The following is a 115,343-nucleotide window of genomic DNA, read 5'->3' as shown; positions in this document are numbered from 1 at the left end:
CGGCCCTAAAAATTTAAAGCCTTGCTTTTTCAACTCACGACTAATCTTTTTGGATAGTTCACTGAATCCCTGCATATCTTCTTGTGTTTGATAATCCATAACTAGTGGCTTGTCATCCACAAATGACCATAAATAAGTATTCAAGCTAAACTCACTAGTTGCATTCTTCTGAGCTAATAACTGGGCATTTGACACAATAGCCTCAACCTTACGCTTGTTCCGAACAATAGCTGGATTTTTTAACAATTTTTCCATATCGTAGTCATTGTATTGAGCAATTTTTTGAATTCGATAATTTGAAAACGCTTTTTGAAAACCTAATCTTTTATTTAAAATCGTTTGCCAAGAAAGACCCGCCCGCATAATTTCTAAAATCATTAGTTCAAATGTTTTCTCCTCATCAAAAACTGCAAAACCCCATTCATTTTGATGATAATCTGCCATATTTTGATGACCATTTTGTGACCACTCACATTGTTTAATTCTCATTTGTTTTCTCCTATCTACTTTCTTTTAGCTTAATCATAGTCGAAATAATGACAATAAAAAAGAAGTTAGCCATTAGCTAACTTCATAATAAGATTTTGAAAGGCTATATTTAAAATATCGATAACCATATCGTGTTAAAAATTTGGTTAAATAAACCGCCCCGATTAAAATCAGAATTCCAAAAATAGGAAGTAGTAAAATTAACCACGGATAATTCATTGCCATATCAACCGTTTGAAAAGTTGATGGAAATATCATCTGATAAATACCAATTACTGTTGAAACTAAACTCATGGTTCCTAAGAAATACATTGTAAACAAAACAAATGCAAGTAAAAATCCGACTGTACCTAAGAAAGCAAGATTAAATACCACCAATCCTAAAATTGCAAACCCATTTAATTTTTTCTTCTTCACAATTAATTCCCCTCCTAATAATTCGTTGATACTTATTTGATAAATTTTGGCAATATCTGTCAAGGCACTCAAACTCGGTTCTCTAGTTCCTGTTTCCCATCTTGAAATTGTCTGTCTTGTAACATACAATCTCTTAGCTAATTCTTCTTGAGAAAGTTGTGCTTGTTGTCTGATTTGCTTCAATCTGTCAGCTACACTCATTTCATCAACCTCCTTTACAACTTTCACTCTACTGCATTCTTAAGTTAAAACCTAGCACCAAGTTGGTTACATGATGACTAACAAAAAAGCTTTCGACTTTAAATCGAAAGCTTTTACTTTTTTAAAATTAAGTATTAACCAATTTTCCTTGATCAATCATTTCTTTAACTTCTGGTTGAACACGGCGATATTTTTCTTTTGTGCCTTCAAAATCAATGAAGTAAGCGCGGTACCAAACAAGAAAACTATAAATTGTCCAAATTTGACGTTGCAAATCAGCTTCACCAGTATAGTGCTGTTCCAATAAATTCAATAATTTATCTTGTTCAAACACATCTTTAACGAACTCTTCAGAGAATAAGTTTTTAACTTGTTGATAAAATGATTGCGTTCTCAACCATTTTTTAATTGGCACAGGAAAACCTAGTTTTGGTCGTTGTGACCATTCTTTTGGCACAACTGCTTCACTAGCTTTTCTCAACGCATACTTCGTATCTTTATTGTTAATTAGATATTCAGTCTTAATGCTATTAGCAAAATCCGCAACCTTACGGTCTAAGTAGGGAACGCGAACTTCTAATGAATGCGCCATTGAAATTTTATCTGCTTTTTGCAAAATATCATTTACTAAGAAGTGATGTAAATCAATATATTGCATTTGACGCACGTAATCTAACGACTTCACTTTTTCAAAATCAGGTTTGTAAATACTTTTAACTGTTATTTTATTACGATATACCGGTTGTAATACTTGGTTAGCATCTTGTGCAGAAAAGATTGACGGATAATCTGCGTCATAGATTTTAGCTTGTCCAACGTAATATTCACTCGGTTCTGTAATACTTGTGTATAAGTGCAGTTTACCTTTGAAATTACGAGATTTTGATAATCGACGACTCAATTTTGCCTTAACATTTTTAGGTAGGCGTTTTAACCCATTAGCAAAAACCTTAACGATTGTGTTGTGCGAGTGCATCCCGTAATTCACATATCCTCCAAATAACTCATCAGCACCTTCACCTGATAAAGCTACTGTGACATGTTTACGCGCTAATTTGGCCAGATACCAAAGCGGTACAACACTTGGATTACCATCTGGTTCGTCCATATGATATTGCATTTCTTCAAAATCACGCAAGACATCATCACGTTTAACACGTGATTCGTAAAAATCGAAACCTTTCATATTAGCTAGATCACGAGCGTTTTTAACTTCATCATACGTTTTATCGTCAAAGCCCACACTAAATACCTTTTCAGGTTTTAAAATGCTGGTGATATAACTTGAATCAATTCCTTCTGAAAGAAAACTACCAACTGGTACATCTGACACATTATGTAAATTGACAGATTCTGAAATTACTTCATGAATTTTTTCAACAGTATCTTCAAAACTTAACTCATTTGGGGTGTAATCTGCATCCCAATATTGATGCATATTCAATTCACCATCTTTGTAAGTAAACCAATGACCTGCTGGAAAACGATAAACACCCTTAAAGAAAGTTTCTTCTAAGTCATTATATTGATTCATTAAATATGGTTTAACCGCTTCAATATTTAATTCTTTTACAAAGTCAGGATGTTCTAAGAAGGATTTAATCTCAGAACCCACGATAAATTGACCATCACGATTGTAATAGTAAAGGGGTTTGATTCCAAAAAAGTCACGTGCACCCACTAATTGGTTTTCTTCACTGTCCCAAATTAAAAACGCAAACATACCACGCACTTTATCTAATAATTTAGCCATCCCATATTCTTCATAACCATGAAGCAAGACTTCTGTATCAGACTGTGTTTTAAATTCGTGACCGGCTTCAATTAAATCACTACGAATTTCTTTATAATTGTAAATTTCACCATTAAATGTGATGACTTTAGTGTCATCTTCGTTATAAATTGGCTGAGTTCCCCCCGCCAAATCAATAATTGATAATCTTCTAAATCCAAGAGCAGCCGTTTCATTAATGAAACTTCCGCCACTATTTGGACCACGGTGTTGAATCATATCCATCATTGACGTAATTGATCCTTCTTTGTTTGTTCCCTTTGGATCAACAAAAGCAATGATTCCACACATACTTATCTCTCCTCTGCACTGTCTTTCGATATCAGTTATCACAATTAACTATAGTAACCCTTTTTAGTTAATTTGTGGACTATATTTTAAAAATTTTACGAAAAGTTGCCGCACCATAACCAAACAACTGTAACTCATCGGCACTTGGATTAATGTTTAAAATATATCCTGCAACTTCATTAGGGGTATCAAGATCTCTTTTTTCTCTTCTATTAAAGTTGGTTTCTGATTTCAAATGTGAACTGGTATTTAAAGTCACATAATCAATTCCATTTAGTTTGTAGTTGGACTCAACCTGGTGATGGCCGCCAATATAAGCCACAATCTGACTATCCACAATGGCTGAAAAATCAAACTGATTGTTAAGTTTAAATTCAACTGGGACACCATGATTGCTTAAATGACCTGTGGCTTTTTGATTAAAAGCCGCAAATAACTCGTGCAATGTTCGCCCGTTGTATTTCAAAGCATTGTCACCACGACGATTAACAGGAACACTGTGCCCCATAAAAATAAGACGTTTATGATGGCTAATGGACAAAATTTCAATAATTTCTTCGACTTGATCTTCTCTTACAGCTAAAGTTTTCTTAGTATTAAACCGCTTCTTACCTTGATCATCGATTTCATAAGGTAAATCACTCGTGTTAATAAAAATTAGTCTAAAGTTTTGATAATCATAGTAGCTAACACCATTACTTGAATAAATCGCATTTAACTCTTCTTGTTGATACATCTGGTGCCACATGATATCTTCAAATTCTCGTTCACCAAAACTAGGCCATTTTGATTCTTTTGCATCATAGCTATCATTATCATCTGAATTCCCTTTTAAGTTAACAAAAGGTACGAGGCCATCTTGGAATGCATCTCGCATTTCACGCAAGCGTTTTTGTGAAGTATACCCCTCGTCACATCCTGAAATCCAGTCACCTAAATGCACCTTCAAGTCCAACAATCCCATATCACTTAATGTGTTGAATTCTTGAATCTGTTGTAGACCATCACTTTTTAAGTGTCTAGCAAGCACATGTTGTTTATCATAAGTATCTGTAATTAATCCCACATTTAAAGTATCAGGTGAAATAAATTTTTGAACTCTTTCTGAAAACTTCTCGATATTTTCTTGCATCGTATAACGTCGTTTTGAATCGACTTCTTCAAATGCTTCAAATCGCTTTAATTTTTTGGACCATGAACGTTGATAGGTTTTAAGTCCTTGATGATCATCTTCAGGTATTAAATATTGTTTCAAAATATTTTGATTATTATATTTCACAACTAAATAATAGTTTTGACGATGAGGTGTCGCTTCAACGGCTCCTACGTGATATTGACCAACTTTTGTAAAGCGTTGCATATTGTCAAAAGGATCAACTTTTCTTTTTAGTTTTTTCAAGCTAGATTGAATCTTTTCAAACATCGATTTCCCTCTTTTGTAATTCAGATTAAAAGACTTTGATAACTTTCTCTTATTTTACCATAGCACACGTATTCTTTAGAGTCCTTTAGATAATCAATTCCAAATAAAAAAGCCACTTCAAAAGAAGTGACTTTTTAGCGGTTTTGTAAATTATGTGCTGCCAAAATAATTGAGACAACAGCATCTTTTGATAATGAAGCTGATAAGTTGTCAACTCCAACAACTGTTGCAGCTGCACTAATTACTTTAAGGCTGTAAGATAACACATGAAAATCCATTTCACGATTATACTGACCATCTTCTAAAACAGTCTCATGATTATAATCAAAGTTTAACGCTTCTTTTTCAGGTAGTCCATCAACGTGATTAGTTAAGACACGGTCTGATAAAGTTGATAATGGTTGGTCCATTTTTTCTAATGTTAAACGATGATCTGATTCAGACTGATAGTAATCATCTTGACTCATTTCAATGTAATTTTCTGCTTTTTGATTTAAGACTTTCAAATCGTCAAGTGCTGAAAATAACTGGGCTAAATCAATCGCCTTGTTTTGACTAACAATCTCTTTTTCTAACTCTGTTATTTCATCTGATAATTGCAAAATTGCTAATTTACTCATAATATCCTCCTAGGGCACTTATAACTACAGATTATAGCAAATTTTTTATTTTTTTGCAGTTAAATTAAAGAGCGGTCAACCCCTAAATTCGTGTGATCAAAGTTAATTTGAACGGTGACATCGCCTAAACGTTTACGAAGTGCATGATTAATTTCAACTAACCATTCGTCATCTGTTAAAGGACTATCTGTTGGCACAACAATATCAAACTGAATCAAATGATCATTATTTTTGAGGGTTTCGACATGAAAATCATGAATCTTTAAGTCTGTTTCATACGAATCGATAACTTCACGAATAGTTTGCATAATGTGCGTTGCTTTGCGACTCCGAATATCAATTGGATCCATGTGCGCAACTAAGTTAATATTGAACTTTTTACCAAAATCTCGTTCAATTCGATCAACTACCTCATGTGCTTTATCTAAGCTTAAGGTGCTATCTAACTCAATATCAATTACGGCATAAATTCGATTAGGGCCGTATTCATGTACCATTAAGTCATGATACCCTAAAATATTTTTATAAGACATTAATTGTTGATCAACTTTTTTAAGTAGGTCGTCTTCTGGGCGAGAACCCATCAGTAAGTTAATTGATTCAGCAATTAATTTAAAACTTGAATAAACAATAAACACAGCAACAATTAATGCTAAGTAACTATCAATATTAATATTTAAAAAGTAGAATAAGGCTGAACTGAAGATGATTGAACCAGTTGTAATTAAATCGTTTCTTGAATCAACACCGGTTGCAATTAATGTTTTCGATTTTAATTTATTACCTAATCTATAGTAAAACACAGCTTGCCATAGCTTAATCACAAATGAAACAACTAAAAATATCAATGAAATTAAGCTAAGATCTATCTCAGTTGGCGAAATAATTTTACCAACTGACTCATAGACAAATTGCACACCGACAATTAGCATGACCACTGCAATAATTAAGCCTGAAATATCTTCAAATCGTTGATGGCCGTAAGGATGACCAGAATCTGGTCTTTTACCTGAAACATGGAACCCGACTAACGTCAAAATTGAAGACCCTGCATCTGATAACGAATTAATTGCATCCGCCATAATCGCTACGGATCCTGATATTAACCCAACTGTTAATTTAATAGCGACTAAAATTATATTTAAAATTAATCCTACAATACCAGCATATGTTCCGGTTTTTGACCTTTTATCAATTGTTGATAAACGCACCGTTTTTTTATCAATCATGTTTAAAACAGATTTCATTATCATGATTATCCACCCTGATTTCTTAAATTTCTTATCATTTATTATATCACCTAAACCTATAAACAAAAAAAGACATCCCTATAAAAAGGGAGTCTTCGTTTATTTTTTGGATGATAGTCTAAACGATAATGCCAATCCTACCAATGACAGAACCAATGAAACAGTAAATGCTGCTTGATAAGCTGATACAAAGTTTGAGCTTCCAGCATTAGATGTTGCGTTAGTAACAAGGGCAATAACCATTGTTAGAATTCCTGTCCCTAATGAACCTGCTACTTGTCTAAGAGTTGAGGCCGCCGCATTTCCATGAACCGATAAGTTTTCGGGTAATGAATTAATCGCGGCAGTGAAAGTGGTCATCATCCCAAATGAAATTCCAAACATTCGCATCGCATAAGAAACAACAATTACTATAAGTGACGTGTTTTCATTAAAAAACAGCATTGGTATATTACCAATAGATAATAATAAGAAGCTAATAATTGTCACAATTTTAATCCCATATTTATCAAAAATCCTTCCAGTTATGGGATTCATAATCCCCATAACGATGGAACCAGGTAATAAAACCAGTCCAGTTAATAGTGCTGTTTCATGGCGAATATCTTGTAAATAAAGCGGTAGTACCAATTCAACTGCTAACAAACTAATTGTAATGAGCGAAGTCAATAGCGTTGTCAATGAAAATTGCTTGTTATTAAAAACATCGATATTAACCAAAGGATTTTTAATTTTTTTCTGTCTTATTGCAAAAATCGCGACAACGACTAATCCTAAACTAATATAAATTAACGCAGAACCAATCGTTGTAGGTGTACCCAAAGATGATAATCCATAAAGTAATAATCCAAACCCGATTGTTGAATAAACAACTGATTGAAAATCGATTTTTTCAGCTTCGTTTTTGGTAATATTTTTAATAGTAAATAATGATGTAATAAAAATAATTGCTGTTAAAACGGTCATGACTAAAAATAACATTCTCCAAGAGTAATGAGCTAAAATTAACCCTGATAGTGTTGGTCCAATCGCAGGTGCAACCGCAACGACTAATCCAGTCGTTCCAAGTGCTGCACCACGTTTTTCGGGTGGATATAAAACTAGTACAATATTTTGTACAAATGGCATTAATCCCCCAGTTCCAATAGCTTGGATAAATCTCCCAATTAGTAATGTTTCAAAATTTGGCGCGATATATCCTAAAAATGAACCAAACAAAAAGATCGCAATCATACTCACATAAATCGTCTTTGACTTGAATCTCTTAAAAACCCATGCTGAGATAGGAACCATTAGTCCTACAATTAGTAGATAGCCTGTACTCAACCATTGTGCCTCACTTTGGGCAATATCAAATGATTCCATAATAGTTAATAACGCGTTATTTAAAAATGTTTCAGTTAGCAAAGTGATAAATGATCCCAAAAGCAAAATGAACATCATCAATGTTTTATTATAACTTTTACCATTGATATCAATTGCTCTTTCATTAAACATTTTTTATTCCTCCTTACTTTTTATGAAGTTCTCAATTAAATTATCCATTTGGTTCATTAACTCTTCTTTTTGACTTGACGTCATATTTTTATCTAATACGAACTCTGTATATTTTAAGGCTCTAGTTAAATCTTCATTATTATTTTTTATCAGGCTTTTACCTTTTGAAGTCAACTCTAAAACCGTTTGTCTTTTATCTGATGATATTTTTTTACATTCAATATAGCTTAACTTATTGAGTCGTTTAACAATCCCTCTAATGGTTGGATGGCTTAAGTACATTACTTCTTCTAATTCTCTTTGTAAAATATTTTGGTTATCCGCGTAGTAAATATGCATTAATACACTTAATTGCGTATGAGTTAAATCCGGAACAACTGCTGAAACTTTATGATTTAAATACTTTTCAAATAAGGTATTCAAGATTTTAATTTTAAATCCCAACGTTTGGGTGAATTCAGATTTCATTTCTTTTTCCATACAAAACCTCTTTCCAAAAATATGTAGCAAGCTACTTAATTATGTGTACTATGCTACACTTTATATATAAAATGTCAATAGTTTTTAGATAACGTCACATTTGTACTATTTTGTAAAATAAAAAAAATCCTCTAAGTCTCAACTTAAAGGATTTTTCAATACTTAACTAGTCATTAATTAATTTTTCATACTTACGAATAAGGTCAAATTTTGAGTCATCTGCTTTTTCATAACCTTGGTGGCTATAAATTGAAGCAACGATTTCGTGCCCTTTTTCTGTTTTAGCAATATCGATAAATGCATCTGATAATTTTTGACGGAAACTATCTGACATATCTGAACGAACACTCACGGTGTCGTTTGGAATCATTTCAGTGAAGTAAATTGGTGTGATTTCAGACATGATATTTGGATTATCTTTTTTCAAAATGTTTCTAGCATCTTCAAACACAAATGCTGCATCGGTATCTCCATTTTGAACGGAAATAATTCCTTGGTCGTGTCCTTTAACAGTCACTAATTGGGCATCTTTCTCAACGTCTAATCCTTTTTCTTTAAGATCAGCAACAGGCATCATATAACCTGATGTTGAAGTCACATTTTGTACCGCAATTTTTTTGCCTTTTAAATCTTCCCAAGTTTTAATACCACTATCTGCTTTAGTTACAACCATTGAACGGTAACCATCCACAAGCTCTGTTGTATCTTCGCCATTAGGTTGTTTAACGCCAAAACGTAAAGCTTGTAGTAAAACATCTGCTGCACCACGGTCATGCGCTTTTACATAACCATCAGGTGGTAAGAACCCAACATCAATTTTTTTAGAAGCCATTGCCTCAACCATTGATGTGTAGTCTGTTGAAACACTTACCTTAACAGGAATCCCCAATTTCTCTGATAATAAATCAGCCAAAGGTTTTGCACGTGCTTCCATTGTGTCAGCTTGTCGACTTGGGACAAACTGAACAGTTAAACTTTTTGGATCTTCAGTTTGTTTTTCAGTTGTTTTTGAACCTGAAGAACAAGCTGTTAACCCTAAGGTTACTAATAACGCACCAACAAGTGCTGTTAACTTAATAATCTTTTTCATAAAATCCTCCGATAAATAATTTTAAACTAAGCGTTTTCTGATGCTACCTGAAACAAAATCGACAAGTGTCACCATCACAATAATTCCAAGCAAGATAATTCCCACACGAGACCAAGCACGCGTTGACAACGCAAACACAAGTGGTGTTCCAATTCCCCCAGCACCTACTAACCCCAAAGTCGTCGCTGCACGAATTGATAACTCAAAACGATACAAGGTGTTTGAAATAAATTCTGGTAACACTTGTGGAAATGTGGAGAACATCATCACATTTAGTTTTGAGCCTCCAGATGCAATAACCGCTTCATCTGTTCCCCCATCTAGGTTTTCAATTGCTTCACTAAATAATTTAGCTAGCATCCCGATAGAGTGAACTCCCATCGCCATCACCCCAGCGAAAGCACCAGGACCAACAGCTTTGATGAACATTAAGGCTAGAACAATTTCTGGAAAAGTCCTTATAAATGTTAACACAATTTTACCTGTAGCGGAGGTAAATTTATGTTTATATTTGCTGCGAGCTGCCCAAAATGCAAATGGCACACTGATAATAGCAGAGATTGATGTCCCTAAAAACGCCATAGCAATTGTTGCAACTAAGTTACTGATTAAATCTTCGCCATCACCACGCCAAACATAGTCAAGGTCTGGATGAATTAAGCCATCAAAAATAGAAGCTGTGATTTTCCCTGCTTGATCTTTAATCCCCGTAAAAGGAATACCTGTGAAAGACCAAATGATAATGGCAATAACTAATACAGTAATCATAATGTTGCAGACTGTTTTGATTGTCGACTTTTCTTGCTTTGGTAAACGTTTAACTGATTGCATTATTTTGTCAAAGCCTCCCTTGAACGGTTACTAATTTCATCAATGACTAAAATTACAATAAAGGTGACCAGTACAATTAACCCCACACGGTCGTAACGGTACATACTTAAGGCACGTTCTAGGAATAATCCAATTCCTCCGGCACCGATATAACCTAAAATAGTTGAAGAACGGACATTGATTTCAAAAGCATAAAGCACGTAACTGATATAGTAACTCATAACTTGAGGCAAAACACCATAACGGATAATTTGCATTTTTGTTGCACCAACTGCTGTTAAAGCTTCAATTGGACCTTCATCAATGGTTTCAATTGCTTCATAGAACAATTTGCTGACCATCCCAAAAGTAAAAACTGCTAAAGCAAACACCCCAGTTACGGCACCAATCCCAATAATGGCAACGAAGATTGCACCCAGTAATAGGTTAGGAATTGTTCGAATAATGTTTAAAATGAATCGAAAAATACCGGTTACAATTTTATTTTTAACAATATTTTGTGAAACAAGTAAGGCATAAGGAAAAGCAATAATTGATCCAATTAAAGTTCCTAGGATAGCCATTTTAATGGTTTCAAGTAAAGGATTAGTAATTTTATCTAAGTATCCCCAATCTGGTGAACACATTTTGACTAAGATTTCGGTAAAGTCGCCAAAGTTAGCAAATAATTGCGTGAAGTCTAGTTGAGTGACCATAACAGAATAGACAAATCCCAAAATCATAACCACTGTCACAATCCATTTGTTTAAATTAAGCGGTTTTTTTGGTAACTGTTCCATTATTTAGCCTCCTGTGATTTTGAAGCCGTATAAACTGATTTGATTTTATCATCAGTAATTTGATCAGCTGGACAATCTAATACGATTTCACCATTACGAATACCGATGAAACGAGTCGCATATTTCTTGGCTAATTCAACAGAGTGTAAGTTAACCATCACGGTCATTTTCAAGTCTTGATTGATTTTTCTTAAATCATCCATTACTTGTGTGGTCGTTTTAGGATCAAGTGAGGCAACAGGCTCATCTGCCAAAATAATTTTAGGCGATTGCGTTAATACACGAGCAATTGACACACGTTGTTGTTGTCCACCACTTAACTCATCAGCACGGTTATATAATTTTGATTCTAGTCCTACACGTTCAAGTGCTTCATATGCACGTAACTTGTCCTCATTTGAGAACAGCCCTAAGCTTGATTTTAAGAAGTTATAGTAAGCAACACGTCCTGTTAAAACATTCTTTAACACGGACATTCTCTTAACTAAGTTAAAACTTTGAAAAATCATTCCCACATCTCGACGGATATGACGTAGGGATTTACCTTTAGCAGTTGTGATTGATTGGCCATCGATTTTGATATCACCTTCTGTAATATCGTGTAAACGGTTAATTGAACGTAGTAGCGTACTTTTACCCGCACCTGATAGACCTACAATAACAACAAATTCCCCTTTTTCAACGGACAAATTCAAATTATTTAGTCCTTTGACACCATTTGGATAAACTTTTGTTACATTAGTCAATTCAATAATTGGCTGCATATTTGAACCTTTCGACATATAAAAACTCCTCAAATTCATTTGATAAATGGGAATACCCAACAATATACCTATTATACATGGTTAATGTTCGTTTTTCTATCATTATTATAATTTGAAAGATTATAATCATTCAGATAATAAACAAAAAATTAACATTAACCCTAGCGCTAAAATTTCATAAAAATCAATAAAAGACTTTTATTTTTCAAAAAAATGTATTACAATAGTTTTTTCAATAAGACACCTTAACTCCTTATTGAAAAAGAAGATTCCAAATCATTCTTTAATTATTTCATATAACAAAACCTTTCATTATTTTGAATCAAAACACAATCTTTAATATCTTACCTTGAATTAATTCAAATGTACAGATGTTAACGTGGGAAACACTCAAAATAATATAATTAAAATAGTAAAAATCAAAAACCAAAACCAAAAAAGAATTATTTGAAATCTTTTAAAGTATAAACAAAAACACGCTAAGCTTTAAGCTTGGCGTGTTTTTTTGTTTAAATTATTTATTTTGTAAAGCTTCTTCAATTTTGTACATACTTGCAAATTTTGAATCGTCAGATTTAACATAACCTTCGTGACTTGCAATTGATTTCACAACTTTATGTCCTTCTGGTGTTTTAGCGATTTCAATCATTGCATCCGCTAATTTAGTTCTAAAAGCTTCATCCATATCTGAACGAACACTAATAGTATCATTTGGAATACGTTGTTCAGTGAAGTAAACCGCTTTCACATCATTCATAATATTTGGATCATCTTTTTGAACATTTAATCTTGCATCTTCAAAAGTAAAGGCAGCATCAACATCACCATTTAGCACTGAGATAATTCCTTGATCATGTCCTTTAACGGTTACAAGTTGTGCATCAGTTTCAACATCTAGTCCTTTATCTTTTAATTCTAGAACTGGCAACATGTATCCAGCTGCTGAAGTTACAGCCTGCACCGCAATCTTTTTACCTTTTAGGTCTTCCCAACTCTTAATGCTACTACCGTTTTTAACGGTAATCATTGAGCGATAACTATCCACTAACTGATCGGTTACCTTACCATCATTTTGACCATAACGTTGTGCTTGTAAGATAACGTCTGCTGCCCCTCTTTGATGAGCTTTAACATAGTTACCTGGTGAAAGGTAAGCTACATCAACTTTTTTGGATGACATTGCTTCAACCATAGAATTTGAATCAGTTGCAACTGTAACATTAACTGGGATACCCAACTTATCAGATAACAATTTACCTAATGGTTTAGCTAAGTTTTCCATTTCACCAGCCTGAACACTAGGCGTTACTTGTAAGTTAAGTGACTCTGGCACGTAGCTTTTAGCAGTTGTACTTGATTCAGATGATGAGTTTGAACCACTTTTTGAACAAGCTGTTAATGCGATAGCTAATACAGCTACGGCAACCACAGCGACAAGATTTTTGATTTTTTTCATGAACGATTCCTCCGAATTAGACGTTATGGTTATATAATATACGAACATTAACAGATAATCAACAAAAATTATACGTTAAACAAAAAAGAAATCGTACGTTTAGTCTCATTATGCTATTCTGAGGTCGACAACTTATTGATGATTATTTAAGTGAAATGAGGCTGTATCATGACAAATCAACGACTTCCTATCCAACAAGGTTTAAACTTCCGCCAATTGACGGGATATGTTAATCGCGAACATTTAACGATTAAACCTCACAAATTAATTCGTTCTGGTCATCTCGGCCAGTTGACTGCCAATGATGTTCAATTTTTAGAAAGTTATGGTGTCGCCTACGTTATGGACTTTCGTACAGACCATGAAATCGAAGCTATGCCTGATTGTACAATACAAAGGGCTGAATATATTAAAAATCCTGTTTTTTCAGAAGCAGTTGCCAAACATGCCATTCGTACCGTTGATATTGCTAAAAATAAAATCGACGATCCTCAATTTGGTTATCAACATCTCATTAATTGTTATCATGACATTATTTTAAGTGAGCACTCAAGAAACGCTTACCGCACCTTCTTTGACTATCTACTCAAAAATAACCAAGATGACCGAGCTCTGTTATATCACTGCTCTGAAGGTAAAGACCGTACGGGTATGGCCACTATTTTTTTATTATCTGCACTTGATTTTGATATTGAAACTATCAAAAAAGATTATCTTTTAACGAACTCAGCGACTACAGCTTATTTAGAGAGTTGCTTGCATATTGCTTATGAGAATCATGCAGACGAAACCACGATTAAAGCGATTACAGACCTGGCAACTGTTCGCAGCGACTATGTTGATTATGCCTTTAACTTAATTAACGAAAGATATGGCAATATGGCAACTTTTCTTGAACAAGTTTTAAATCTAACGCCTGAAAAAATCAAAAAGTTAAAAGCAATTTATCTGCATTAATTAGCGTTAAGGCTTTGAGGTCTAGGTGATTTTAGCTTAAAATAGAAGTAGAAACATTATTAAAAATAAAGCGAGGTAAAATCCAATGGCATATAATATGATTGGTGTAAAAAACGGTTCTAATTTCCGTGAACTTACCGGCTACAAAAATAAAGATGGTTTAACCATTAAACCCAACAAACTTTTACGTAGTGGCCATTTAGGTGATTTAAGTGATGCAGACATGAAAGTCCTAAAAGACCACGGACTAACTTATGATATGGACTTTAGATCACAAGAAGAAATTACAGCTGTTCCTGACCGTGTTCCAGAAGGTGTTGAGTACGTTTGGAATCCTGTTTTTTCACAAGATTTAACCGACAACTCAAAAAGTGCAACTGAATTAGCTGATGAAACTACAGATGATCCAAAATTCGGTTTCAACCGTATGATTTATGCTTACCACGATATTGTTTTAGGTGAAAAAGCACAAAAAGCTTATCGCAAGTTCTTTGACTACTTACTCAAAAACGACCAAGATAACGAAGCCCTTCTTTTCCACTGTACAGCAGGTAAAGATCGTACAGGTATGGCAGGTGTCTTCTTGATGCACGCACTTGGGATGGATTATGAAACAATCAAAGAAGATTATTTATTAACCAACCAAGCTTCAAAACCTTATATCGACAACCGCTTAGGTCTTGTGGAAGAAAAAGGTGGCGACCCTGTGACATATCAAGCTGTTAAAGATTTGGTTTCTGTTCAAGAAGGTTACATTAACTATGCACTTGAATTAATGGACAAAGATTTCGGTGGTATCGACAACTACCTGAAAGATATTCTTGGCGTAACAGACGACAAAATCAAAAAGTTACGTGAAATCTATTTACATTAATAACACAAACTAAAAAGCATTGAGTTTTTACTCAATGCTTTTTTATTAAACTTCTTTTCTGCGGTAGAATAATAACCCGATAATTAAGAAAATAACTGTGTAAATTAATGCACCACTAATTAGACTTACTGCATCTAAATGAGCAAAATCTAGTAATTTATCATGAGGTACTCCAATATTATTTACTAGTAACATATTAAATGGTGAATATTTTAACCAATCTAGTTTAAAGACTACCATCAGTGACATTAAAATACCTGAAATCATAGAAGATGCAAAGTAAACCACAATACCTAAAGTAACTGCTAATGAAGATTTTTTAATCACACTAGCTAATAAGAAAACTACAGAAAGTAATAGCCAAGTTTGTAAAAAGATTCCTGCACATGATTTTACTAAGTTTTCAATAACCGTAATATCTCCCATATTAGGCATTTTATCTGACCAATTAAAGACAAACTTTGAAGTTGTTGCACGACCGATAAAATAGATAATAAAAGTTGACGCTATCATCAAAACATTCAATAAGACTGAATAGATAAAAATAGCCAACCACTTACTCATCAAGATTTTTGATCGAGAAAATTTTGATGAGAACAATTCTTTAATTGTGCCATATTCATATTCCATAGATAGAATACTCCCTGCTGCAGAGATTAAGGTAATTACTAACCAAGCTGATCCTGCTGACATGATATCTTTATAATCTGTAATGTCTCCTGATAATGACATCAAAACCGTTACTAGAATCATCAATCCAATCATAATCAGTGGCATTACTTTAGTGGTACTTTTTTTACGTAATTTAAATAATTCGTTTTTAACTAATGTCCCCATTTTACGCTTCTCCTCCTTGAGTTGATTCATTTGGATAAAGTAGCTTCATTAAGGATGACTCTAAGTCAGAAGCTTGTTTATCCACATCCAAGATATCAAACCCTTGTTCAACTAAGAACTTAATCACAACAGCTAAAGTTGTATCGTCTTTTAGTAAAAAGCTAACTTTCGTTTTTGGCATTTTGAATCCTGCATTATTTAAGGTTTCACAAGCAGCACGGTCATCATTTGTTTTAATAACCACACGAATCTTGTAGGAACCATTTAGTTCTTGAGGTGTTGTATCACGAACAACTTTACCTTCGTTAAAAATAATTAAGTGATCAATTACCTTTTCCAGCTCACTTAGAATGTGGCTTGAAATCAAGAATGTGACACCTTGTTTAGCTAATTTTTGAATCAATTGACGAACCTCAATAACAGCATGAGGATCTAGTCCATTCATAGGCTCATCCAAAATTACTAAACTAGGATTGTTAATCAAAGCCATCGCAATTCCTAGCTTTTGTTTCATCCCTAATGAGTAACTTTTGGCACGATTTTTGATGTAGTCCTGCATCCCCAAATCCTGCACTAAGTCATCAATACGTGCTTTATTTTCCTTACCATCAGCAAACATCTTTAAATGGTCATACCCAGTTAAAAATGGGTAGATGGCTGGATATTCAATTAACTGTCCAACCTTTTCAAGCTGTTTGTGTTTTGAGAAAGTGACTGGTTCACCTTGAATTTCAACTTCTCCATCTACTTTAATCAATCCAAGAGCTGCTTTCATCAAAGTCGTTTTACCTGAACCATTAGGTCCTACCAGGCCAACAATTTGACCAGATTTAACTTCAAAAGAAACATCGTCCAAAGCTTTTTTGGTACGGTATTTCTTATTTAAATGACTAACTTTCAATTCTGTTGTCATAATTTTCCTCCTTGTAGTAAACACTTCATTTCCTAGCGTACCATATTAGATTAAATTTACGTTAATCTTGTATCTAATTTAATTAATTATTATCAATTTAGTTATAAAATAGCTATACAAGACAAATTTTAGGAGGTTTATGATGATTGTCACAACAACAAATCAAATTGAAGGTAAACAGATAACAGAATATTGCGATATTGTTTTCGGTGAAGCGGTTGCCGGTGTAAATATGTTTCGCGATATTGGGGCAAGTTTTCGTAACGTTTTTGGCGGTCGTTCAAGAGGCTATGAAAATGAAATGATGCAAGCTCGTACGGAAGTAATTGAAGAAATGAAGCACCGTGCAGCTGCAGTTGGTGCTACAGACATTGTTGGCGTTAAGTTTGATTATGATTTAGCCAATGAGATGTTAATGGTGATGTGTTCAGGAACTGCGGTTGTTACTGAGGATATTAACTAATTCAAATAAAAAACCTAGAAACCACATCGTAGTTTCTAGGTTTTTTTATAGACAATTACACTAAATCTGTCTATTAATGGACACAGTCCCTAATTTTGCATCTATTTATTCAACATTAGTTCAATTATAGTTAACCTTGAAAGGAAGTTATCATTATGATTATTAACTATATTGACAATAAACAATTCAATTTTCAAATCAATAGATTCATGGAAAGCCATCAAAAAAATCAATTAGTTCAAGAAGAACTATTTTCAGCCTGTCAGGATATAGCCAATACCGAAGATTGGTACAAACAATGGTTTATGTTAGGACAAAAGCATGTAAGACAACAGCATTATGCTATTGCAGCATCTTTCTTCCAAATGGCAGACTTTTTTCTGCGAGAAAATGATTACCGCAAAAACGAAACTTATACACTATTTATCCAAAATTATTACAAAGGAATTGATACGAGTAACATGACTTTTAGTCACATCTCTTATGAAAATAGATCTCTTACATCTGTGTTAATTAAAAATTCAAATGCTACCAAAACATTATTATTCCATGGTGGATTTGATTCCTATTTAGAAGAATTAATTCAATTTATCGAAAATCAAAAACTATTGGAAAATTTACCAACTTACAATTTTATTTTATTTGAAGGACCTGGACAAGGAAAAGCCTTAAAAGATGGGCTACCTATGATTTATAACTGGGAAAAACCAGTTAAAGTTGTCTTAGATTATTATAAATTAGCAAAAGTTGACTTATTAGGAATGTCGTTAGGAGGCTATTTGTCACTTAGAGCAGCAGCATATGAACCCCGAATCAAAAAAGTGATTGCCTATGATGTTATGTATGATATGTTTTCTGCTTTATTTATTACACTTCCTGAATTAACTCGCTACTTTGACCCCTATGATAAAGAAGTGTCTTATAGTAATATGGCCACCATAAATACCTTGATCAAAAAATCTATGCGTGAAAACAATCATATCGCTTTTTTAATTAACAAGTGTATGGATATTACGTTGACTTCCAGTCCCGCTGAATGTCTCATAACTTGTTCCGATTTTACACTAAAAAACGTTTTAAAAGAGGTCAAACAAGAGGTACTATTACTTGCTGGCACACAAGATATTTATGTACCTGTTGAAACCATAGGTCAAGAACAACGTGAGTTAATAAATGCTAAATCTATAGTAACTAAATTATTCACTGAAAAAAGTGGCGGATCGGGTCATTGTCAAATTGGCTATAAATATATGGCTGCACAGATTATCGCTGAGTTTTTGAATAATAAGCTATAATATCAATCATCAGAATTAAAATTTAAGTCTCTTTGAATCTGATTTAAACTCTCAATCACATCTTCATTAATCTCATCTGTATTAAGAGCATGATTAATAAACACCATTGAAATCGAAATATACAACTCCTTTACATAGTCAATAGGTAATTTATTGAGATTATTTGGAATAGACTTCTTAAATTCAGATTCCAAAATGACATTAAATTCATGAATAATATTGGGGGCATCTATTGTTTTTAACAAATTTATTTCTTTTTTATTAGCTATTAAAAAATCAGCAACTTGATAGAGTGTTTTATCTATATCTTTTTCTTTGAATCTTTGACTAATAAGCGTCCTAAAAATATCTCCATAGTCTTTGATAATATTGTTTAATAAATCATATTTATCTATGTAATGATTATAAAAAGTAGGACGACCTACCTCAGCTAATCTCACAATATTGATAACAGATATATTGTTAAATGATTCTTTACGCAAAAGATTAAAAAATGACGATTTAATTGCCTTTTCAGTTTTATAAGAACGTAAATCTTGTTTCATGAATAAAAACCTCCATCTTGTTAGTTACATAAAAGAAAGCAGAGATAATATGAAAACACTTTTGAAATTAGAAATGCTTAGTCTATTAGTCGTCAGTTTATTTACCTACTTTTCCGTTTTTCACTTTAATTTGTGGCTATTTTTATTATTGATATTAACACCTGATTTATCAATGATTGGCTATCTTATCAACAGTAAAATTGGTGCTTACAGCTATAATAGTGTTCATAATTTAATTCTACCATCAATTTTAGTTGTTATTGGATTAATGGCAAGCAATGATTTATTTATAATGTTTGCTATTATCCTTTACTCACACATCTTTGCTGATAGAAGCTTAGGATATGGTTTGAAATATACGACTAGTTTTAAATCTACTCATCTCAATTAAAAAAAGAGAACGCTTTAAGCGTTCTCTTTTTTTATTAATTTAATGGTTTCCATTCCCATTCTTGTACTTCAGGAAGATCATCACCAATATCACGAATGTAATCGTGGTGTTTTTGTAAAATGCTATCCATCTTACTTGAAAATCCTGCTGCTTTTGTACCATATACTTGGTTAGCCACATCTTGTGCTAAGTGGAAACGGTCTAATTCATTTACAACTCTCATATCAAATGGGGTTGTAATATCACCATTTTCACGGTAACCGTGAGGGAAAACATTATGGTTTGTGCGGTCAAAGAAGTAATCACGAATTAAGGTTTCGTAACCATGGAAAGCAAAGATAACAGGTTTATCTTTAGTAAAAATACGGTCAAATTCATCATCACTTAACCCGCGAGGGTCAAATTTTTGTGAACGAAGTTTCATAATATCCACAACGTTTACAAAACGAATTTTTAGGTCTGGATATTGTTCATGCAAGATTGAAATTGCAGCTAGTGATTCAACGTTTGGTTCCATACCACTTGCAGCAATCACAACATCAGGTTCTTCACCATTATCAGTTGAAGCCCAGTCAATCACTTTAAGACCTTTATCTACCAATTCAGCTGCTTCTTCAATACTGTAGAATTGTGGACGAGGTTGTTTTGAAGCAACAATCAAGTTCACTTTTTCTTCTGAACGAAGTGTCTTGTCCATCACAGCTAATAAACTGTTAGCGTCAGCTGGTAAGTATTGACGAATGTATTCAGGTTTTTTCTCAGCCAAGTGCGTAATAATACCTGGATCTTGGTGAGTATAACCATTGTGGTCTTGTTGAAATGAAGTTGATGTTGCTAGTACGTTCAATGATGGATATTTTTTACGCCAAGGCATTTCATTAGCTTTACGTAACCATTTGAAGTGTTGTGTAATCATTGAATCAACGACACGCAAGAACGCTTCATATGATGAGAAGAATCCATGACGACCAGTTAGCACATACCCTTCTAGTAGTCCTTCTGCTTGATGTTCTGATAATTGAGAATCAATAATACGACCTTCAGGGCTAATGTATTGATCAACACCTGGTTCAGTTGCTTCTAGCCATTGACGAGGTGAAGCTTCAAACGCATCGTATAAACGGTTTGACATTGTTTCATCAGGACCAAATAAACGGAAGTTATCTGGATTTTGACGAATAATATCACCAATAAAGTCACTCATAACCAACATATCTTGAGCCACAACTTGTCCACGTTTTGAGTTGTCTAAGGCGTATTTACGGTAATCTGGCATTTTAAGTGGTTTAGGATTAATTCCACCATTTGTAATTGGGTTCATTGCCATACGGCGATTACCTTTTGGTGTAAGGTCTTCTAATTCTTGAATTAAGCGACCGTTTTCATCAAATAATTCTTCTGGGCCATATGAGTTTAACCAGTCAGTTAAAGCACCCACATGTTCCATATGATGTTGGTCAACAGGAATTGGAATTTGGTGAGCTCTAAATGAGCCTTCAATCACATTGTTATCCCATGTTTTTGGTCCTGTCCAACCTTTTGGTGTACGTACAATTAGCACTGGCCAGTTAGGACGAGTGACATTTTCGGCACCTTCACGACGTGCATTTTCTTGAATAGCTTTGATTTCTTCAATCGCTTGATCCATCACTTTAGCCATTTCAGGGTTTAATTTGTCAGCGTCGTCACCTTCAACAAAGTAAGGTTTCCAGCCCATACCTTCAAAGTATTGTGTGAGTTCTGCATCTGTTTTACGTGCTAGAATAGTTGGGTTTGAAATTTTGTAACCATTCATGTGTACAATTGGTAAAACGGCACCATCTTTAGCAGGGTTGATGAATACATTTGAGAACCATGAAGCAGCCAATGGGCCAGTTTCAGTTTCACCATCACCAATTACAACTGCTGAAATAGTATCTTTATTATCTAAAATTGCACCAACACCATGTGAAAGTGCATAACCTAGTTCTCCACCTTCGTGGATTGAACCTGGTGTTTCTGGAGCAGCATGAGAAGCCACTCCACCTGGGAATGAAAATTGTTTGAATAATTTAGTCATTCCGGCTTCATCGCGAGAAACTTCAGGATAGATTTCTGAATAAGAACCATCTAGGTAAGCATTTGAAACCATTACTTGTCCACCATGACCAGGTCCTTCGATGTAGAACATGTCTAAGTCATACTTGTTAATCACACGGTTTAAATGTGTATAAATGAAGTTTTGACCAGAAATTGTTCCCCAGTGACCGATTGGGTGGATTTTTAAATCTTCAGCTTCAAGTGGTCTTTTTAGCAATGGATTGTCTTTCAAGTACAGTTGACCGACTGAAACGTAGTTCACTGCACGCCAGTATTTTGTCATTAAATCAAAATATTGTTTTGAATTGTAATCTACCATGTAATTCTTCCTCCGAAATAATTTCGCTTTGATTTGGTAACCTTAGTATAAAGTTTGATGACGTTATTAGTCAACCATTTACAAAAAAGGTGCGTACCAATTTAAAAAATCTTAATCTTCTAACGAAACGAAGGTGTGATAATTCATATAATCATAACGCAACCGCATTTGTGAATACTCAAATGGTGTTCCATCATCCAAGAAGAAAATACCTGAAAGCGTCCCAACTGGTTCTGTTGATAACAAATTCAACTCTGTTCGATCTTCCTCATTTGAAGGGCTAACACCAATTGTAAGATAAGACTTGGTAACCCCTTGCTTTTTAACTTGTTCGACATACTTAAATAGCGATTCAGTTAGCGTTTTTTCTTCTAATTGTGGCAAAATTTTAATTGGAATATAACCTGTTTCAATCATAAACGACTGCTCGTCAAATGACCGTAATCGTTTGAAAGCATAGACAAAATCCGTATCTTTAATGAATAAATCTTTGGCTAATTCTTTAGGACAACGTTCAACATTAAACGACAACAACTTGATTTTAGGCGATTGTCCATTCATTTGAAAACTGTCACTAATTCCTAAGTTAGAACCGTTTTTATAATGAAAAACGGAATCATTTTTAACAAATAAGGGATTAATAAACGTTCCGGATCCTCGTTTTTGAAAAACAGCACCCTTGTCAGCCAATAACTTTAAAGCCCGTTTAATTGAACTACGGCTAACGTCAAAAGTTTGACTCAAAGTTCGTTCATCCGGTAGTTTCATCGTTTCTTGATAATCCCCATTTAAAATCTGTTCTTGTAATTCATGCATGATTTTTTTATAAATTAAGCTTTTTTCCACAAAAGTTCCCTCCAAAAAAAACGTAATCAAAGTTCAAGATTTGATTACGTTTTTTTGTAAAATTTAATTATCCGTTACTTCGTCATCTGCTGTTTGTTTGAAAGTGACAAATTTGTTAAAGGTATATTGTGCGACTGTCACAACTCCTAACGCAAACAGTTTGATTATAAAGACATTGTAACCTAACTTCGTCGTAAAAATAAACAAAATCAAGTTACTAAATAAAATTCCAACCAGTCCAACAACATAATAATTCAGATAACGTTTCAACAAGTTATCTTTTACTTTGAAATTAAAGTGTGCATTTAAAAAGAAGTTCGAGGTCAATCCAAGTGTTGAACTAATAAAGTTGGCTACTTGGGTTGACTCAATTATAGTATGTAAGATGTAAAAGCTTCCAAAATCAACGACCAAGCCACTGACACCAATTAAACAATAAATAATAAAATCTCGATTAATTTTTGTACGTTGAGTTACAGGCGACATGAATTTTCTTCCTATTCCGATTATGTAATTTATGCGTTTTGCATACTTTCATATTCTAACGCTTTCCGACTATTTTTCCAAAGATTATTCGTTTAAGCTTTAAGAAAACTTACGCTTTAAAAAATCGCTGCTTAATTAAGCAGCGATTTCTTTAGCGAGTATGATGTAATTCTTTCTTATGTGCAAAACGAGCTTGTGCATAAGTGATTAGGTGATCAATTAAATCAGGGTAACTAATACCTTCAAGTTCAAACAATTTTGGATACATACTAATATTAGTAAATCCTGGTAACGCATTTAACTCATTAAAAATAATTTTTGAATCTGATTTTTGTAACATAAAGTCAACACGAGCAAGTCCTGAACATTCTAAAATATCATAAACCTTCAAAGCTTCCGCTTTAACTTCTTGAGTCAGTTCATCTGAAATAGGTGCAGGAATAGTTAAAGTTGCACCTGATTCATCAATGTATTTATTTTCATAGCTATAAAACTCGCCTTCAGGTGTTGTGATTTGACCAACACCACTAGCTTTAGGATTTTCATTTCCTAAAACAGCAACTTCGATTTCAACGCCATTAATCGCTTCTTCAACAAGTACCTTGTCGTCATATTCAAAAGCCTCTGCAAGGCCTTTATTGAAGCTTTCTTCATCAGTCGCTTTGCTAATTCCAACAGAAGATCCTTGGTTTGATGGTTTAATGAAAACCGTTGACCCTAGTTTTTGTGATACTTTGTCATAAGTCCAATCATCTTTGGTATGACGTTTTACAATTACCCAATCGGCAACTTGAATCCCTGCACGTTGTGCGATAATTTTAGTGAAGTCTTTATCCATTGTCACTGCTGTACTTAAGACGTCTGATCCAACAAATGGTTTATCTAAAATTCTAAATAATCCTTGTAAAGCCCCATCTTCTCCGATGTTACCGTGAACAATTGGAAAGAAAACATCAACGTCTTGGTAATCGCCTAGTTGTGTGATATTTGCAATATTTGCAACAGCAGCTTTGTTTTCCACTTCAAGACGCGGATTATCAAATAGTTGTTTTGATGTTTCTAAATCCACCATAAATCCTGCTTGTGTCAATGCCATTGGGTAAACTTCGTATTTGGTTTTATCGATTGCTTCATAAATATTTTTAGCTGATTGTACGGATACTTCGTATTCAGAAGAGTTTCCACCGAAAATCAAGCCAACCTTAGTTTTTTTCATTATCTAAAATTTCCTCTCAGTTCATTCCTGTAGTATGGTTGTATTATACTACGAGTTAATTTAATTCAAAAATATTTTTTAAATTATAAACTTTAAAGTTAACTTTTCTGACAATTTTTGCTTATAATGTCAGTAATAGGAGGAGTGTTTTTATGATTCACGTTAAAAAGAAAAAGAGCTTACTGCTTTTTGGTGCGTTATTTTCAGTAACTTTACTCATCAGTACTCAAAATAATCAGCCAGAAGCGGCAACATTTACAAAAGCTGAAAAACAACAAGTTGAAAACATTCAATCACGCTATAATAGCTTAGATAAAACATCGATTAACTCACAGACACTTTATCAAGATGTCCCAAGCTTAGTCGAACCGTTTAAAGCCGGAAAATTACCGGATAGTTATATTTCTAATACTATTGCTTATATCAACTATTACCGCGATTTATTTGGATTGCCTGCTATCACTTCTTTACCCGAAGAAAATAATGATGCCCAATTAACGGCTTCAATTATGGCAGCAGCACAAGCAACCCCTTTCAAAAATCAACATGGCTTACCTAATGCTAACAAGCCAGATTTTATTTCTGATGAAGATTGGCGAATTGCTCAGCAAGTTTCCAACTCATCTAACCTGAACTTTAACATTTATGATCAAAGTGCCGGAGATGTTATTACCGACTTAGTTCGCGATAACTATAATTTATCTGGAAATGATACGGGTCATCGAGCTTGGTTACTGTCAACACGTATTAGCAAAACTGGAATTGGTGCAGCTTATGGTAATAATGGTTTTCGTTATTTTGTACAACCTGTGATGTATGGTGATGATATTTTTAAACAACCTTCAAAAAGTACGGTGACTTACCCAGCAAGTACACTATTTCCAATTGAAATGGTAAACAGTCGCAACACACCTTGGTCAATTTATTTATCTGATAAAGCGATTTTCACAACGCCAAAAATCACAATCAAAGATGTTGATACTGGTCAAATTGTAGAAGCTCAAAATGTTTCAAACTATAGCCAAGATCAATTTGGTAACTTCCACACTATTTTGACTTTTTCACCAGGTGATTTACCCCTAGTTTCAACACATGAATACTACGTAGATGTCGAAGGTGTCTACAGTTATAACTTTAAGTTATTTAACCAAGTTGCTGCTAATCAACCTGAAATTAAATTAACTGATGATGAGGCAGTTAAAAACCAAACGCCAACCCCAAAACCAACGCCTCAAACAAAGCCAACGACACAAACACCAAAAATTGAAATTTCACCGAATAAATCTCGCGAAGCTTTAATGAAAAAAGCAGAATCGATTCGTGATTCTTTAGCCCCTCGCAATAATTTTCAATATTTAGTTTTTGGCCGTTCTTATCAAGATGGCGATACTGTTTATAATTTAGGTTATGATCAATGGTTCAAAGATTTCTTTGAATTTTCAAATCCAGATATCAAAGCTGGATTAATTGACATTTCTTCTAGAATGCTTGATCGTCAAGTCTATACAAGTCCTTATCCTAGCCAACGTGAATCTACTTATCACTTTTTAAATGTTGGCGAAACGCTCCCGTATGGTCAAACAATTACAGTGGGTCAAGAAATTTGGTACTACTTAGGACCAAAACAATGGGTTAAGCAAATTAGTCAGTAAATCAATAGGAGGTTATATTTATGTATCAAGATTTAAATCAAAAAGTTGCCGTTGTCACCGGTGGTTCAAAAGGAATTGGCACAGCTATCAGTCGTCGATTTGGTGAAGAAGGCATGAAAGTTGTTATTAATTACAATTCTGATGAAAAAGGAGCTCAAAAAGTTGTTGATTTAATCAAAAAACATGGTGGCGATGCTATTGCAATCCATGCTGATATTTCAACAGAAGAAGGCGTTTCACACTTACTTGAAACCGCCGTATCAGAATTTGGCAGACTTGATGTTTGGGTAAATAATGCTGGTATGGAAAACAAACATGAAACCAAAAAACTAACACTCAAAGATTGGCAACGAGTTATCGATGTTAACCTAACTGGAACTTTCTTAGGTAGTCAAAAAGCTCTTAACCACTTCTTAGATGAAGATAAACCGGGTAGCATTATTAACATTTCTAGTGTACATGAACAAATTCCATGGCCTACTTTTGCTCATTATTCTGCAAGTAAAGGTGGCGTTAAGTTGCTTACACAAACCATGGCATCTGAATACGCTCGTCATCATATTCGAGTTAATAATATTGGACCTGGGGCAATTAAAACGCCAATCAACGCCGAAAAATTTGATGATCCAAAACAACTTGAAGAAACAACTAACATGATTCCAATGAAAGAAATTGGTGAACCAAAAGATGTTGCCGCAGCGGCTGCATGGTTGGCTTCAAATGAATCGAAATACGTAACGGGTATCACTTTATTCGTTGATGGTGGTATGACCCTTTATCCTGCTTTTATGGACGGTAAAGGATAAAAAAATAATCGCATATTTATATGCGATTATTTTTTTTACCAAATTTTCCACCAAGGTTTTGATTTCTTTTGTGATGAAGTTGCTTCTTTAACTTCTGAAACTTTATCTTTAAGTGAATCAATTTTATCATCTTTTTGAGTTAATTCTGATTCTTTTTCTTCTAAAGCTTCTTTTGTTTTTTCAAGCTCTGCTTTAGCTTGTTCAAGTTCTGCCTCAAGCTCTGTAACTTTTGCTGAGTCTTCAGCTGGTGCTACTTCTGCTTTATCGTCTTGAGCTACTTCTTCAACAACTGGTGCTTCTTTTTTAGCAGTTGTTTTAGCCTTTGATTTAGGCTTAGCTTTTGATGAATCAGACTTTTCAAAATGTGCTGTAATTGAAGCAACACCTTCATCTGAAATCACAAATTTGTTACCTACTTTTTCAACATATTGTTGTCTACTTTCATCTTTAAGTAGTTTGTTGATTGTCGTTTTTGAAACGCCAAGTTCTTCTGAAAGTTCGCGAACTGTCTTTGACATGGAAACCCCTCCGTCGTGTATTTATCAATTATTATCGTACCATTTATATTGTCATTTGTGTAATAAAATTTTGCGAAAAATCGTTTTTATAGCGACTTAAAATAATTGCATTCATTTTTTATGGAGTTAATTTGCAAAAAATAATTTCAATAATGCTAAAATAAAATTAATGACTATTATGGAGGTATTTTTATGATAATTGTTTGGTTCAAAAACGATTTAAGACTCAACGACAATACTGCATTGATTGAGGCAATGAAAACAAATCAACCTTTAATGTGTGTGTTTCAAATTAATCACCCACAGTTACTTGAAGATAGTAAAAGCCAAGATTACTTCTTCCAATCAGTTCAATCATTCAATAACAATTTAACTCAAATTAATCAACCTTTGCACTTTATTGCAGGTGATACTGAAGAAAGTTTTGATCAATTACTGGCAGAATTTCCTGATGCAACTGCAATTTATACTAATATTTCTGAACGTGGTTACGGGCTAAAACGCGATCATCTTATTCAAAAAGTAGCACAAAATCATCAGATTGCTTTTCATGGATTTATGGATCATCATTTAATTGGTGCTCACGAATTACTAAAAAAAGATGAAACACCGTTTAAAGTCTTTACACCTTACTATAATCAATGGAAAAAACTAACCAAACCACCTTTTCAAAAAACGGATTTAGCTAAGTTTCAAGAATTGGCTATTCAAAAGCAAGAATCTGAACTCTTCAAACAAGGTAAGCAAAAGTTTCAACAGCTAATTGAACAAGCTCATCAATTCGATAATATTGATTTAAAAAAAGTCCGCCAATCTTACGATGACTTCATTGATAATCGTTTAGATGATTATCCAAAGGACCGTGATTTTCCTGCTTTAAATGGTACAAGTGATTTATCAAAAGATTTAACAACAGGCTTGATTTCTATTCGTGAAGTGTATTGGCGATTAGTCCAACATGCCCCAGAAAGCGATGCTAAACAAGCTTTCATTCGCCAACTTTGCTGGCGAGATTTTTATAATATGGTTTATGCTTTCAACCCAGAAGCTAATGATCTTGAAATCAAATCAGAATATCGCAATATTAAATGGCGCTACAGTGAAGAAGACTTTAACAAATGGAAAAATGGCGAAACTGGTTATCCACTTGTGGATGCTGCAATGAGACATTTCAAAGCAACTGGTGAATTGCATAATCGCTTAAGAATGGTTGTCGCTTCCTTTTTAACAAAAGACTTATTAATTGATTGGCGTTGGGGTGAGAAATATTTCAGTGAACAATTGATTGATTATGATTCTGCATCAAATATTGGGGGCTGGCAATGGGCATCCTCAACGGGAACTGATGCTGCACCTTACTTTAGAATTTTTAATCCAACAACTCAAAGTGAACGATTTGACCCTCAAGGAAAGTTCATTCGTCAATACTTACCCGAACTAGGGAGTTTATCAAATAAAGATATCCACAAACCAACAGAAAACCAACGCAAAGATTTGAATTATCCACAAGAAATTGTCGACCATAAGTTTGCACGTCAGCGTGCACTAGATGCTTTTAAGGGATAATTTTTTAACCGCTCATATTTGAGCGGTTTTTTTATTGACATTAGTTTTATAAATCGTTAAACTACTGATTTGTTAGTCAACTAGCGAAAATCTAGGAGGTATTTATGAAGAAAAATATGAGTCGTCTACTCAAAATTGCATCAAATAACTTGACTAGAAGTTTTAATACTTTTGCTGCTCAATACGATTTAACGAGTACTCAAATGTCAATTTTGGATTTTATTAGTCTGGCAAAAGGACCAACACTACAAAAAGAAATTGAACATGAATTTGTCGTTAAACGCTCAACGGCAACTAACTTACTAAAATTGATGGAAAAAAAAGACCTGATATATCGTTTAGAAAATCCCGATGATAGTCGTCAAAAGTTTATTTATTTAACAGAGAAATCAAAATCACTATTAGATTCTATTAAAGTTTATATGAAGCAAGAACAAGTCGAATTATATGATAATTTTTCGATTGAAGAGCTGAAAACATTTGAAAAAATATTGAATTATTACATTAATAAGTAAACTTAACTAAAAAAAGAAGAAGCCTCTTTAGGCCTCTTCTTTTTTTAAATAGCGATATTCTTTAAATGACAACACAACACCTACGATACGAATCACCCATCCGATAAAAGCTACGATGAAACCAGGTAACATCGCCATTATATATTGCGATAATTTTTGCTCATCGATAGCTTGTGAATTTTGTTGTAATTGTTTAAGTAATTCTGAATCGATGTGAACAGCTTGAAATAATACAAAAGCTAAAATTGTAAATATTGCCCCAACCAATAATACAATTGCGCCTCGTTTTTTAACCGCGTCTTTAGGTGATTTAGCGATAATATAAACTGTTCCTAAAATTAAAATTGCAGTTGTAATAAAAAAGATATTTGCAGCTGGTATGATTAATGAGACAATCCCCACAATAAACAGCCATAAATAGATTGATTTAAACTTTGACAAACTTTCCATAATAATTCCTCCATTAATATAAGTCCTTTCAACTGTAACATGTTAGAAAAAAAGAGTACCCAATTATGGGTACTCTTTAAATTATCTTAAGCTTTTTTACGTGATTTTTGAGTGATGAAGTACATAATTGCTGAAAAGACAATTGCTGCACCCGCACTCATCAACTGAACTGCTGATGTTTGAGTTAACAAAATAACGATTAAAATTGTCGCAAACCCAGCAATGTATAGGCTTCCTTTAATGTTAACTGGACGTTCAACATCTTTTTTAGTGAAGTGAAAGACCATTACAGAAAGTGTCGTTGGTAAGAAAATCACTAAGGAAATCACTGATGTTAATTGTGATAAAATTTCGAATCCACCAGACAATGACAATAACATTGATAATGCGTATGTCACAATGATAGCTACTGCGGGAACGTTTTTAGAATTTTTCTTAGCTAACACTTTAGGTAGCATATCATTTTGGGCCATAGCTCCAACTGGTCTTGGTGCCCAAAAAGCAACAGCCATAGCAGCACCTGCCATCGAAACAACACTACCTACAGCAACAATTCCTGATCCAATAGGTCCTAAAATACGACCGAATGCGGCTTGAACAGGTACTGTATTTTGAGCTAACTCGGTTCCTAAGATTCCGATTGAAACCGCTTGTAGCAAGATGTAAAACGCTGAAACTAGTGCAATAATTGTTACTAATGCACGTGGTAGATTACGTTTTGGATTTTTCATGTCAGCGGCAATTAGTGGTAATGATTCAAATCCACCAAATGCGAAGTAAATCAATAAGATAGCTTGTGAAAAACTATCAAAGCTAATGCCCTGTGTTGGTACGATTGGGGTGTAGTTTCCTTGATTAATGAAAAAGACACCGATAACGATAAATAAAACTAATGGTAACAGTTTTGCGATTGTCATGATGTTATTAATGTACTTCGCTAATGTTACACCTGATAAATTAATAATTGCTAATACAGCAAAAATGGCAATTGTTAGTATCTTTTGGGTGAGTTCTCCACTTAAAAACGATAATGAACCTCCCAAAATTTTAACTAATCCGCTAATGATAGTTGCTAAGATAGTAATCTGCAACATACAATTCAATAATCCAACAATGTATCCGACAAAATCACCAAAAGCTTCTTTAGCGTATAAGTATGGTCCACCATCTTCTTTAAATAAAGATGCGTTTTGAGCAATAGATAAAGCTACGGTTAAAACAAGTATCGCAGCTAATAAGAAAGTAAGTAGACTTAACGTCCCAACTTTTCCGTAGGCAGAATTTGGAATCAAGTAAATTCCTGATCCTATAATTCCGTTAATACCAATTAATACAATACTCCAAAAACCTAACTTATTCTTTTCTTTTTGTTCACTTTTTCCCATTTTAAAGCACTCCTATCAAAAATTATTTAATTTGTTTTCTTAGTTGTTTTGATAGTAACGCCAATAATAATGAGTAAGTGCCATTTCTAATTTATTTTGTATACTGTTTTGCAATTGAGTTTTCATAACTACTGGCTCCTTTAAATTTATTTTTTACTTGATTCACGGCTTAGGAGCGCCAATACATCAAGCAAAAAGAACCGACATCAGGTGTCCTGTTTCCATGTTTTTTTATCCTTTCTCTGTATTATTTTTTCTAGCATAAATAAAGTAAAATGGAATTGCTAAGATTAACACAATCAATACCGCTAAAAATTGATCAAGTGAAGCTTGTGTTAATAATCCAATACTGATAACTGCTGCTAGTACAGCTACTGTTTTTCCAGCTTTAACTTTAAATGTACGTTCTTCTTTTTTCGTATATCTAAATACAACAAGTGCCAACGTTGTTGGAATAAATAACAAGAATGTAATTACTGAACTGACTTGTGAGAGGTAAACAAAACTACCACTAATTGAAATTAGCATCGAAATAATTAAAGTGATGATAATTCCAATGTAAGGCATACCCTTTTTGTTTTCTTTAGACAAGAAACTTGGTAGCATTTTGTTTTTTGACAATGCAATTCCTGGACGTGGTGTCCAAAATGCAGTTGCCACACTAGCACCAGCACTCGCAATAATTGTTCCAGCAGCAACTAAAATACCGCCAACTGGACCTAGAATTCTTTGAAAGGCATCTTGTACAGGTACCACACTCGTTGCTAAATCTGGTCCTAAAATACCAATTGAAACCACTTGTAATGCAATATAGATAGCTGAAATTAATGAAATTGTCACAATTAAAGCACGTGGGAGATTTTTTCTTGGGTTTTCCATTTCACCCGCTACTAGTGGTAGCGCTTCAAAGCCACCAAAAGCATAAAAAATTAAAAAGACTGTTTGAGCAAAGTTTGCAGGCTCAAATGATTGAGATAAGGCAAAAGGTTGAAAATTTTGACCTTTAATGAAGAAAATACCGATACATAAAAATAAAAATAACGGAATTAATTTTGAAAAAGTCATTAAATTATTAACATATTTAGTTAACTTTAAGCCTCTTACATTTAATACGATTAAAATTATGAACGTTATCATAATTGCAACCGTCTTAACCCAACCACCAGCAAAAACTGGTGAAACACCTGCAAGTGTTGTAATAAATCCGTTAACCACTGTGGCTAACACAAAAATTTGTGCTAACCAATTTAAGATTCCAACTTCATAACTAACAAAATTACCAAAAGCTTCTTTAGTATAAAGGTAAGGTCCCCCATCTTCTTTGAAAAGTGACGCGTTCTCACCGATTACCAAAGCGATTAATAAAACTAATACTGCAGCAAAGACAAAAGCTAATAAGCTAGCTGTCCCCATTGATTTGTAAGCATTATTGGGTAACAAGAAAATTCCTGAACCCATAACACCATTGATTCCGAGTAATACAATACTCCAAAAGCCAAGTTTACTTTGATTTTGATTCTGATTTGATTTCTTCATAATTTCATTCTCCTATTAATTATTGATAACTAAACGGTTAATTGTCAATTTTAATAAGATGTCGGTGATCATAAAGAAATTCCTGTACTTGGTGATAAGTCATACATCTGCTCCTAATATTTAAAATATGCGTTTTAAATATTAGAATGATGTACTAAACAAAATGGAATTGTCATTAATAATTTTAAGTTGGTCTCTTTAATTAACAATCTCAACGTCCTTTCTAAATGATAACTATATAAAAGTTAGTTTCTTCTATAATATACGAAATAAAACGGAATTGCGACCATAAATGTTAAAATAAGTGAAATCCATTGTACAAAAGTGGTCTGTGTCAGTAAAATAACGCTAAAAATAATAACCAAAATAGGAATTGTTAATCCACCTTTAACCGTAAAAGCGCCTTTTCTTTCTTTATGTTTAAATCTAAAAACAATTAACGCTAAAGTGGTTGGAATGAAAATAACAAAGGTAATTACTGAACTAATTTGTGATAAGAACACAAAACTGCCACTTAATGAAACTAGAAACGCAATCACCATAGACACTATAATTCCGTAGTGTGGCATATCAAATTTATTTTTTTGTGATAAGAACTGCGGTAGCATTTTATTTTCTGACATCGCAACTCCTGGACGAGACATCCAAAATGCGCCTGCAACACAAGCACCTGCACTAGCTACAATCGTTCCAGCAGCCACAATTGCACCACCAAATGGTCCTGCAATTTTAGTAAAGGCATCTTGTACTGGCACTACGCTATTGGCAAGGTCACTTCCTAAAATTCCAATCGAAACGATTTGTAATAAAACGTAAATTAATGAAACCATTAAAATGGTTGCTACAATCGCACGTGGTAAATTCTTACGTGGGTTTTTCATTTCACCAGCTACAAGTGGTAAAGACTCAAATCCACCGAAGGCATAAAAAATCAAAAAGATTGTTTGCGAAAAGTTATTTGGTTCTAATACACCTTCAGCCACTATTGGTTGATAGTGCGCCCCATTTAAAAAGAAAATACCAATTGCTAAAAAAAGAACTAGTGGCACTAGTTTTGAAATTGTCAAAATGTTATTCACATTTCGATTCAATTTAAGGCCTCTAATATTCAAAATTGCTAACAGTAAAAAGACGATTGCAATCGTAATATTTTTGACTATCGAATCATTAAAAATTGACGAAACACCTGACAAAGTCGTTACAAATCCATTCACAACAGTTGCAAATGCGACAATCTGTGCAATCCAATTAACAATTCCAATTTCATAACCAACAAAATCTCCAAAAGCTTCTTTAGTATAGAGATAGGGTCCGCCATCATCATTAAATAATGAGGCGTTTTCAGCAATAACTAAGGCAATAAATAAAGCTAAAATCATTGCACATAAAAAGGCAAGAATACTTGCTGTTCCCATGGATTTATAGGCATTATTAGGCAGCAAAAATATTCCTGATCCAATAATACCGTTAATTCCAAGTAGGACGATACTCCAAAATCCTAATTTATTTGAATCTTTATCCAAAATGAATCGCTCCTATTTTTTTACTGCTATTTTAAAATAGAAAATTTTTTAAAATAGCGTTATGATAAGTATGTTAGTGATTAAAATATGATTTTAATTACCCACAACCAATTAGTGTAATTTAAATTTAGCTACAGGTAAAGGAGTATTGAACAGAATGTTTTACTTTTTAACAGATTTTTGGTCATATAGCTTTTTTGAGGGGAATCAAAGCGATTTAAGCTTAATCATTCGTTTCGCCCTAATTATTATTGTCCTTGGCTTTTTAGCGTGGACAGCCTTTGATTACTTTAGGAATAAAGATTCTATGCGTAATCGTGATATTTTAGTGGTACTAGTTATCTTTTCTGCTCTATTGGTACTTAATCAATATTCAAGTTTTCAACAAGCACACAATTCATTTAATAATTCAACGCAAGTTAAAACTTTTCTTGATGCTGTTAAGGTCAACCAAAACACCGAAACTGATCAAATATTCGTTAATCAAACCTCACTTTCTAGCGGTATGATTTTGAATATTGGTGGCAGCAAGGGACGGTTTTATAAAGTGCAGTTTAATAATGATAACGCCGTTAGTTCCTACGATTTAACCGAAACCAACTTAATTAACACAAAAGATATTACTTTTAATAAATAACTAGGGGGAAAAACAATGGTAAACTATGTTGATATTGGGCTTAAATTAACGTTAGCCTTTGCAACTGTAATTCTTCAAATTAACGTCTTTGGTAAAGGAAACTTAGCACCTAGTAATGCTGTTGACCAACTTCAAAACTATGTTCTAGGGGGGGTTATCGGGGGAATGCTCTACAGTAAAGATGTGACGTTACTTCAATTCTTTATTGTCTTATTAGTTTGGTCATTTATTGTTTCATTCGTTAAGTTACTAACTAATCATAGTCGCTTCTTCAAACGTGCTATCGATGGTTCACCCGTAACCGTGATTAAAAATGGAAAAATCAATGTCGAAGTTTTAAATAGTATTGGTCTATCAGCTCACGACTTATCCTTCAAACTACGTTCCACAGGTGCTTTTGATATCCGCAAAGTTAAACGTGGTGTAGTCGAACAAAATGGTCAATTGACAGTTACTCAAGTTGGCGATGAAACCATTAAATATCCTATTATTATGGATGGTCAAATTGATGAAGATGCTTTAGATGTTATCAATCGTGATGAAGATTGGTTAATGAGACAACTTAAACTAAGAGGTTATGAACTTAACCAAATTTATATGGCTAATTATTTATCACACAAAATCGTTATCTTCCCTTACTCAGGTATTGGTGATGAAGATGATGAAAAGAATGAACATGATGAAAAAAAAGCAGATGAAGAAAGTTAATTTAATTAATAAAAAAAGCTTTTCGATAGATTATCGAAAAGCTTTTTTAGTCGATTAAGGGCTTAGTTAATAGAGATAAAAAACTAGCAGAAATAAACATAACAACCCCAGCTAAAACGACATTGAATGACAAGTAAGAGGTATATTGAATAATTGCAGCGGCAAATTCACCTATTACACCTGAAAAGTCAAATAGTGAAGTTATAACAGCTAAAATCATAAATAATATCGTTAAAACTAATCCTAGTCGAGAAACTACTGATAGAAGCTCTTTGATTGCTAATTTCAAAGTCATTTTTGACTTTCTCATTCTATTTAAGATAACAATTAATAGAATCAAAGCAATCAATAAAACACCAATTGCAATCATCCAAAATAGAGTCACTGCATTAGATAAGGTTGTTAAGCCATCTAAATCAAATGTTCCTAAAACCGCATATTGAGAAGTTTGTTCATTTTCTTGCAGTGCTGTTTTGACGCGTTTTGCTTTTGTGGCACTACTATCATCAATCACATTAATCAATGTTGTTTTGATTTCGGATGCAATTTGTAAACTATTATTTCTAAAGTTGTGAATACCAGCAGTGTAATCAATCATATTATTCATCACGTCGTTTGATTGCTCTTCATTTAAGAGTTTTGCTGATAGTTGATTTTGATCTGTCGTAACAGAGTTAGATAGTTTAACAAATTGACGGTTGATATAGTTAGTCATATGTGTTGAATTATTCAGATTAGACTTTACAAAATTGGGATTTAAGTAAGTAGCCATTAATAAAACGGACAGTATAATCACTAAAATGTCACTCACTAAAAAACCGGTTAATCGCTTCGGCTTTGTTTTTGTAACTTTTTTAGCTGTTGATGTTGTCCGCTTAGACCTTTTCAATTCTTTTGTAGCCATTGATATGCACCTCAGCCCTTTTATTTAAATACTATTCCTAAATTATAACATATTCTATAAAATCTCATTAAAATTCCATCACAACACTTTACAATACACAAAATATTGATTAACCTCTTAGCTAATCATTTTAACAAGAGGTGTTTTTTATGTCAGAACCAAGTCATCATTTTCTAAATTTAATTAACAAACGAACTAGTATTCGCAAGTTTCAAGATAAACCCCTTTCAAAAACTCATAAAGAGCAAATTACAACTGCCAGTTTTAACGCACCAACAACTCAGTTTAGACAAGCTGGTTCGATTATCGAAATTTCAGACCCTGTAATCAAAGAACAACTAGCTGAGATTTCTGGACAATCATATGTCGCTAATAATGGTTTACTGCTTGTTTTCATAGCCGATGAATATCGTAATACTGCTATTGCACAAACTAACAATCAAGACCACTTTATGTATCAAAAACCCATTTCGCTTATTAATGCGATTGTTGATACTTCTTTAATGGCTCAAAACGCTAACTTAGCTGCTGAGAGTTTAGAAATTGGTTCCGTTTATCTCGGTAGCATCTTGAATGATGCACAAAAGGTTATTGAGTTATTAAAACTACCCAAATACACCTTCCCTCTCTTTGCGATGGCATTCGGGTATCCTGATGATAATCCTGACGTTAAACCTAAACTAAATCATCACCATCGACTATTTCAAAATAGTTATGACCTAAACCATATCAACTCAACATCCTTTAATGAGTATGACACCGACATCAAAAATTACTACACTAGTCGTGATTCACACAATAGAACTGACTCGTTTATTTCTCAAATTGCTCAAGGTGGTCACTTAATTCAAGGTAAAAGACTTGATATCGCTAAAATACTTAAAGACCAAGGATTTGACTGGCAATAAAAAAAGACGACAAAACTGTCGTCTTTTTTTATTGCTTAAAAGTTTGTACACGAGATGCGTGATTTGATAACCACCATTTTGCAACTTCTTGTGGATTTTCACCGTTTCTAATTCTTAACATCACTTCACTAATATCTTGCTCATCCCATTTAAAGTTTTTAAGCAAGTTATAAGCTTCTGGATAATCGTCTTTTAATCCTTGTCGCGCAATCGTATTGATTTTTTCAGACTCACCCATAACTTTTTTAGGATCTTGTAAAATTTTTAAGTGATATTTAGCAAACATCCAATGAGGTGACCAACCTGTCACAACGACATCTTGATGGTTTTTAATTGCTTGTCCTAAGACAACAGCCATGGCACCAGATGAAGATGTGCTGACTTGCCAACCTTTTAAGTTCGCGTATTCTTTTGTTGCATTTTGTGCATAATCCACAATCGACTCAGAAGGTTCGATTCCGGTAATTGTTTTGTTGGCCTCGTCTTTTAAATCTTCAATGGAATTAGCAGACATATAATCAGGCACAACTAAACCGACTTGCGCTTTATCATAGTTTGCTCCGAGCAAATCGAGCTTATCTTTGTATTCAGCATATTCATGTTTATGAGTTGTGGGTAACCAGCCACAAAGCATTGCATCAGCTTGTTTCGTAGCAACAGACTTCCACATAATCGCATCATCTAGTGGCATAATATCAACATCATAACCAGCTTGACGTAACAGTTCACCTGCCACATTAGTTGTCGCCACCGCATCGTCCCATTCAACATAAACCAATTTAATATGACCTTTTGAATGCGCACCTGAGGTAGTTGCAGCTTGTACAACACCTCCAGTTACTGTTAATAACATCAGCGCCACTGCTGCAATAATATGTACTTTATGTTGGTGGTTTCGTGTTTTAGTATCAGCTAGTTTTCGATGAGCAATATGGCGATTGATGTTATGTGCAAATCGGTCAATAATAATCGCCATAATCACCAATGCTAACCCGTTAACAAATCCGTGTCCCACTTGAGCACGTTGAACTGCAGATAATACACCACGCCCAAGTCCTGGAGCTCCAATCATTGACGCAATCACAACCATTGATAAAGACATCATAATTGTTTGATTAGCTCCTTCTAAGATTGTGTTGCGTGCATATGGTAAATCCAGTTTGAATAATCTTTGTGTGTCTGTTGAACCAAATGAAGCAGATGTCTCAACTAAAGACTTAGGAACTTGATGAATCCCCAAGTTGGTCATTCTGACAACAGGTGGCAAAGCAAAAATCACTGATGAAACAACACCAGGCATAACGCCAATTCCAAAAAAAGCAACTGCAGGAATCAAATAAACAAATCCTGGCATCGTTTGCATAAAGTCAAGAAACGGCGTAATAATTTTTGATGCGGTTTGACTTTTGGCATCTAATATTCCCAAAGGAACCCCAATAATTAGTGCAATTAAACTTGAAACCATCACTAAAGTTAATGTACTCATTAAATCATTCCACAAGTGTTGGTTGTAGATAAATAACAAGCCGAGAAAGCTAAAAATTGTCAGTCCGAGCTTCTTACCTGAAATGTAATAAGCCGTCACAACAATAAGTAACATTAACACAAATGGATTAATCCAAATTAAAAAGTCGCTAATCCAGTCGATACCCCCTTGTCCAATTGTTTGAATAACATTAAACAGTTGTGCAAACGTTTGTGTAAACCATTGCACAAATACGTCAATCCATTCAGCTATCGGCAGCCGGGGGACGTCTATGTTAGCAGTCATTTTTTATTTTTCCTCCTAGTAATTTTGAAACATAATCAATTTATGCCTTCATTGTAACAATAATTTTAAAAATATCACGTATTAATTTAAATTAATCCAAAATAAAAACACTCAGGAATTTTCCTGAGTGTTTTTATTAGTTAATTAAGCATTTTTCCATGAGTTAACTTTATCTTGATTGTTAGCAATCCAATTTTTAGCTGCTTGTTCTGGTTTTTCACCATTACTAATTGCAAGCATTACACTGTTAATGTCTTCGTTACTCCATTTGAAGTTCTTAAGAACATTGTAAACCTCTGGTTTGTCGTCTTTTAGACCTTGACGAGCAACTGAGTTAATTGTTTCTGATGCACCCATTGTTCCTTTTGGATCTTCTAGGAATTTAAGGTCGTATTTAGCAAACATCCAGTGTGGAGCCCAACCTGTTACAACAATTTCTTCTTTGTTCTTGTATGCTTTATCTAAGGCTGTTGCCATAGCACCTGAAGAAGAAGGAAGAACTTGCCATGATTTCAAGTTATCATATGCTTTAACTGTTTTTTCAGCAGCACTTACAACACCAGCACCGGCATCGATACCTGTAATTGTTTTCTTAGCTTGATCTGAAAGGTCTGAAATTGAGTTAACATTTTCCATGTATTTAGGAACTACTAACCCAAGTTTAGCACCTTGTAGGTTTTCACCTAGTAATTCAACTTTATCTTTATATTTACTGTATTGTTCTGCGTGTGTACTTGGTAACCATGCAGATACCATACCATCAATTTGCTTATCAGCAACCGATTTCCACATAATTGAATTTTCAAGTGGTGTAATATCAACATTGTAACCCATGTCTTTTAGTACTTGACCAACAACGTTCGTTGAAGCTACTTCACTATCCCATTGAACATAACCAAGTTTAACTGATTTAGATGAGTTTGAGTTGTTATTGCTTGAGCTACTACTGTTGTTTGATGAACAAGCAGTAACAGCTACAGCAGCAATCGCAACAAAAGCTGTTAATAAAATCTTTTTCATTAGTTTCATTAAAATTTCCTCCTTGATATTTTTCGAAAATCAACACTTCTATTTTAGCAAGTTTTGAAGTTTTTTCAAAGAATTTTTGAAGTTTTTAAGAATCATTTCATCTTAAACTAAGATGCTTTCCAACTTGCAACTTTTTCAGGATTCTTTTCAATCCATTCATGCGCAGCTTGTTTAGGATCGACATTATCACTTAATTTAACCATGATTTCGTTAATATCAGCTAAGTCCCATTTGAAATTTTTAAGGACATTAAAGGCTTCTGGCTTATCGTCTTTCAAACCTTTACGTGCAATAGTTGAAATAGTTTCAGGTGCACTGATTGTTCCTTGTGGATCATCCAAAATTTTGATGTCATATTTATTAAATGACCAATGAGGCATCCATCCTGTAATGATGATTTCTTCTTTATTTTTAATCGCTTTATCTAGTGCTGAAAACATTGCACCTGAAGATGAAGGCATTAACTTAAATCCTTTTAGGTTACTGTAACGTTTCAACGTTTTTTCGGCGTTAGCTGTGATTCCTGCACCTGGTTCCATCCCTGTTATTGTCTTATTAGCTTCATCTTTCAAATCAGCTATTGAGTTTACAGACATATAAGATGGCACGATGTATCCTGCTTTTGCGCCTCCGGGTAAACTTTCACCAATAAGATCAACTTGATTTTTGTAACGTTTGTATTCTGGACCATTGGTTGTCGGTAACCACGCTGTAACCATGGCGTCAGCACTACCATCTGCAACAGATTTCCACATGAAAGTGTTATCTAACGGTACCATTTCAACTTGGTAACCCATATTCTGTAACACTTCACCAACAACGAAGGTTGAGGCAATGGCATCATCCCATTCTTTATAGGCCAAAGTTATCTTATTCGATGCTTTGGCAGCCTGTGGCTCTTTTTTGGAACACGCCGTAAGACTCAATCCAACAAATAGTAGTGACAACATGATGCTAATTTTCCTAGCAAATTTCATTTAAATATTTTTCCTCCAACTTATCTCGGCAATAAAAAATGCGCTATCCGGTTGATAGCGCACGTTTATTATTATACTACAATTATGAATTTTTCCAACTATTAACTTTATCTTGGTTTTGTGAAATCCATTCTTTAGCAGCTTGATCAGCTTTTTTACCGTTACTCATTTGAAGCATAACTTCACCAATATCTTTCATGTCCCATTTGAAGTTTTGAAGAACTTTGTAAACTTCTGGTTTGTCTTCTTTTAGGCCTTGGCGAGCAACAGTATTAATGGTTTCTGGTGAGCTGATTAATTTTTCTGGGTCTTCTAAGAATTTAAGGTCATACTTAGTAAACATCCAATGAGGTTCCCAACCTGTAATCACAATTTGATCTTTATTTTTGTAAGCTTTATCTAACGTTGCAGTCATTGCTCCCGTTGAAGAAGGCATTAACTTCCAATCTTTTAGATTTGAATATTGTTTTAAAGCATTTTCAGCACTAGTCATAATTCCTGCACCTGGTTCAATCCCAGTAATAGTCTTGTTAGCTTGGTTCACTAAATCTGTTACTGAGTTAACATCTGTCATATAAGATGGCACAACTAATCCTGATTGTGCACCTGATAAACTAGGGCCAATTAAATCAATTTTGTTTTTATAAGTGTCATACTGTGGACCATGTGTTAACGGTAACCAAGCTGAAACCATCGCGTCTGCTTGTCTATCAGCAACAGATTTCCAAACAATCGCGTTATCTAATGGTGTCATTTCAACTGTATAACCCATTTCTCTAAGAACTTCAGCAACAACATTAGTAGATGAAACCGAATCGTCCCACTCCATATAAGCTAACTTAACAGTTTTAGCTGAATCTGCTGATTTGTCACTAGATGAACACGCTGATAATGGTAAAACAATTGCTACCATCAAAAGACCAACAATAATCTTTTTTAACTTACTCATAAACAACTTAATCCTCCATATTTAAATACCTATGTATCTAAAAAAATACGCTCTCTAAAAAAGCCAGAGAGCGTATTTTTATTTATTATCAAAATGTCAAAATGCTGATTCAAAGAGTTGATAAGAAGAATTGATTCATGCTCTCAAATAAAGTAATAAATTAATTCTTTTTTCTCTTCTCAATAAATTAACATATCTCGTGTAACTAAATGATTATCCCATCACTGCTTGAACAATTGCACTAACTACGATTACTACGATTGATCCAATTAAAACACCGCGACGTACTTTCATTTGTTTTACTTTTGCATCTTTGTCAATTGCTTTTGATTCAGCTGACATTAGACGGTTAATGTTTTGTGTATAACGGTCAATGATAATTGCTAGAATAACTAGTGAAATACCATTAACGAAACCTGTACCAACTTGTGCTCTTTGTACAGCTGATAAAACACCACGTCCAAGACCAGGAGCACCGATCATTGATGACATAACAACCATTGATAGTGACAACATGATTGTTTGGTTGATACCAGCCATAATTGTGTTTTTAGCAAGTGGTAAATCTAGTTTGAATAAACGTTGGCTTCCTGTTGAACCAAATGATTCAGCAGCTTCAACAAGTTCTTCAGGAACTTGGCGAATACCTAAGTTTGTCATTCTAACTGTTGGTGGTAACGCGAAGATAACTGATGAGAATACACCAGGAACAACACCGATACCGAAGAAAGCAACAGCAGGAATCAAGTAAACGAAACCTGGCATTGTCTGCATGAAGTCAAGAATTGGTGTGATAACAGCTTGTGCACGATCACTTTTTGATGACCAAATACCAAGAGGTACACCAATAATAACAGAAACCAAACTTGAGATAAGTACCAATGTAAATGTACTCATTAAGTCTGACCATAAATCTTGATTTAGTACAAATAGTAGTCCAATTAAACTAAAAGCTGCTAAACCAAACTTACGTCCTGAAATAAAGAACGCACCGATTACAACGATTGCAATCATAACAAATGGGTTAATCCATGTTAGGTAACCCGTCATCCAATCCATCAATCCTTGACCAATTGTTTGAATGAAGTTAAATAGTGGAGCTAGTGTATTGGTTAACCAATCTGTTATTGTTTCAACCCAGTCTGCAACTGGTAATTGTGAAATTAACATGTTAGGTAACATTATTTATCCCCCTTTTCAGGTTGAACATCTACAATATCATTAGTGTCGATACTTTCAGCATCTTCATCAGCTAATGCTTCGATTACTCGACCACGGATAACAACACCTAAAACTTTACCATTTTCTGTAACAGCAACTGGTGTTTTAGCATCGTAAATAACATTGAAAATGTCATTAACAGTTGTATCTTTTGCAATTGTAGGAATTGAAGTATCTAGATATTCTACTAAATCTTTTCCTGTGTTTTTAGCATCACGTGCAGCTTCAGCTGTGATAACACCTTGTAACTTACGGTCACGATCAACAGCAAGTAACATTGAAATCTTATCGTGTTTCATACGACGCAATGCAATATTTGGACCTTCTGCTTGAATGTTCAACAATGAAGCAGGTTCCATAATATTTTGTGCAGTTAACACACGTGAGTAATCAACGTCTTGAACGAATGTTTTAACATATTCGTTAGCAGGGCTTGTTAAAATTTCTTCCCCTGTACCAATTTGTTGGATTTGACCATCACGCATGATTGTAATTCTGTCACCTAAACGAAGAGCTTCGTTCAAGTCGTGAGTAATGAAGATGATTGTTTTGTGTAATTTTTGTTGTAATTCTAACAGTTCATCTTGCATTTCTTTACGAATCAATGGGTCAAGAGCTGAGAAAGCTTCGTCCATTAGTAAAACTTCTGGATCATTAGCAAGCGCACGAGCCAGACCCACACGTTGTTGCATACCACCTGATAATTGACTAGGTAGTTGATCTTTAAAGTCGTACAAGTGTAAGTTCTTTAGAGCTTCTCCTGCACGTTTGTTACGTTCTTCTTTTTCAACACCACGAATTTCTAATCCGTAAGCTGTATTTTCTAGAATTGTACGGTTTGGGAAAAGACCAAAGTTCTGAAATACCATACTCATTTTAGTACGGCGAATTTCACGTAATTTATCTTTGTCTACTTTAGCGATGTCATCGCCATCAACCATAACTGAACCATCTGTCGGTTCAATTAAACGGTTAATCAAACGAATCAATGTTGATTTACCAGATCCTGAAAGACCCATGATAACGAAGATTTCGCCTTTTTCAACTTTGAAACTTGCATCGTAAACCCCTACAGTTGCACCGGTCTTACGCAAGATTTCATTTTTACTCTTTTTATCTTTAACCATTTCTAGAGCGGCTTTAGTTTTTCTACCAAAGACTTTTGTTAAATTTTTAACTTCTACTACTGGCATGGTTACCTCCATAAATTTTGTTAAGATGATTAACAGACTATAACATATAATCATAAAAAGGCACTTTTTGTCAAGATTACTACTAATGTATAGTTTGTTTTTTCATCTTATATTAATTTAATAATACACTGATTTTAGAATAACAACCTGAATAACCTCGAGTAAAAACCTTGTTAAATAAGGAAACTCACGTTTTTCATAATCTGAAAATCAAAAATTTTCGATAAGTTATTCTGAATTTCTTGACAGGTATATATTACCATATTTTGTACCCAAGTGACAAATATAGTCACTTTCAAAGTGACAAATATAGTCACTTTTTAGTAAAAAACCACCTACAAAAAGTGTTGTAGGTGATTTTTTTAGTTATTTGCTACTGTTAATCCAAGTATTAACTTTATCTTGATTTTTTGAAATCCAATCTTTTGAAGCATCTTGTGGTGACTTACCTGCACGGATTGCAAGCATTACTTCATTAATATCTTGGTCACTCCACTTGAATTGTTTTAGAATATTGTAAGCTTCTGGCTTATCATCTTTTAATCCTTGGCGAGCAAAGGTATTAATTGTTTCTGATTCACCAAATCCTTTTTTGGGATCTTGTAAGAATTTGACATCATATTCACCAAAAATCCAGTGAGGTGTCCAACCACTAATAATAATTTCTTTGTGGTTTTTAATAGCTTGTCCTAGTGAAACAGCCATTGCACCTGTAGATGATGATTCAATCTTCCAACCATTGTCTTTTAGGTTAGCATATTGATCGATTACTGATTTAGTTGCGGCAGTCGCACCTGAACCAGGCTCATTAGTTACAATTGTTTTGTTCGCTTGATCTTTAAGATCATCAATAGAGTTAACGTTCATATATGATGGCACAACTAATCCTAATTGCGCACCTTCATAGTTTGCACCCAATAAATCTAATTGATCTTTGAATTTTTCGTATTGTGCTTTATGAGTTAATGGTAACCAACCAGCAAGTAATGCATCGGCTTGCTTGTTAGCAACTGCTTGCCACATAACACTATTATCTAGTGGTGTTGCATCAACATTATAACCAGCATCTCTCAAGATTTGTGCTGCTACGTTTGTGGTTGCCACAGCATCGTCCATTTCAAAGTAGGCTAGTGTGATATTACCTTTTGATGTTGTACCTGATTGACTAGCTACAACTGTTTGTGTAATAAATCCACCTACTAATACAACTAATGCAACAATAGTACCAATTAGACGGTTACGTTTTTTCGTTTGGCGAGCAGCTTCATCAGCAATATTTTCACTCATAATACGGTTAAGACCTTGTGTATAACGGTCAATAATAATCGCTAGAATAACGATAGATAGTCCGTTAACAAACCCACTACCCACTTGCGCTCTTTGAACAGATGATAAGATACCACGTCCAAGACCTGGTGCACCAATCATTGATGAAATAACAACCATTGAAAGTGACAACATCACTGTTTGGTTAACACCAGCCATAATCGTGTTTTTAGCAAGTGGCAAGTCAAGCTTGAATAAACGTTGGCTAGCTGTTGAACCAAATGATTCAGAAGCTTCAACTAATTCACCCGGAACTTGACGGATACCTAAGTTTGTCATTCTAACTGTTGGTGGTAGTGCAAAGATAACTGATGCAAATACACCAGGTACAACACCAATGCCGAAGAAAGCAACAGCAGGAATCAAGTAAACGAAACCTGGCATTGTCTGCATGAAGTCAAGAATTGGTGTAATAACAGCTTGTGCACCGTTACTTTTTGATGACCAAATACCAAGTGGTATCCCAATAATTACAGCTAGTAAACTTGAGACCAGAATCAAGGTAAATGTGCTCATTAAGTCGCTCCAAGCACCTTGGTTTTCAACAAACAGTAATCCAATTAAGCTAAATGCGGCTAAACCGAACTTACGTCCTGAAATAAAGAACGCACCAATTACAACAATGGCAATCATCACGAAAGGATTAATCCATGTTAGGTAGTTAGTAATACCGTTCATTAAGCCTTGACCTACTGTTTGAATAAATCCAAACAAACCAGAAAGAGTGGTTGTTAGCCATTGCGTAATAGCTTCAACCCAATCAGCAACTGGCAGTTGAGGAACTGACATGTTGAATAACATTATTTATCCCCCTTTTCAGGTTGAACATCCACAATATCATTAGTATCGATACTTTCAGCATCTTCATCTGCTAGTGCTTCAATAACGCTACCACGAATAACAACACCTAAAACTTTTCCGTTTTCTGTAACAGCAACTGGTGTTTTTGCATCGTAAATGATATTAAAGATATCGTTAACAGTTGTATCTTTTGCAATTGTAGGAATTGAAGTATCTAGATATTCTACTAAATCTTTTCCTGTATTTTTAGCATCACGTGCAGCCTCAGCTGTGATAACACCTTGCAACTTACGGTCACGGTCAACAGCAAGCAGCATTGAAACACGATCGTGCTTCATACGACGCAATGCAATATTTGGACCTTCTGCTTGAATGTTCAACAATGAAGCAGGTTCCATAATATTTTGTGCAGTTAACACACGTGAGTAATCAACGTCTTGAACGAATGTTTTAACATATTCGTTAGCAGGGCTTGTTAAAATTTCTTCTCCTGTACCAATTTGTTGGATTTGACCATCACGCATGATTGTAATTCTGTCACCTAAACGAAGAGCTTCGTTCAAGTCGTGAGTGATGAAGATGATTGTTTTGCGTAGTCTTTGTTGTAATTCTAGCAATTCATCTTGCATTTCTTTACGAATCAATGGGTCAAGAGCTGAGAAAGCCTCGTCCATTAATAAAACTTCTGGATCATTAGCAAGCGCACGAGCCAGACCCACACGTTGTTGCATACCACCTGATAATTGACTAGGTAGTTGATCTTTAAAATCATATAAGTGTAAGTTTTTAAGTGCTTCTTCAGCACGTTTATTACGTTCTTCTTTTTCAACGCCACGAATTTCTAATCCGTAAGCTGTATTTTCTAGAATTGTACGGTTTGGGAAAAGACCAAAGTTTTGGAAAACCATACTCATTTTAGTACGGCGAATTTCACGTAATTTGTCTTTATCTACTTTAGCAATATCATCGCCATCGACCATAACTGAACCATCTGTTGGTTCAATCAGACGATTGATTAAACGAATCAATGTTGACTTACCGGATCCTGAAAGACCCATGATAACAAAGATTTCACCTTTTTCGACTTTGAAACTTGCATCATAGACCCCTACAGTTGACCCTGTTTCGCGTAAAATTTCGTTTTTACTTTTCTTATCTTTAACCATTTCTAGAGCCGCTTTAGATTTTTTACCAAAGACTTTTGTTAAATTTTTAACTTCTACTACTGGCATGGTTACCTCCATATATTTTTGTCTTAATTTCTTAAGTGACCACATTATTAAAACACCTAGGGTCACTTTTGTCAAATAAACGCCCTCAGACTACCTCGACATGAGCAAGTTAACGACTCTTTGATAAGCGAACTCATCACCTACAAAATAGATAACATCGCCCACTTCAATTTTAGCTAAAGGACCTGGGGAAACAATCATTTTATTTTTGTGTTTTACTGCAACAATTGTCGCACCTGTATTGTGCCAAAAGTTCAGTTCACTAATATTTTTTGAATGATCTTCAAAATCCTCTGTGACTAACAGTTCATAAGGAATTAACGTATTATCTTCATTAAAACGTTTAGTTTGATCAACTAATTTGTTCAATAATGTAATGAATTCTTTTGATTCTGATTGTTGACGTTTAATACTGTGATTAAGATCTTGTTTAATCGTTGTTAAACTTCTAACATCTTGATGCTGCTTAATAAACTCTTGTGCACGAGCTTTTGAAGAAACAAAAAATCCCGATCCATGTTTAACTTCTACAATAGAAAGATCGGCTAAAATTGTAATTGCTTTTCTAGCGGTTTCTGGTGAAACTTGAAATTGCATGGCTATCGTTGAACGTGCTCTTAATTTTTCACCTTCAACATATCGACCTTCTACAATTCTTTCCGCAATGCCGATTGCAATTTGTTGGTATCTTGGCTGTACTGATTGTGTTGCATTCGCCATAAAAAACAACTCCTACCATAATATGATGACATAATTTACATTACTCCTTAGAAATACTACCACAAGATTACCCAAAGTGACAACAGACTATTTAAGTTGTTGTGACCGCTAGTGTTTGATTTCCTTAATAATATTTCTAATATTACTTGATTTAAATAAAAAAATTTAGTAACATGTTTGAGGTTTTGAATATTTTTACTATTTTAATTATTTCGGAGGTCTCTATATATGAAAAAGCGTTATCTTTTTGGAATTATTTCAACACTAGCTGTTGTTTCACTAGCTTTAACAGGTTGTACAAACCGCTCAAAGCAAGCCACTCAAACAACTAGTGAAGTTAATCAAACATTTAAAACACCTACAGCTGTTACAGTTTTAGGTAGTATTGATGATAAATCTTTCAACCAATCTGCTTGGGAAGGTCTTCAACAATGGGGACAATCAAAAAACTTGAGTAAAGGTGTTGGTGGTTTCAACTATGCAGCTGCAACACAAGACTCAGATTTAACTTCTCAAATTAACAATCTAATTAAGAACAAATACCAAATGATTTTTGGTGTTGGTTACCGTTTATCTAAATCAATTGGTGATGCTGCTAAACAAAATCCAAATACTAACTTTGCGATTGTTGATGACGTGATTGCTGACCAAGCAAACGTTGCATCACTTACTTTCAAAGATGATCAAGCAGCTTATCTTGCTGGTGTTGCTGCAGCTCTTACAACAAAAACCAACAAAATCGGTTATATCGGTGGTGTTCAAGGTGAAGTTTTAGGAAACTTTGAACGTGGTTACCGCGCTGGTGCTAAATCAGTTAACCCTGATATTTCAATCGATATTAAATACGCTGGTTCATTCAGCCGTGCTGACTTAGGTAAATCAATGGCAACTGCAATGTACAACACAGGTGTTGATGTTATCTATCAACTTGCTGGTGAAACAGGTACAGGTGTCTTCTCTGTTGCCAAAGATTCAGCAAAAAGTGGTAATAAAGTTTGGGTTATCGGTGCTGACCGTGATCAAACTGACGAAGGTCAATACAGTGGTGGAAATGTTACGCTAACTTCTTCTATTAAAAACCTTTCAAGCGTTATCAAAGATGTTGCAGATAAAAATGCAAATGGCGAATTCCCTGGTGGAAAACACGAAATCTATGGACTTAACGAAGATGGTGTTGATTTAGTTAAGGGCCAACTATCTGATGATGCTTGGGCAAAAGTTGAACAAGCTAAACAAGACATTATGGCAGATAAAATTACTATTCAATAATGATAAAACTAAAAAACAACTAGTTGAAGCTAGTTGTTTTTTTAGCACCAAAATAATAAAATACGAACATTAATCGAATTATATCAAAAAACATACAGTTTTTACTTTTTTATTTTATCCTGTTCTGTTATTATATTCATGTAATCATTTTAGACGATACGTCTATAACGGAGGAAATCATGAATAAATTAATCAAAAAAATAAGCTTAGCTATCTTAGCCCTTGGAATTATCATTCCATTATCTGCCTGTACCAATCGTTCGGCTTCAAACAATTCTGAGTCTAAAAATAAAGATAACTCATTAGCCGTTGCTTTATTAACTGACCTAAACGGAGTTGACGATAAATCATTTAACCAATCTGCTTGGGAAGGATTAACCAAATGGGGTAAAGAACACAACTTAACTAAAGGTTTAGGTGGTTATGATTATGTTCAATCTCATCAAGATTCTGACTATCCTGTTAACATCAACAAACTCATTAAAAACAATTACAACTTAATTTATGCTATCGGTTACAAGCTTGATAAAGCCGTAACTGATGGTGCCAAACAAAATCCAAATACTAAATTTGCAATTATTGATACTGTGGTTCCTGATTTAGATAATGTAACTTCATTAACTTTTAAAGATAATGAATCAGCTTACCTTGCTGGTATGGCAGCTGCTTTAAATAGTAAAACTAAAAAAATTGGTTTTGTCGGCGGTGTTAAAGGTGAAGTTATTAATCGTTTTGAAGCAGGTTATGTAGCTGGTGCTAAAGCTGCTGTTCCTGATATTCAAGTTGACGTCAAATACGTTGGCGCATTTGATAAAGCCGATGTTGCTAAATCAATTGCAACTGCAATGTACAACAATGGTAATGATGCAATTTATCAAGCTGCCGGTAGTGCTGGACTTGGCGTTTTCTCTAGTGCAAAAGATGCTCGTAAGAGTGGTAAAGATGTTTACGTTGTGGGTTGTGACCGTGATCAAACTGAAGAAGGTCAATATGATGGTGGTAACTTAACACTAACTTCATCAATTAAAGCCTTAAATACAGTTGTTGAAGAAGTTTCAAATGAAACTCTTGCTGGCAACTTCCCTGGTAAACAACATAAAGTCTTTGGACTAAAAGAAAACGGTGTTGATATTTCAAAAGGTCAACTATCAACTGATATTTGGAACAAAGTTGAACAAGCTAAACAAGATATTATTGATGGAAAAGTAACTGTTCCTGAAAAACCATAATCTTAGTTTTTTAACTCATCACCAAATAGTAAGAGCTGAAACTAACTTCAGCTCTTATTTTTATGCTTAACCTTTATTTAACAATTGGTTATTTTTCGATATAATAGTAGTAATAAATGGATGACGAAGGAGTTACAACAGATGCAATCAAATTTTGATCAAGCTTCATGTGCGATTGAGCTCAAGCACATGACAAAAGCGTTTGGTGATTTTAAAGCCAACAATGACATTAATTTAAAAATTAAAAAAGGACAAATCCACGCACTTCTAGGTGAAAACGGTGCGGGTAAGTCTACCATGATGAATGTTTTATCTGGTTTGTATCAACCTACTAGTGGTGACGTTTTCGTTAATGGTGAAAAAGTTGAAATGACTTCTTCAAAAGACGCCAACAATCTCGGAATTGGGATGGTTCACCAACATTTCATGCTAGTAGACGACTTTACCGTTATTGAAAACATTGTTTTAGGAGCAGAACCAACTAAAGCGGCTGGAATTTTGAACCTTAAACAAGCTAGACAAAAAATCATGGACTTATCCGAAAAGTATCATTTAGAAATTGATCCAGATGCAAAAGTTCAAGATATTTCCGTAGGTATGCAACAACGTGTTGAAATTTTGAAATTACTTTATCGTGATGCTAACATCTTAATTTTTGATGAACCTACAGCTGTTTTAACACCATCTGAAATCACTGAATTAATGGCCATCATGAAAGAAATGGTCCAAGAAGGTAAATCAATTATCTTGATTACCCACAAGTTAGATGAAATCAAAGAAGTTGCTGATGAATGTACCGTTATCCGTCGTGGACAAATTATCGGTAGTGTTTTAGTTAAAGATTCATCTGAACAGCAACTAGCCGATATGATGGTTGGTCGTGAAGTTAGCTTCAAAACCGATAAAACAAAATCAAAACCTGGTGAAGCCGTTCTTAAAATCGAAAACTTATCGGTTAGAGACAGCCAAAAAGTTGAACGTGTTAAGAACCTTAGTTTTGATGTTCATGCTGGCGAAGTTTTAGGAATTGCCGGTGTTGACGGTAACGGTCAAAGTGAACTAGTGCAAGCAATCAGTGGGCTTGAAAAATCTGCATCTGGCTCTATTACACTTGATAACCAAGATATTACCAACTTGAAAGTACGACAAGTAACTGAAGCTGGTCTTGGTCATATTCCTGAAGATAGACAACGTTTTGGGTTAATTTTACCAATGACGGTATCTGAAAATATTGCCCTACAAAGTTACTACCGTAAACCTGATTCTGCTCACGGTGTTTTAAACTACAACTACATGAATGAACATGCTCGTCATTTAATTGAACAATTTGATATCCGTACTTCTTCAGAAAAAAGCGCAACAGCCGCACTTTCAGGTGGTAATCAACAAAAAGTCATTATTGCTCGTGAGGTTGAACGCAATCCTAAATTATTAATCGCAGCTAATCCAACTCGTGGACTTGATGTTGGTGCGATTGAATACATTCATAAGCGCCTTGTTGATCAACGTGATAAAGGCAATGGTGTCTTACTTGTTAGTTTTTCATTAGATGAAATTCTAAATGTTTCTGACCGTATCTTAGTGATGCATAACGGTGAAAACATGGGAATTGTTGAAGCAAGTAAAACTTCTGAACAAGAACTTGGTTTGATGATGGCCGGAACACCGCTTGATAAAATCAAAAAAAGCAAACGAAAGGTAGCAGATAAATAATATGTCAAAGAATTGGAAAAGTCGTTTAAGTATACCTTTAATTTCGATACTAGCCGGTTTTATACTCGGTGCAATTATTATGTTGTGTTTAGGATATGACCCTATCATGACTTATGAAGCTCTATTCATGGGAGCTTGGGGAGATCCTAACTCAATTGGTGAAACTCTTCGTCAAGCAACACCTTTAATTTTAACTGGTCTTGGATTTTCTGTAGCTACTTCTGCTGGATTCTTCAATATCGGGGGAGCTGGTCAATACCTAGTCGGTTGGCTATCTTCTATCTGGTTTGTGTTATCTTTCCCTTCACTACCTGGATTTGTTTTGATTATCGGATCAATTGCTGCTGGTGCAATCGCTGGTGGTATTTGGTCAGGAATCGCAGGTGTCTTACGTGCTTACCTAAAAACAAATGAAGTTATTACAACTATTATGCTAAACTACATCGCTTTATACCTATCTAACTGGATTGTAAAATCATTCTTAGCAAATGGCGATGCTGACTATAGTCAATCAATCCCACAAAGTGCTTCATTACGTTCACCGTTTTTGATGGAATTAACAAATAATTCAACTTTCCACTATGGTTTATTCATCGCAATCGTGATTGCTATTATTATTGCTTTTGTTATGAAGAAAACAACAGTTGGGTATGAAATCCGTTCTATCGGTTTGAATTCTGACGCTTCAAAATATGCAGGTATGAGTACTAAAAAAGTGATTATTTTAGCGATGACATTATCTGGGCTACTTGCTGGTATTGGTGGGGCTGTTGATGGAATTGGTAACTACCAAAACATCTTAGTTCTAGCTGGTACACCGGCAGTCGGATTTGATGGATTAGCCGTTGCCTTACTAGCTTATGGTAATCCTATCGGAATTGTGTTTGCTTCACTATTATTTGCCTCACTAAAAATCGGTGGTTTAAATATTCCTGTCGTTTCAAACACCCCTTCAGAAATTGTTGATATTGTGATTGCACTAATCATCTTCTTTGTCGGTGCAAGTTACCTATTCGAATATATTTCTAAAAAAATGAAAACAAACAAAGCTAAAGGAGGTAAAGCATAATGAATACTATGACCATTTTAATGACAATCGTTTCGACAACTTTAATTTATGCTTCTCCGCTTATTTTTACATCACTAGGTGGGACTTTTTCTGAACGTGGTGGAATTGTTAACGTTGGACTTGAAGGAATTATGGTAATTGGTGCCTTTGCTTCAACTGTTTTCAGTATCTCATTCAATGAAACATTTGGTGCATCAACACCTTGGTTGGCACTTTTAGTTGGTGGTATTTTTGGATTACTTTTCTCAATTGTCCATGCTGTAGCTACCGTTAACCTACGTGCTAACCACATTATCAGTGGTACTGTACTAAATATGTTAGCACCTGCTGCTGCGGTTTTCTTAACTAAAGTTATTTATGAAGGTAAAGGTCAAACACCTATTATCCAACAAAATATGTCAACAACTGACATTCCTGTTCTTTCTAATATTCCGATTATTGGTGAGATTTTCTTCAGCAATACTTTGATTATTGGTTGGATTGGTATCTTACTAGCCTTTGTTTCTTGGTGGGTTCTTTACAAGACTCGCTTTGGTTTACGTTTAAGATCTGTTGGTGAAAACCCAGAAGCTGCAGATACATTAGGAATTAGCGTTTACAAAATGCGTTATTCAGCTGTTTTAATCTCAGGTCTTCTTGGTGGTATTGGTGGTGCAATTATGTCCCAAGCTATCACCTTAAATTACAACGTTTCAACAATTGCTGGACAAGGATTTATGGCGCTTGCTGCAATGATTTTTGGTAAATGGAATCCAATTGGTGCCATGTTTGCTGCCTTATTCTTTGGATTCGCTCAAAGTTTATCAATTGTAGGTGCTTACATTCCAGTTATTTCAGGCTGGAACGACGTTGTCTTCAAAGTTGCCCCATACTTAATTACAATCGTTGTACTTGCCTTCTTTATCGGTAAATCTACTGCACCAAAAGCAGACGGCGAAACCTTTATTAAGTCTAAATAAAAAAACACAATCTCATTGAGATTGTGTTTTTTTGATATCGTCAATAATATCTTGTAATGTTTGTTCTTTGAGTTGATTCTCCATTGTCTGTTGCATAATTTCATATCTTGTCTTCAACACTTCTGGCACTGCACGTGTTAACGGACAGGATTGATCAACCTTTTCATCCACATTTAAAATTTTATAATCAGGTGTCACGGCCTTAAAAATTTGATATAACGTGATTTCTTGAGGCTCTTTTGAAATCGTTGTTTTGGCTGACCCTCGAGTTGAGTTAATTAATTGGCTCTTTTTCAATTCAGACATGATGCGTCTAACCACACAAGCTGAACTATTGAATTGAGCTGCAATTTTTTGACTAGATAACTGTTCATTTTCACTAGTCGCAATCGCTACTAGAATATAAACAGCATTACTAAATTTAGTATTTGCGATAATACCAGCCTCCTGTTTAAATCATCAATAATTGTCTACTATCTTTTACTACTATACCCTAATTGATTCATTAACAAAAGTACGTTAAACTAATTATACTTATAAAAAATAAGAAAGAAGGCCTTTTCATGAGTAAAAATGAACAAATTTTAGAAGTAATGAACCGCAGATATGCTACCAAATCATTTGATGGTACTAAAAAAATCAACAACGAAGATTGGCACACTATTATAGAATCTGGCCGTTTATCTCCTAGTTCTCTTGGTTTTTCTCCTTGGAAATTTTTATTAATTGAAAACGAAACAATCAAAGAAGATTTAAAAGATATTGCTTGGGGAGCTAATGCAAGTTTAAATGGTGCTAGCCATTTTGTTATTTTCTTAGCACGCAAAGATGTTCAACCAAAAAGCGACTATGTTAAACATTTTATCGAAAACGTTAGTCAAAGAACTTATGACCCTGAATCACCTTTTTTAAAACGCGTTGATAGTTTCCAAAAAAATGACTTTAAATTAGATAATGCTCACGACCTTTATCATTGGGCTGCTAAACAAACTTATATTGCCTTAGCTAATATGATGACAACTGCTGCCTTTTTAGATATTGATAGCTGTCCAATTGAAGGATTTAATATTGATCAAGTAGAAACTTATCTTGAACAAAAAAGGTATCTTAAATCGCGAAGAATTTGGGGTTTCGTTAATGGCTGGTTTTGGTTACCGTGACGAAGAAATCACACCTAAAAAACGCCTACCACTATCTGAAGTCTATGAAGTAATTGATTAATCTTTTTGATTGACAAATAACCTAACTACTCTTACAATAAAGTTGTGATATAAAAAGTAACAACTAAAAAATAAATACAAGAGGTGCTTTATATGAATAACTCATTTATCGATTTAATGAAAAAACGTCGTACCATCTACGCTCTAGGAAAGAACGTTTCACAATCTAAAGAAGAAATCTCAACTGTTATTAAAGAAGCAGTTAAGGAATCACCAACAGCCTTTAACAACCAATCAACACGTGCTGTCATTTTGTTTGGTGACTCATCAGATAGAGTTTGGGACATTACCATTGATGTTTTAAGAGGCATTATTAAAGACGATGCTGCATTCGAACAATCAAAACAACGTGTGTCATCTTTCAAGAATGGTATTGGAACAATTCTTTACTTTACTGACTCAAATGATGTTGAACAAAGTAAAAAAGATTTTGCGATGTATGCTGATAATATCTACGATTGGAGCGAACAAGGTATTGGAAGTGCTCAGTATAGCGTTTGGGCTGCTTTAGCTTCAAATAATATCGGAGCTAACATTCAACACTACAATCCAATTATCGATGACAAAATTAAAGAAGCATTCGATATCCCAGAAAACTGGGTATTAAGAGCTGAAATGCCTTTTGGTTCAATCGAAAACCCTGCAGGTGGACGTTCAGAAATGAACGATGACGACCGTTTCAAAGTTTTTGAAAACTAAATTTAAAGCAAAAAAATAAAGTGCACATCGTGCACTTTATTTTTTTATAGTTTTTGTTGTTCTTCAAAAACTGAATGTATTGATTTTTTATCATAGATATGTTCAATAGCATTGGCAAATAAATAATCCACAGATAAACGTTTGATTTTTTCTGGATATTGTTCTGCTGGTAACTCAATTGAATCCGTAACTGCAATTTCTTCAATTGGCGCTTCATTTAATAAATCGCTTGCCCCGCTAGATAGTAAAGCGTGAGTTGCAGCAGCATAGATTTGTTTTGCACCAGCTGCTAATAATGATTTAGAAGCATAGGCAAAACGCACACCTGTATCAATCATATCATCAACTATAATTGCTTTTTTGCCTTCAACATCTCCAATAACATCTTTGACCGCCTCTGTGTCATAATGTGGGCCACGTTGGTCAATAATCGCAATTGGGGCATTAAAGTATTCCGCAAATCTTCTCGCTAGTTTTGTTCCACTATGATCAGGTGAGATAATCACAATATCCTCTTCTTCAAAACGTTTAGAGATGAAATATTTGGCTAAGATTGGAATAGCTTGTAAATGATCAACTGGAATATCAAAGAATCCCTGGATTTGATCAGCGTGTAAATCAAGTGTAATCACACGATCTGCACCAGCTTCTTCAATCATATTAGCCAATAATTTAGCTGTAATTGGTTCTCTTGAATGCGTTTTTCTATCTGCACGAGAGTAAGCAAAATAAGGAAGTACCACGTTAATTTCATGTGCAGAAGCACGTCTTAATGCGTCAATCACAATCAATGTTTCCATGATGTTTTCATTAATTGGATCTTGTAATGATTGAATCACATAAATATCATCACCACGAATGGTTTCATCAATGTTCACTTGAATTTCACCATCACTAAAGTGACGTGTACTTGTTTCAAGTAAAGGAGCACCGATTTTAGCTGCAATCTTTTCAGCTAACGGCAAGTTCCCATTTAGTCCCAGTAACTTAATCGAATGTTTTGATGTCGACATAATTATTAAATCTCACCTTTATATTTGTTATTTTTCAATTCTAGTTTACCAAATAAATGTCGTCAATAGTTAAAAAATGCTATAATCAGTTCAAATTTATTATTTGGAGGTTTCAAATGAGTATTAAAAACGCTAATCTTAACCGACAAGATGTCGATATTAACTATACTTATGACTTAAGTGATTTGTGCGAAAACAATACCGATTTTTTAAATCAAACTGAGGCACTACTTACGCAAGTTAGCCAATTTAGTGAACAATATGGCAACCGCTCACTCAATATGGACGAAATCAAAACTGCACTTAGTGACTATAATGATTTATGGTATCGAGCAGATATTTTATTAAACTATGCTTTTTTAAATCAGTCAGTTGATTTATCAAATACTGAAAATAACGAGATTGCCTTTCGTGGTGACCAAATCGAAGCGGAATTAACAACACGTTTACAGTTTTTTGAAGACTTATTATTGAAATTGCCTAATGAAAACTTCAAAAAGTTGATGGTAGAAAGTCCTCAATTCAAAGGCTTTTTACGTAATCTTAAACAAAAACAAAAAATCGCCCCAAACAAAAAAGTAGAACAAACATTGAATAAATTAATGCCTGTTCTACAAGGACCTAGCCGACTATATGGGCAAGTGATAGGGGCTGACTTAACTTTTGAGGACTTTATAGTAAATGGTAAAACTTACCCCTTGTCATTTAGTTTATATGAAGATTACTATGCCTTTCATCATGATACTGAGGTTAGACGTGGGGCTTTTGATGCTTTCTCAAAGCAACTCAAAAACTATCAAGATACGCTAGCAGCCAATTATCTTAATAAAGTAACTAGCGAAAAAATACTGGCAGACTTATATGGATTTGATTCAGTCATTGATTACTTGCTGTACAATCAAGAAGTTTCGCGTGAAATGTTTGACCGTCAAATTAATCTCATTATGAAAAAATTTGGGCCAATTGTTCAAAAATATTTGCGATTTTTAAAGGATGAACATCATCTAGACCAACTTACTTTTGCTGATCGTTTAATTGATATTGATTTTGACTACGCACCAAAAGTCTCAATTGATGATTCAAAAGACTACATCAAAAATGCTTTAGAACCGCTAGGATCAGATTATCAACAACTTATCTTAAAAGGTTTTGATGAGCGTTGGGTTGACTTTACTGCGAATAAAGGAAAAGAAACAGGTGCTTTTTGTGCTCAACCATACCAAAAGAAACCAAAAATCTTACTTTCTTGGCAAAATACACTTTCAGATGTTTATACACTTATTCACGAGTTAGGACATGCTGGACAAGGTATTTTAAGTAGTGAAAACCACACTTATTTAGACTTTAATCCGTCAACGTATATTGTTGAAACCGCTTCTACATTCAACGAACTGTTGCTAACTGATTATCTTTCAAGAACCAGTCAAACTAAACAACAAAAACGATTTGCCTTAGGTAAATTGTTTAATAATACCTATTTCCACAACTTTGTTACTCACTTACTAGAAGCTGCTTTTCAACAAAAAGTTTATCAATTAGTGGATGAAGGAAAAAGTTTTAACGCTGAAGTCCTTAACCAAATCAAGTTAGATGTGCTTAAAAAATTTTATGGCGATAGCTTAAGCTATAACGAGGGTGCAGAATTGACCTGGATGCGTCAAAGTCACTATTACATGGGGCTTTATAGTTACACTTATTCAGCTTCATTAACTATCTCAACTCAAGAATTCTTAAAGTTTAAAGAAAATCCAGCAGAAGAACGCCAAAAGTGGTTAGACTTTTTAGCCATTGGCAATTCATTATCCCCTATCGATTCTGCTAAAAAACTTGATATTGATATCACAACTTCTCAACCGCTTGAAAATACGATTGATTATTTTGAAAAGGTTGTCGATGAAATCATTGACTTATCAAACTAAAAAAATCCTAGCTAATAGCTAGGATTTTTTTAATTGTAGAAATTTTTTAAAGTTGGTGCTAAATACAAACTGTGGATAATATAACTATCGTGCGTTTGTTTTGGCATAACCATTAATCTTGCGTTTTTAATTTTGCTAGAAAACTCACGGGTATGTTCAATCGTAACGACATCTTTTTCACCGACCATTGCAATAACTGGAACGGTAATTCGTCTTAGTTGTGCATCTGTGATTGGCGGTTGCGTGAGCATTAATTTTACTAATGGATTAGGTTTAACTAGATTTTCGACTTTTAACTTCAATCGCTCTTTTCTAGTCAATCCTGATACATCAGTATTAGCTCCAGCCACTACTAATTTGCGTAAAATGTTAGGATATTGACTCGCCAGCATTAACCCGATAATCCCACCATCACTAAATCCGAATAAGTAAGGCTGTTTGAGATTTAGTTTGCGAATAAAACTGGCAACATCTTCAACCATATCTTGATAAGAAAACGTTGATGGGGTTTCACTTTGGCCATGTCCTCGGCTATCGATGATATACACCGTATATTGTGCACTTAAAGCAGCCATTAGTCGATCAAAAATGCGGCTGTCTTCTTGATTACCGTGCAATAAGATGAGTGGATGCCCTGATCCAAGTTTTTGATAGTTTAATGAAATATTATTGACTTTGATATTCATTTTTTTCCTCTTCAATACTCGTTTCAATCTCTTGTTGCAATATTTTTTGTTTTTTAGCGGGACGGTTAGTCTTTTTTGACATGCTTAAATTGATATATAGTCCGTGACACTTCACCATTGCCACCGCAAATTCTTTTAAATCGATATTATGTATCAAACTGTCATCACGTTGAATATAGTGATAAAGCGGTTTAGTGCTGTAGAAAAATAAACCTTGCGCTTTTTCTAGGTACTTCAAATTAAAATATTGGTCTTCCATAATTGAAATTGTCTCATCAAATTTCAAATGATGTTGGCGAATTAAATCAATTCGATAACATTTATTCCAAGTATAACCCTTTACGCTACCACCAGGTCTAATCACCTGTGTAGCCATCTGACCTCTATCTAAAATTTTTGACTCGCTTTTTTTATGTGCAACCTTGCTTGGCTTACCTTCATAATCAATGAAAAAGCTACTTGTTGCTAAATCAACCTGATGTTCTGACATGCTTTTGATAAAATGATCTGTAAACTCTGGTTCAACCCAATCATCACCATCTAAAAATGTTAAGTACGGTGTTTCAACATTATCAAGACCCGTATTACGAGCTGCAGATAATCCCATATTGGGTTGTGACACCATCTTCAAATATTTAAATTGATGACGATAAGATTCGACAATTTTAGGTGTACTGTCTGTTGAACCATCATTAACAACCACTATTTCAAAATTTTTGTTTGTTTGCGCTAGTAAACTGTCTAGACCCCTTTTAATATAACCCTCAACATTATAAACCGGCATTATAACTGTTAATAATGGCTTTTCATACATTCTTTATCTTCACCTTTCATCGTGTTTATCATCCTCATTCTACATATAAAAATGGCTTTCTTAAACTATTTTACACTTTTTTAAGACTTTGTTAAAGGTTTATCCAAACGACTTGTTCGCATTTAACGTTTCAAACGCACCCTTTAGCCCTGAATCACTAGCATAAATGCATAGTCCTCTTACACCACGTTTCAATAAAACGTTAACTGCATTCATCATGATTTGCGATTTTATTTTTAATAGCTGTTGATTGGTTGATTGATCAGACCGTTTTTTGAAAGCCTCAAAATCTTGATACTTATCTGGTTTTGGAATAATTAGATTACGACTTTGATTATAAGTAATTCCAGGTCCCAAAATGACACCTGCATAATTTAAATCAAAGCCTTGAATCGTATAAATCGATCCTACCTCGTCAATTGTCTCAGGTCTTTGTGCCCATGGCAAATGAGGATTGATATCATGATCCCAAGGTAATTTGAATCCTGGTTCAATAATATAATGCAACCTGTCATCCATCTTATACGGATAATCAGCTGTACTAATCAAGCGTGATAAGCCATACTTTTCATTTTTTTGCTTTAAATCAACATACATCTGAGATAAGTCCGTATACAACCGAAAATCGTAATCTTTTGTTTGCGGATATGAAGTTAGCTGACGTTTTTTTGCAAAATTATCAATCCATGTCAATACTTCAGGTGGTGCTTGCACTCGAAATTGACCACGCAATTCAATTTCTTTATGAGAATAAAACTTTAAGATTGATTGCATTTTTTGTTGGTTCCAGAAGCTTTTCGTTTTTAAAACTTGGTGGTCATCAAAAACTACAATAACAATCTGGGCTCGTTTAATTAACTCAACTAGCTGATTGTCTTGATTGAACTTATTATATCGGTCAGGTTGTGTCAGCAACAAATGACCTTCATCAATCACAACAACATCTGCTTTTTCATTATTTTTTTGCAGTCTATTAATAAGCGGCGTTGGTTTTTGAATATCTTTTTTATAAAGAAAAGGTTCTTTTCCTGCAATCTCTTTATAAATTTTAATCATTTCAGCGTGATTAACGGTTAAATAATTAGTTGTTTGATAGAGTGGCGAATCAGAATGTTTGCGACTTTCAAGTTGAAGACGCTTAAACAAAGCCATAAGTACAACACTTTTGCCCGTTCCTGCATCCCCATCTAATTTTACAACATAAGGATTATCATCTTCTAAATGCTCAACAATGATTTCATACAATTCATCTAATACTCGCTTTTGTTCGCAACTTAACTGTTTAACTTGATTAAGCCTATCTTCGGCACGATTTGTCAAAATCCTAAACTTCTTTCTTAATTTTGATCCATTGTTTTATTCAATAACTCATCCACATACACATTACCTGCGTTAGTAGCATGTCCTTTAGTCCAAGAAAATGCTGCATTTTGAAATTCTGGCAATAACTCAAATACCTTTTGCCATAATTCTTTATTCTTTAACTCCCCATTTTGACGCTTAAAGCCATTTTTAGCCCAACTCTTCAACCAGCCCTGTCTAATAGCATCTAAAACATATTTGGAATCTAAGATAAACTCGACTTCATCTGGATTTAACTTTAGCGATTTAATCCCTGCCATTGCTTTTAGTAAAGCCATAATTTCCATCCGATTATTTGTCGCACCTGCTTCAAATCCTGTTCCTTCATAATTTTGACCTGGTGTTTGAATCAAAAATGCCCACGCTGCTTTATCGGTTGCTTGAACCTTTCCACCTTTATAATTACCTGTGTTTCTCGAGCCACCGTCTGTATAAACTTTAATGGTATGCTGTGTTTCTTTTCTTTGCCAATTATTTTGAGGTGATACCGCTTGGTTAGTCCCCGCAATAAAGTCACTAGCTGCTTGCTTTGTCGCAAAACTTTTATAGCTAGCACCTTTATAACCTTCGACTTGAGCTTTGGCACTAGCCCAATCTTGATAAATTCCGGCTTTTCGCCCTTTTTTTACTGCATAATATTTCATCATTTTTTCCTCCAGACAATTCCTTTATATTTCTCATTTTAACAAGTTTAATGTAAAATAATACTACTACATGACACAGGGAGGAAGATACAGATGAAAAAGAAAAAATCAGATTCTTACCTCTCTATTGTAATGGGGATTTTGACTAGTTTTGGCATTCTCAAGCCTTTTTTAAGACTCTTTAGCAAAAAGTATCGCTATAAAAAAAGAGAACCCGATTTTAAACCTAGCAAACAAATTCCAACATTTTATGTTCACGGTTTTCGGGGCAATGACTCTTCGACGCAACAAATGGTCGATGCTGCGATGGCTTACAGTCAAAATAAAACCTTTTTACGTGTTACAATCGATTTACTAGGAAATATCGATTATGATGGTGATTTAGGCGATGGTCCTCATCCTATTGTACAAGTTGTTTTTAAAGATAGATTTGTGGGGAATGTGGGTATTACACGTTACTTAGATATGATTTTGCCAGCTTTAGCTAATACTTATCACTTTACACAGTATAACGCCGTAGGACATTCTTTAGGGGCTACTAGTTTGGTACTTCAAGCTATGAAAAAACATCGCACCCGGCATTTCCCCAGACTAAATAAACTCGTCTTACTTGCTGGGCCCTTTGATGGCGTGGTTTACCTGGGCGATTTTCCAAACGTTAATCAGCTGACTAAAAAAGGACGGCCCATTTTAATGAACTTACGTTATCTGCAACTACTGCTCAAACGTCGCCGCTTTCCTAAAAATGTCCGCATTTTAAATATGTATGGCAATGTAGATGATGACTCTAATACTGACAAATACATTTCAGTTATCTCAGCAAGATCTATCAAGTATATTCTTTCACCAATTGTTAAAGAATTCCATGAATTTGAACTCTTAGGTGAATTTGGCGAACACAGTTTAATTCATGATAATCGCTATGCTATTGATGTGTTAAATCGATTTTTATACTCAAATGAAATGGAGTGAGTTTTATGTTTCCCTTTTTTTATGACCCTTACTTTTTCCTAATTTTAATTGGAATGGGACTTTCTGCTCTTGCCTCAATGCTGGTTCAATCAACTTTTTCTCGCTATAGTAACGTACTTAGTCAATCTAATTTAACCGGTGAACAAGCTGCACAAGCTATTTTAGCAGATCAAGCTATTCATAACGTAACCGTTCACGCTATCGCAGGTAATTTAACCGATAATTACAACGGTCAAAATAAAACATTGAATTTATCTGAGGCCACTTTTAATCAAACATCAGTTGCAGCAATTGGCGTTGCTGCCCATGAAGTTGGCCATGCCATTCAAGATGCTCAAAATTATGTGCCCATGAGACTACGAGCACGAATCGTCCCAGTTGCAAATTTAGGTGCATCTCTTTCAATGCCACTTATCTTATTAGGTATTTTCTTAGGTATGAACCAAATGCTTATTAATATTGGGATTCTGGCATTTGCTGCGGTACTAGTCTTTCAAGTGGTCACTCTTCCTGTTGAATTTGATGCATCAAGAAGAGCTATTGCATCCCTTAGAAATCAGAATTTACTAACTGAAACCGAACTTTCGGCTGTTAAAAAAGTCCTAACAGCAGCTGCATTCACCTATATTGCATCGGCCCTAAGTACCTTCTTACAACTATTGCGTTTAGTGTTATTGTTTAGTAATCGAAACAACGATTAAGTTATCTAGTAATGGAGATTTTTTAACGTGAATTTTCTAAGACCCCTTCTGTTTATCTTGCTTTTTTTAAATACAATCTTTTCAATTTACCTTGTCTTCAAACGTCCCCGCAGTATTGCAACCACTTGGGCTTGGTTTATTTTGCTAACCGTACTCCCTGTCCTCGGGTTTTTACTTTACGCCTTTTTTGGTCGCGGATTAGCTGAAGAAAATTTAATGGCCATTAGCACTCAAAAAGAAGTGGGATTAGATTACGCTAAACAACTTGAAAAAGAAAGCCTTAATTATGATAATCCAAATGATACAACCCAAGAGGCACGATTAGTTGTTGATTATTTTAATTACAGCCACAAAAATCCACTCTCAAAAGAAAATGATGTGAACTTTTTTACTGATGGCTCTTCTAAATTCAAAAATCTATTTAAAGATATTATTAAGGCTAAGAACAGTGTTCATGTTGAATACTACTCTTTTTATGATGATGCTATTGGCCATGATTTTATCACTTTATTAGAAGATAAAGCGCGCGAAGGCGTTGAAGTTAAGTTAATTTATGACCCTTGGGGGTCTGTTGGTAACAGTAGCAGTTTTTTTGATAATTTGGAGCGTTTAGGTGGCATTGTTGTTCCTTTCATTACCTCAAGAAATATGATTCGCAAATATCGACTAAACTATCATCTTCACCGTAAAATTGTTGTGATTGATGGTAAAATTGGCTGGACCGGTGGGTTTAACGTGGGGGACCAGTACTTAGGACGTAAGAAAAAATTTGGCTACTGGCGCGATACACATGTTCGAATTGTAGGACCTGCTACATTGTTATTACAAGAACGATTTGTCTTAGATTTCAATGCCTCGATTCAAGATAAGCAGCATAAAATTACGTTTAGACCCGCTTTATTTCCAAAACCTAGCCTAAAAAGTCGTGATAATACTGCGATTCAAATTATTTCAGATGGGCCTGAGCAAGAAGAAGATTTTTTAAAAAATGGTGTCATTCGTCTCATGAATATTGCGCGCCATAAAATCTGGATTCAAACCCCTTATCTTGTTCCTGATGATTCGATGATTTCAACCTTAGTGATTGCAGCTCGTTCAGGAATTGATGTTAAGATTATGATTCCTTGTAAACCAGATCATCCCTTTATTTATCGGGCAACGCAATACTATGCGAATTATCTAACAAAATATGGCATTGAAATTTACATTTATAACAATGGCTTCTTACATGCTAAAACCGTTATTGTTGATGATAAATTTTCAACAGTTGGTTCAATGAACCAAGACTTTAGGAGCTACATGCTTAACTTTGAAGCCAATGCCTTTTTCTATGACAAAAAAATTAGTAGTCAACTCGCACAGCATTTTAAACATGATATGAAAGACTGCACACTATTGACTCAAAATATGATTAACCAACAATCAACTACACTAAAATTAAAACAACAAGTTTCACGCTTATTGTCACCTATTCTTTAAACCCTATTTTACAAATAGGGTTTTTTTAGAGATAATGAATAATAGTATTGAAGGGAGGTTATGTGTTGCGTCAATTTAGTCAATCAAAAAAAATCGTTCTAGCTGTTTTTGCAGTGGTGACAATCCTAGCCGGATTAGTCTTTTTCTTACTCGCAAATTCCAGTCGTAACCACGAAAAAGAAGTCGCAATGATGAGCCAAGAAATCGTCTCGGAATCTCAGTTTTCCGCAATTAATACTAGCTCATCCTCAACCTCTATGCTCGAAGCAAGACACCATAGTTTGGTTGGTAATTGGTCTGGGTCTAACCTCTCATTCTCATTCAAAACCAATGGCACCTATACTTATCAAAATACAGATTACACAGCATCTGGATCTTATTTGGTAGCTGGTGAATATGATGATATTATCTTATTAAAGCTATCTTATTTCCGCCAAAATGCTGGCGATACCTATTTATATTTAAGATTTAATGATGGTGACACTAAAGTCTCCATAGATAACCTAGGGACATTTTCAAGAGCTACCGACGTTTCACCTGTTAATCCTGGTTTTTATATGACAAATAGTCTGAAATCTGCGCCACAATACGCCTCTGAATCCTTAATTGGAACCTGGACACGCATTTCAAATGATGGCCAAACTATTGATTATGTCAATTACAATCCTGATGGTAGTTTTGAAGAATTTAATAGCCAAATGGTCAAAATAAAATCAGGACAATTTTCAGTTAATACCCAAGGTAAAACAATTACTGTACTAGAAGACTTTGACGACAATTCTCCCGGCATCAAAATACCCTATTCAACTAATAGCAATTTTACTATCTTAACCAGTCTAGCAAACGATCAACCTAATACGGTTTCTTACAAAAATAGTTTGCCTGATAAATTAACTTAAGGAGGTTATTTTATGATTCCTAATTTTTCACTTTATAATAACAAGCCTATTCCAGCACTTGGATTTGGAACTTACAAATTAACACAAGCAGGTGGTATTGAAAGTATTAAATCTGCTCTTAATTGTGGTTATCGTTTGATTGATACTGCTTATAATTATCAAAACGAACGTGAAGTCGGTCAAGCCATTCAAGAAAGTGGCGTTGCTCGTGAAGATATTCAAGTGATTTCTAAATTACCTGGACGTTTTCAAAGGTACGATGATGCTAAACAAGCTCTAGCAACTTCTCTTGAAAACCTAGGACTAGATTATGTGGACTACTACTTAATTCACTGGCCTAATCCAAAACAAGGTTTTTATGTAGAAGCCTTTCAAGCCTTGCTTGATGCTAAAAAAGAAGGTTTAATCAAAGAGGTTGGGGTCTGCAACTTCTTACCTGAACACCTCACTCGTCTAAAAGAAGAAACTGGGGAATATCCAGCAATCAATCAAATTGAATTGCATCCTTATTTTTCACAACCAGAACTACGTGAATTCCATCAAAAACACGAGATTGTTACACAAGCCTGGAGTCCACTACTCCGCACTTCTTTAGTTGATGAAGAGCCTGTATTGCGCGAACTCGCAGCTAAATACGATAAATCCATTTACCAAATTATCCTAAGATGGATTTTCCAGCTAGGTGTCATTGCTATTCCAAAATCAAGTTCAAGAGCAAGACAAGAACAAAATCAAGCTATTTTTGATTTTGAATTATCTTCAACAGAAGTTGACCAAATTTGTGCACTAGACCGACCAGATGGCCGTCAAAAAAATCAAGATCCAGCAGTATATGAAGAATTTTAACAACAAGGAGAAAAATTTGACTACTGATTTATACCCCAATGTTGCGGCTTTATTAAAAGAAGTCGAAACATTATTAAACGCTAAGTTACTTATCAAAATTAATGATGACCACAAAGAAGGATTAGACCCAGAAGCTTCGTTTACTAAACCTATCAGTGCTAATACCTATGAAATACATGTCCCTAAAAAAGAGTTCTTAAACTTTTGTGTCGCACATGAATTATTGCACCTTAAACAATATGGCCTAAACGTTGTAACGGCTTCACTTGCTTTTCCTCTGAACCAAAATAATTTATCACAAGTTATCAGTGAAGTTGGTGATTTCACAACCACTTGTGCTATTCACCAACTCATCATTCCAGCTTTAAAAGACTTGGATGTTTTAACTTATGAAGTTCAACAAGCTATCTTAACTCGTGTTTTAGCCGTTATTCCAAAGGAACAAGAAACTGATAGTGCTTTCTTGAAATTATCACGTGCTTTACAAATTTTAGATACCTTTATCTTTTGTGAAGGCTTTAAAACAAGAAATTCTACGTTACACTATACTTATCCTTTAGCTTTTGACGCCGCCGAAAAATTGCTTAAATCTATGCGCAAAAACACGATTGATACCAACCGAAAATTACGTGGCACCATTGTTAAAGGATTGAATGCAGTAACTGAATTTTATCAAAACATGGGCATTCAATTACCTGCTTTAAATCAGACAATGGCGGTTTCACCTGTTTTATCTGATCGTCAACTCAATCGCCAACACCTTTCACAATTGTTTGAATTATGGAATCCAAATGATTTAATCAGCCAACAAGAAACCACTTATTTAGTTGGAATTGATAAGACTGATCATCAAGCTTCATTTGTTCTTAAAAATGTAGATATGACGCCTGAAAACATACAAAAATTATATCAACTATCACCAAAAGAGGTTTTTGAGCAGTATAGCATTGCTTACTGTTTACGTGATGGTCATACGCTATAGAAAAAAGCTTAACTCATGAGTTAAGCTTTTTTATTTTTGATTTAACTTCTTTTTCTGTTGGAATGGAGTCAACGGCTCCTAGTTTTTGAACTGCTAATGATGATGCAAAATTAGCGTAGGCAATCGCTTCTGATAAATTTTGATAATCTAGTGCTAGTTGTGATAATAGCGCACCAATAAACGTATCGCCTGCAGCTGTTGTATCAATAGCTTTGACAACATGTGCCGCAATTTTACCAGAATCTTGTCGTTTACGGTTTGAATAGTAAACGCCTGCTTTTCCCAAAGTAATAATCACCACTTCAATCCCTTTTTGATGGAAAAATTCAGCTGATTCACTCAAAGTTTGATTATCTTTGATTGTAATTCCTGTTAGCTTTTCACTTTCAGTTTCATTAGGGATAATGATATCTGTTAACGCATAAAGATAATCAAAATCAGCTTCAATTACTGGACCCGGGTTTAACACGGTCTTAGCTTGATTGGCTCTAGCCAACGAAAAAGCTTCTACAATGGCAGGTAAAAGAACCTCAAATTGCGCTAAAACAAACTGTGCTTCTTGAATAACGCTTTCACTATCTTGAACCATCTGCGGTGTTAGTAAATGATTGGCTTCAGCTGATACAACAATTGAATTTTGACCTGAACTTTGCAATAAAATATAAGCTTGGCCTGTATTTTCATTAGGTAATTGTTTAACAAAACGGTGATTAATTTCGTTTTTTTGAAGCATTTGTTTAAACTCATCACCATGACTATCTTGTCCTAAACAGCCAATCATCGCCACTTGGCTACCATTTCTGGCACAAGAAACCGCTTGGTTTGATCCCTTACCTCCAAAAGCGTAACTCACAGCTTTTTGAGTATGAATCGTCTCTCCTGCAAGCGGTAAATTAGTTATTTGCAAAATAATATCCCGGTTTAAACTACCAACTACAGCAACTGAATTTTTTGTACTCATCTTGTTCCTCTTTCACTATTAAACAAATTTTAAATCTTGAAATGGAAAAACAATGACTTTGACAACACTTTCTAGATTGTCTGGTGTGACATAACCAAATGAGCGACTATCCAGCGAATTAGCACGATTATCTCCCATCACAAAATAACAGCCATAAGGGACATGCGCTCGTCCAGTAAAATCACCTAAAACAAAATCATCTGTCTTAACATCAGAAGCTAAATAAGGTTCATCGGTTAGCTGACCATTAATGTACAACTGGTTATTTTTTACCTGAATAGTATCGCCACCAACACCAATTACCCGCTTAATGTAGCGCACTTGTGAGTCCTCTGGTGACTTAATCACGACAATATCGCCGCGACTAGGTTTGATCATTTTTAAAGAAATCGTGTATTGGCCATCATGTAATGTTTTTTCCATTGATTGCCCTTTTATAATACCGATATTGATAACTTGGGTAAACAAAAACCAACAAAATGCCCCTAAAATTAAAAATTCTATCACTAATTTACACAAAAATTTAAAGATTGAATACACCTTTTTTCACCTACTTTTTCAAGTTTATCCTACCAACTTAATATGAATTTTTCGTGATAATTGCTTAAAAAATTGATGTGAAACCTCGTAAATCAAAGATTTTATTTGAAATTTTTAACCTGAAATGTTTTTATAGAAGTGCAAAATTAAAGGAGGATTTTATTTATGAGTTTTGATTTATCTACACGTATCACTTTAAATAATGGTACAAGTATTCCTCAAATGGGACTTGGTGTTTGGAAATCTAACAACACACAAGCCAAAGAAGCGGTTATGCTTGGTTTAAAACATGGTTATGAAATGTTTGATACTGCTAAACAATACGGAAATGAACGTGGTGTTGGTGAAGGTCTTGTTGAAGGACTTAAAGCTGTTGGCAAAAGCCGCGAAGATATCTTTTTAACAACTAAAGTTTTTGGTGGTGACCAAGGTTACCAAGAAACTCTTGATGCTATCGATGGTCAACTAGAACGTCTACAAACTGACTACGTTGATTTATTACTTGTTCACTGGCCTGTAACTGGTAAATATGTGGACACATGGCGTGCAGTTGAAGAAATTTACAAAGCTGGTAAAGCACGTGCAATCGGTGTCTCAAACTTTGACAACGAACGTATGCAAAACTTGCTTGATCACGCAACAATTATTCCAGCCGTTAACCAAATGGAATATAATCCACTAATTCAAGAACGTGACATTTTAGCATTCAACCAACAACATGGTATTCATTTACAAGCTTGGTCACCTCTTGGCGGTGGAGCTGTTTTAAATGACCCAGAACTAAAACAAATTGCTGATAAATACAACAAAACAGTTGCTCAAATTGTTTTACGTTGGAACTTCCAAGGTGGTATTATCACAATTCCAAAATCTGTTCATGAAGAACGTATTCAACAAAATGCTGATATTTTTGACTTTGAATTATCTGCTCAAGATATGCAAAAATTATACAGCATGAACCAAGAAAAACGTTCACTTTGGTACAATGACTTCTCATGGGAAGGCGGAGACATCCAAGAATCCGTTGAAGAATGGGGAGACTAAACAAGTCCGTTAGTTAAATAAAAATGCTCTCAGTGAAAACTGAGGGCATTTTTTTAAAGTCAATATTATTGAATCACTTTAATTATAGTGTTAGTCTTGCCCCGTTGCATGAATGATGATGATTAATTAAGAAAACGGGGGTAATACTATGAAAGATGATAAAGTTATCGTTGCATTAACTGTCGGATTTATTATTTTTATTGTGTTGTTAGTTTTAAGTTTAGTTGGATTTTTCGATAGTCTATATTGGTTAAGAATGGTTGCAACTGCATCTATTACTTCTCTAGTAGCAATTGGAACACGCAAATTATTCGAGTTAAAAGCTCAACATAAATCCTGATAAAAAAAGAGAATCGTTATAGATTCTCTTTTTTTATCAGCTAACTATTACCATTGTTCATGATTCCAGAGTCGACCATCTAATTCGCCTTCCGCTAAATCATGACGCACTTCTAGTTGATGCTGAAATTGATTGAGATAACTCAATAATGCTCTTTTTTCGTAGTTGTTTTCGTTTTTTGTTGCTTCTTCAATAATGGCTTTCATCCAGTCATTCTTCATTATCTTTCACCTCATCTAATGCTTCACGTAAGTCTTTATAATCGGTTAGCTGTTCTTCTAAGGTATCGACAACTGCCTGCAGTTGGATATTTGCATCTAATTCAATTGTTTGTTTGACTTTATTTAACAAATACTGACCTTTATCAACAAAACTTGGATTAATTAATTCTACGTGAATCAAATAATCAACCAATAAATGGTATTGCTCTTGCTCATTTAAATAAGCAAATTGATACACAATAAACGGTGTTAAGTAATCAAATCCTAATTCATTTGCGAAAACCTGATAAGGTCTTAAAATTTCATTTAAACTAAATTGTGATTTTTTTCCGGGCTGAAAATCCTTTTGAGGTTGTCCTGTATTAATCACTAGAGATAAGCTTTTTGATTTCAATCGATTGACTTTTTTCAGCTCATTGATAAATCGATTAGTGAAAACATCATCTTGCCACTTTTTAAGTGAGTAAGGTGACAAATACCAATATAATGGAAATTGCAAAATGACATGATCAGCAGCTAAAATTTTTTCTTGGTGGTCAGCAACATTAAATTGCTGACTTGAATGAAGTTCTTCATCGAGAACCGTTATCTCAACATCTGCCTCTGCTAAAGCGAGTGTTGATTTGAAAAACTGTTGTGTCACAGAATTATTAACATCGGGGTGTGAAACAAAAATTTGGACTTTCATGGTGTTCCTCCTGGTTTTCGTTGACAATAATCTATTCTAAGGGTATCATATATAAGTAAATCTAATAAGAAATGCAATAGAGGTTGCGGTAATCACTAAATAATTGCGAGTGGGTAGCTCACATTGACCAATTGTAGCAGGATTTTCGCCGAAGAACATTAGCAGACTACACTGCTAGTCTTCTGGGCCTAGTCGACAGACGGCTAGGACTGTCTCAGTTTATCTGAGGAGTGCTATTATGTTATTTAATCACCAATAATTTATTTCATAATGCCTCAAAGCCTTTATTATTTAAAGGTTTTTTTTATTGTGTAAATTCAAAAAATGAAGGAGTAATTTTATGAAAAATCTGAAAGCTAACCCGCTGTTAACTTTCTTTTCCGCTATTATCATGCTTCTTGGACTAGCCGGTTTTTCCAGCAACCAAGTGCACGCTGAAGAAAGTGATACCTTACGTGTCGGAATGGAGGCTAACTACCCTCCTTACAACTGGACACAACAAGATGATTCTAATGGGGCTGTCAAAATTGACGGAGAATCACTTTATGCAAATGGATATGACGTTCAAATGGCTAAAAAAATTGCCGCTGGACTTGGCAAAAAAAATGTTGTAGTTGCTAAAACCCAATGGGATGGGCTACTTCCTTCTCTAACTTCTGGCAAAATAGATATGATTATTGCGGGTATGTCACCAACACCTGAACGTCGCCAAGCTATCGACTTTACAAATGCTTACTATACTTCAAATATTATAATGGTCGTCAATAGCAAGGGAAAATATGCTAATGCAACTAGTTTAGCTGACTTCAATGGTGCTAAAATAACAGGACAATTAGGTACTTTTCATTATGATGCGATTAACCAAATTCAAGGTGCGATTAAAGAGCCAGCTATGAAAGACTTCTCAGCAATGCGTGTATCACTTGAATCAAAAACTATCGACGGCTATGTTTCTGAGAAGCCTGAAGGTATTAGCGTTTCAGGTGCTAACCCTAACCTTAAAATGATTGAGTTTAAAAATGGACAAGGATTTCATTTAGACACCTCAGAAACACAAAGTGCTATTGGATTACGCAAAGGTGATCCAAATCTTGAAAAAGTTAACGAAATTCTAGCAACAGTTCCTGAAAACGAACGTGATCAAATGATGACAGATGCCGTTCATAATCAACCAAAACCTGCAACTGAAGGTAACTGGTTTATCAATATTTGGCAACAATATGGTTCAATGTTACTTCGCGGAACCGGTATGACTGTTTTTATTTCACTAATTGGGACTATTGTTGGATTCTTTATCGGTCTTTTAGTGGGAATTGTTAGAACAATTCCACTTGCTAAAACACGTGGTAAACGCTGGTTAACTCGTGTTGCCAACTTCTTAGCTTCAGTTTATATTGAGGTCTTCCGTGGAACTCCGATGATTGTACAAGCAGCGGTATTCTACTATGGTGCTGCCCAAATGTTTGGACTTAATTTAGATCGTACAGTTGCCGCTTTAGTTGTTGTTTCAATCAACACAGGGGCTTACCTTTCTGAAATTATCCGTAGTGGGATTATTTCAACTGATGAAGGGCAATTTGAAGCTGCGAGTGCTTTAGGAATGAACCACTTCCAACGTATGAGAAAAATCATTCTTCCTCAAGCTGTTCGTAACAGTTTACCTTCTGTAGCTAACGAATTTATCGTTAACATTAAAGATACCTCAGTATTGAGTATTATCTCAGTTTCTGAATTATTCTTCACAGGTTCAACAATTGCTGGTCAAAACTTCCAGTTCTTCCACACTTACCTAACGATTACATTTATTTACTTAGTGCTAACCTTTACTATTACACGTATCTTCAGATTTATCGAAAAGAAATTAAATGGTCCTAAAGATTACAATTTAATGGCTAATCAAGAACAAGTGACTTCTAATTCAAGAGAGGTGAAAAACTAATGGCTAACCAAGAATCAATTATTAGTGTTCGTAACTTAGAGAAAAAATTTGGAAATCATCTCGTTTTAAAAGATATTTCCCTAGATGTTACACCAGGTGAAGTGGTAACCATTATCGGTTCTTCTGGTTCTGGTAAATCAACGTTATTAAGATGTTTAAACTTACTCGAAGATCCAACCAGTGGTGAAATTAACTTTAAAGGTGAAAATATTTTAGGTAATGGTTTTGAAATTACAAAATACCGTTCTAAAGTAGGGATGGTTTTTCAATCCTTCAACTTATTCAACAACCTGGACGTGCTTGAAAACTGTATCGTTGGTCAAACAACCGTGCTTGGTCGGTCTCGTGAAGAAGCTGAAAAAATGGCTATGGAACAGCTTAAAAAAGTCGGCATGGATCCTTACATCAAAGCAAAACCTGCCCAACTTTCAGGGGGACAAAAACAACGTGTGGCGATTGCTCGTGCTGTTTCAATGTCACCAGATGTTTTACTATTTGATGAGCCCACCAGTGCACTTGATCCTGAAATGGTTGAAGATGTGCTAGCTTCTATGAAAGCTTTAGCACACACTGGATTAACCATGATTTTGGTTACTCACGAAATGGCTTTTGCCCGTGACGTTTCTGATCACGTTGTTTTCATGGATAAAGGTGTTGTGGCTGAAGAAGGTACGCCACAAGAAATCTTTAACAATCCAAAAGAAGCTCGTACAAAAGAGTTCTTAAAACGTTATTTAAACCAATAAAAAACACCGCTTAAAGCGGTGTTTTTTTTTATTCTAAAATCAAGTTTGTGACTTCATTTACACGTGTTCTAAATGGAAAGTCTTCTGCTAACATTTCAGGTAAAATATTTTCAAAGAAATACTGCACACTGTATAAGTGATTAAATTGCTTGATACTTTGTAAACTTTCACGATAAATTTCCATAAAAACTTCTTGTGGATTTCCTTTTTGAATTTCACCAAATGCTTCGTATAATAAATCCATTTTATCTGAAATTGATAAAATTTGACCTTCTAACGTCTCATCTTTCCCCTCGGATAATCGTCTACGGTAACGTTCTTGTAATTCTTGTGGAATTTCACTTTGAATAAAACTTTCTGTCATTGAGTCCTCGACATTTGCGATTAATTCACGCAATTCTGATGTTGCATATTTGACCGGTGTTTTAATATCGCCAATGAAACGTTCGGTATAATCATGATTTAACGCTTTTTCATATAGCACACGCCAGTTAATGATATGTCCTGAAATTTCTTCTAAATCACCTAGCATTTGGGCCATTTGTGTCACTCTAAATGAGTGAGTTGAAACAGAATGTTGTTGATATTGAAAGTACCCCGGTGCTCGATTCAATGTCTCTAAGTTATTTAGTCCTTGTAAGTAAGCATGCATTCCCATAAAAATATCCTCCTAATTTTTGACAAATTTTTTCTATATTATCAAATTAAATTCACAAAAACAACTTTGGGCCGAAAAAAAAGCGGTGATATTTAAAATATCATCGCTTGTTTTTTATTAGTCGTTATTTTTTCTTGATTTCAAAAAGTTAATAACATCTAAGTTATCTTGTAAACGTTTCTTCAAGTTTGTACTATTTACTGGACGACGGTCATTACCGACACCAACGTGCACGTTTGTTCTTTTGTTGTGTCCCATAATATCTCTCCTTATTTTAATCTTTCTAGTCTATAATATAGAAAATTAAGAATAAAATCAAGTATAGCTAATCTTTTAATGAAAATCCACCATGAACTTCTGACGCATTGTAAACTAATACAAAAGCTTTAGGATCAATATCTTCAATAACACTTAACATTGAAAAATAATCGCTATTTTCAATGATTACCATAACCATTTTATTTTCATAACCTGTATGACCACCTGTTACATCAAATAATGTTGTCGTTGTCCCATACTCTAAAATCGCACGTCTAATTTGATCTTCTTTTTCTGCAGACATAATATACAACACTTTTTTATGATCTAATCCAACTTCAATGTAATTCATCACAGCAGATGAAATAACAAGGGAAACTGTCGCAATCACAAAACTTTCAAATCCTGTTACGAAAATATTAAATACCGTAACTAAAACATCAATAATCAACAGTGTAATCGGTTCTTTGATTCTAAAATATTTTTTTATAATCATGGGCGGAACAGCCGTCCCACCACTTGAAGAATTAACACGATAAAGAATAGATAGCCCCACACCAAAAATAGCACCAGCAGCAATTACACTGACAAATGGATCATTAACCAGCTTTATTTCTGGCGTCACTCCCAAGAGAACTGGTAGTAAAAAGCTACCTAAAGCAATATTAATAGCTGTCTTTTTCCCTAAGAAAATATAGGCTAAAACCAACATTAATAAATTCAAGACTAAAACGCTAATAAAAGTTGGGATTGATAAAACAGCCTCTAATAAAACCGCAATCCCAGTCACCCCACCTAGTCCAATACTATGTGGAGCTTCAAACATATTAATACTTATGGCAATAATCTCAGTTCCCAATACAATTAACAATAACCTGATAATTGTCTCTTTAATGGTTTTTTTCGATATTGTTATATTTAAGCAAATCCTTTTCTATTAACTTTTCAATGAAAAACCACCATGAACTTCTGAAGCATTATAGACTAAGACAAAAGCCTTAGGATCAATATCTTCTAAAATACTTAATAAAGCATAATAGTCGTTGTTTTCAATCACGACCATAATCATTTGGTTTTCCTCACCACTATGGCCACCAGTCACATCAAATAGTGTTGTTGTCGTCCCGTAAGCTAAAATAGCTTTTCGAATTTGATCTTCTTTTTCTGGAGACATGATATAAAGCACTTTCTTACGGTCTAAACCTGTCTCAATATAGTTGATAACGGCAGATGAAATAACTAGTGATATAGTTGCAATCACAAAACTTTCAAATCCCGTTACAAAAATATTAAAGAAAGTGACAACTAAATCAATCACTAATAACGTAATTGGCTCTTTAATTCTAAAATATTTTCTCACAATCATTGGCGGAACGGCCGTCCCACCACTAGATGCGTTGCATCTATACAATAATGCTAACCCAGCACCAAAAATGGCACCTGAAGCAATCACACTTACAAATGGGTCTTTAACTAGCATAATTTCTGGCGTTAATGCCAAGCCAACTGGTAGCATTAAACTACCAAAAGCGATATTAATCGTTGTTTTTTTCCCTAAAAAGAAATAGGAAAGTACTAACATTAATAAATTAAGCACTAAAACAGTGGCATAAGTTGGAATCGAGAATACAGCATCTAATAACACTGAAATCCCACTAACCCCACCAAGTGCAATACTGTGAGGTGCCGCAAACATATTAATACTTATAGCAATAATCTCTACACCTACTGCGATTAGTAAAAAACGCATTAACGTTTTCATTATTTGGTTTTCTTTCATTTATCATCATCCTTCATTAAGGTGTCTAGTCATTTCTATTTTCACGTTCTTTTTCTAACATTTCATATTGACGTTGTGAATTTTGAGCAACACGTTCTGCATCTTGATAGTTTTGTTTAGCTACTTTAATGCGTTCTTGTAGCTCTTCATCACTAAATCCCGTCATTTCCTTTTGAATTTCAAAGGTTTCTTCATATGACTTTCTAACTGCTTCATAACCAACTTTTGTAGCGGCTACTAAACGCGTTCCCAAACTCTTAGGTGTTGGTTCCGCCGCAAATTCTTCAACGTTACGAACTAAGGGGTAACTTACACGTTTATTCCACATCGTAATCAATGGACCCGCAAAGAAAGCAATGATAATTGTAGCAAAGCCAACTGGTCCACCTAATACATAAGCACTCACCATAAATATCAAATCTTGAATGATACGAGCGATTTTATATTTAATATGCAATCTTTTGCTTAAAATCGGCGCTACTGCATCATATGGTGCCACACCAAGTCCTGGTCCCATATATAATGAACTCCCTAGTGTAAATAATAGAAGTCCGATAACAGCTGAACCGATTGAAACTAGTGTTGAAGTCAAAATAAAGAAATTGCTAAATGATTCATAAAAGAATTGTATTTCAAATCCTACTAAAACCATATTCATTATAGTACCAAACCCGATTTTTTTACGATCAAGCAATACAATAAATACGAATATAATAAAGTTAAAACCAAGTTGAAATATCCCTAAATCGATATGAAATTTAGAAGATAGTGCTGTATTGATAGCTGTAAACGGATCAAGCCCTACAGACCCTAATCTCAATATTGCAGCTCCAAGAGATAACACCGTTATCCCTGCAAATGAGACTAGCGATTGTAATACAAATAACATGATTCTTCTTGTCAGTTTCGGTCGAGAATTCTCCAAAATATCAACTTCCTTTTTATTAAATCTATTATTATTTTATCATAAATCGCTAAATAATTCTTTTTTTAACGCAAAACATAAAAAAACGGCCATGATTTTCATGGCCGTTTGACGAGAAAAATTAGCAGATTTTTGTGCCGAATCTTTCCATATCTTTTTTAAGTTGATCAGCATCAGCTGGTTCAGTATATTCAATAACTGAAACCGCACCATCTAAAATACCACTGTCATCACGTAAAACAAGTGATGCGTTTTTGTATTCTAGTACTAGACCGTTGCCTAGAAATGCTTCTTCTTCTTTTGAAGTTGTTAAGTCTAAATCGAAATCATTTTCGACAGGAGTTGTATAATCATTGTCAGGTTGGTTACTGAACACAAATTGAAATTTATTTCCTATTGCACAAGAGCCACCCATTTTTGAAAATTTACTTGAGCCATCATCCAATGCTAGGAAAACATGTCTCTTATCTGATGGTAGTTTATCTTTCAAAAAGTCTTTTGCTGTGTCTTTAATTACTAATTTCATAAATTAGCGCCTCGCTTTCGCAAAAATAAATTGTGTACAATTTTTACACTTATTATATTAATCGAAAGTGGCCACAAATACAACCTTTATTTTCAATTTTTATTACTTTTTGTAATTGAAACATTGTCGGTATTTTTATTTTCATGTAGAATGGATTAATAAAATAAGATAAGTAGGTGTACGGAACTTGGAAAGAAAATTATCACATCGTCATATGCAGATGATTGCACTCGGCGGTACAATTGGGGTCGGTCTATTTATGGGGGCCAAGTCAACTATCGGTTGGACTGGTCCATCTGTATTAATCGCCTATGCGATTGCCGGATTATTTCTTTATTTAATCATGAGAGCTTTGGGTGAAATGCTTTATGTTGATCCTTCTACTGGATCATTTTCTAAATTTGCTTCTGAATACATTCACCCAGTATTTGGTTATTTAACTGCTTGGAGTAACATTTTCCAATTTATTGTAGTCGGGATGAGTGAAGTTATTGCCATCGGTGAATATATGGAATTTTGGTTCCCAGGATTACCAGTTTGGGTACCAGGTGTCATTGCTATTGCATTATTAATGATTGCCAACCTTATCTCCGTTAAAATGTTTGGTGAGCTAGAATTTTGGTTCTCACTGATTAAAGTTGTCACAATTATTTTAATGATTATTGTTGGTTTAATCTTTATCTTTTTTGGGCTAGCAGGTCATCCTGCAACAGGATTAAGTAACCTTTGGGCTCATGGTGGATTCTTCACTGGTGGATTCAACGGCTTTATGTTTGCTTTAGCTTTAGTGCTAGCTTCTTATCAAGGTATTGAGTTAGTTGGGATTACAGCTGGTGAAGCTGAAGATCCACAACCCACTTTAGTTCGTGCGATTAAATCAACCGTTAGTCGTATTTTGATTTTCTACATTGGGGCTATCTTTGTTATTGTAACAATTTACCCATGGAACGGTTTAAACGAAGTTGGTTCACCATTTGTGGCCACCTTTGAAAAGGCCGGTATTACATTTGCAGCGGGTATCATTAACTTCGTTGTGTTAACTGCTGCTTTATCTGGTGCCAACTCAGGTATCTATAGTGCTAGCCGTATGTCTTATACTTTAGCCAATGATAACCAAATTCCAAAAGTATTTAAAAAATTAAATCGTCATAATGTCCCTTACATTGGGGTTATTACTATTACATTGGGAATTTTATTAGGTGTTTTCCTAAGTGTGATTATTCCTATGGTATTCCCTGGTACTAACAACATCTTTGAACTTGTTTATAGTTCAAGTGTGTTACCGGGTATGGTTCCTTGGGTTGTCATTTTAATTAGTCACTTAAGATTTAGAAAACAACATCCTGAGTTACTAAAAGATCACCCATTCAAAATGCCATTATCACCTTACACTAACTACTTAACACTCGCATTTTTAGCTGTAACATTAGTTTATATGTTTATTAATCCAGCTACACGTGCTTCGCTATTAGTTGGGGTGGCATTCTTAATTATTATGACCATTATTTACTTCATTAGATTCAATGATAAAAAAGCTAACTAAACAAAAAGACTACTCAACTGAGTAGTCTTTTTTCTATGCTAAAATATTGTTCATTTTCTTTTGTAGGGCTGATAAGTTCAATTGATACAGTTCTTTTTCGTTCACTTCGATAAAGTTTGCGTTGTTAAACCTGACTAAATCGGCTTTAACAAAATTAATTTGCCATTGTTGATGCGTAAAAGTATGTGTCACTTTTTGGCTATCATCTACTTCGATATGAGCTAACTCAACTGAATAATTAGCCTTAAAATAATCAACAATAGCTTCTTTTTCAACATCTGACTTTTTGATTAGTGGAAACATTGTAAAATTAGCCAAAATCCCTGTCTGAGGTCTTTTCTCTAATAAATAACCGGTTGGCGTTTTAATAACAAAAGCATAGTACGGTATTTTTTGTGGCGGCTTCTTCTTTGTTTTAACTGGATAATCAAGGTAAGTCCCTTCTTGACCGCTCGCATCAAATTCATAAACAGGCGATTGTTCAATAATAGGGTTCTTTGCTTTCATATAACTTGAACCCAAATCCATAATAGCCTGATTAAAATCACCTGGTCGATCAGGGTCAATAATTTTTTTAACAATATTATAAAATAGGGTTTTTGTTTTGGGCTTGGCAATATCATCCTCGATTTTAAGTAATCGTGCAAAAACTCGAAAGGCATTCCCATCAATAGCCGGTTCAACTTCACCAAAAGCAATTGATGCAATCGCACATGACGTATAAGGTCCAATTCCCTTTAACTGTTCAAGCTCTTTAGCTGTTTTGGGCCAGTGACCTTCATAGTCCAGCACAATTTGTTTGGCCGCTGCTTGCATATTACGAGCTCTAGAGTAATAACCTAATCCTTGCCAAACAGCCATTAATTCATCTTCTGGTGCTTGTGCTAAATCAAAAACAGTTGGAAAGGCTTCAATAAATTTTAAATAGTAATCAATTACTGTATTAACTTGCGTTTGTTGTAGCATTATTTCACTAATAAACACGTGATATGGATCTGTGTCTTTTCGCCAAGGCAAATCACGTTTATTTTCATCATACCAGGTTAATAGTGTTCTTCTAAATTGTTTAATCGTGTCATCAGACCATTCAATATAACTGATTACAATCACTCCTTGTTAGTTCGTGGTATTTTCAATCAAGCTAGTTTTAAGCTGAGTATTAGCACTATAATCAACTGGAATCACAATAATAACTGGACCCTGAATTTTATCAGCGGCTCTTAGTGCCTCTGATAATTCTTGTTGAGAATTAACTCTCATACCTTCAGCTCCAAAAGCTTGTGCGTACTTAACGTAATCTACAGGTCCAAACTCAACACCTGAGCTTTGATTATACTTGATTTCTTCTTGAAATTTTACCATATCATAAGCATTATCTTCCCAAATTAAGTGAATAATATTTGATTGTAATCTCACAGCTGTTTCTAACTCTTGAGCAGAAAACAAAAACCCACCATCTCCGGAAACTGAAATAATTTTTTTATCAGGATTTAAAATAGCAGCAGATATTGCCCAAGGTAAAGCAACCCCTAGAGTTTGCATACCGTTACTAAATAGTAATTGACGGGGCTGATAACTTCTAAAATATCTTGCCATCCAAATATAATGACTGCCCACATCAACCGTTACAATATTACTATCATCAGCGAATTCTTGTAGGGCTTCAATAATTTGAAGCGGATTGAGTAAATCTGGATTTTTAAATTTAAAATCTGGCTCTTCATAATCAAATTGATAACGTAATTTTTGGATAATTTGATTTGAAGTTTCTTTTATTTTTAAACCTTGGGGTAGTAACCGGGCTAATTTATTAATCGTGTTTGCTAAATCAGTCTTAATAATCAAACTAGGTTGGTATTCATTTGTAATTTCTGGATCAACCGTATCAATATTAATAATTTCACGCTGACCACTTGCGTTCCAATTACGAGCCTCATACTCTACCGGGTCATAACCAATCGTAATTACTAAGTCACTTTGCTTCAATACAGTATCCCCCATTTGATTTCTAAATAATCCAACACGACCAAAATAATGATGCTCATATTGATGTGATAAAATTCCGGCTGCTTGAAAAGTTTCAACAACTGGAATCGAAAATCGACTTAATAAATGGTGCAAAGCATCTGTAACACGTTGTTCAGATGAACGCATTCCCGCTAGAATAACCGGAAATTTAGCATTCTTTATTTTTTCGATAACTTTATTAAGTGATGCGGTTGTCGCTTCAGCGTTTTCATCTGGTAAATCAAATCGCTTAATCGCTTCTTTTTCAACTGGTGCTGCTAAAACATCTTGTGGAATTGAAATAAAACTAGCACCGGCTTTAGGAGAAGTTGCAGTGATATATGCACTGATAAAAACTTCTGAAATATTGTCGGCCATTTCCACTTCATAACTACTTTTAGTTGCTTCTGATAATAATTCCCGACTAGGAATACTTTGGTGCGTTAATCGCGAAATGTCATTTCTTGGAACTTGCCCGCCTAGTGCAATAACCGGATCACCTTCTGAAGTAGCCGTAATTAATCCGGTTGCTAAGTTTGAGACTCCTGGAACCGACGTCACCAAAACAACCCCAGGTTTTCCTGTTAATCGTCCAATACCACTAGCCATAAAAGCAGCATTTTGTTCATGACGAGCCACAATTAATTTAGGTTTATTGGCATCTGGATAATTTTTTAAATCATTAAATAACTGATCAATCTTAGCTCCTGGAATCCCAAAGATATATTCAATTCCTTGATTGATCATTGTTTGAATTAAGGTATTAGATCCGTTTTTTTCTATTTTCATTTTAAATCCTCTTATTTTTTGTAATGTTGAGTTGTCTACATAATCATAAAACCGACATGTTGATTTGTCAACATACAAAAATATTAAATTCATGTTATAGTTATAGCTGTACATTTAGGCAACTTTAATTGAGGAGATTGATATGGAAGATTTAGGTAATTTATCACAATATGTATCCATACTCGCTAGAAAATATTACAACGATACGCACAAACAATGTGCTGAAATCAAACTGAACCCCACAACTGCCAATATTTTATTAACGATTTACCAAAATAAGAATATTAATAAAAACCAAATTGCGAAGATTTTAGGTCAAGATCGGGCATTGGTGACTAGAGAAGTGAACAAGCTTATCAAAATTGACTATATTCACAAAAAAGAAAGTACTGGACGATCACAAAGCCTAGAACTTTCTGATTTAGGGTGTAGTTTAATTCCTAACATTTTAGAAATTAGAAATAATTGGTGGAAAGAAAACTTAGCAAGTCTTAATCAAACTGAACAACAAACATTTTTAAAAACTATGCATCATATTGTTACTAATTTGGAAGATTAAAAGAGCCTTTACGTTATCGTAAGGGCTCTTTTTTTATGGTGTGATATGGTAATAAATTTTTCTCTTTTGTCGTGGCTGTTCATTTCTATAATTACTAGGATAACTCGCTTTAATTGTCGCTAAATCACTAGCACTGATTTGGATAGAATCAGCCATTACTACCCACTGAACAGTTTGTTCAAAAGGTGGTGTCGTTAATGACCCTTGATAGCTATAGTAATTGGATTTATCTGGAAAGAGTGGTGACAGTTCAAATCGGGCATAATTATTTTCAAAAAGTCTAGTAATTTTTGATGGACTGTCAATTGTAACGTCACCTAATACGGCAACTACCAAAATAGCCTCATCATGTTTAAACACAAAATGAATTTCGATATCGTGATAATGGTTTTCGATACGATGTTCTGAATGTTCATGAAAATGAAAACGTTCAAGATGCCAATGATTACCAAATAGATTGAGTAAGCCTTGGCTTATAAACTGTTCTCCTACAATCTGGTCTTTTCTTGTTGTGACACAATCAAATTCAATCGTGACAAACTGACCTTTGATAGCAGTTGAAGTCGCTTGTGTCAAAGAAATTGGTGATTGACATAAAACATCTGTTGGTTTTTGCCACAGAGATTGTCGCTGATAATTTAAATGTTTCATAATGGCCTCTTATTTTTAAAATTATTAAGTGACGTAGGTTAAAAATTATCATAACCAAATTGATGCCTTAAGCCAATTTTTAACTCTCGTTTAAAGGGAAGCGTAATTTAGTTCGTCTATATTTTGGAAAATACGGGCTTTAATTTCATCCGCAATTTCTTGTGGATGTCTTTGATTGGTATCAATACTCATATCAGAAGCCTGATTATACATGGTATCCCTTTGTTGCTTAAGTTCATCAAAAGCTTGTCGACTCAACTTTTTGAAAATAGGCCGATTTGCATCATCCCCAATCCGGGACCGAATTTCATCAATCGGTGCATCCAGTTTAATTGTTAATCCTGTTGCCGCTTGAATAACTTCTTGATTGGCTAAAATCGTAGGCGTTCCACCACCTGTTGATAAAATATCATACTCATTAATCGCTTTTTTAAGTAAGTCTTGTTCTAATTGTCGAAAAGCCTTCGCACCATAAGTGTCGAAGTATGCAGGAATTGTCATTCCGGCTTCTTTTTCAATTAAGTCATCTAAATCACAAAATGATTGATTCAGACTCTCAGCTAACAATCTGCCAACTGTCGATTTTCCCGTTCCCATAAATCCAATTAAAATAACAGGCATTCTAATTCCTCCTTATAACGATTGTCTCATTAGTTTTGCTTGTTTGATCTGATTAATTATAGTTGCTCGGTCATCTGATAAAATAGCTTGCTTCATTTGATCTAGTTCTTCTTGAAAATGGTTAATTTGATCAGCTATAACTGCTTTATTTTCTGAAAAAATGGCTTGCCACATCACTTCGTCTGCCTGTGCAATTTCAGTTGTTTTTTTAAACCCATTAGCAGCAGTTTCAAGACCCCTTGTTTGGTTTTTTAATTCTTTAGTTGCGGTATTAACTAACGTTGTCGCTAAAAGATGTGATAAATGGCTTGTAATGCCAACTAACTGATCATGCTCTTCAGCAGAAAGACGTGCAAATCGACTGCAGCTTTCACTTAAAAGCGAAGTCAGTTGTTTGATATCATCGCCACTGCCATTTTGATTAATCAAAAAGTAAAATGCCTGCTTAAATAACTCAGCATGACCATTTTGACTGCCCGTTAAATGAGAGCCACTCATTGGATGTCCCCCAATAAACCGCAGTTGCTTATTTTTTTGAACAGCTGTTTTTGCGACTGCCATAATCGATAGTTTAGTACTGCCAACATCGGTCACAATTATTTTAGAAGATAATGGTAAGTCACCCAGCTGTTGTAGTTGTTGTTTGATAATGGAAACAGGTGTTGCCAAAAAAACAAAGTTAGCAGCTTTAACGCCCTGTTCAAAGGCAACAACCTTATCGATTATCCCTTCTTTTAACAGATAATCGGTATTTTGGGCCTTAACATCTTCGGCTAGTAGCTTAATTGCTTTATTTTTTTGACGAATAATTCGGGCAATAGAACTACCAATCAGTCCCATGCCGCTAATAAACACTGTTTCCATCCTGACTACCTCATCACTTTCTCTAAATCTTCAAAGAAACTAGGGTATGAAATCCCCACACATTCTGCATCTGCTAATTCTAACGATTGGTTAGCTTTAAGAGCTGCAATCGCTAATGTCATGCCAATTCGATGATCTTTATGGCTTGATAATTGAGGATTTACAATTGTTAGCTCTGGTTTTCCTTCAATGATAAAACCATCAGATAATTCGGTAATTGCAATCCCTAATTTTTTAAATTCTGTTACCACTGCTGCAATTCGATCGGTTTCTTTAACACGTAGCTCTTGTGCACCTGTAATTTTGCTAGTCCCATTAGCAAAACTGCAAAGTAGTGCAATAATAGGCAATTCATCAATCATAGCAGGAATGTCTGATTCTTTGAGTTCAATGGCGTTTAACTGGCTCGTTTTAACTTGAATATCGGCAACCGGTTCACCACTTAAATTCCGCTGATTTTTAAAGGTTAACTGAACACCCATTTTTTCAAGTACTTTGAGCAATCCGGTTCTAGTCTTGTTTAAACTAATCGCTTTAAGCGTTAAATTAGAATTGGGCAAAATCGCTGCTGCGACCATAAAGAATGCAGCAGATGAAATATCACTTGGGACCTCAACGGTTTGTCCCATTAATTGCTTAGGCGGATTAACCGTAATTTTGTCCGCATGAGTTTGGATTGTATCCGGTGCAAAAGCATTTAATAAGCGTTCGGTATGGTCACGTGTAGGTTGTTTTTCAATAATTTGTGTTTTACCTTCTGCAAAAAGTCCAGCTAAGATAACAGCACTTTTGACTTGGGCACTAGCAACAGGTAAGTCATAAGTGATTTGCTTAATCTGACTAGGTTCAATCGTTAGTGGTAACTTATCAGTTTTTGACTCAATTTTTGCTCCCATTTGTCTCAATGGCTGACAGACTCGATCCATTGGTCGTTTACTAAGTGAAGCATCCCCAAATAAATCTGTTTGAAAGCGTTGGGCTGCTAAAATCCCCATAATAAGTCGGGTTGTTGTCCCAGAATTTCCCATGTCTAGCGGTTTTTTTGGCTGCTTTAACCCATTTAATCCCACACCTTTAACAGTCACTACATCTATCTGATTATCAATTTCAACACCTAAGTCCTGAAAAGCTTTAAGTGTTGATAAGCAGTCTTGTGATTGTAAAAAATTGTGAATAGTTGTCGTTCCTTCAGCTAAAGCTCCCAACATAATGGCACGATGCGAAATACTTTTGTCACCTGGAACGGTTAGTTCACCCGTTAGCCCAGTCTTTAGGGCTGTTGTTAACTCTTTCATAATTGACTCCTTAAAAATTCAAAACTTCTTTTCGGTAATCAACGACTTGGCGTTTAAGACGTTCAAGATTGCTACCGTCAAAAGTTTCGGTAATAACTTTAGCTAGTTCAATGGCAACTACACTTTCAATCACAATGGATGCTGGTACGATAGCCGTTGTATCTGAACGTTCAACATTTGCCTTTTTGATTTCTTTGGTTTTAATATCTGCACTTTGAAGGGGCTTGTATAAAGTTGGGATTGGCTTCATGGCAGCTTTAACAATGACTGGCATACCATTTGTCATTCCCCCTTCAAAACCACCTAAATGATCAGTTAAGCGACCAAAACCTTTAGTTTCTTGCCAGTCAATTTCATCCATAACTGCACTTCCTGGATTTTTAGATATCGCAAAGCCATCACCAATTTCAACGCCCTTCATTGCATTCACTGCCATAACAGCCCCTGCAATTTTGCCATCTAGTTTTTGATCAAAGCTGACGTAACTTCCCATCCCGACAGGCATATTTGTGGCAACAACACGTACCACACCGCCTAAGGTATCTCGATTGCGTTTGGTTTGATCAATTAACTCGTGAATACTTTCAACTTGTGCTTGGTCTGTTACTCTTAAATCGTTTTGTTTAATTTGGTTTTCAATTTCTTCAACATTTAATAACGCCTTTTTATCAGCAATTTTTGACCCAACTTGCTCAACATAGCCAACAATATCGATATCTAACTGTTTAAGTAATTGCTTACAAATAGCCCCAATTGCCACTCTCATAGCTGTTTCACGAGCTGATGACCGTTCTAGTACATTTCTTAAATCTTGGTGATTGTATTTAATGGCACCGGCTAAATCAGCATGACCTGGTCTTGGACGAGTTAAGTTACGAATTGTGTTTTCTGGTGTCGCATCAATTAAGGGATTCATAATATCTTTCCAGTGATTATGATCGATATTCTTGATAACTAAAGAAATAGGTGAACCGAGTGTTTGTTTATGACGGACACCACCAGTTATTTCAATTTGGTCATGTTCAATTTGTTGGCGATTGCCACGGCCATATCCCCCTTGTCTAGCCGCTAAAAGATCATTAATTCCGTCAACATCGATTGTTAATCCGGCTGGTATACCTTCCAAAATTCCAGTCAATTGTGGGCCGTGTGATTCTCCTGCTGTTAAGTAATTCATTATTTCTTTCCTCCGATTTTATTGAGTTCTGTTTGGTAATCTTTTGATGCATCCATAATACCTTGATAGATTTTTTTGAAATGAGGTGCTAACTTGTCACTTTGACTATAGCTCGTGATTTTCGTTAAAACTTGTTGCTCTCTTTTAGGATCAAAAACAGGTTTCGCTGTTTGGCGTTTTGCTTCACTAACAGCAGTTACTGCTTCGAATCGCTGTTGTAATAATCCAACAATTTGCTGATCAATTTGATTAATTTTTTCACGTGAAGTATTTAAATCATCCGTTTGGTGTACAGTTTTGTAAGCAAAGTAAATGCCAATAACAGCTAATGTACCAATAATAGCGACAACAATATTACTTTGTAGGGCAACTTCAATTCCAAATTGTGATAATTTTCCTGTAATAAGTGGCACTGTGAATGAAGCAATACTCCCAAACATAAAGTAAATACCAGTTAAAATACCCTTGTTTTGTGGGAATAGCTGGATTAATAAGTTCAATCCAATCTGCATAACACCACTAGCCGCACTAAAGCCAAATAAGAATGCGGCCATCATTGAAATTGTCGGTTGTGCAACTTGTGTAACGATAACCAAAGATAGTAGTGAAATCATATTCATTAAAACTAGTAGCTTTGTTGCTGAAAATTCTTTTTTGAGTAAGAAGAAGACACTTAAAACCCCTAAGATTGAGCCGACACTGTATAGTGAAATTAAGGTGTGTGAAGTGAGTGCATCGTAATGTAAGATATCTGTGGCAAATAAGCTAATCCACTGTGTGAACCAAATCATTATTGCCATGGAGGTGTAACTGTAAACACCTAGTAAAATAGCAATTAATCGTTTTTTATTTACCGAAAGTGATGATTGTTGGGCAACTTCTTCAGCAATCGCTGATTGTTGCTTAGGAAATTTGGTTGTTAAAATTGTGACAAAATTAATCAAAACAATGATGGCTGCAAAGATAAATGACCAACCAAACCACATACTATTGTTGTGTAGACTCGCAACCACTAATGGCAAGATAAATTCACCAATTGAAATGAATGCTTTAAGTAAAATACTAGCAAATTTATTTTTATCGCCAATTTCTAAAAATGTTGGGTAAGTTGCTGAATCAAAAGCTGAATTAGCTACCCCAGCTAAAATCGATAACCCATAAGCGATTGTGATATTGTGATTAAACGGTGAAACGATAAAGAAGGTGAAGTAAGCCAACATCCCTAACATTAAAACTTGTTTGCGACCGATTTTATCCGATAAATAACCTAAAATAAGGTAAGCCCCAAGTCGACCAATTCCAACTCCTGACAATACATAAGATGCTGTTGCCAAAGGTGTTGCCCAATTAGCTCCAAGCTCTTTAATATTTTGAGCGACAATGATTAAGGCCATTCCATGCACCAAGTAGTTCAAGAATAAACTCGTTTTCAGTTTTCCATGACTCATTTTTAAATCCTCCTAAATAAAAAAGTCGGTTAGATGATAATCATCTAACCGACTTTGGTTTATAGAGAATTAAATTACATATATGAAAACCTGTAATCATAACTAACTATCACTTTATCGAATTAGATGACTTGCTGCATCTAACCGACAAAGAATTATTATAACTCTTATGCTTTAGATGCAAACGCATTGTTTGAAGCGTTTGCATCAGTAAACCTGGACTAGCAAACGCTTTTGCTAAAGTAATAAAAGTTATAATAATAGTTACGACTATGATTGAAATTATTCATTTTGAAATTCCCTTCCTGTGTTGTTCGTTGTCATTATTAAAACACCTGATCATTAAAAAGTCAAATGTAAGATTAATTTATTTTTAATTTTAATCTTCTAAGAAGCTATCTAATAATGTGTCAATTTTCATTACTTTTTCTTTTGCTTTGAAAAACAGGTCTCTTAAAGTTATGTTGTGAGTATAAGTATAACTATCTTGCACTCTAGATTTTTCTAAATCACGATCACTTATTTTATAAAAAGAATCTTCTGTTACAGCAACCGTATCTTTGTAATCAACGATAAAAATCAAAATATAAATTGGAATATTATCTATCATCTCTCCATACTCATCATTATGTTGACTTGACGAAGCACGACATATTAATGCTAAATTTCTTCTTCCTAGCCTATCTATATTTTCGGTAGAATAAATTTCTTTTATATTATTTCCTTCATCATTATTAAAATTGATAATTTCTCTTATCTGTTTTGCTTTTTTATCTATCTTATTCCAAGAATAATCTTTAGTTGCTAAATTGTTTACTACTGCTTGATAACGCATTAATAATTCTCCTCTTTTTTATTAATTAACATTAATAGTGTTTCTACATTTCTCAAATCTCGCTCTAACCTTAAATAAATTTCTTTATTTGGTAATTTAAAATCTAAATCAGTAATATCATTTGTAATTTGGCTAAAATTTTGATTTTTATAATTCTTCGTATCTTTAGCTATATTAATTAGTAACTCTTTGTTAGCACTAACAAGATTATAAATACGTGTCTTATTGTCAAATAAAAAATTGATTTCTTCACTTATGTCATCATTTTCATTTGACATATGAACGGTAGACAGTGAGGTAATAAAATCCTCTAACAAATTTATTTTTTGATCAAAATTTTGTCTTAATATTATTTTTTGTTCCGTTTCAATAATTTGATTATTTTTATCTTCATTAAGGTCTCTTTTTATCTTATCAACACTGTTAATTACTATGATAGATAAAACGGCACTAACTATGCCAAACAAATTTGCAACATTTTGTAATATTGTATAAACAGTTACTTGTTTATTATTTTCTTTTATAAAAACATTAATTATTAATACTATAATAAATGGAACGACTAATAGCATATATTTACTATTTTTTTTAAAAAACGTCATTTTACTTGTTTTTACCCCCCTAAATAATTACTATCAATAAACTTAATTTTATCATATTCTAAACTACACAAAATCAAAACATAATATATAACCTTTCGTATTTAGTTTTTTTTATGAATTTTATTGTGTATCTCTAATTCACTACTCGCAATTCTTTGAAGTAAAATACTTTTTACTCATATTGAAACAATTAATTGGACCAGTTAATAATCATATTTACCCAACAATTTCAAAAAAGCTGTTGATTGAATCCCCTGATAAAACCGCACTATAATCTAGACATAGATAAACGCAAAGAGATTTATAAGGAGGCTATTCAAATGGCAAAATCAAAATTAATCAAAGCAAATAAAAAAATCGAAAACGGTGTTGTCGGTAGTTATAAGAAAATCGAAGACACAGTTGTTGGTAGCTACAAAAAAGTTGAAAACAAATTCGTTGATTTATATTTAACACGTGATGGCGAATCAGTTGAGGATGCTCAAAAACGTTTAAGTCAAGAAAACAAAAAACGTCGTGAAGATTTAGAAAAACAAAAACATCAACATTAATAGTTAACAATCAGTTAGAAGGTGAAAGAAATGAAAAAAAGTAGTTTTGTAACGTTAGTATTAGGTATCTTTAGTGCCTTAGTCTTAGGTAGTGGCATGAGCATGGCACTCCTTCCAGATTCAGGACTTTACAATCAAGGTATCATTGTTGGGTGTTTAGGTATTATTTTTAGTTTAATTACCGTTATGGTTCACCGAAAACTAACAAATAAACCAAAAATTAACTTATCACTTAAAACAATCGGTATTGCTCTAGTGGCTATTATTGGTGTTATTGTATTTGGTGGCGGTTTATCACTAACTATGGTGTTCAACCAACTGGTAGTCGGTACTATTTTAGCTATCATCGGAATTATGGCTTTACTTGGTTTGATTCCACTTTCAAAAGGGTTGAAACAAGGATAATAAAAAAGAGTTAGCAACTGCTAACTCTTTTTTCTATTTATTCAAAAATAAAATCTCGGGTTCTTGGGTAACGTAATCACCAATGTGATTTTGAAATTTCACTAAATGTTGGGTTTGACTATGTTTATCTAAATCTTCTTGTGTTTCCCAGTGTTCTAAAATTAAATATTGATTCTCATAATGAGTATCTTGAAAGTGTGCATAAAGTTTATTTCCTTCATCTTTTAATGATTTTGATACCAATTCATCAATAAAAGCTAAATACTCTTCACGTTTTGTTGGGTCAATAGTCAATCTAACATTTGCAATAATCATGTCATAAACTCCTTTTAATAACCTTTTTTATAATCGACTTGGTTTTGAACAACTTGTCTATTTTGTACAAATTCTGCCATATTATGATTAAAAATGGCTAATGACTCAGCCAAATATTCGGCGTGAATACCTGAAATATGTGGCGTAATCAAAACATTAGCCTTTTGCCAAAGGGCATGATCTTTTGGTAAAGGCTCTGGATCAGTAACATCAAGTGCCGCTCCACTTAACTGTTTAGTATCAAGTGCTTGTACTAGGTCACTTGTATTCACACTTGGGCCTCGTCCAATATTAATAAATAATGGCTGACGTTTGAGTTGCTTAAATAAATCTACATTAAATAAATGCTTTGTTTGAGGTGTTAAGGGCAATGCATTAACTAAAATATCCGCATTTTCAATTGCAGGTTGACTATCAGCCATCGAAACAACTTGTTGAAAGCCTTTAACTTCATGTCCACTAGAGTTGATTCCAATAGTTTTAGCATGAAAAACCGTCAAGATTTCAGCAATTCGACCACCAATGTGTCCTGTCCCATAAATCACGACTTGCTTTCCTTGTAGCATTTTGAGTGTTTGCGTTAATTTAAACCATTGGCCTTCTTTGGCTGATTCATTAATACCTCGATACATGGCTAAAATCATGCCAATAACGGACTCAGAGATGGGTTCAGCGTGAATACCTTTAACTGTTGTTAATCGAATTCCCTTTTCTTGTAATTGTTTTAGGGGTAAGTTATCAACCCCAGCTGATAAGGTTTGTACCCAACGCAACCGACTATGAGGTCGTTCAAGAAGTTGGGTTAACACAGCAATATTATTTCCAACATAAACCTCAACTTCATCTAATTCTGAAGATGTTAAATTATCAGTACTTAAAGCTAAATCAAATTGATAAGTCTTGGCACTTTCTTCAAAGTGTCGTTTGATTTCTTCAGCAGATAAATTTGAGTTTGATTCTGGTACACCAATTAATACTTTCATTTTATTCACCTCAGATTTAACCTATAGCACACTTTTCATTCTGTCAACTCATCCAAATCCAACATTTTTAGAAAAATTGTGGGTTATGATCAGACTAATCGTAACTTAAAATAAAGATTGACGAACTTTTAAACTGGAGTGAAGGTGACTTGAAATTGACTCAAATTAATCAAAAAATTGGCCCTACTTTAATTATTTTAAATCTCATGATGCTATTCATCTTACCTTTTATTTTTAATGAAAACTTAGCAGTAGCAGACTGGATTCCACTAACTTGTTCCTCTTTTTCAGGAATTGTGGCATTTTTAGATTGTCTCATCATTAGCAAAAAAGTTGCCCCTATGATTAAAAAAGTAACTCAAAATAAAAGTGTCAAACGCATTAGCTTATTAATTAGCCTAGTCATTAATGGCTTTATTTTGAGTTACGAACTCTTTTTGGGGATAACTTACAATTCAATTTGGCATACAACTATGGGGCTTTATTATTTATTTGTGCTTTTACTTCGACTCACAGTTCTTATTTTTACTCGAAATCGCAAACTCCTACGACAATCCACACTTTTAATCAGTGTGATTCTACTAGCTATTAATTTGATGCTTGTAAGAATTGTTGGTTTGACTTTAAATCACTATTATCAAATTGTTTATCGTGATGAAATGATTTATCTGATTTCAGGTTACACCTTGGGTATGTTAATCAAATCCATCGTCATTTTATTTAAAAAGCAAAATCACTTTAAAGACTTTTTCAATTTCTACGCCATTATTAATTTTATGACAGCACTTGTCTCTGTTTATAATATGCAATCCTTGATGCTTGCTAGATACAGCCAAGATGACTTGATGAAAAGCTCATTTATGAGTTATACAGGGATTGTTATCTGCTCAATTATTTTAATTATTAACCTCATTTTTATCTTTCAAAATACAAAATTATCACTGCGAAAGTTTCGATAAATTATGTTCAAGTAAATCGGCAATTTCTTCTGGTGACTCTTGACAGCCATTAGCTAACCATTTTTTAATTACGGCATTTAATCCCGAAATAAAAAATAAATGTTGGTAAGAATTTTGCAGACTATTGTTTTGATAAGCTAGCTGTTTAATTGTTTCATGGTTTTCGGTTAAATGATCATCCAAGTTGAACCAAAAAAACAACCGATAAGTTTCAGGATATTGCGACATATGTCGTAATAGTGACAAAATACTTTTTTCATGATCATTTTTCAAAAAAGTTAAGTAGCTATCAACTAAATAACCTTTTAATCGGTCTGCCAAATCATAAATATCAAGGTAGTTATCATAAAAAGTTGAGCGATTAATTCCAGCTTTTTGACAAAGCGTCGTCACTTTTATATCTGATAACTGATTACCTGATTCAATCAAATCATACAGTGCTTGTTGAATTTTTTCGCGAGCCTTTTTATTTTTCATTTTAACTACCTCCTGCAGGATTTTATTTTAAAGCATCTAAATAATCATCAGCCATCTGAGTCATAGCTTTTTCAAAATCATCATCTTGATCTTCAAAAATAGCATCAATAATTTGTGATTGTTCTTCATTCATTTGTTGATTTAACTCGTGGCCTTTTGTCGTTAATTTCAATAGTTTAATACGTTTATCCACTTTTGAAGGAACTTCATAAACTAATTCTCGCTCAACCAAGTCTTTAACTAAAACATGGCAAGCTTGCTTTGAAATATTTAACACTAACAATAAGTTCTTGATTGAGGCCTCTTCTAGTGTGTATAGGCAAAATAATACCCGATGTTGATTTTTGGTTAATCCATAGGCCTCATAATCAATTAAACTTGCAAATTTTTGGTAAGCGAAAAAAATCGTCGCTAAGCGATTTTTAGATTCCATAAAAATCCTCCTGAAAAATATTAGGTCAACTAGGTTGACTTTTTAGATTAAGGTAGTATAGTAATACTTGTAAATAGGTCAATTAAATTGACTAATTAATTTTAAGACGAAAGAAGACATATACTATGTATACCTTATCAGATTATTTATTAGATGTAACAAAATATCTTGGTTCAGATGAAGTTTTTGGAGTTCCTGGAGATTTTAATTTACAATTTCTAGATCACATTACTCACCGTCATGATATGAAATGGATTGGCAATACTAACGAACTTAACGCCTCTTACATGGCTGACGGTTATGCTCGTGAACGTGGCTTTGCGACATTTGTCACAACCTTTGGTGTTGGTGAATTAAGTGCAATCAACGGACTTGCTGGTAGTGTTGCTGAACAAGTTCCTGTGCTTGAAATTGTGGGTGCACCAACAACAAAAGTACAACATAATGGCGGACTTGTTCACCACACATTTGCAGATAGTCAGTTCAAACGTTTCATTAATGCACACGAAGCTTTAGGTCTTAAAGCTACCTTTTTAACCAAAGATAATGCGATTAATCAAATTAATGATACCGTTCGTTACATTTACGAAAATAAAAAACCTGCTTACCTTGTTTTACCAACAGATTTAGTCGCTCTTCCTGTTAATAACCATTTAAAAGCTAACATTCCACACTTATTTGAAAGCAAACAAACTGATGTTTCTCAATCAGTTGAAACAATCACTTCAGCAATTAAAACTGCTAAAAAACCAGTCATCATCGTTGGTCATGAAGCACAACGTTTTAACTTAGGCGATGCAATCGAAGGCTTTTCAAAACACAATAATATTCCTGTTGCTACTCTTGCAATGGGTAAAAGTACAGTAAGTGAAGAATTTGAAAACTTTATTGGAACTTACAACGGATCAATTTCTGATGAAGCTATTAATCGTTTTGTTGATGAAGCAGATACCGTGATTACGATTGGTGCTAAGTTGACAGACTCCATCACTGGTGGATTTACGCAAAGCTTTGGTCCCGAAAAAACAATTAGTTTAAACTTTGATAATGTTACGATTTACGGCGAAAGATTAACCACACCCTATAACTTTGAGGCGATTATCAATCAGTTAGCTGCAACAAACTTAAACCAAAACTACGACAAAGTCGTTCGTCCAGAACTTACATCAAACGAATTAAAAACAACAGACAACAAATTAACACAAGAATTCTATGACCGTGCTTTACAACACTTTGTTCAAGGTAAAAATACGCTAGTTGCTGAACAAGGAACTTCCTTCTTTGGATTAGCAAGTCAACAACTAAAAGCTAATACTAACTTTATTGGACAACCGCTTTGGGGATCAATTGGTTATGCTTTCCCTTCTGCTTTAGGTTCACAATTCGCCAACCAAAAAGATAACCGTCGTACTGTCCTTTCAACTGGTGAAGGGTCACTTCTTTTAACTATCCAAGATTTTGGAGTTGCTTTCAAGGAAAACTTAACACCTGTTATTTTCATTATTGAAAACAGCGGTTACACAGTTGAACGTGTTATTCATGGTGAAACTGAACCTTATAACGATGTTCCTCAATTAAACTACGATACGATTCCTCATGCCTTTGGTGCAAATGATGAGCAATATCTATTTATTAATGTCGATACTGAAAAAGACTTAGTTAATGCTATGCAAAAAGCTAATGACAACCCCGACAAATTAATCGTTATTCAAGCTAATATGGGTGTGATGGATGCCCCTGAACAATTGATCAAAACAGGTCAATTATTTGAAGCCCAAAATCACTAATATTATTAAAAAACGCTTCTACTTTTAAGAAGCGTTTTTTTACAATCAAACTATGATGAATTCTGTTAAACTTTGTCTAACAACTAATTTAACTAAATGAGGATAACTTATGATAACAACTAAAGTTCAATTATTAACAGAAACGGCGATTATGTCGGCATTAGCTATTGTATTTAACTATTTGGTTTTATTTCAAATGCCACAAGGCGGAAGCGTTTCATTAACCTTTGTTCCCATTATTTTACTCAGTTTAAAGCACGGTTTATTAACTGGAAGTGTTTCTGGTCTAATTACCGGTGTGATTTCTTTAGTATTTGGGGGCTACTTTTTAAATCCAATTCAAGTCTTATTCGACTACATTTTGGCTTTTGCGTTAATTGGATTAGCAGGAATTTTTTCAGCACAATTCAAAAAAGCACTGAAACAAAAGCAATCTAAAAAAGCTGGATTTTCCGTAATTGCTGGCGGACTAGTTGGGGGATTATTTTCTTTAATTAGCCACTTTTTAGCCGGGATTTTCTTCTATCAAAGCTTTGCACCTGAAGGTCAACCTGTTTGGTTATATTCGCTAGTTTACAATAGTAGTTATGTTATTCCTGATACAATTTTAGCCATTATTATTCTTTTGATTTTGATTAATCGTATTCCCTCGTTCTTTATTAAAAGCTAACCTTAATTGGTTGGCTTTTTTTGTTGAATTTAACACCGAATTCAAGTAGTGTATTGACTAACTTGAGGAGGGGTTTTATGAATTCAAAACTAGATTTTAAAACAGCTATGCAAGATGTACTGCCGACAACTTTTGGGTATATAGGAATTGGGATTGCTTTTGGGATTATTGGGCAAGCTTCTGGATTATCTATCTTCTTAATCGGACTGATTTCACTCATCACTTATGCTGGGTCAGCACAATTTGTATTAGTGAGCATGTTGCTAGCCCATGCACCACTTGCTTCAATTGTTTTGGCTATTTTTTTAGTGAATTCTCGCATGATTATTATGAGTTTATCTGTAGCACCTTATTTCAAAAAAGAATCACTACTTAAAAATTTATGGCTTGGCACGTTATTAACTGACGAAAGTTTCGCGTTAAGTATGAATAAATTAAACTATACGCAAAATCAGTTGTCGTTTACCTGGTTTAATACGGCTAATATCGTTGCTTATTTCACCTGGTTTAGTGCGTCAATTATCGGGGGATTAGTTGGTAACTTTATCCCTAATCCTCAATCACTCGGACTTCAGTTTGCAATTGTTGCCATGTTTATTGGACTACTTTATTTACAAGTTGAAAGTGATCAAAAATTAAGTAAAAAATTGCAGTTAACGGTTGTTGCCTTAGTATTAATTCTAATGTACATCGGGCTGATTTTCTTGCCGTCAAATATTTTAATCATTATTGTCACATTGATTGGCTGTTCTTTAGGGGTGGTGATTAAAAATGCCTTCAACTAACTTTGTTATCTTAACCATTTTTCTGTGTGGCTTTGTCACTTGGTGCTCACGTGCCTTACCTTTTGCCGTTCTTAAAAAAGTCAATTTACCTGATAAAGCCATTGAGTTTTTGAACTTTGTTCCGATTGTTATTATGTCTGCTCTTTGGTTTGAAAACTTGTTTATTCAAAGATTAGGTCAATTACCCGAACTCAATATTCCAAATCTACTCGCTTCTATTCCCACCTTACTCGCTGCCATTTTTTCAAAAAGTTTATTAATAACGGTTGTTGTTGGAATTATTTCACTAGGTTTAATTCAATTAATCTAAAAAAGCTTGCTGAAGGCTCAGCAAGCTTTTTATTGAAATTGCCCTAGATGTCAAGTATTGTAGTGTTTGAATGGCATTAAAAATGATGCAAATCTTTTGGGGGACTTTATTTATGAAAAAAAATTATCAATTTAATCAATTATCTTATGCAGAACAATTAAAATTTACTAAAATACCTAAATTTCAAAGATCATTAGTTTGGTCTAAGCAAAAGAAACTAGATCTGTTAAAAACTTTACATAAAAACTTTCCTTTTGGTTCTCTTTTGGTATCACCCATCTCTTCTGATAAAAGTTCCTATAGACTTTTAGATGGACAACAACGATTATCAACAATTAAAAACTTTGAAGATGACAAACTGTTCTATTGGAAACAATTAAATGCAGAAAAATATAATAAACTTTTAGAAGATGTTAATTTAAACTTGAGTAAGAATTCTCTCGAACCTATAAGTAGCTATTTGTTTGATCAATTACTAAGTGACGAAATCGAATTAGCTGATTGGACAGATGAATATGACAAAGATGATTTTCAAAATGTTTCTAAAAGAGAGCTTAGAAACCAAATAACGAAAATAAAAGAAGAAATAGAAAATTACATAAACTTAAGTACACTAACCATTCCTGTAATTGAATTTTTAGGAGATGAGGCTGATTTACCAGAAGTATTTGAAAACCTTAATAGAGGTGGCGTTCCTTTGACTAAATACGAGGTTCTAAACGCATCATGGTCAGAAGAGTTTATAAGCATACCAGAAAACAACGTATTAGGTGATGAAATTTTAAGATATGTAAAAGAGTACTATAACAAAATACGCAATAATAGTGCATTTGAACTTGAGAATTTTTCAGAAGATGATATAACATCTAATCGTTCAATCAATCTTGCTGAATTAAGTAGAGCAATAGGTGAATTTGTAGTAAATAGAATACCTTCCCTAGTTTCTAAAAAAGATAAATCAAACAACGAAATTGGATTCGGACTAATGGGAATCATCACAGGAACACACAATAAAAAAATTGCTACTCTTAAAAATAAAAGTAGTTTTATCCAAAATAATATTGATAATATATTACAAAGATTAAACTCAATAGCTAATCAAATCAATGCTCCATTTGATAAATTATTACGACAAAACATCTCATTTAGTAATAAAAAAAATTCTAAAAAAGAACAATACTCGAATGGATTATCAACTACTTTTAAAGTATTATCTTATTTTGCTAGTTTATGGGATATGTCTGAAAATGATGTGAAAGTTAGTTTGCAAAATATTCCATCATACTATATATATGATTACCTAACTAAAGCTTGGACAGCTCACGGAGATGAACGTTTATTTGAATATTATAGTGGGCAAACAAAAAATTATTTAAGTCCTTTAAATAAAGATAGTTTCATCTCAGCTTTTAATAGCTGGATATTGGAATTTGATGGAAATAGAAAAACATTTAGTAAAGAAATCAAAGCTTTAATAACTATTCATTCAAACCTAACATATATGTCCCGTGAAATTCCTAAAATCGAGGACTACGAATTTGAACATGTCATTCCAAAAGCAAGGATCTTAAATAGTAATGTAAGTAACAGAGTTATTTTGAGTCATCTGGGAAACGGTATGTTTCTTCCAAAATCTCTTAATAATAGTAAAAGTTCACACACCTTATATGAATATAATCAATCAGACTACAAGACACTAATAACTGAATCTAATTACTTTACGTCCGAAGAATTTAACAGCATTTTTAACGCACTGGATACTTCCGACGATGCTTTCGTTAATAATATTATTAAAAGTAGAGCTAAATTAATGGCTATCAACATTGCTGACAAAATATGTCAGTGATTATTTACTTAAAAAGACTTAACCTCAATGGTTAAGTCTTTTTTTAATCTTCTTTTTTAGTTATTTCATCATAAAATCCAGCATAAGTCATTTCAGCGTAAGCGTTAAACCAACAAATTCCTAGTATTCCTAAAGTCAGCGTATTTAGAATATACCATCCTAAAAAGCTTAGCTGTAAATAGAAGAATTGTAGCATATTTTGTTTTTTTGTCATTAAAACGAACGCCTTTTTGAAAGCGTAGAAAACACCTTCTCCTATATCATAACTATCTAGATAAGCATAAGCAATTTGTTCATTTACATTTAAAAATAAAACGCTAATAATATTCAATACAATCGCAATGAGAATATAAACGACAACCAAAATTACGGATAGCGTCTGATTATTAGCAGCAATTCTACCAAAACTCATAATCGTTGCAACTAAATCAACAAAGAGCTCTGTAATCCAATTCACAATATTCGTATAAACTCCGGTTACAATCAATAACCCAATTACGTACAACCACTTGCCATCTGTGAACACATAAGTAATGGCTTTGGATACTTTTTTTGGTTTTTTATCTTTTCGATAAGATCGCAACATAATCATTTTCATGCTAAAGTCAAACCAGATTTTAATTAATGCAAAAAATACTGAAATACTAAGTAAAGTTGCTAGTAATGAATAAGCTAATCGCATCGCCTTTAGTGGATTCATATCAGAAAACAAGCTTGAAATATCAGCTGACCGTAACATTATAACGGCTACAATTGCCATAAACTGTAGTAATGCTGGCAATAATGTTAATTTAAAGTAATAACCCCTATCTTGACTAATCAAGTCTCTTGCTCTTTCTTTAAGTTGTTTTCGATTCACCATCAATCATATCCTCCAATATTAGTCTTGTATCTTCCACTATAACCGATATAACCGCTAATTAATAGGGACAATCAGCAGTTAAGTAAGCTCTATGTTATAATGCAAATAATAAAATTTTGGAGGATTTAAAATGAAAAAAGCAATACTACTAATGGGGTTATTATTATTAACTTTAGTTATGACAGGATGTACTAACGATAAAAGTCCTGCTGCAACAACTATAAACTTGGATAACGAACTAGCTAATTCTAAGACAGGATCTTTTGAAAATGGGGTACTCAAAACTGATTCGCTTACACTAAAAATAGTAGGATATGAAATCGTTAAAAAGAATGAATACTCTGATTATCTAAAAGATACTGCTCAATATTCAATGCTTATCGTTAAATTTGATGCAAGTAGCAATATTCCTAATAGTGAAATTAATGCTAATTCAGCTTTCTATAATTTCTTTAATATTTACCAGGATAATGAGCCATTGCCTGTTAAATTAAATTTTTGCGGTATGACTTCTCCTGCAAAAAATATTGATAGCAGTAATGAATTTCGCTATCCTTCTATGTTTTATTCATTAAAAGATGATAATTCTGATTTTACTTTGATTGCTACTAAAGGTGCTCAATTTTTAGGTAAACAACACCTTAAAAATCCAAATAATAGTGAAACTTAAAATAGCCTGAATAGGCTATTTTTTATTGTTAAGAAAAACGCTCTGTTATTAATGACTAAAAATCAATTTTTTATTTACGCTCACATAGTGTTTCATAAGACTAACCAATTTAATAGTCACTTGATATAATAAAGGAATCAATACCGCTCCAAGTATACAAAGTAATACACTACTTATTAACTGCCATAATGCAAAAGATTGTAACCCTGATAATGTCGATATATATAATACAAGTGGCGATAAAATAAAGGCGATAAGAGTTACCCAAAAAGAAAATAAAATACTGATAACCACAATAAAAACAGCAAGACCAACTATCAAATTAAACAAAATAACACCAAACAAGGCTAAAATATTTATTCTCTTGTGATTTTTTTGTTCATTATAATCCTCATCTGAAACCAGAGTATTTAGTGGTGTTTGATAAATATGTGCAATCTGATTCAGTGTCTCAATACTAGGTAAGGTCTGATCTTGTTCCCATCTTGAAACCGTCTGTCGAGTTACATATAGTTCTTTTGCTATCTGTGACTGTGTCACTTCATTTTCTTGTCTTAATTCTTGTAACTTTTGTCCTAATGTCATCATTATTCCTCGCTCTCTTGTTTTAACTTACACCAAAATGTTGTCACATCACAAGCAACTAGTATGTTACATTCGCTTGTTAGTCAAAAAGCTAGTCCCATTTGGACTAGCTTTTTCTATGTAGAAACGCCACTATAATCGAAAATTCACTCATACTTATCAGCAATGCTGCTAGAACATAATAAATTCGAATATTTAGCATAATCGGTATATTTAAAATCATAATCCCTGTGATGTGACCTGTAATGAGTGGCTGAAATAAAATAATTAAGTTAATCAATATTAAGCTAAATGGTAAGCAACTAATTAATAGAAATCCCTTAGTTTGCATTTTTGTTTTGCGATAAAAAATACTATAAGCCAAAATATTAACGATTCCCAAGACAAAAGCACCTATAAAATTCATGATTCCAAAACCGTCGCCGTACATCAATAACACTAAAATCAATTGCGTAATGATAAAAAATTTACTAAATAAGCGACTTCTATTAGTTCTAGAATTTGTCGATTGATTTTCAATTTTGCCTTTATGATGAATCAGCTCGTCAATTGTTGTGTCAAAAAAGGTACTAATCTTTTGAAGTGATAAAAAATCAGGTTCAGTGCGATTATTCTCCCACGATGAAATAACTTTACTGGAAACATTTAATTCTTGCGATAATTGTTCTTGTGTGAGTGATCGTTGCTTTCGCAATCTTTTTAAATTATGACTAAAATACATCTTACGCCTCCAATCGTACTTTCAGTATACTAAACTTCTCTAATAATTTGAAATCGGATTCAAAGGACTTCTCTACAAAATAAAGATAATCAAAAATCAACATTTTGGGGATGTTCATTTTTGATTATCTTTAGTAGTTTAAATTTATTAACAATTATGAAAAGAGGTCACACTTTTATGCTTAAAAAGTATAGCTATACCGTGTCTGTATTATTGAGCCTAACCTTACTTACGGGTTGCTCAGTTAAATATTATGAACTGCCCTCGGCTGAATCATCACAAAGTTCACAGCCTGTTGACACTAACTTAAAAACTGACGAATTGGTTTTACCAAAAAGTTCCAGCTCTATTATCATTCAAAACCAACCGCTTATTATGGATGATAACAATCCAAGTAAAATTGAACTCCCTATTAAGATAAGCAGTAGTAAGTTCTTTAGAGTCTATGCCAAACAAGGTAACCATAATTTAGTAGAACGTGAAATTGTCGGACAAAACGAATCGCTAATGTATTGGCAACTTTTTGATTCAACAACACCTGTTTACTTCCAATTATCTGATATCCAAACAAGTCAAATTTTATTTGAAAGAACATACTATCTCAACTAAATGAAGATGAAGAAAGGAACCACTATGAAAAAGAAACTGTTCGGATTAATCCTCATTCTAACTTTAACTGGCTGTTCAAAAAATACGAGTATTAACCAAACCCATGAAAGTGCTGCCCCAATTAATCAACATATTGTCTACCAAAATAGTAATAATACTTTTAACAGACGTGACGATACAGTTAATATGTTCGATACAGCAATCAAAATAAGTACCGCTTCTCAAGATAATCAATTCACTTTTATCATTGATGAGCCTTACAATCATACAACGAATAACATTGATGGTAATTATACAGACATGAGTGTCGCTCAAAATGATACAGAATTGGTCAGCAATGGTGTTAATATTAGTCAATCAGAACTCAACACGATCGATTATAAAACGACATCTATGTCTTATAACCATATTGACCCCTCAGTTCCAATAAAATTGAAAATAACTGATGGTAAAACCCAAAAGATACTATTTGAGTCAACTTATTACTTAAATGAAGTCATGAATTGAAAAACTTAATCACCCTTAAATATAAGTCAGTAGAAAGGTATTTCCATACAAAAAAGACTTGCATGACAATAGTCAGCAAGTCTCTTTTGTATGTTTTAAATCAAACGTATATGTGTGTACTTAAAAAGTACACTATTAAAATACAATATTAGATTTATCATTGCAAATCTTATTATAAAATTAGGCATTACATCATCATCTTTTTGAGTCCTGGAATTTTTCGAAAAATAATCGTTAAGATAATTGATAACGCAAATATCACAATTGAAATAATTGGTACTGCTAGCAATGCATTATTAAAGAATTCAAATCCATTCAGTTTTTTAATGATGATTGTGACTAAGAAGAAATGAACTAAATAAACACCCATGATCATTTGAGATAACTGAATTAATCGATTTAACCATTTTTTATCGGACAATTCATCCCAATCAATTGAATAACTCCATTGTTTAACAAACACAAATATTGCAAAAGTCGTGAACATGACTGTTAAACTCGTGTAGCTATATAACGGAATCATAATAACTTGGTAATGATAGGACATTACTCCTGTCAGTACAATAGTTAGCAATGTACTAATGATACCGGTTATATATAATCGTTTTCGCCACTTAAGTGGCACATCAACTGTATTAAAATAGTGACCTGCTACAAAATAAGCTGAAAAACCTAGCGTAAAGTTGAAATAAATTCTTGAAAAACCAATGGCAAAACTATCTAGGACTGCTTTAACTGCATACGGCATTGGTTGATAAGCTACTAAATTTTCATAAACTTCTGAAATTGTTGGCAGTAAAAGGGTAAAAATAAGGGCAATTGCTAAAAAATAACGTGTTAGTTTGAGACTTTCAGTTATTTTTCTTAATAATGGTACTAAAATATAAAGTCCGATTAACATGTGTAAAAACCACAAATGTGAATAACCTTCAATAGTCGTCACAACTGCTTCTCGTAAATCGCCAACTTCAATATAATTGAAAACACCATAAATGATATGCCAAAAGATAATTAAATATAAAATCTTTTTGATGTTTTTTTGAAACAATATCTTCAAATCAAATTTTTTATCCGGATTTAAAAATAATGCTCCTGAAATCATGATAAAAATTGGCACACACCATCGCATAATAGCATCCCAAAAGTTAAGACTCTGCCACGTAAAACTCTGAACATTAGCTGTGTAGTATAAGCTCTGAGATGACACATGAATAACAATTACAGCAAAAATTGCTACAATCCTCAATATATCTAGATAATAAATCCTCGGTGTTTTCATTTACATACTCCTCTGTATTTAGTCTGACTCATTTATTATATTATGATTTTTAAAATATCCAAATAAAAAAGAGAGCTCAAATGAGCTCTCTTTACTTATAGTAATTATTTATTTTTGTTGAATTAATCGAATTTTTTATTAGAAACTGCACCATCTAAAATACCACTATCATCGCTTAGAACAAGTGATGCATTCTTGTAATCTAAGATTAGGTTTTCACCTAGAAAGGCATTTTCTTCTTTAGAAGTTGACACTTTTAAGCCAGCGTTATTTTCAATTTCTTGGTTATAGTCTTCATCAGGTTGACTACTAAACACAAATTGGAATTTATCACCAATTGCACAAGTTCCACCTAAATCAGAGAATTTATTTGATCCATCATCTAAAGCTAAGAAAACATAGCTATCACTAGATGGCATTTTTTCTTGTAAATATTTTGCAGCACTTTCTTTAATTTTTAACTTCATAATTAAACACTCTTTCGTTAAATAAGTTTTGTACAATCTTTATGATTTATATATTATCAAATATAAATAAAATTTCAAGACAATTTTTATTTTTTTACAAAAATAACCATAAAAAGTTATCTTGATTTATTTGCAAGATACCTTTTATGGTTATCGATTACTGCTTATTCTTTTATTTTTAGACCACTTCTAAATAGCCATAATCCTAACTTAATTACATTTGATAAAATGAAAATCAAAAGCAAAACCCTTGGTATTTGCCATACATAATCATTACCTGGCAAAATACTCAAATAAGATACTAAAGCTAAAATCATAGCTATCATAATTAGAAATAGTCCCGTATAAATAAAAACTAGTTTTCGATGAGTGTTTGTCATTTACTCATTACCTCCAATAGATTATGAGATTCAATTGACTTAATATTGACCCACTACTTGCTGATACCCCTATGATATAAGCTTGTTTTTTACTAATATCTCGTCAATCTTCCATAATAATAGAACTTAAATAACAACCTCCCGATTATCAACAATGTACTTGGCGTTTTGATAAAAGTATTGCAATTCCTAACGACTACCAGTTGTTATGGAACTGCTAATATCTGACTATATCAAATAATCGTTGGTTTTCTTAGCTATTTCGGGTTACACGTCCTCTATTAAGTTTAGATTATTGATTATTTGTAATAAAGCTTGGTTCAGACATTAGTTTATTGCCTCTAGATTTTTCTGTTTTGATAGTAGCCATGCTTGCTCGAAGCCATTGATCTTTTCCCAATTCATACCAAGCCTCGCCTCTTACTAGTCTTCGCGACTGTATTTTATATTCCATATTTGGATAAACTCGTCCAGTAGCTTTATTACCTCTAAAGCCCACCGCACTTAAAAGTGTTTCAGTTCCTCTTGGATCAACATCAGCTTCAATTTTAATAACTGCATCTAAGTCTTGTACTGAATTTTCACCACCTAAATCATAATATTTAGAACTTGCCCACTCATTATTTCCAACTAAGTACCAAGGTTGGCCATCTGCTCCTGTAACAGTTGTATTCACTAACCATTGAGATTCTGTTGGTAAATAATGACCTGTTACACTGGAAGCTGTTTGAACATCACGCCATGTGGCAATTCCATATCCTTTGACATAATTAACGGTTGCTATTTTATCTGGTGTAGCTGCTTCTGCTGATTTTGACTGACTTGTTGAAAGTCCAATAATAGCAGTTAATAATGCTAACCCTGAGATAATTGTTTTCTTTTTCATATCGTTATCCTCCATTAGTTATAGTTGTCGACTTTTAATTTTATTTTGATAAACTTCGTAGTTCTTTTGATTAGCACCTGGAAAATTTACTAAACTTTGCTTATTATCTCGGGAAACTTCACTCTTAATATCCGCATATTGACCTTCAATCCATTGATTTTGACCAACCTGATACCATGTTTCACCACCAAGAACTTGTCTACTAAATACTCGATAATCGTTATCAAAGTTTACAAAACCTGTCTGATTATAATTGATAGTATCAGAAAAAATAGGTACACCTCTCCTGAAAATTTTTGGATTTTTAATAGTAATTACAGCATTCATTTTCTGTTCAGCACAATCTTGCTTTATGTCGTAATACTTATTACTGACCCACTCATTATTACCTACTAAATACCAAAATGTATTATCTTCAAACATAGACATATGATTGACTATCCATTGGGATCCAGTTGGTAAATAGTGTCCTGTAGGTGTTTCATCAACATTTCGCCAAGTAGAAATACCATATCCTTTGACGTAATTGACAGTAGCTACTTTATTAACATCACCCTCTTTTACAACTCTCTGTGTTGCAGCATTCGCTGTTTGTCCCACGCCTAATAAACATATTGCAGCTAATACAGCACCGCATAATTTAATTGTTCCTCGCTTCATTAATAATCCTCCTTGTTAATTATTCCATTTCAAAAAGGACGCTCCTCTTTTGAAACATCTTGCTATCTGAACTGACTATAACAAATTATTAATGATTTACTTAGCTATTTTGGGTTACATTTACCTATTCTATCGACAACTTTTTCGCTATAATTAAAATGATTCATAAACTCATATAAAAGGAGATTACGGTTATCGAATTTAGTGAGAAAATCAAATATATCAGAAGCTATCATAATCTAACTCAAAATCAGCTCGCAAATAAACTCAATGTTTCTCGTAAAACGATTTCTGCTTGGGAAAATAATCGTGGAATTCCTGATTATTATTTAGTTAAAGCTATTGAACAATTATTTAATATCAATTCTGACTCTCTTCTCAATACAAAAAAAGAAATCAATTTTGATATGTTTGAATTAAAACAGAAACAGCTTTTGAAAATTAAAATCATTTCTATCATAGAAACCATATCGTTAATCATTGGCTACTTAACTTTAATGGACTGTGTACATACTTTTATTAACACACCTCTTCTTATTATTTTGACAGTGTATTTAAATAGAATCATTAAAAATTATTCTCAAAATATTATAAAAAATCTATCCATATACATAACACATTTAGGATTTTTAATACCAATTTTAATAACCAATGTATTGATAGGAGGCATATCTGCTAATAACCTCGTGCATGCCAATTCTCACCTTGGTGTCAGCTATAATTTAGGATTGGTGCTTGGCTTAACCGTTGTATGTTTAGAAGTAACATATGGTGTTACGACATTGTACAAAGTTGCAGTTATTTTATTTAAAGAAAAAACACCGAATATAAGCAAAAAAGGTTCGAGAATAAATAATAAATTGAACAATTAATTCCTATACAATCCCTAACTATTTTCACAAAAAATAAAAGCCTTTAGACTATTGTCTAAAGGTTTTTTACTGATCATTTTTTATCATAGATTGTTTTATTAAGTCGATAATATAAGGTAAATCAGTATGATTATTGAATGTCACTTCATAATCCCCATTCCCATATTTACCAATATTTCGCATATCTCGAGCATAGTCAAGTTTATCATTTAATTGACCAAATTTCATATTCAAGAATAACTTCAATTGCTTCTTTTGAATGGTGATATCACAGAAGTCCTTATCATTAATCAAAAAAGCCAGATAAGTTTTATGAGCTTTGATTGAAATATTGGGATTCAAATCCAAAATTTCGATTTTCAATTCCTGATACAAGTCGTTTGTTTCATCTGAACCTTTCTTCAACATATCCGCTTCAGTATAGTTTTTCAATTCACTAATCTGTGTAAAGTTAACTTGCTCTTTAGTTAACGTTGTTTGACTTTTAGCCACCTTTGCTGGCTTTGTTTTTTCAATATAATCAAGTTGAATTTGACCATTCTCAAATTGCTTGATTTGATATAAATCAATTGGCAACTCTGGATTATTCACTGCATCTAACTGATAATTCGTATACCCTTTGGTAATAAAGTTAATTTTGGTCTGTTCGAAATTGAATTCATCCACGCGTCTATGCGTGTTATGAACCTCGTTATATAGCAAAACAAAATCTGCTTTATGGTTGAGTAATGTATTCAAATAAGCATATCTCTGGTCAATCACACTATATTTAGTATCGTTTTTATACTCAATAATTACAAAACTATTAGTTGTTTCATCAAAGGCAACCGTATCTAAGCGATAATGTTCCACGTGAAACTCAGTCGCTAAAAAAGTTAATCCCAGCAAAACTTCAGTATTTTCCTCGACTAAACGCTGAATTTCTTTTTCAACTTTAAATGGAATGGCTTTTAGACGCGTTAGTTGATTATTTTTAAATTGATAAAGTGACATATTTACTCCTCTAAGTCTGTGTTCTACAACTATATTAACTTTAATCAATCATAGATGTCACCTGTTTTAATCTCTTTTATCATGCCATACAGAGATAATCCTATTGTAACGACATATGCTATCACGAATAATAAGCGAAGTTGATAATAAAATGACAATCCTAAGATAATGATTGTCAGAACAAAAATCAGTACAAATAAGTATAGACTTGGAATATAGTAAATTCTTTTTTGTCTTGTTTCTTCATTATTTTTATCATAACCATATCTAGCCAAAAATAAAACTAGCATTGAAGGCACTATCAAGAACATGTTGATAGTTAAATAGAAAAGACTTCCAAAAGTAGCTATTGCAATAATTCCTAGAATAAAACCAAATAATAGTTTTTTAGACATAAGTTAACCCCTTCCCAACTTTTAAATGAAATATAAAAAGGCCTATATCGGCCTTTTACTCGTAATAAGTTCCACCTAACATTTTTTGAATATTAGTGTGTTTTGAATGTTGAATATTAAATGTGGGATAATCTGCAGCTGATCTGTCTAGCAGATTACGATTGAATGAATTGTCAATAATAATTTGATCATTAGAAATCGGATTGCCATATTTCAAACTATCATCTAATTGCTGAGCTTTTTCGGCAACATAGTTATTCAACTTAACTAATTCTTGTTGATTAGCTAGTAACTGTCTTATCAGTTCTTGGTCAAAATCTACAGTAATAAATTGTTGCTGTGGTTGTGGTTCTACCATATCTTTATACTGACCACCTGTTATCAAATAGACATCAATTTTATGGTTGGGATACCTTGTGGTTAAATCTTGATAAATTGACTCTGCAATTGCGATGTTATTAGGCTTAGGTTGCACATCAGCCAGTGTTATTTTTTCAGTGGGTTTTGCAGTTTTAATCGCAATATTACCATTATAAGGGTAATCAACAAACTTGTTTAATGGCGACTGGTGTCTATTCAAATAATCATTCGCCATAACACCAGTAGATATCGTCCCCAATAGCAAAGTCACGGCAGCTAATACTGTTATTACAATCGTTTTCTTTTTCATTTCTACTCCTCCATTTCTCAGCTACTATAGCATCGAAGAAATTCAAATTCAATGGCATGTAGCATTACTTATACCTTTTTTATATGTTATATAATTGATGATACAGATGTTCCTGCTTAATTAACTCACTGTGACTACCCTGTTCAACTAATTTTCCTTTATCTAAAACTAAAACCTGATCACATTTTTTAGCTACAGGTAAGTGATGTGAAATAAAAATAATTGTTTTTTGATTTAATGATAGCAGGTAGTCAGTAATTTCTTTTTCTATTAAAGCATCTAAACCACTTGTTGCCTCATCTAGTATTAAAACATTGGATTTTTTGAGTAAAGCTCTAGCTATGGCTATTCTTTGCTTTTGTCCCCCCAGATAAGTTAGAAGCCCCTTCTTCTAATATCGTTCCTAGTTGTAATTCCTGTTGTTGAATAAAGTCACTTAGTTTTACTCTGTCACAAACTTCTTTAATTTCTTCTAAAGTCGGTATGACATCTAAACCAAAGGTTAAGTTTTCTAGTATTGTTCCTCTAAAAAAGAAAGATTCTTGGGGAATATAAGTAACATGGGTTCTTAACTGGGAATTATTAATATCTGAACTTTTATAATGGCCATAACTCACATTACCAGTTGAGGGTTCAAAAAAGTTAACTAAAATTTTAGCCAAAGTAGATTTTCCAGATCCACTAAGTCCCAATAAGGAAACCTTACTTTTAGCAGCAATCTTAAAATTAATATTATTCAAAGTATTATTTCCCATTTTATAAGAAAAAGAAACGTTGTTAATTGCGATATCTTGATTAAATGTATCAACTTTTACTTTTGTTTCGTTATGACTTTGTTCACGTTCAATTGATAAAACTTCAGATAATCTTTGTGTAGCGACTTTTGCAGTTTGCAATTTTGCTTGTAAGTTTATGATATTCTGCAAAGGTTCTGTAAAGAAGACTAATAGAGCATTAAACGTAATTAGCTGTCCTAAACTAATGGTAGTGTTCATCACATAATAGGAACCAATCCATAAAATTAGCACACTACTGATCAACTGTATTAATTGTTTGGAAGTTTGCTGTAGATTATTTAATTTATTGTTGTCATATGATTTGTTCAAAGCTTTTTTAAATAATTGTGTAACCTTATCATCTACTACCTGTTCCCCGTTATAAGCTTTAATAGTCTCAACACCATTAAACGCTTCAATAATATTAGAATTAAGTTCAGAACTAGCAGACATCTCTTCTTGATTTGCTCTATCTGACTTTTTAACAAAGGCTAAGATAGCAACCATATAAAAAGGTAGTGTTCCTAAAACAATCAAAAACAAAGTACTATTTTGAACAAGTAATGTTATCCCAATGATAATCACCATTCCTAAGTCTAAAATCATTGATAAACTAATATTAGCTAGTGCATCGATAATTTTATTAGCATCTAAGAATCTAGAAATAATGTCTCCAGATTTTCTCGTATTAAAGAAGCTCATAGGTAGTCTTAGGACATGCTTTAAATAGTCCAAAATGATAGTTAAACTCATTTTTTGACCTAGTTTAGTCATCAAAAGATTACGTAAATATTCAAATAATGTCTTCACTACATAAACTGTAATCATACCTATCGAAATAATATTTAGTAAATTAATTTCTTGTCGAGGAACTAGAAAATCAATAATACTTTGAAAGTAATAAGAAGAAGCAATTCCGAGCATCGTTATACAAATAGATAGGATAACGATTAAAGAGAGTAGTTTCTTTTGCTGCATAACTAAAGGCATAAATGAAGATAGGCGATATTTTTTTCGTTGTACAGGTTGATAGTCTTCATTGGGAGTAGCAAAAAGTAAAATCCCCGTCCATTCTTGATTGAATTCCTCAATTGTTTTTTCAACTTTTCCTTGAGCAGGATCACCTATTATCAGTTTATTTTTCTTGATACCGTAAATAACAACATAATGTGTATATTGATTATCAACAACTAGGTTTGCAATCAAAGGGAATTTTAATTCATTATTTTGCCATACTGATTCATCAGCTTTAAAAGCATCACATTTAAAATTGAAAGCTTCTAGAGTCTTTTTCAATCCTAGAGCTGTTGTTCCCTCTAAATTTGTGCCAGATAATTCTCTTAATTCAGAAAATAACACGTCTGTTTGATATGTTTTTAGAATCATCGCTAAACAGGCAACTCCACAATCTTTTTGTTCATGTTGTCTTATAAATGACTGCTTTTCTTTCATTCTTTTCTTCCTCCTCTAAGACCATAAAAAATAGGCGTTAGTTAGACACCTATCGTTTCATTGCATTTTTCAATTTTTTACTTTTTCCAATTGAATAATATCGTGTCATCCCATTTGTAAAAGTGATTTCTCTATCATGATGATTAACCGTTTCAATATTATCTAAGTTAATTAAACATGATCGACTAATTTTGAACAGTTCAGGATGTTTAGCAGATATTTCAGATAATTTATCATAAAACTCATGTTGCTCGTCAATCGTATATAAGACGATTTTATGCGGAATAGTTGAGGTTTCAATCGATAATATTTCATCTTTATTAATTGAAAATGTTTGATTAGCAATGGAAAAATTAAAACTCTGATTTTTATCAGTATTGGACTTGTCATTTCTTGCTTTAGCTAAAATTAAAAGCTCTAGGATTTCATCTCTAAACACGTCTAATGCTTGATCTTTAGCTATAAAGCCTAAAGGTTCGACTTTTCTTTGTAAGGTTAAAGGCATTAACTCGTCATGGGTTGTGATAAAAATAATTTTTGCATCCACACATGACTGTCTAATTTGAACAGCCAATTCAATTCCATTAACTGAGTGATTCAAGTCAATATCTAGCAAAA

General features: G+C 33.8%; 120 protein-coding genes, 4 pseudogenes and 1 riboswitch (2 of these 125 running past the window's edge). Of the genes and pseudogenes, 45 read left to right on the top strand and 79 right to left on the bottom strand.

The annotated features are described in order from the left end of the window. The 13 genes from R4Y45_RS01935 to R4Y45_RS01875 form a co-directional block, all read right to left on the bottom strand. On the bottom strand, positions 1-489 hold the 5' portion of the coding sequence (locus R4Y45_RS01935; protein ID WP_339968734.1) for a DNA-3-methyladenine glycosylase I. It extends 111 nt beyond the left edge of the window; only the first 489 of its 600 coding nucleotides appear in the window; the start codon lies at positions 487-489; its stop codon lies beyond the left edge, outside the window. A gap of 72 nt (positions 490-561) precedes the next feature. Then, on the bottom strand, positions 562-1,107 hold the full coding sequence (locus tag R4Y45_RS01930; protein WP_339968733.1) for a helix-turn-helix domain-containing protein: 546 nt from the start codon (positions 1,105-1,107) through the stop codon (positions 562-564). Positions 1,108-1,234: 127 nt separating this feature from the next. After that, positions 1,235-3,190, bottom strand: coding sequence for an asparagine synthase (glutamine-hydrolyzing) (gene asnB / locus R4Y45_RS01925; RefSeq protein WP_339968731.1), 1,956 nt, complete (start codon positions 3,188-3,190; stop codon positions 1,235-1,237). 79 nt (positions 3,191-3,269) lie between these two features. Further along, on the bottom strand, positions 3,270-4,613 hold the full coding sequence (locus R4Y45_RS01920) for a serine/threonine protein phosphatase (RefSeq protein ID WP_339968729.1): 1,344 nt from the start codon (positions 4,611-4,613) through the stop codon (positions 3,270-3,272). Between the two features lie 134 nt (positions 4,614-4,747). Then, entirely contained in the window at positions 4,748-5,233 is a 486-nt protein-coding gene (locus tag R4Y45_RS01915) for a hypothetical protein (protein WP_339968727.1), read from the bottom strand. Positions 5,234-5,292: 59 nt separating this feature from the next. Beyond that, positions 5,293-6,486: a cation diffusion facilitator family transporter gene (locus R4Y45_RS01910; RefSeq protein WP_339968725.1), complete on the bottom strand. Its 1,194-nt coding sequence runs from the start codon at positions 6,484-6,486 to the stop codon at positions 5,293-5,295. 96 nt (positions 6,487-6,582) lie between these two features. Further along, positions 6,583-7,980 (bottom strand): MDR family MFS transporter, encoded by a 1,398-nt coding sequence (locus R4Y45_RS01905; protein ID WP_339968723.1) that lies wholly within the window; start codon positions 7,978-7,980, stop codon positions 6,583-6,585. A 3-nt stretch (positions 7,981-7,983) separates the two neighbouring features. Beyond that, entirely contained in the window at positions 7,984-8,460 is a 477-nt protein-coding gene (locus R4Y45_RS01900; protein ID WP_339968721.1) for a MarR family winged helix-turn-helix transcriptional regulator, read from the bottom strand. A 166-nt stretch (positions 8,461-8,626) separates the two neighbouring features. After that, a complete protein-coding gene (locus R4Y45_RS01895; protein ID WP_339968719.1) occupies positions 8,627-9,550 on the bottom strand; it encodes a phosphate/phosphite/phosphonate ABC transporter substrate-binding protein in 924 nt (307 codons plus the stop codon). Positions 9,551-9,571: 21 nt separating this feature from the next. Continuing rightward, positions 9,572-10,381, bottom strand: coding sequence for a phosphonate ABC transporter, permease protein PhnE (phnE, locus tag R4Y45_RS01890; protein ID WP_339968717.1), 810 nt, complete (start codon positions 10,379-10,381; stop codon positions 9,572-9,574). Beyond that, the gene (phnE, locus tag R4Y45_RS01885) at positions 10,381-11,160 is read right to left on the bottom strand and encodes a phosphonate ABC transporter, permease protein PhnE (RefSeq protein WP_339968715.1); all 780 of its coding nucleotides are present in this window, start codon (positions 11,158-11,160) and stop codon (positions 10,381-10,383) included. Before phnE (R4Y45_RS01885) ends, phnE (R4Y45_RS01890) begins: the two co-directional genes overlap by 1 nt. Further along, complete coding sequence (gene phnC, locus R4Y45_RS01880) at positions 11,160-11,942, bottom strand: phosphonate ABC transporter ATP-binding protein (RefSeq protein WP_339968713.1); 783 nt, start codon at positions 11,940-11,942, stop codon at positions 11,160-11,162. Before phnC ends, phnE (R4Y45_RS01885) begins: the two co-directional genes overlap by 1 nt. 496 nt (positions 11,943-12,438) lie before the next feature. Continuing rightward, positions 12,439-13,380: a phosphate/phosphite/phosphonate ABC transporter substrate-binding protein gene (locus R4Y45_RS01875; protein ID WP_339968711.1), complete on the bottom strand. Its 942-nt coding sequence runs from the start codon at positions 13,378-13,380 to the stop codon at positions 12,439-12,441. 168 nt (positions 13,381-13,548) lie between these two features. Between R4Y45_RS01875 and R4Y45_RS01870 the strand changes: the two genes are divergently transcribed. After that, positions 13,549-14,337 (top strand): tyrosine-protein phosphatase, encoded by a 789-nt coding sequence (locus R4Y45_RS01870; protein WP_339968709.1) that lies wholly within the window; start codon positions 13,549-13,551, stop codon positions 14,335-14,337. Positions 14,338-14,422: 85 nt separating this feature from the next. Continuing rightward, positions 14,423-15,211 carry a tyrosine-protein phosphatase gene (locus R4Y45_RS01865; protein WP_339968707.1) on the top strand — a complete coding sequence of 263 codons (789 nt, stop codon included), beginning with the start codon at positions 14,423-14,425 and terminating at the stop codon, positions 15,209-15,211. Positions 15,212-15,256: 45 nt separating this feature from the next. Here the strand turns inward: R4Y45_RS01865 and R4Y45_RS01860 are convergent, their stop codons facing one another. Continuing rightward, positions 15,257-16,048, bottom strand: coding sequence for an ABC transporter permease (locus R4Y45_RS01860; protein WP_339968705.1), 792 nt, complete (start codon positions 16,046-16,048; stop codon positions 15,257-15,259). A gap of 1 nt (position 16,049) precedes the next feature. Next, a complete protein-coding gene (locus R4Y45_RS01855) occupies positions 16,050-16,961 on the bottom strand; it encodes an ABC transporter ATP-binding protein (protein ID WP_339968703.1) in 912 nt (303 codons plus the stop codon). A gap of 142 nt (positions 16,962-17,103) precedes the next feature. On the opposite strand from R4Y45_RS01855, the gene R4Y45_RS01850 reads away from it, so the two are divergent. Together R4Y45_RS01850 and R4Y45_RS01845 are read left to right on the top strand one after the other, a co-directional pair. After that, positions 17,104-17,424 (top strand): YbjQ family protein, encoded by a 321-nt coding sequence (locus R4Y45_RS01850; protein WP_339968701.1) that lies wholly within the window; start codon positions 17,104-17,106, stop codon positions 17,422-17,424. 155 nt (positions 17,425-17,579) lie between these two features. Further along, positions 17,580-18,719 (top strand): alpha/beta fold hydrolase, encoded by a 1,140-nt coding sequence (locus R4Y45_RS01845; protein ID WP_339968699.1) that lies wholly within the window; start codon positions 17,580-17,582, stop codon positions 18,717-18,719. 2 nt (positions 18,720-18,721) lie between these two features. Here the strand turns inward: R4Y45_RS01845 and R4Y45_RS01840 are convergent, their stop codons facing one another. After that, entirely contained in the window at positions 18,722-19,264 is a 543-nt protein-coding gene (locus R4Y45_RS01840; RefSeq protein ID WP_339968697.1) for a TetR/AcrR family transcriptional regulator, read from the bottom strand. Positions 19,265-19,313: 49 nt separating this feature from the next. On the opposite strand from R4Y45_RS01840, the gene R4Y45_RS01835 reads away from it, so the two are divergent. After that, positions 19,314-19,655, top strand: a complete 342-nt coding sequence (locus R4Y45_RS01835) for a DUF4260 family protein (RefSeq protein WP_339968694.1) — start codon at positions 19,314-19,316, stop codon at positions 19,653-19,655. Between the two features lie 34 nt (positions 19,656-19,689). Here the strand turns inward: R4Y45_RS01835 and R4Y45_RS01830 are convergent, their stop codons facing one another. The 4 genes from R4Y45_RS01830 to R4Y45_RS01815 all read right to left on the bottom strand — a co-directional run bounded on the left by R4Y45_RS01830 (position 19,690) and on the right by R4Y45_RS01815 (position 24,604). Beyond that, positions 19,690-22,053, bottom strand: coding sequence for a phosphoketolase family protein (locus tag R4Y45_RS01830; RefSeq protein ID WP_339968692.1), 2,364 nt, complete (start codon positions 22,051-22,053; stop codon positions 19,690-19,692). A 111-nt stretch (positions 22,054-22,164) separates the two neighbouring features. Continuing rightward, a complete protein-coding gene (locus tag R4Y45_RS01825) occupies positions 22,165-22,869 on the bottom strand; it encodes a GntR family transcriptional regulator (protein WP_339970239.1) in 705 nt (234 codons plus the stop codon). Between the two features lie 93 nt (positions 22,870-22,962). Continuing rightward, on the bottom strand, positions 22,963-23,385 hold the full coding sequence (locus R4Y45_RS01820) for a GtrA family protein (RefSeq protein ID WP_339968690.1): 423 nt from the start codon (positions 23,383-23,385) through the stop codon (positions 22,963-22,965). Between the two features lie 151 nt (positions 23,386-23,536). After that, complete coding sequence (locus R4Y45_RS01815; protein WP_339970238.1) at positions 23,537-24,604, bottom strand: D-alanine--D-alanine ligase family protein; 1,068 nt, start codon at positions 24,602-24,604, stop codon at positions 23,537-23,539. 149 nt (positions 24,605-24,753) lie between these two features. Here R4Y45_RS01815 and R4Y45_RS01810 point away from each other — a divergent pair, with 149 nt between their 5' ends. Further along, positions 24,754-26,253: a CAP domain-containing protein gene (locus R4Y45_RS01810; RefSeq protein WP_339968688.1), complete on the top strand. Its 1,500-nt coding sequence runs from the start codon at positions 24,754-24,756 to the stop codon at positions 26,251-26,253. A gap of 20 nt (positions 26,254-26,273) precedes the next feature. Further along, a complete protein-coding gene (locus R4Y45_RS01805; RefSeq protein ID WP_339968686.1) occupies positions 26,274-27,059 on the top strand; it encodes a glucose-1-dehydrogenase in 786 nt (261 codons plus the stop codon). A gap of 35 nt (positions 27,060-27,094) precedes the next feature. Here R4Y45_RS01805 and R4Y45_RS01800 read toward each other — a convergent pair whose 3' ends face one another. Next, positions 27,095-27,577, bottom strand: a complete 483-nt coding sequence (locus tag R4Y45_RS01800) for a hypothetical protein (protein ID WP_339968684.1) — start codon at positions 27,575-27,577, stop codon at positions 27,095-27,097. A gap of 192 nt (positions 27,578-27,769) precedes the next feature. Between R4Y45_RS01800 and R4Y45_RS01795 the strand changes: the two genes are divergently transcribed. Next, positions 27,770-29,143: a cryptochrome/photolyase family protein gene (locus tag R4Y45_RS01795; protein ID WP_339968682.1), complete on the top strand. Its 1,374-nt coding sequence runs from the start codon at positions 27,770-27,772 to the stop codon at positions 29,141-29,143. Positions 29,144-29,247: 104 nt separating this feature from the next. Next, positions 29,248-29,658, top strand: a complete 411-nt coding sequence (locus tag R4Y45_RS01790; protein WP_339968680.1) for a MarR family winged helix-turn-helix transcriptional regulator — start codon at positions 29,248-29,250, stop codon at positions 29,656-29,658. 27 nt (positions 29,659-29,685) lie between these two features. On the opposite strand, the gene R4Y45_RS01785 is transcribed toward R4Y45_RS01790, so the two are convergent. From R4Y45_RS01785 to R4Y45_RS01770, 4 genes are all read right to left on the bottom strand, one after another. Beyond that, entirely contained in the window at positions 29,686-30,108 is a 423-nt protein-coding gene (locus R4Y45_RS01785) for a hypothetical protein (RefSeq protein ID WP_339968678.1), read from the bottom strand. An 86-nt stretch (positions 30,109-30,194) separates the two neighbouring features. Next, the gene (locus R4Y45_RS01780) at positions 30,195-31,493 is read right to left on the bottom strand and encodes an APC family permease (protein ID WP_339968676.1); all 1,299 of its coding nucleotides are present in this window, start codon (positions 31,491-31,493) and stop codon (positions 30,195-30,197) included. A gap of 231 nt (positions 31,494-31,724) precedes the next feature. Beyond that, positions 31,725-33,029, bottom strand: a complete 1,305-nt coding sequence (locus R4Y45_RS01775; RefSeq protein WP_339968674.1) for an APC family permease — start codon at positions 33,027-33,029, stop codon at positions 31,725-31,727. 245 nt (positions 33,030-33,274) lie between these two features. Further along, positions 33,275-34,552, bottom strand: coding sequence for an APC family permease (locus R4Y45_RS01770; protein WP_339968672.1), 1,278 nt, complete (start codon positions 34,550-34,552; stop codon positions 33,275-33,277). 157 nt (positions 34,553-34,709) lie between these two features. Between R4Y45_RS01770 and R4Y45_RS01765 the strand changes: the two genes are divergently transcribed. Together R4Y45_RS01765 and R4Y45_RS01760 are read left to right on the top strand one after the other, a co-directional pair. After that, positions 34,710-35,189, top strand: coding sequence for a DUF3290 family protein (locus R4Y45_RS01765; RefSeq protein ID WP_339968670.1), 480 nt, complete (start codon positions 34,710-34,712; stop codon positions 35,187-35,189). A gap of 15 nt (positions 35,190-35,204) precedes the next feature. After that, positions 35,205-35,897 carry a DUF421 domain-containing protein gene (locus R4Y45_RS01760; protein ID WP_339968668.1) on the top strand — a complete coding sequence of 231 codons (693 nt, stop codon included), beginning with the start codon at positions 35,205-35,207 and terminating at the stop codon, positions 35,895-35,897. Between the two features lie 46 nt (positions 35,898-35,943). Here the strand turns inward: R4Y45_RS01760 and R4Y45_RS01755 are convergent, their stop codons facing one another. Beyond that, a complete protein-coding gene (locus R4Y45_RS01755; protein ID WP_339968666.1) occupies positions 35,944-36,801 on the bottom strand; it encodes a hypothetical protein in 858 nt (285 codons plus the stop codon). A gap of 149 nt (positions 36,802-36,950) precedes the next feature. Here R4Y45_RS01755 and R4Y45_RS01750 point away from each other — a divergent pair, with 149 nt between their 5' ends. Then, entirely contained in the window at positions 36,951-37,709 is a 759-nt protein-coding gene (locus R4Y45_RS01750) for a nitroreductase family protein (RefSeq protein ID WP_339968664.1), read from the top strand. 28 nt (positions 37,710-37,737) lie between these two features. Here R4Y45_RS01750 and R4Y45_RS01745 read toward each other — a convergent pair whose 3' ends face one another. The 9 genes and pseudogenes from R4Y45_RS01745 to R4Y45_RS01705 form a co-directional block, all read right to left on the bottom strand. Further along, positions 37,738-39,480: an ABC transporter permease/substrate binding protein gene (locus R4Y45_RS01745; RefSeq protein WP_339968662.1), complete on the bottom strand. Its 1,743-nt coding sequence runs from the start codon at positions 39,478-39,480 to the stop codon at positions 37,738-37,740. Positions 39,481-39,624: 144 nt separating this feature from the next. After that, positions 39,625-40,476: pseudogene (locus R4Y45_RS01740) on the bottom strand (glycine betaine ABC transporter substrate-binding protein); the annotation flags it as partial. Positions 40,477-40,616: 140 nt separating this feature from the next. After that, entirely contained in the window at positions 40,617-41,486 is an 870-nt protein-coding gene (locus tag R4Y45_RS01735) for a glycine betaine ABC transporter substrate-binding protein (protein WP_339968660.1), read from the bottom strand. 82 nt (positions 41,487-41,568) lie between these two features. Then, on the bottom strand, positions 41,569-42,435 hold the full coding sequence (locus R4Y45_RS01730; RefSeq protein ID WP_339968658.1) for a glycine betaine ABC transporter substrate-binding protein: 867 nt from the start codon (positions 42,433-42,435) through the stop codon (positions 41,569-41,571). Between the two features lie 234 nt (positions 42,436-42,669). Beyond that, a pseudogene (locus R4Y45_RS01725) lies at positions 42,670-43,617 on the bottom strand (ABC transporter permease); the annotation flags it as partial. Next, on the bottom strand, positions 43,617-44,849 hold the full coding sequence (locus R4Y45_RS01720; RefSeq protein WP_339968656.1) for a quaternary amine ABC transporter ATP-binding protein: 1,233 nt from the start codon (positions 44,847-44,849) through the stop codon (positions 43,617-43,619). The pseudogene R4Y45_RS01725 and the gene R4Y45_RS01720, both read right to left, overlap by 1 nt. Before the next feature lie 366 nt (positions 44,850-45,215). After that, the gene (locus tag R4Y45_RS01715; protein ID WP_339970237.1) at positions 45,216-46,964 is read right to left on the bottom strand and encodes an ABC transporter permease/substrate binding protein; all 1,749 of its coding nucleotides are present in this window, start codon (positions 46,962-46,964) and stop codon (positions 45,216-45,218) included. 11 nt (positions 46,965-46,975) lie between these two features. Next, a complete protein-coding gene (locus R4Y45_RS01710; protein WP_339968654.1) occupies positions 46,976-48,208 on the bottom strand; it encodes a quaternary amine ABC transporter ATP-binding protein in 1,233 nt (410 codons plus the stop codon). A 90-nt stretch (positions 48,209-48,298) separates the two neighbouring features. Beyond that, entirely contained in the window at positions 48,299-48,928 is a 630-nt protein-coding gene (locus R4Y45_RS01705) for a GntR family transcriptional regulator (protein ID WP_339968651.1), read from the bottom strand. Positions 48,929-49,156: 228 nt separating this feature from the next. Here R4Y45_RS01705 and R4Y45_RS01700 point away from each other — a divergent pair, with 228 nt between their 5' ends. The 5 genes from R4Y45_RS01700 (at position 49,157) to R4Y45_RS01680 (ending at position 55,167) form a co-directional block, all read left to right on the top strand. Then, entirely contained in the window at positions 49,157-50,197 is a 1,041-nt protein-coding gene (locus R4Y45_RS01700; RefSeq protein ID WP_339968649.1) for a BMP family lipoprotein, read from the top strand. Positions 50,198-50,376: 179 nt separating this feature from the next. Continuing rightward, the gene (locus R4Y45_RS01695) at positions 50,377-51,426 is read left to right on the top strand and encodes a BMP family lipoprotein (protein ID WP_339968647.1); all 1,050 of its coding nucleotides are present in this window, start codon (positions 50,377-50,379) and stop codon (positions 51,424-51,426) included. Positions 51,427-51,567: 141 nt separating this feature from the next. Further along, positions 51,568-53,139 carry an ABC transporter ATP-binding protein gene (locus R4Y45_RS01690; RefSeq protein WP_339968645.1) on the top strand — a complete coding sequence of 524 codons (1,572 nt, stop codon included), beginning with the start codon at positions 51,568-51,570 and terminating at the stop codon, positions 53,137-53,139. A 1-nt stretch (position 53,140) separates the two neighbouring features. Further along, complete coding sequence (locus R4Y45_RS01685) at positions 53,141-54,208, top strand: ABC transporter permease (protein ID WP_339968643.1); 1,068 nt, start codon at positions 53,141-53,143, stop codon at positions 54,206-54,208. Next, complete coding sequence (locus tag R4Y45_RS01680) at positions 54,208-55,167, top strand: ABC transporter permease (protein WP_339968641.1); 960 nt, start codon at positions 54,208-54,210, stop codon at positions 55,165-55,167. The genes R4Y45_RS01685 and R4Y45_RS01680 overlap by 1 nt, the downstream gene beginning before the upstream one ends. 12 nt (positions 55,168-55,179) lie before the next feature. Here R4Y45_RS01680 and R4Y45_RS01675 read toward each other — a convergent pair whose 3' ends face one another. Beyond that, complete coding sequence (locus R4Y45_RS01675) at positions 55,180-55,602, bottom strand: Rrf2 family transcriptional regulator (RefSeq protein ID WP_339970236.1); 423 nt, start codon at positions 55,600-55,602, stop codon at positions 55,180-55,182. A 128-nt stretch (positions 55,603-55,730) separates the two neighbouring features. Between R4Y45_RS01675 and R4Y45_RS01670 the strand changes: the two are divergent. Both R4Y45_RS01670 and R4Y45_RS01665 read left to right on the top strand, forming a co-directional pair. Beyond that, positions 55,731-56,388, top strand: a pseudogene (locus R4Y45_RS01670) (NAD(P)H-dependent oxidoreductase). Between the two features lie 92 nt (positions 56,389-56,480). Beyond that, the gene (locus tag R4Y45_RS01665; protein WP_339968639.1) at positions 56,481-57,086 is read left to right on the top strand and encodes a nitroreductase family protein; all 606 of its coding nucleotides are present in this window, start codon (positions 56,481-56,483) and stop codon (positions 57,084-57,086) included. 44 nt (positions 57,087-57,130) lie between these two features. On the opposite strand, the gene R4Y45_RS01660 is transcribed toward R4Y45_RS01665, so the two are convergent. After that, positions 57,131-58,099, bottom strand: coding sequence for a ribose-phosphate diphosphokinase (locus R4Y45_RS01660; protein WP_339968636.1), 969 nt, complete (start codon positions 58,097-58,099; stop codon positions 57,131-57,133). 116 nt (positions 58,100-58,215) lie between these two features. On the opposite strand from R4Y45_RS01660, the gene pepF reads away from it, so the two are divergent. Then, positions 58,216-60,018, top strand: a complete 1,803-nt coding sequence (gene pepF / locus R4Y45_RS01655) for an oligoendopeptidase F (protein WP_339968635.1) — start codon at positions 58,216-58,218, stop codon at positions 60,016-60,018. Between the two features lie 29 nt (positions 60,019-60,047). Here the strand turns inward: pepF and R4Y45_RS01650 are convergent, their stop codons facing one another. The 4 genes from R4Y45_RS01650 to R4Y45_RS01635 form a co-directional block, all read right to left on the bottom strand. Further along, positions 60,048-60,704 carry an alpha/beta fold hydrolase gene (locus R4Y45_RS01650; protein ID WP_339968633.1) on the bottom strand — a complete coding sequence of 219 codons (657 nt, stop codon included), beginning with the start codon at positions 60,702-60,704 and terminating at the stop codon, positions 60,048-60,050. Then, a complete protein-coding gene (locus R4Y45_RS01645; protein ID WP_339968631.1) occupies positions 60,685-61,518 on the bottom strand; it encodes a glycosyltransferase family 2 protein in 834 nt (277 codons plus the stop codon). The genes R4Y45_RS01650 and R4Y45_RS01645 overlap by 20 nt, the downstream gene beginning before the upstream one ends. A 99-nt stretch (positions 61,519-61,617) precedes the next feature. Further along, on the bottom strand, positions 61,618-62,838 hold the full coding sequence (locus R4Y45_RS01640; protein ID WP_339968629.1) for a DUF2075 domain-containing protein: 1,221 nt from the start codon (positions 62,836-62,838) through the stop codon (positions 61,618-61,620). 17 nt (positions 62,839-62,855) lie between these two features. Then, the gene (locus R4Y45_RS01635) at positions 62,856-63,527 is read right to left on the bottom strand and encodes a ribonuclease H family protein (RefSeq protein WP_339968627.1); all 672 of its coding nucleotides are present in this window, start codon (positions 63,525-63,527) and stop codon (positions 62,856-62,858) included. Between the two features lie 90 nt (positions 63,528-63,617). Between R4Y45_RS01635 and R4Y45_RS01630 the strand changes: the two genes are divergently transcribed. From R4Y45_RS01630 to R4Y45_RS01605, 6 genes are all read left to right on the top strand, one after another. Beyond that, complete coding sequence (locus R4Y45_RS01630) at positions 63,618-64,496, top strand: alpha/beta hydrolase (protein ID WP_339968626.1); 879 nt, start codon at positions 63,618-63,620, stop codon at positions 64,494-64,496. A gap of 5 nt (positions 64,497-64,501) precedes the next feature. Next, positions 64,502-65,197, top strand: a complete 696-nt coding sequence (locus tag R4Y45_RS01625) for a zinc metallopeptidase (RefSeq protein ID WP_339968624.1) — start codon at positions 64,502-64,504, stop codon at positions 65,195-65,197. Positions 65,198-65,224: 27 nt separating this feature from the next. Next, on the top strand, positions 65,225-66,676 hold the full coding sequence (cls, locus tag R4Y45_RS01620; RefSeq protein ID WP_339968622.1) for a cardiolipin synthase: 1,452 nt from the start codon (positions 65,225-65,227) through the stop codon (positions 66,674-66,676). 65 nt (positions 66,677-66,741) lie between these two features. Continuing rightward, positions 66,742-67,575, top strand: a complete 834-nt coding sequence (locus tag R4Y45_RS01615) for a hypothetical protein (protein WP_339968620.1) — start codon at positions 66,742-66,744, stop codon at positions 67,573-67,575. A 12-nt stretch (positions 67,576-67,587) separates the two neighbouring features. Beyond that, positions 67,588-68,421 carry an aldo/keto reductase gene (locus R4Y45_RS01610; protein ID WP_339968618.1) on the top strand — a complete coding sequence of 278 codons (834 nt, stop codon included), beginning with the start codon at positions 67,588-67,590 and terminating at the stop codon, positions 68,419-68,421. A 16-nt stretch (positions 68,422-68,437) separates the two neighbouring features. Continuing rightward, positions 68,438-69,403 carry a hypothetical protein gene (locus R4Y45_RS01605; protein ID WP_339968616.1) on the top strand — a complete coding sequence of 322 codons (966 nt, stop codon included), beginning with the start codon at positions 68,438-68,440 and terminating at the stop codon, positions 69,401-69,403. A 13-nt stretch (positions 69,404-69,416) separates the two neighbouring features. Here the strand turns inward: R4Y45_RS01605 and rbsK are convergent, their stop codons facing one another. Continuing rightward, positions 69,417-70,364, bottom strand: a complete 948-nt coding sequence (gene rbsK, locus R4Y45_RS01600) for a ribokinase (RefSeq protein WP_339968614.1) — start codon at positions 70,362-70,364, stop codon at positions 69,417-69,419. Positions 70,365-70,382: 18 nt separating this feature from the next. Next, positions 70,383-70,871 (bottom strand): signal peptidase I, encoded by a 489-nt coding sequence (gene lepB / locus R4Y45_RS01595; protein ID WP_339968612.1) that lies wholly within the window; start codon positions 70,869-70,871, stop codon positions 70,383-70,385. A 198-nt stretch (positions 70,872-71,069) separates the two neighbouring features. On the opposite strand from lepB, the gene R4Y45_RS01590 reads away from it, so the two are divergent. Both R4Y45_RS01590 and R4Y45_RS01585 read left to right on the top strand, forming a co-directional pair. Further along, a complete protein-coding gene (locus R4Y45_RS01590) occupies positions 71,070-71,948 on the top strand; it encodes an aldo/keto reductase (protein ID WP_339968610.1) in 879 nt (292 codons plus the stop codon). A 148-nt stretch (positions 71,949-72,096) separates the two neighbouring features. Next, positions 72,097-72,288 carry a hypothetical protein gene (locus R4Y45_RS01585; RefSeq protein ID WP_339968608.1) on the top strand — a complete coding sequence of 64 codons (192 nt, stop codon included), beginning with the start codon at positions 72,097-72,099 and terminating at the stop codon, positions 72,286-72,288. A gap of 47 nt (positions 72,289-72,335) precedes the next feature. On the opposite strand, the gene R4Y45_RS01580 is transcribed toward R4Y45_RS01585, so the two are convergent. Then, a complete protein-coding gene (locus tag R4Y45_RS01580) occupies positions 72,336-72,509 on the bottom strand; it encodes a hypothetical protein (protein ID WP_156403309.1) in 174 nt (57 codons plus the stop codon). Then, positions 72,499-73,197, bottom strand: coding sequence for an NAD(P)H-dependent oxidoreductase (locus R4Y45_RS01575; RefSeq protein ID WP_339968604.1), 699 nt, complete (start codon positions 73,195-73,197; stop codon positions 72,499-72,501). The genes R4Y45_RS01580 and R4Y45_RS01575 overlap by 11 nt, the downstream gene beginning before the upstream one ends. A gap of 69 nt (positions 73,198-73,266) precedes the next feature. Next, positions 73,267-73,441, top strand: a riboswitch (Lysine riboswitch). Positions 73,442-73,537: 96 nt separating this feature from the next. On the opposite strand from R4Y45_RS01575, the gene R4Y45_RS01570 reads away from it, so the two are divergent. Then, the gene (locus R4Y45_RS01570) at positions 73,538-75,136 is read left to right on the top strand and encodes an ABC transporter permease subunit (RefSeq protein WP_339968600.1); all 1,599 of its coding nucleotides are present in this window, start codon (positions 73,538-73,540) and stop codon (positions 75,134-75,136) included. Continuing rightward, positions 75,136-75,882: an amino acid ABC transporter ATP-binding protein gene (locus tag R4Y45_RS01565; RefSeq protein ID WP_339968598.1), complete on the top strand. Its 747-nt coding sequence runs from the start codon at positions 75,136-75,138 to the stop codon at positions 75,880-75,882. The genes R4Y45_RS01570 and R4Y45_RS01565 overlap by 1 nt, the downstream gene beginning before the upstream one ends. 28 nt (positions 75,883-75,910) lie before the next feature. Here the strand turns inward: R4Y45_RS01565 and R4Y45_RS01560 are convergent, their stop codons facing one another. From R4Y45_RS01560 to R4Y45_RS01535, 6 genes are all read right to left on the bottom strand, one after another. Next, positions 75,911-76,540, bottom strand: a complete 630-nt coding sequence (locus R4Y45_RS01560; protein WP_339968596.1) for a YfbR-like 5'-deoxynucleotidase — start codon at positions 76,538-76,540, stop codon at positions 75,911-75,913. 117 nt (positions 76,541-76,657) lie between these two features. Beyond that, on the bottom strand, positions 76,658-76,798 hold the full coding sequence (locus R4Y45_RS01555; RefSeq protein ID WP_339968592.1) for a hypothetical protein: 141 nt from the start codon (positions 76,796-76,798) through the stop codon (positions 76,658-76,660). A 67-nt stretch (positions 76,799-76,865) separates the two neighbouring features. Next, positions 76,866-77,669, bottom strand: coding sequence for a YitT family protein (locus R4Y45_RS01550; RefSeq protein ID WP_339968589.1), 804 nt, complete (start codon positions 77,667-77,669; stop codon positions 76,866-76,868). 66 nt (positions 77,670-77,735) lie between these two features. Continuing rightward, positions 77,736-78,578, bottom strand: a complete 843-nt coding sequence (locus R4Y45_RS01545) for a YitT family protein (protein WP_339968586.1) — start codon at positions 78,576-78,578, stop codon at positions 77,736-77,738. 25 nt (positions 78,579-78,603) lie between these two features. After that, a complete protein-coding gene (locus R4Y45_RS01540) occupies positions 78,604-79,467 on the bottom strand; it encodes a YczE/YyaS/YitT family protein (RefSeq protein ID WP_339968583.1) in 864 nt (287 codons plus the stop codon). A 157-nt stretch (positions 79,468-79,624) separates the two neighbouring features. Further along, on the bottom strand, positions 79,625-80,029 hold the full coding sequence (locus R4Y45_RS01535; RefSeq protein WP_339968579.1) for an iron-sulfur cluster biosynthesis family protein: 405 nt from the start codon (positions 80,027-80,029) through the stop codon (positions 79,625-79,627). A gap of 187 nt (positions 80,030-80,216) precedes the next feature. Between R4Y45_RS01535 and R4Y45_RS01530 the strand changes: the two genes are divergently transcribed. Continuing rightward, positions 80,217-81,572, top strand: a complete 1,356-nt coding sequence (locus tag R4Y45_RS01530; RefSeq protein WP_339968576.1) for an amino acid permease — start codon at positions 80,217-80,219, stop codon at positions 81,570-81,572. A gap of 33 nt (positions 81,573-81,605) precedes the next feature. On the opposite strand, the gene mutY is transcribed toward R4Y45_RS01530, so the two are convergent. Beyond that, a complete protein-coding gene (gene mutY, locus R4Y45_RS01525) occupies positions 81,606-82,679 on the bottom strand; it encodes an A/G-specific adenine glycosylase (RefSeq protein ID WP_412747368.1) in 1,074 nt (357 codons plus the stop codon). Positions 82,680-82,688: 9 nt separating this feature from the next. After that, positions 82,689-84,368 carry an acetolactate synthase AlsS gene (alsS, locus tag R4Y45_RS01520; protein WP_339968570.1) on the bottom strand — a complete coding sequence of 560 codons (1,680 nt, stop codon included), beginning with the start codon at positions 84,366-84,368 and terminating at the stop codon, positions 82,689-82,691. A gap of 142 nt (positions 84,369-84,510) precedes the next feature. On the opposite strand from alsS, the gene R4Y45_RS01515 reads away from it, so the two are divergent. Next, the gene (locus tag R4Y45_RS01515; RefSeq protein WP_339968566.1) at positions 84,511-84,927 is read left to right on the top strand and encodes a MarR family winged helix-turn-helix transcriptional regulator; all 417 of its coding nucleotides are present in this window, start codon (positions 84,511-84,513) and stop codon (positions 84,925-84,927) included. Between the two features lie 33 nt (positions 84,928-84,960). On the opposite strand, the gene R4Y45_RS01510 is transcribed toward R4Y45_RS01515, so the two are convergent. The 8 genes from R4Y45_RS01510 to R4Y45_RS01475 all read right to left on the bottom strand — a co-directional run bounded on the left by R4Y45_RS01510 (position 84,961) and on the right by R4Y45_RS01475 (position 92,420). Then, positions 84,961-85,578, bottom strand: a complete 618-nt coding sequence (locus R4Y45_RS01510; protein WP_339968563.1) for a carbonic anhydrase family protein — start codon at positions 85,576-85,578, stop codon at positions 84,961-84,963. Between the two features lie 90 nt (positions 85,579-85,668). Beyond that, positions 85,669-86,199 carry a shikimate kinase gene (locus R4Y45_RS01505; RefSeq protein ID WP_339968560.1) on the bottom strand — a complete coding sequence of 177 codons (531 nt, stop codon included), beginning with the start codon at positions 86,197-86,199 and terminating at the stop codon, positions 85,669-85,671. 12 nt (positions 86,200-86,211) lie between these two features. Further along, complete coding sequence (locus R4Y45_RS01500) at positions 86,212-87,063, bottom strand: prephenate dehydrogenase (protein ID WP_339968557.1); 852 nt, start codon at positions 87,061-87,063, stop codon at positions 86,212-86,214. A 5-nt stretch (positions 87,064-87,068) separates the two neighbouring features. Beyond that, entirely contained in the window at positions 87,069-88,358 is a 1,290-nt protein-coding gene (aroA, locus tag R4Y45_RS01495) for a 3-phosphoshikimate 1-carboxyvinyltransferase (RefSeq protein WP_339968554.1), read from the bottom strand. Positions 88,359-88,368: 10 nt separating this feature from the next. Then, complete coding sequence (gene aroC / locus R4Y45_RS01490) at positions 88,369-89,538, bottom strand: chorismate synthase (protein ID WP_339970235.1); 1,170 nt, start codon at positions 89,536-89,538, stop codon at positions 88,369-88,371. Beyond that, positions 89,535-90,983 (bottom strand): chorismate mutase, encoded by a 1,449-nt coding sequence (locus tag R4Y45_RS01485; protein ID WP_339968553.1) that lies wholly within the window; start codon positions 90,981-90,983, stop codon positions 89,535-89,537. The genes aroC and R4Y45_RS01485 overlap by 4 nt, the downstream gene beginning before the upstream one ends. A 379-nt stretch (positions 90,984-91,362) precedes the next feature. After that, on the bottom strand, positions 91,363-91,818 hold the full coding sequence (locus R4Y45_RS01480) for a hypothetical protein (protein WP_339968550.1): 456 nt from the start codon (positions 91,816-91,818) through the stop codon (positions 91,363-91,365). Next, entirely contained in the window at positions 91,818-92,420 is a 603-nt protein-coding gene (locus R4Y45_RS01475; RefSeq protein ID WP_339968548.1) for a hypothetical protein, read from the bottom strand. Before R4Y45_RS01475 ends, R4Y45_RS01480 begins: the two co-directional genes overlap by 1 nt. A 320-nt stretch (positions 92,421-92,740) precedes the next feature. On the opposite strand from R4Y45_RS01475, the gene R4Y45_RS01470 reads away from it, so the two are divergent. Both R4Y45_RS01470 and R4Y45_RS01465 read left to right on the top strand, forming a co-directional pair. After that, positions 92,741-92,971 carry a hypothetical protein gene (locus R4Y45_RS01470; protein ID WP_339968545.1) on the top strand — a complete coding sequence of 77 codons (231 nt, stop codon included), beginning with the start codon at positions 92,741-92,743 and terminating at the stop codon, positions 92,969-92,971. 30 nt (positions 92,972-93,001) lie between these two features. Next, entirely contained in the window at positions 93,002-93,376 is a 375-nt protein-coding gene (locus R4Y45_RS01465; protein WP_339968542.1) for a hypothetical protein, read from the top strand. Positions 93,377-93,409: 33 nt separating this feature from the next. On the opposite strand, the gene R4Y45_RS01460 is transcribed toward R4Y45_RS01465, so the two are convergent. Both R4Y45_RS01460 and R4Y45_RS01455 read right to left on the bottom strand, forming a co-directional pair. Continuing rightward, entirely contained in the window at positions 93,410-93,691 is a 282-nt protein-coding gene (locus R4Y45_RS01460; RefSeq protein WP_339968540.1) for a putative quinol monooxygenase, read from the bottom strand. Between the two features lie 14 nt (positions 93,692-93,705). Then, the gene (locus R4Y45_RS01455) at positions 93,706-94,674 is read right to left on the bottom strand and encodes an NAD(P)-dependent oxidoreductase (protein ID WP_339968537.1); all 969 of its coding nucleotides are present in this window, start codon (positions 94,672-94,674) and stop codon (positions 93,706-93,708) included. A gap of 149 nt (positions 94,675-94,823) precedes the next feature. Between R4Y45_RS01455 and R4Y45_RS01450 the strand changes: the two genes are divergently transcribed. Further along, positions 94,824-95,633 (top strand): hypothetical protein, encoded by an 810-nt coding sequence (locus R4Y45_RS01450; protein WP_339968534.1) that lies wholly within the window; start codon positions 94,824-94,826, stop codon positions 95,631-95,633. Here the strand turns inward: R4Y45_RS01450 and R4Y45_RS01445 are convergent. Together R4Y45_RS01445 and R4Y45_RS01440 are read right to left on the bottom strand one after the other, a co-directional pair. Continuing rightward, entirely contained in the window at positions 95,613-96,110 is a 498-nt protein-coding gene (locus R4Y45_RS01445; RefSeq protein WP_339968532.1) for a TetR/AcrR family transcriptional regulator, read from the bottom strand. The genes R4Y45_RS01450 and R4Y45_RS01445 overlap by 21 nt on opposite strands. A 22-nt stretch (positions 96,111-96,132) precedes the next feature. Next, on the bottom strand, positions 96,133-96,543 hold the full coding sequence (locus R4Y45_RS01440; RefSeq protein WP_339968529.1) for a MarR family winged helix-turn-helix transcriptional regulator: 411 nt from the start codon (positions 96,541-96,543) through the stop codon (positions 96,133-96,135). A 125-nt stretch (positions 96,544-96,668) separates the two neighbouring features. On the opposite strand from R4Y45_RS01440, the gene R4Y45_RS01435 reads away from it, so the two are divergent. The 5 genes from R4Y45_RS01435 to R4Y45_RS01415 all read left to right on the top strand — a co-directional run bounded on the left by R4Y45_RS01435 (position 96,669) and on the right by R4Y45_RS01415 (position 101,941). Beyond that, on the top strand, positions 96,669-98,330 hold the full coding sequence (locus R4Y45_RS01435; protein WP_339968526.1) for an alpha-keto acid decarboxylase family protein: 1,662 nt from the start codon (positions 96,669-96,671) through the stop codon (positions 98,328-98,330). A 109-nt stretch (positions 98,331-98,439) separates the two neighbouring features. Next, a complete protein-coding gene (gene thiT, locus R4Y45_RS01430) occupies positions 98,440-99,000 on the top strand; it encodes an energy-coupled thiamine transporter ThiT (RefSeq protein WP_339968524.1) in 561 nt (186 codons plus the stop codon). A 77-nt stretch (positions 99,001-99,077) separates the two neighbouring features. Beyond that, complete coding sequence (locus R4Y45_RS01425; protein ID WP_339968522.1) at positions 99,078-99,785, top strand: AzlC family ABC transporter permease; 708 nt, start codon at positions 99,078-99,080, stop codon at positions 99,783-99,785. Then, a complete protein-coding gene (locus R4Y45_RS01420; protein ID WP_339968519.1) occupies positions 99,772-100,095 on the top strand; it encodes an AzlD domain-containing protein in 324 nt (107 codons plus the stop codon). The genes R4Y45_RS01425 and R4Y45_RS01420 overlap by 14 nt, the downstream gene beginning before the upstream one ends. Positions 100,096-100,165: 70 nt before the next feature. Continuing rightward, on the top strand, positions 100,166-101,941 hold the full coding sequence (locus tag R4Y45_RS01415; RefSeq protein WP_339968517.1) for a DUF262 domain-containing protein: 1,776 nt from the start codon (positions 100,166-100,168) through the stop codon (positions 101,939-101,941). A gap of 43 nt (positions 101,942-101,984) precedes the next feature. Here the strand turns inward: R4Y45_RS01415 and R4Y45_RS01410 are convergent, their stop codons facing one another. Continuing rightward, positions 101,985-102,803 (bottom strand): DUF975 family protein, encoded by an 819-nt coding sequence (locus R4Y45_RS01410; protein ID WP_339968515.1) that lies wholly within the window; start codon positions 102,801-102,803, stop codon positions 101,985-101,987. A gap of 130 nt (positions 102,804-102,933) precedes the next feature. Here R4Y45_RS01410 and R4Y45_RS01405 point away from each other — a divergent pair, with 130 nt between their 5' ends. Then, positions 102,934-103,473 carry a hypothetical protein gene (locus R4Y45_RS01405; RefSeq protein ID WP_339968512.1) on the top strand — a complete coding sequence of 180 codons (540 nt, stop codon included), beginning with the start codon at positions 102,934-102,936 and terminating at the stop codon, positions 103,471-103,473. A 48-nt stretch (positions 103,474-103,521) separates the two neighbouring features. Here R4Y45_RS01405 and R4Y45_RS01400 read toward each other — a convergent pair whose 3' ends face one another. Together R4Y45_RS01400 and R4Y45_RS01395 are read right to left on the bottom strand one after the other, a co-directional pair. Beyond that, entirely contained in the window at positions 103,522-104,058 is a 537-nt protein-coding gene (locus R4Y45_RS01400; RefSeq protein ID WP_339968509.1) for a helix-turn-helix domain-containing protein, read from the bottom strand. A 106-nt stretch (positions 104,059-104,164) separates the two neighbouring features. Beyond that, entirely contained in the window at positions 104,165-104,779 is a 615-nt protein-coding gene (locus tag R4Y45_RS01395; protein WP_339968506.1) for a helix-turn-helix domain-containing protein, read from the bottom strand. Between the two features lie 177 nt (positions 104,780-104,956). On the opposite strand from R4Y45_RS01395, the gene R4Y45_RS01390 reads away from it, so the two are divergent. Both R4Y45_RS01390 and R4Y45_RS01385 read left to right on the top strand, forming a co-directional pair. Beyond that, a complete protein-coding gene (locus R4Y45_RS01390; protein ID WP_339968504.1) occupies positions 104,957-105,388 on the top strand; it encodes a hypothetical protein in 432 nt (143 codons plus the stop codon). Between the two features lie 24 nt (positions 105,389-105,412). Continuing rightward, entirely contained in the window at positions 105,413-105,895 is a 483-nt protein-coding gene (locus tag R4Y45_RS01385) for a hypothetical protein (RefSeq protein ID WP_339968502.1), read from the top strand. Between the two features lie 187 nt (positions 105,896-106,082). On the opposite strand, the gene R4Y45_RS01380 is transcribed toward R4Y45_RS01385, so the two are convergent. The 5 genes from R4Y45_RS01380 to R4Y45_RS01360 all read right to left on the bottom strand — a co-directional run bounded on the left by R4Y45_RS01380 (position 106,083) and on the right by R4Y45_RS01360 (position 109,567). Next, on the bottom strand, positions 106,083-107,174 hold the full coding sequence (locus R4Y45_RS01380) for an acyltransferase (protein ID WP_339968499.1): 1,092 nt from the start codon (positions 107,172-107,174) through the stop codon (positions 106,083-106,085). Between the two features lie 122 nt (positions 107,175-107,296). After that, entirely contained in the window at positions 107,297-107,641 is a 345-nt protein-coding gene (locus R4Y45_RS01375; RefSeq protein ID WP_339968497.1) for an iron-sulfur cluster biosynthesis family protein, read from the bottom strand. 164 nt (positions 107,642-107,805) lie between these two features. After that, positions 107,806-108,021, bottom strand: coding sequence for a hypothetical protein (locus R4Y45_RS01370; RefSeq protein ID WP_339968495.1), 216 nt, complete (start codon positions 108,019-108,021; stop codon positions 107,806-107,808). Between the two features lie 292 nt (positions 108,022-108,313). Continuing rightward, positions 108,314-108,907, bottom strand: coding sequence for a hypothetical protein (locus R4Y45_RS01365; protein WP_339968493.1), 594 nt, complete (start codon positions 108,905-108,907; stop codon positions 108,314-108,316). Between the two features lie 18 nt (positions 108,908-108,925). Further along, positions 108,926-109,567 (bottom strand): hypothetical protein, encoded by a 642-nt coding sequence (locus R4Y45_RS01360; RefSeq protein ID WP_339968491.1) that lies wholly within the window; start codon positions 109,565-109,567, stop codon positions 108,926-108,928. 185 nt (positions 109,568-109,752) lie between these two features. On the opposite strand from R4Y45_RS01360, the pseudogene R4Y45_RS07450 reads away from it, so the two are divergent. Both R4Y45_RS07450 and R4Y45_RS01355 read left to right on the top strand, forming a co-directional pair. Then, positions 109,753-109,947: pseudogene (locus R4Y45_RS07450) on the top strand (helix-turn-helix transcriptional regulator); the annotation flags it as partial. Between the two features lie 27 nt (positions 109,948-109,974). After that, positions 109,975-110,439 (top strand): hypothetical protein, encoded by a 465-nt coding sequence (locus R4Y45_RS01355; RefSeq protein ID WP_339968489.1) that lies wholly within the window; start codon positions 109,975-109,977, stop codon positions 110,437-110,439. A gap of 66 nt (positions 110,440-110,505) precedes the next feature. On the opposite strand, the gene R4Y45_RS01350 is transcribed toward R4Y45_RS01355, so the two are convergent. The 6 genes from R4Y45_RS01350 to R4Y45_RS01325 form a co-directional block, all read right to left on the bottom strand. Then, positions 110,506-111,432 (bottom strand): DUF5655 domain-containing protein, encoded by a 927-nt coding sequence (locus tag R4Y45_RS01350; RefSeq protein ID WP_339968487.1) that lies wholly within the window; start codon positions 111,430-111,432, stop codon positions 110,506-110,508. Between the two features lie 44 nt (positions 111,433-111,476). Continuing rightward, positions 111,477-111,827 (bottom strand): hypothetical protein, encoded by a 351-nt coding sequence (locus tag R4Y45_RS01345; RefSeq protein ID WP_339968485.1) that lies wholly within the window; start codon positions 111,825-111,827, stop codon positions 111,477-111,479. Between the two features lie 55 nt (positions 111,828-111,882). After that, complete coding sequence (locus tag R4Y45_RS01340; RefSeq protein WP_339968483.1) at positions 111,883-112,497, bottom strand: hypothetical protein; 615 nt, start codon at positions 112,495-112,497, stop codon at positions 111,883-111,885. A 79-nt stretch (positions 112,498-112,576) separates the two neighbouring features. Then, entirely contained in the window at positions 112,577-112,840 is a 264-nt protein-coding gene (locus tag R4Y45_RS01335) for an ABC transporter ATP-binding protein (protein WP_339970234.1), read from the bottom strand. Beyond that, positions 112,833-114,725: a peptide cleavage/export ABC transporter gene (locus tag R4Y45_RS01330; protein WP_339968480.1), complete on the bottom strand. Its 1,893-nt coding sequence runs from the start codon at positions 114,723-114,725 to the stop codon at positions 112,833-112,835. The genes R4Y45_RS01335 and R4Y45_RS01330 overlap by 8 nt, the downstream gene beginning before the upstream one ends. Positions 114,726-114,774: 49 nt before the next feature. After that, positions 114,775-115,343, bottom strand: the 3' portion of a protein-coding gene (locus R4Y45_RS01325; RefSeq protein ID WP_339968478.1) for a LytR/AlgR family response regulator transcription factor. The gene runs 175 nt beyond the window's last position; only the last 569 of its 744 coding nucleotides appear in the window; its start codon lies beyond the right edge, outside the window; it ends in the stop codon at positions 114,775-114,777.

It is taken from the genome of Holzapfeliella saturejae, from assembly GCF_037546065.1.
Lineage (GTDB): Bacteria > Bacillota > Bacilli > Lactobacillales > Lactobacillaceae > Holzapfeliella > Holzapfeliella saturejae.
This window is presented reverse-complemented; position numbering and strand designations above follow the sequence as displayed.

Coding starts and splice junctions, on each gene's coding strand:
- R4Y45_RS01760 (WP_339968668.1), top strand. CDS start 35,205: ATGGTAAACTATGTTGATATTGGGCTTAAATTAACGTTAGCCTTTGCA.
- R4Y45_RS01580 (WP_156403309.1), bottom strand. CDS start 72,509: ATGAAGAATGACTGGATGAAAGCCATTATTGAAGAAGCAACAAAAAAC.
- R4Y45_RS01855 (WP_339968703.1), bottom strand. CDS start 16,961: ATGACAACAGAATTGAAAGTTAGTCATTTAAATAAGAAATACCGTACC.
- R4Y45_RS01645 (WP_339968631.1), bottom strand. CDS start 61,518: ATGTATGAAAAGCCATTATTAACAGTTATAATGCCGGTTTATAATGTT.
- R4Y45_RS01720 (WP_339968656.1), bottom strand. CDS start 44,849: ATGCCAGTAGTAGAAGTTAAAAATTTAACAAAAGTCTTTGGTAGAAAA.
- R4Y45_RS01380 (WP_339968499.1), bottom strand. CDS start 107,174: ATGAAAACACCGAGGATTTATTATCTAGATATATTGAGGATTGTAGCA.
- R4Y45_RS01895 (WP_339968719.1), bottom strand. CDS start 9,550: ATGAAAAAGATTATTAAGTTAACAGCACTTGTTGGTGCGTTATTAGTA.
- R4Y45_RS01345 (WP_339968485.1), bottom strand. CDS start 111,827: ATGTCTAAAAAACTATTATTTGGTTTTATTCTAGGAATTATTGCAATA.
- R4Y45_RS01920 (WP_339968729.1), bottom strand. CDS start 4,613: ATGTTTGAAAAGATTCAATCTAGCTTGAAAAAACTAAAAAGAAAAGTT.
- R4Y45_RS01805 (WP_339968686.1), top strand. CDS start 26,274: ATGTATCAAGATTTAAATCAAAAAGTTGCCGTTGTCACCGGTGGTTCA.
- R4Y45_RS01365 (WP_339968493.1), bottom strand. CDS start 108,907: ATGAAAAAGAAAACAATTATCTCAGGGTTAGCATTATTAACTGCTATT.
- R4Y45_RS01730 (WP_339968658.1), bottom strand. CDS start 42,435: ATGAGTAAGTTAAAAAAGATTATTGTTGGTCTTTTGATGGTAGCAATT.
- R4Y45_RS01420 (WP_339968519.1), top strand. CDS start 99,772: ATGCCTTCAACTAACTTTGTTATCTTAACCATTTTTCTGTGTGGCTTT.
- R4Y45_RS01800 (WP_339968684.1), bottom strand. CDS start 27,577: ATGTCAAAGACAGTTCGCGAACTTTCAGAAGAACTTGGCGTTTCAAAA.
- R4Y45_RS01820 (WP_339968690.1), bottom strand. CDS start 23,385: ATGTCGCCTGTAACTCAACGTACAAAAATTAATCGAGATTTTATTATT.
- R4Y45_RS01545 (WP_339968586.1), bottom strand. CDS start 78,578: ATGAAAGAAAACCAAATAATGAAAACGTTAATGCGTTTTTTACTAATC.
- asnB (WP_339968731.1), bottom strand. CDS start 3,190: ATGTGTGGAATCATTGCTTTTGTTGATCCAAAGGGAACAAACAAAGAA.
- R4Y45_RS01395 (WP_339968506.1), bottom strand. CDS start 104,779: ATGTATTTTAGTCATAATTTAAAAAGATTGCGAAAGCAACGATCACTC.
- R4Y45_RS01700 (WP_339968649.1), top strand. CDS start 49,157: ATGAAAAAGCGTTATCTTTTTGGAATTATTTCAACACTAGCTGTTGTT.
- R4Y45_RS01500 (WP_339968557.1), bottom strand. CDS start 87,063: ATGGAAACAGTGTTTATTAGCGGCATGGGACTGATTGGTAGTTCTATT.
- R4Y45_RS01810 (WP_339968688.1), top strand. CDS start 24,754: ATGATTCACGTTAAAAAGAAAAAGAGCTTACTGCTTTTTGGTGCGTTA.
- aroA (WP_339968554.1), bottom strand. CDS start 88,358: ATGAAAGAGTTAACAACAGCCCTAAAGACTGGGCTAACGGGTGAACTA.
- R4Y45_RS01750 (WP_339968664.1), top strand. CDS start 36,951: ATGTCAGAACCAAGTCATCATTTTCTAAATTTAATTAACAAACGAACT.
- R4Y45_RS01710 (WP_339968654.1), bottom strand. CDS start 48,208: ATGCCAGTAGTAGAAGTTAAAAATTTAACAAAAGTCTTTGGTAAAAAA.
- R4Y45_RS01610 (WP_339968618.1), top strand. CDS start 67,588: ATGATTCCTAATTTTTCACTTTATAATAACAAGCCTATTCCAGCACTT.
- R4Y45_RS01565 (WP_339968598.1), top strand. CDS start 75,136: ATGGCTAACCAAGAATCAATTATTAGTGTTCGTAACTTAGAGAAAAAA.
- R4Y45_RS01865 (WP_339968707.1), top strand. CDS start 14,423: ATGGCATATAATATGATTGGTGTAAAAAACGGTTCTAATTTCCGTGAA.
- R4Y45_RS01455 (WP_339968537.1), bottom strand. CDS start 94,674: ATGAAAGTATTAATTGGTGTACCAGAATCAAACTCAAATTTATCTGCT.
- R4Y45_RS01825 (WP_339970239.1), bottom strand. CDS start 22,869: ATGCATGAATTACAAGAACAGATTTTAAATGGGGATTATCAAGAAACG.
- R4Y45_RS01915 (WP_339968727.1), bottom strand. CDS start 5,233: ATGAGTAAATTAGCAATTTTGCAATTATCAGATGAAATAACAGAGTTA.
- R4Y45_RS01360 (WP_339968491.1), bottom strand. CDS start 109,567: ATGAAGCGAGGAACAATTAAATTATGCGGTGCTGTATTAGCTGCAATA.
- R4Y45_RS01460 (WP_339968540.1), bottom strand. CDS start 93,691: ATGATTATTGCAAATGTTAGATTGACTATTGACCCAACAAAACGTGAA.
- R4Y45_RS01870 (WP_339968709.1), top strand. CDS start 13,549: ATGACAAATCAACGACTTCCTATCCAACAAGGTTTAAACTTCCGCCAA.
- thiT (WP_339968524.1), top strand. CDS start 98,440: ATGATAACAACTAAAGTTCAATTATTAACAGAAACGGCGATTATGTCG.
- R4Y45_RS01715 (WP_339970237.1), bottom strand. CDS start 46,964: ATGTCAGTTCCTCAACTGCCAGTTGCTGATTGGGTTGAAGCTATTACG.
- R4Y45_RS01570 (WP_339968600.1), top strand. CDS start 73,538: ATGAAAAATCTGAAAGCTAACCCGCTGTTAACTTTCTTTTCCGCTATT.
- R4Y45_RS01900 (WP_339968721.1), bottom strand. CDS start 8,460: ATGGAAAAAGAAATGAAATCTGAATTCACCCAAACGTTGGGATTTAAA.
- R4Y45_RS01510 (WP_339968563.1), bottom strand. CDS start 85,578: ATGAAACATTTAAATTATCAGCGACAATCTCTGTGGCAAAAACCAACA.
- R4Y45_RS01785 (WP_339968678.1), bottom strand. CDS start 30,108: ATGGAAAGTTTGTCAAAGTTTAAATCAATCTATTTATGGCTGTTTATT.
- R4Y45_RS01475 (WP_339968548.1), bottom strand. CDS start 92,420: ATGACGTTTTTTAAAAAAAATAGTAAATATATGCTATTAGTCGTTCCA.
- R4Y45_RS01775 (WP_339968674.1), bottom strand. CDS start 33,029: ATGAAGAAATCAAATCAGAATCAAAATCAAAGTAAACTTGGCTTTTGG.
- R4Y45_RS01340 (WP_339968483.1), bottom strand. CDS start 112,497: ATGAAAAAGAAAACGATTGTAATAACAGTATTAGCTGCCGTGACTTTG.
- R4Y45_RS01625 (WP_339968624.1), top strand. CDS start 64,502: ATGTTTCCCTTTTTTTATGACCCTTACTTTTTCCTAATTTTAATTGGA.
- R4Y45_RS01650 (WP_339968633.1), bottom strand. CDS start 60,704: ATGAATATCAAAGTCAATAATATTTCATTAAACTATCAAAAACTTGGA.
- rbsK (WP_339968614.1), bottom strand. CDS start 70,364: ATGAGTACAAAAAATTCAGTTGCTGTAGTTGGTAGTTTAAACCGGGAT.
- R4Y45_RS01415 (WP_339968517.1), top strand. CDS start 100,166: ATGGCATTAAAAATGATGCAAATCTTTTGGGGGACTTTATTTATGAAA.
- phnC (WP_339968713.1), bottom strand. CDS start 11,942: ATGTCGAAAGGTTCAAATATGCAGCCAATTATTGAATTGACTAATGTA.
- R4Y45_RS01735 (WP_339968660.1), bottom strand. CDS start 41,486: ATGAAATTTGCTAGGAAAATTAGCATCATGTTGTCACTACTATTTGTT.
- R4Y45_RS01435 (WP_339968526.1), top strand. CDS start 96,669: ATGTATACCTTATCAGATTATTTATTAGATGTAACAAAATATCTTGGT.
- R4Y45_RS01560 (WP_339968596.1), bottom strand. CDS start 76,540: ATGGGAATGCATGCTTACTTACAAGGACTAAATAACTTAGAGACATTG.
- R4Y45_RS01845 (WP_339968699.1), top strand. CDS start 17,580: ATGATTATTAACTATATTGACAATAAACAATTCAATTTTCAAATCAAT.
- R4Y45_RS01330 (WP_339968480.1), bottom strand. CDS start 114,725: ATGAAAGAAAAGCAGTCATTTATAAGACAACATGAACAAAAAGATTGT.
- R4Y45_RS01790 (WP_339968680.1), top strand. CDS start 29,248: ATGAAGAAAAATATGAGTCGTCTACTCAAAATTGCATCAAATAACTTG.
- R4Y45_RS01425 (WP_339968522.1), top strand. CDS start 99,078: ATGAATTCAAAACTAGATTTTAAAACAGCTATGCAAGATGTACTGCCG.
- pepF (WP_339968635.1), top strand. CDS start 58,216: ATGAGTATTAAAAACGCTAATCTTAACCGACAAGATGTCGATATTAAC.
- R4Y45_RS01930 (WP_339968733.1), bottom strand. CDS start 1,107: ATGAGTGTAGCTGACAGATTGAAGCAAATCAGACAACAAGCACAACTT.
- R4Y45_RS01470 (WP_339968545.1), top strand. CDS start 92,741: ATGGCAAAATCAAAATTAATCAAAGCAAATAAAAAAATCGAAAACGGT.
- R4Y45_RS01405 (WP_339968512.1), top strand. CDS start 102,934: ATGAAAAAAGCAATACTACTAATGGGGTTATTATTATTAACTTTAGTT.
- R4Y45_RS01860 (WP_339968705.1), bottom strand. CDS start 16,048: ATGGGGACATTAGTTAAAAACGAATTATTTAAATTACGTAAAAAAAGT.
- R4Y45_RS01745 (WP_339968662.1), bottom strand. CDS start 39,480: ATGACTGCTAACATAGACGTCCCCCGGCTGCCGATAGCTGAATGGATT.
- R4Y45_RS01755 (WP_339968666.1), bottom strand. CDS start 36,801: ATGGCTACAAAAGAATTGAAAAGGTCTAAGCGGACAACATCAACAGCT.
- R4Y45_RS01590 (WP_339968610.1), top strand. CDS start 71,070: ATGAGTTTTGATTTATCTACACGTATCACTTTAAATAATGGTACAAGT.
- R4Y45_RS01705 (WP_339968651.1), bottom strand. CDS start 48,928: ATGGCGAATGCAACACAATCAGTACAGCCAAGATACCAACAAATTGCA.
- R4Y45_RS01400 (WP_339968509.1), bottom strand. CDS start 104,058: ATGACATTAGGACAAAAGTTACAAGAATTAAGACAAGAAAATGAAGTG.
- R4Y45_RS01540 (WP_339968583.1), bottom strand. CDS start 79,467: ATGTTATTTGTATTACAATCGCTAGTCTCATTTGCAGGGATAACGGTG.
- R4Y45_RS01835 (WP_339968694.1), top strand. CDS start 19,314: ATGAAAACACTTTTGAAATTAGAAATGCTTAGTCTATTAGTCGTCAGT.
- R4Y45_RS01660 (WP_339968636.1), bottom strand. CDS start 58,099: ATGTCGACATCAAAACATTCGATTAAGTTACTGGGACTAAATGGGAAC.
- R4Y45_RS01355 (WP_339968489.1), top strand. CDS start 109,975: ATGTTTGAATTAAAACAGAAACAGCTTTTGAAAATTAAAATCATTTCT.
- R4Y45_RS01385 (WP_339968502.1), top strand. CDS start 105,413: ATGAAAAAGAAACTGTTCGGATTAATCCTCATTCTAACTTTAACTGGC.
- phnE (WP_339968715.1), bottom strand. CDS start 11,160: ATGGAACAGTTACCAAAAAAACCGCTTAATTTAAACAAATGGATTGTG.
- R4Y45_RS01685 (WP_339968643.1), top strand. CDS start 53,141: ATGTCAAAGAATTGGAAAAGTCGTTTAAGTATACCTTTAATTTCGATA.
- R4Y45_RS01410 (WP_339968515.1), bottom strand. CDS start 102,803: ATGGTGAATCGAAAACAACTTAAAGAAAGAGCAAGAGACTTGATTAGT.
- R4Y45_RS01390 (WP_339968504.1), top strand. CDS start 104,957: ATGCTTAAAAAGTATAGCTATACCGTGTCTGTATTATTGAGCCTAACC.
- R4Y45_RS01875 (WP_339968711.1), bottom strand. CDS start 13,380: ATGAAAAAAATCAAAAATCTTGTCGCTGTGGTTGCCGTAGCTGTATTA.
- R4Y45_RS01555 (WP_339968592.1), bottom strand. CDS start 76,798: ATGGGACACAACAAAAGAACAAACGTGCACGTTGGTGTCGGTAATGAC.
- R4Y45_RS01695 (WP_339968647.1), top strand. CDS start 50,377: ATGAATAAATTAATCAAAAAAATAAGCTTAGCTATCTTAGCCCTTGGA.
- R4Y45_RS01635 (WP_339968627.1), bottom strand. CDS start 63,527: ATGATGAAATATTATGCAGTAAAAAAAGGGCGAAAAGCCGGAATTTAT.
- R4Y45_RS01910 (WP_339968725.1), bottom strand. CDS start 6,486: ATGATAATGAAATCTGTTTTAAACATGATTGATAAAAAAACGGTGCGT.
- phnE (WP_339968717.1), bottom strand. CDS start 10,381: ATGCAATCAGTTAAACGTTTACCAAAGCAAGAAAAGTCGACAATCAAA.
- R4Y45_RS01905 (WP_339968723.1), bottom strand. CDS start 7,980: ATGTTTAATGAAAGAGCAATTGATATCAATGGTAAAAGTTATAATAAA.
- R4Y45_RS01795 (WP_339968682.1), top strand. CDS start 27,770: ATGATAATTGTTTGGTTCAAAAACGATTTAAGACTCAACGACAATACT.
- R4Y45_RS01375 (WP_339968497.1), bottom strand. CDS start 107,641: ATGAAGTTAAAAATTAAAGAAAGTGCTGCAAAATATTTACAAGAAAAA.
- R4Y45_RS01465 (WP_339968542.1), top strand. CDS start 93,002: ATGAAAAAAAGTAGTTTTGTAACGTTAGTATTAGGTATCTTTAGTGCC.
- R4Y45_RS01850 (WP_339968701.1), top strand. CDS start 17,104: ATGATTGTCACAACAACAAATCAAATTGAAGGTAAACAGATAACAGAA.
- R4Y45_RS01515 (WP_339968566.1), top strand. CDS start 84,511: ATGGAAGATTTAGGTAATTTATCACAATATGTATCCATACTCGCTAGA.
- R4Y45_RS01485 (WP_339968553.1), bottom strand. CDS start 90,983: ATGAGTCATGGAAAACTGAAAACGAGTTTATTCTTGAACTACTTGGTG.
- R4Y45_RS01665 (WP_339968639.1), top strand. CDS start 56,481: ATGAATAACTCATTTATCGATTTAATGAAAAAACGTCGTACCATCTAC.
- R4Y45_RS01780 (WP_339968676.1), bottom strand. CDS start 31,493: ATGGGAAAAAGTGAACAAAAAGAAAAGAATAAGTTAGGTTTTTGGAGT.
- R4Y45_RS01840 (WP_339968697.1), bottom strand. CDS start 19,264: ATGAAACAAGATTTACGTTCTTATAAAACTGAAAAGGCAATTAAATCG.
- R4Y45_RS01690 (WP_339968645.1), top strand. CDS start 51,568: ATGCAATCAAATTTTGATCAAGCTTCATGTGCGATTGAGCTCAAGCAC.
- R4Y45_RS01575 (WP_339968604.1), bottom strand. CDS start 73,197: ATGAAAGTCCAAATTTTTGTTTCACACCCCGATGTTAATAATTCTGTG.
- R4Y45_RS01350 (WP_339968487.1), bottom strand. CDS start 111,432: ATGTCACTTTATCAATTTAAAAATAATCAACTAACGCGTCTAAAAGCC.
- R4Y45_RS01830 (WP_339968692.1), bottom strand. CDS start 22,053: ATGGTAGATTACAATTCAAAACAATATTTTGATTTAATGACAAAATAC.
- R4Y45_RS01765 (WP_339968670.1), top strand. CDS start 34,710: ATGTTTTACTTTTTAACAGATTTTTGGTCATATAGCTTTTTTGAGGGG.
- R4Y45_RS01680 (WP_339968641.1), top strand. CDS start 54,208: ATGAATACTATGACCATTTTAATGACAATCGTTTCGACAACTTTAATT.
- R4Y45_RS01480 (WP_339968550.1), bottom strand. CDS start 91,818: ATGCGTTATCAAGCAGTAGTAAACAATTTAGCAACTAAAGATTATTCT.
- R4Y45_RS01585 (WP_339968608.1), top strand. CDS start 72,097: ATGAAAGATGATAAAGTTATCGTTGCATTAACTGTCGGATTTATTATT.
- R4Y45_RS01535 (WP_339968579.1), bottom strand. CDS start 80,029: ATGAAATTAGTAATTAAAGACACAGCAAAAGACTTTTTGAAAGATAAA.
- R4Y45_RS01445 (WP_339968532.1), bottom strand. CDS start 96,110: ATGAAAAATAAAAAGGCTCGCGAAAAAATTCAACAAGCACTGTATGAT.
- R4Y45_RS01370 (WP_339968495.1), bottom strand. CDS start 108,021: ATGACAAACACTCATCGAAAACTAGTTTTTATTTATACGGGACTATTT.
- R4Y45_RS01440 (WP_339968529.1), bottom strand. CDS start 96,543: ATGGAATCTAAAAATCGCTTAGCGACGATTTTTTTCGCTTACCAAAAA.
- alsS (WP_339968570.1), bottom strand. CDS start 84,368: ATGAAAATAGAAAAAAACGGATCTAATACCTTAATTCAAACAATGATC.
- R4Y45_RS01505 (WP_339968560.1), bottom strand. CDS start 86,199: ATGCCTGTTATTTTAATTGGATTTATGGGAACGGGAAAATCGACAGTT.
- R4Y45_RS01630 (WP_339968626.1), top strand. CDS start 63,618: ATGAAAAAGAAAAAATCAGATTCTTACCTCTCTATTGTAATGGGGATT.